General features: G+C 70.7%; 81 protein-coding genes and 2 pseudogenes (1 of these 83 running past the window's edge). 42 read left to right on the top strand and 41 right to left on the bottom strand.

What is annotated here, in order from left to right:
* Together mmsA and mmsB are read left to right on the top strand one after the other, a co-directional pair.
* Window positions 1-183, top strand: partial view of a multiple monosaccharide ABC transporter ATP-binding protein gene (gene mmsA, locus ACFRU2_RS08200; RefSeq protein WP_382969157.1) — the 3' portion only. 1,365 nt of this gene lie to the left of the window's left edge; only the last 183 of its 1,548 coding nucleotides appear in the window; its start codon lies beyond the left edge, outside the window; it ends in the stop codon at window positions 181-183.
* Window positions 184-186: 3 nt separating this feature from the next.
* A complete protein-coding gene (gene mmsB, locus ACFRU2_RS08195) occupies window positions 187-1,425 on the top strand; it encodes a multiple monosaccharide ABC transporter permease (RefSeq protein WP_382969154.1) in 1,239 nt (412 codons plus the stop codon).
* 12 nt (window positions 1,426-1,437) lie between these two features.
* On the opposite strand, the gene ACFRU2_RS08190 is transcribed toward mmsB, so the two are convergent.
* Window positions 1,438-1,785 carry a hypothetical protein gene (locus tag ACFRU2_RS08190; protein ID WP_382969152.1) on the bottom strand — a complete coding sequence of 116 codons (348 nt, stop codon included), beginning with the start codon at window positions 1,783-1,785 and terminating at the stop codon, window positions 1,438-1,440.
* Window positions 1,782-2,597: a phytanoyl-CoA dioxygenase family protein gene (locus tag ACFRU2_RS08185; RefSeq protein ID WP_382969149.1), complete on the bottom strand. Its 816-nt coding sequence runs from the start codon at window positions 2,595-2,597 to the stop codon at window positions 1,782-1,784. Before ACFRU2_RS08185 ends, ACFRU2_RS08190 begins: the two co-directional genes overlap by 4 nt.
* A 158-nt stretch (window positions 2,598-2,755) precedes the next feature.
* Between ACFRU2_RS08185 and ACFRU2_RS08180 the strand changes: the two genes are divergently transcribed.
* The gene (locus tag ACFRU2_RS08180) at window positions 2,756-3,622 is read left to right on the top strand and encodes a helix-turn-helix transcriptional regulator (RefSeq protein ID WP_382969625.1); all 867 of its coding nucleotides are present in this window, start codon (window positions 2,756-2,758) and stop codon (window positions 3,620-3,622) included.
* A gap of 78 nt (window positions 3,623-3,700) precedes the next feature.
* On the opposite strand, the gene ACFRU2_RS08175 is transcribed toward ACFRU2_RS08180, so the two are convergent.
* Complete coding sequence (locus ACFRU2_RS08175) at window positions 3,701-6,625, bottom strand: glycoside hydrolase family 48 protein (RefSeq protein ID WP_382969147.1); 2,925 nt, start codon at window positions 6,623-6,625, stop codon at window positions 3,701-3,703.
* A 269-nt stretch (window positions 6,626-6,894) separates the two neighbouring features.
* Here ACFRU2_RS08175 and ACFRU2_RS08170 point away from each other — a divergent pair, with 269 nt between their 5' ends.
* Window positions 6,895-7,119: a hypothetical protein gene (locus tag ACFRU2_RS08170; RefSeq protein WP_382969144.1), complete on the top strand. Its 225-nt coding sequence runs from the start codon at window positions 6,895-6,897 to the stop codon at window positions 7,117-7,119.
* Window positions 7,120-7,139: 20 nt separating this feature from the next.
* Window positions 7,140-8,912, top strand: a complete 1,773-nt coding sequence (locus tag ACFRU2_RS08165) for a glycoside hydrolase family 6 protein (RefSeq protein ID WP_382969142.1) — start codon at window positions 7,140-7,142, stop codon at window positions 8,910-8,912.
* 91 nt (window positions 8,913-9,003) lie between these two features.
* Here the strand turns inward: ACFRU2_RS08165 and ACFRU2_RS08160 are convergent, their stop codons facing one another.
* Window positions 9,004-10,083 carry a LacI family DNA-binding transcriptional regulator gene (locus tag ACFRU2_RS08160; RefSeq protein ID WP_382969141.1) on the bottom strand — a complete coding sequence of 360 codons (1,080 nt, stop codon included), beginning with the start codon at window positions 10,081-10,083 and terminating at the stop codon, window positions 9,004-9,006.
* 428 nt (window positions 10,084-10,511) lie between these two features.
* Between ACFRU2_RS08160 and ACFRU2_RS08155 the strand changes: the two genes are divergently transcribed.
* The 10 genes from ACFRU2_RS08155 (at window position 10,512) to ACFRU2_RS08110 (ending at window position 22,995) form a co-directional block, all read left to right on the top strand.
* Window positions 10,512-11,870, top strand: coding sequence for an ABC transporter substrate-binding protein (locus ACFRU2_RS08155; protein ID WP_382969139.1), 1,359 nt, complete (start codon window positions 10,512-10,514; stop codon window positions 11,868-11,870).
* Between the two features lie 156 nt (window positions 11,871-12,026).
* Window positions 12,027-13,106 carry a carbohydrate ABC transporter permease gene (locus tag ACFRU2_RS08150; RefSeq protein ID WP_382969136.1) on the top strand — a complete coding sequence of 360 codons (1,080 nt, stop codon included), beginning with the start codon at window positions 12,027-12,029 and terminating at the stop codon, window positions 13,104-13,106.
* 4 nt (window positions 13,107-13,110) lie between these two features.
* On the top strand, window positions 13,111-14,016 hold the full coding sequence (locus ACFRU2_RS08145) for a carbohydrate ABC transporter permease (protein WP_382969133.1): 906 nt from the start codon (window positions 13,111-13,113) through the stop codon (window positions 14,014-14,016).
* 67 nt (window positions 14,017-14,083) lie between these two features.
* Window positions 14,084-15,526: a GH1 family beta-glucosidase gene (locus tag ACFRU2_RS08140; RefSeq protein ID WP_382969130.1), complete on the top strand. Its 1,443-nt coding sequence runs from the start codon at window positions 14,084-14,086 to the stop codon at window positions 15,524-15,526.
* Between the two features lie 159 nt (window positions 15,527-15,685).
* Window positions 15,686-16,594 carry a hypothetical protein gene (locus ACFRU2_RS08135; protein ID WP_382969127.1) on the top strand — a complete coding sequence of 303 codons (909 nt, stop codon included), beginning with the start codon at window positions 15,686-15,688 and terminating at the stop codon, window positions 16,592-16,594.
* A gap of 22 nt (window positions 16,595-16,616) precedes the next feature.
* Window positions 16,617-17,576 carry a serine/threonine-protein kinase gene (locus tag ACFRU2_RS08130; protein WP_382969126.1) on the top strand — a complete coding sequence of 320 codons (960 nt, stop codon included), beginning with the start codon at window positions 16,617-16,619 and terminating at the stop codon, window positions 17,574-17,576.
* A 3-nt stretch (window positions 17,577-17,579) separates the two neighbouring features.
* Window positions 17,580-18,635 carry a hypothetical protein gene (locus ACFRU2_RS08125; RefSeq protein ID WP_382969124.1) on the top strand — a complete coding sequence of 352 codons (1,056 nt, stop codon included), beginning with the start codon at window positions 17,580-17,582 and terminating at the stop codon, window positions 18,633-18,635.
* 13 nt (window positions 18,636-18,648) lie between these two features.
* A complete protein-coding gene (locus ACFRU2_RS08120) occupies window positions 18,649-21,690 on the top strand; it encodes a hypothetical protein (protein ID WP_382969122.1) in 3,042 nt (1,013 codons plus the stop codon).
* A 139-nt stretch (window positions 21,691-21,829) separates the two neighbouring features.
* Window positions 21,830-22,498: a CAP domain-containing protein gene (locus tag ACFRU2_RS08115; RefSeq protein ID WP_382969120.1), complete on the top strand. Its 669-nt coding sequence runs from the start codon at window positions 21,830-21,832 to the stop codon at window positions 22,496-22,498.
* Between the two features lie 14 nt (window positions 22,499-22,512).
* Window positions 22,513-22,995, top strand: a complete 483-nt coding sequence (locus tag ACFRU2_RS08110) for a hypothetical protein (protein WP_382969118.1) — start codon at window positions 22,513-22,515, stop codon at window positions 22,993-22,995.
* Window positions 22,996-23,013: 18 nt separating this feature from the next.
* Here ACFRU2_RS08110 and ACFRU2_RS08105 read toward each other — a convergent pair whose 3' ends face one another.
* Together ACFRU2_RS08105 and ACFRU2_RS08100 are read right to left on the bottom strand one after the other, a co-directional pair.
* Window positions 23,014-24,405, bottom strand: a complete 1,392-nt coding sequence (locus tag ACFRU2_RS08105; protein WP_382969116.1) for a hypothetical protein — start codon at window positions 24,403-24,405, stop codon at window positions 23,014-23,016.
* A 24-nt stretch (window positions 24,406-24,429) separates the two neighbouring features.
* Window positions 24,430-26,136 (bottom strand): thiamine pyrophosphate-binding protein, encoded by a 1,707-nt coding sequence (locus tag ACFRU2_RS08100; protein ID WP_382969113.1) that lies wholly within the window; start codon window positions 26,134-26,136, stop codon window positions 24,430-24,432.
* A 374-nt stretch (window positions 26,137-26,510) separates the two neighbouring features.
* Here ACFRU2_RS08100 and ACFRU2_RS08095 point away from each other — a divergent pair, with 374 nt between their 5' ends.
* Window positions 26,511-29,372 (top strand): peroxidase family protein, encoded by a 2,862-nt coding sequence (locus ACFRU2_RS08095; protein ID WP_382969112.1) that lies wholly within the window; start codon window positions 26,511-26,513, stop codon window positions 29,370-29,372.
* A 40-nt stretch (window positions 29,373-29,412) separates the two neighbouring features.
* On the opposite strand, the gene ACFRU2_RS08090 is transcribed toward ACFRU2_RS08095, so the two are convergent.
* Window positions 29,413-30,267, bottom strand: a complete 855-nt coding sequence (locus ACFRU2_RS08090) for a caspase domain-containing protein (protein WP_382969109.1) — start codon at window positions 30,265-30,267, stop codon at window positions 29,413-29,415.
* A gap of 191 nt (window positions 30,268-30,458) precedes the next feature.
* On the opposite strand from ACFRU2_RS08090, the gene ACFRU2_RS08085 reads away from it, so the two are divergent.
* The 5 genes from ACFRU2_RS08085 to ACFRU2_RS08065 all read left to right on the top strand — a co-directional run bounded on the left by ACFRU2_RS08085 (window position 30,459) and on the right by ACFRU2_RS08065 (window position 38,742).
* Window positions 30,459-31,349 carry a DNA/RNA non-specific endonuclease gene (locus ACFRU2_RS08085; protein WP_382969106.1) on the top strand — a complete coding sequence of 297 codons (891 nt, stop codon included), beginning with the start codon at window positions 30,459-30,461 and terminating at the stop codon, window positions 31,347-31,349.
* Between the two features lies 1 nt (window position 31,350).
* Window positions 31,351-32,298 carry a hypothetical protein gene (locus ACFRU2_RS08080; protein WP_382969103.1) on the top strand — a complete coding sequence of 316 codons (948 nt, stop codon included), beginning with the start codon at window positions 31,351-31,353 and terminating at the stop codon, window positions 32,296-32,298.
* Window positions 32,299-32,475: 177 nt separating this feature from the next.
* Window positions 32,476-36,501 (top strand): AAA family ATPase, encoded by a 4,026-nt coding sequence (locus ACFRU2_RS08075; protein ID WP_382969101.1) that lies wholly within the window; start codon window positions 32,476-32,478, stop codon window positions 36,499-36,501.
* Between the two features lie 6 nt (window positions 36,502-36,507).
* The gene (locus ACFRU2_RS08070; protein ID WP_382969099.1) at window positions 36,508-37,638 is read left to right on the top strand and encodes a trypsin-like peptidase domain-containing protein; all 1,131 of its coding nucleotides are present in this window, start codon (window positions 36,508-36,510) and stop codon (window positions 37,636-37,638) included.
* Between the two features lie 30 nt (window positions 37,639-37,668).
* On the top strand, window positions 37,669-38,742 hold the full coding sequence (locus ACFRU2_RS08065) for a trypsin-like serine peptidase (RefSeq protein WP_382969096.1): 1,074 nt from the start codon (window positions 37,669-37,671) through the stop codon (window positions 38,740-38,742).
* Between the two features lie 51 nt (window positions 38,743-38,793).
* On the opposite strand, the gene ACFRU2_RS08060 is transcribed toward ACFRU2_RS08065, so the two are convergent.
* Entirely contained in the window at window positions 38,794-39,000 is a 207-nt protein-coding gene (locus ACFRU2_RS08060; RefSeq protein ID WP_382969093.1) for a hypothetical protein, read from the bottom strand.
* A 142-nt stretch (window positions 39,001-39,142) separates the two neighbouring features.
* Here ACFRU2_RS08060 and ACFRU2_RS08055 point away from each other — a divergent pair, with 142 nt between their 5' ends.
* Window positions 39,143-40,537: a hypothetical protein gene (locus tag ACFRU2_RS08055; RefSeq protein ID WP_382969091.1), complete on the top strand. Its 1,395-nt coding sequence runs from the start codon at window positions 39,143-39,145 to the stop codon at window positions 40,535-40,537.
* Window positions 40,538-40,576: 39 nt separating this feature from the next.
* Window positions 40,577-41,785 (top strand): M4 family metallopeptidase, encoded by a 1,209-nt coding sequence (locus ACFRU2_RS08050; protein WP_382969088.1) that lies wholly within the window; start codon window positions 40,577-40,579, stop codon window positions 41,783-41,785.
* Between the two features lie 57 nt (window positions 41,786-41,842).
* Here the strand turns inward: ACFRU2_RS08050 and ACFRU2_RS08045 are convergent, their stop codons facing one another.
* The 4 genes from ACFRU2_RS08045 to ACFRU2_RS08030 form a co-directional block, all read right to left on the bottom strand.
* Entirely contained in the window at window positions 41,843-43,126 is a 1,284-nt protein-coding gene (locus tag ACFRU2_RS08045; RefSeq protein ID WP_382969085.1) for a ThuA domain-containing protein, read from the bottom strand.
* A complete protein-coding gene (locus ACFRU2_RS08040; RefSeq protein ID WP_382969622.1) occupies window positions 43,123-45,327 on the bottom strand; it encodes an RICIN domain-containing protein in 2,205 nt (734 codons plus the stop codon). The genes ACFRU2_RS08045 and ACFRU2_RS08040 overlap by 4 nt, the downstream gene beginning before the upstream one ends.
* Before the next feature lie 148 nt (window positions 45,328-45,475).
* Entirely contained in the window at window positions 45,476-46,864 is a 1,389-nt protein-coding gene (locus ACFRU2_RS08035; protein WP_382969082.1) for a ricin-type beta-trefoil lectin domain protein, read from the bottom strand.
* On the bottom strand, window positions 46,861-48,135 hold the full coding sequence (locus ACFRU2_RS08030; RefSeq protein WP_382969080.1) for a lectin: 1,275 nt from the start codon (window positions 48,133-48,135) through the stop codon (window positions 46,861-46,863). Before ACFRU2_RS08030 ends, ACFRU2_RS08035 begins: the two co-directional genes overlap by 4 nt.
* A 752-nt stretch (window positions 48,136-48,887) precedes the next feature.
* On the opposite strand from ACFRU2_RS08030, the gene ACFRU2_RS08025 reads away from it, so the two are divergent.
* Window positions 48,888-49,745, top strand: coding sequence for a class I SAM-dependent methyltransferase (locus ACFRU2_RS08025; RefSeq protein WP_382969077.1), 858 nt, complete (start codon window positions 48,888-48,890; stop codon window positions 49,743-49,745).
* 30 nt (window positions 49,746-49,775) lie between these two features.
* Here ACFRU2_RS08025 and ACFRU2_RS08020 read toward each other — a convergent pair.
* Window positions 49,776-49,999 (bottom strand): annotated as a pseudogene (locus tag ACFRU2_RS08020) (transposase family protein); the annotation flags it as partial.
* A 22-nt stretch (window positions 50,000-50,021) separates the two neighbouring features.
* Window positions 50,022-50,201 carry a hypothetical protein gene (locus ACFRU2_RS08015; RefSeq protein WP_382969074.1) on the bottom strand — a complete coding sequence of 60 codons (180 nt, stop codon included), beginning with the start codon at window positions 50,199-50,201 and terminating at the stop codon, window positions 50,022-50,024.
* 659 nt (window positions 50,202-50,860) lie between these two features.
* Here ACFRU2_RS08015 and ACFRU2_RS08010 point away from each other — a divergent pair.
* Window positions 50,861-52,861 (top strand): RICIN domain-containing protein, encoded by a 2,001-nt coding sequence (locus tag ACFRU2_RS08010; protein WP_382969072.1) that lies wholly within the window; start codon window positions 50,861-50,863, stop codon window positions 52,859-52,861.
* A 118-nt stretch (window positions 52,862-52,979) separates the two neighbouring features.
* Window positions 52,980-53,606, top strand: a complete 627-nt coding sequence (locus ACFRU2_RS08005; RefSeq protein ID WP_382969070.1) for a hypothetical protein — start codon at window positions 52,980-52,982, stop codon at window positions 53,604-53,606.
* An 89-nt stretch (window positions 53,607-53,695) separates the two neighbouring features.
* Here the strand turns inward: ACFRU2_RS08005 and ACFRU2_RS08000 are convergent, their stop codons facing one another.
* From ACFRU2_RS08000 to ACFRU2_RS07970, 7 genes are all read right to left on the bottom strand, one after another.
* Window positions 53,696-54,454, bottom strand: coding sequence for a hypothetical protein (locus ACFRU2_RS08000; protein ID WP_382969067.1), 759 nt, complete (start codon window positions 54,452-54,454; stop codon window positions 53,696-53,698).
* Window positions 54,451-55,071: an RNA polymerase sigma factor gene (locus ACFRU2_RS07995; RefSeq protein ID WP_382969064.1), complete on the bottom strand. Its 621-nt coding sequence runs from the start codon at window positions 55,069-55,071 to the stop codon at window positions 54,451-54,453. The genes ACFRU2_RS08000 and ACFRU2_RS07995 overlap by 4 nt, the downstream gene beginning before the upstream one ends.
* Window positions 55,072-55,139: 68 nt before the next feature.
* Window positions 55,140-55,604, bottom strand: a complete 465-nt coding sequence (locus ACFRU2_RS07990; RefSeq protein ID WP_382969062.1) for a hypothetical protein — start codon at window positions 55,602-55,604, stop codon at window positions 55,140-55,142.
* A 136-nt stretch (window positions 55,605-55,740) separates the two neighbouring features.
* Complete coding sequence (locus tag ACFRU2_RS07985; RefSeq protein ID WP_382969060.1) at window positions 55,741-56,253, bottom strand: hypothetical protein; 513 nt, start codon at window positions 56,251-56,253, stop codon at window positions 55,741-55,743.
* Between the two features lie 2 nt (window positions 56,254-56,255).
* Window positions 56,256-56,945 (bottom strand): hypothetical protein, encoded by a 690-nt coding sequence (locus ACFRU2_RS07980; protein ID WP_382969057.1) that lies wholly within the window; start codon window positions 56,943-56,945, stop codon window positions 56,256-56,258.
* Window positions 56,946-56,966: 21 nt separating this feature from the next.
* Window positions 56,967-57,458 (bottom strand): hypothetical protein, encoded by a 492-nt coding sequence (locus tag ACFRU2_RS07975; RefSeq protein ID WP_382969054.1) that lies wholly within the window; start codon window positions 57,456-57,458, stop codon window positions 56,967-56,969.
* Window positions 57,459-57,511: 53 nt separating this feature from the next.
* Window positions 57,512-58,027 carry a hypothetical protein gene (locus ACFRU2_RS07970; protein ID WP_382969052.1) on the bottom strand — a complete coding sequence of 172 codons (516 nt, stop codon included), beginning with the start codon at window positions 58,025-58,027 and terminating at the stop codon, window positions 57,512-57,514.
* A gap of 338 nt (window positions 58,028-58,365) precedes the next feature.
* Between ACFRU2_RS07970 and ACFRU2_RS07965 the strand changes: the two genes are divergently transcribed.
* Together ACFRU2_RS07965 and ACFRU2_RS07960 are read left to right on the top strand one after the other, a co-directional pair.
* Entirely contained in the window at window positions 58,366-66,945 is an 8,580-nt protein-coding gene (locus tag ACFRU2_RS07965; RefSeq protein WP_382969619.1) for a DNRLRE domain-containing protein, read from the top strand.
* A 120-nt stretch (window positions 66,946-67,065) separates the two neighbouring features.
* Window positions 67,066-68,019 (top strand): hypothetical protein, encoded by a 954-nt coding sequence (locus ACFRU2_RS07960; protein WP_382969050.1) that lies wholly within the window; start codon window positions 67,066-67,068, stop codon window positions 68,017-68,019.
* Between the two features lie 28 nt (window positions 68,020-68,047).
* Here the strand turns inward: ACFRU2_RS07960 and ACFRU2_RS07955 are convergent, their stop codons facing one another.
* From ACFRU2_RS07955 to ACFRU2_RS07945, 3 genes are all read right to left on the bottom strand, one after another.
* Window positions 68,048-69,520, bottom strand: a complete 1,473-nt coding sequence (locus tag ACFRU2_RS07955) for a sialidase family protein (RefSeq protein WP_382969048.1) — start codon at window positions 69,518-69,520, stop codon at window positions 68,048-68,050.
* 272 nt (window positions 69,521-69,792) lie between these two features.
* On the bottom strand, window positions 69,793-69,999 hold the full coding sequence (locus tag ACFRU2_RS07950) for a hypothetical protein (RefSeq protein ID WP_382969045.1): 207 nt from the start codon (window positions 69,997-69,999) through the stop codon (window positions 69,793-69,795).
* A 175-nt stretch (window positions 70,000-70,174) separates the two neighbouring features.
* Window positions 70,175-70,450 carry a hypothetical protein gene (locus ACFRU2_RS07945; RefSeq protein ID WP_382969042.1) on the bottom strand — a complete coding sequence of 92 codons (276 nt, stop codon included), beginning with the start codon at window positions 70,448-70,450 and terminating at the stop codon, window positions 70,175-70,177.
* 176 nt (window positions 70,451-70,626) lie between these two features.
* Between ACFRU2_RS07945 and ACFRU2_RS07940 the strand changes: the two genes are divergently transcribed.
* On the top strand, window positions 70,627-70,845 hold the full coding sequence (locus tag ACFRU2_RS07940) for a hypothetical protein (protein ID WP_382969040.1): 219 nt from the start codon (window positions 70,627-70,629) through the stop codon (window positions 70,843-70,845).
* Window positions 70,846-70,905: 60 nt separating this feature from the next.
* On the opposite strand, the gene ACFRU2_RS07935 is transcribed toward ACFRU2_RS07940, so the two are convergent.
* Entirely contained in the window at window positions 70,906-72,978 is a 2,073-nt protein-coding gene (locus ACFRU2_RS07935) for a SpoIIE family protein phosphatase (RefSeq protein WP_382969038.1), read from the bottom strand.
* A 419-nt stretch (window positions 72,979-73,397) separates the two neighbouring features.
* Between ACFRU2_RS07935 and ACFRU2_RS07930 the strand changes: the two genes are divergently transcribed.
* On the top strand, window positions 73,398-73,817 hold the full coding sequence (locus ACFRU2_RS07930; protein ID WP_382969035.1) for a nuclear transport factor 2 family protein: 420 nt from the start codon (window positions 73,398-73,400) through the stop codon (window positions 73,815-73,817).
* Window positions 73,818-73,891: 74 nt separating this feature from the next.
* Here the strand turns inward: ACFRU2_RS07930 and ACFRU2_RS07925 are convergent, their stop codons facing one another.
* The 5 genes from ACFRU2_RS07925 to ACFRU2_RS07905 form a co-directional block, all read right to left on the bottom strand.
* Window positions 73,892-75,319: a serine/threonine-protein kinase gene (locus ACFRU2_RS07925; RefSeq protein ID WP_382969032.1), complete on the bottom strand. Its 1,428-nt coding sequence runs from the start codon at window positions 75,317-75,319 to the stop codon at window positions 73,892-73,894.
* Window positions 75,316-76,125, bottom strand: a complete 810-nt coding sequence (locus ACFRU2_RS07920) for a serine/threonine protein kinase (protein WP_382969616.1) — start codon at window positions 76,123-76,125, stop codon at window positions 75,316-75,318. Before ACFRU2_RS07920 ends, ACFRU2_RS07925 begins: the two co-directional genes overlap by 4 nt.
* A 477-nt stretch (window positions 76,126-76,602) precedes the next feature.
* The gene (locus ACFRU2_RS07915) at window positions 76,603-78,633 is read right to left on the bottom strand and encodes a family 43 glycosylhydrolase (protein WP_382969030.1); all 2,031 of its coding nucleotides are present in this window, start codon (window positions 78,631-78,633) and stop codon (window positions 76,603-76,605) included.
* A 99-nt stretch (window positions 78,634-78,732) separates the two neighbouring features.
* Window positions 78,733-80,241: a peptidoglycan DD-metalloendopeptidase family protein gene (locus ACFRU2_RS07910; RefSeq protein ID WP_382969027.1), complete on the bottom strand. Its 1,509-nt coding sequence runs from the start codon at window positions 80,239-80,241 to the stop codon at window positions 78,733-78,735.
* The gene (locus tag ACFRU2_RS07905; RefSeq protein ID WP_382969025.1) at window positions 80,238-81,224 is read right to left on the bottom strand and encodes an alpha/beta hydrolase-fold protein; all 987 of its coding nucleotides are present in this window, start codon (window positions 81,222-81,224) and stop codon (window positions 80,238-80,240) included. The genes ACFRU2_RS07910 and ACFRU2_RS07905 overlap by 4 nt, the downstream gene beginning before the upstream one ends.
* A 435-nt stretch (window positions 81,225-81,659) precedes the next feature.
* Between ACFRU2_RS07905 and ACFRU2_RS07900 the strand changes: the two genes are divergently transcribed.
* From ACFRU2_RS07900 to ACFRU2_RS07870, 7 genes are all read left to right on the top strand, one after another.
* Window positions 81,660-83,333, top strand: coding sequence for a peptidase M23 (locus ACFRU2_RS07900; RefSeq protein WP_382969022.1), 1,674 nt, complete (start codon window positions 81,660-81,662; stop codon window positions 83,331-83,333).
* Between the two features lie 130 nt (window positions 83,334-83,463).
* Window positions 83,464-83,952: an RICIN domain-containing protein gene (locus ACFRU2_RS07895; protein WP_382969019.1), complete on the top strand. Its 489-nt coding sequence runs from the start codon at window positions 83,464-83,466 to the stop codon at window positions 83,950-83,952.
* A 107-nt stretch (window positions 83,953-84,059) separates the two neighbouring features.
* The gene (locus ACFRU2_RS07890; protein WP_382969016.1) at window positions 84,060-85,229 is read left to right on the top strand and encodes a serine hydrolase domain-containing protein; all 1,170 of its coding nucleotides are present in this window, start codon (window positions 84,060-84,062) and stop codon (window positions 85,227-85,229) included.
* Between the two features lie 102 nt (window positions 85,230-85,331).
* On the top strand, window positions 85,332-86,441 hold the full coding sequence (locus tag ACFRU2_RS07885) for an alpha/beta hydrolase (protein ID WP_382969013.1): 1,110 nt from the start codon (window positions 85,332-85,334) through the stop codon (window positions 86,439-86,441).
* A 142-nt stretch (window positions 86,442-86,583) separates the two neighbouring features.
* Window positions 86,584-88,611 (top strand): PQQ-binding-like beta-propeller repeat protein, encoded by a 2,028-nt coding sequence (locus ACFRU2_RS07880; RefSeq protein WP_382969010.1) that lies wholly within the window; start codon window positions 86,584-86,586, stop codon window positions 88,609-88,611.
* 38 nt (window positions 88,612-88,649) lie between these two features.
* On the top strand, window positions 88,650-90,989 hold the full coding sequence (locus ACFRU2_RS07875; RefSeq protein ID WP_382969007.1) for a PQQ-binding-like beta-propeller repeat protein: 2,340 nt from the start codon (window positions 88,650-88,652) through the stop codon (window positions 90,987-90,989).
* Window positions 90,990-91,027: 38 nt separating this feature from the next.
* A complete protein-coding gene (locus ACFRU2_RS07870) occupies window positions 91,028-93,187 on the top strand; it encodes a PQQ-binding-like beta-propeller repeat protein (protein ID WP_382969005.1) in 2,160 nt (719 codons plus the stop codon).
* Window positions 93,188-93,845: 658 nt separating this feature from the next.
* Here ACFRU2_RS07870 and ACFRU2_RS07865 read toward each other — a convergent pair.
* The 3 genes from ACFRU2_RS07865 to ACFRU2_RS07855 form a co-directional block, all read right to left on the bottom strand.
* Window positions 93,846-94,145: a hypothetical protein gene (locus ACFRU2_RS07865; RefSeq protein ID WP_382969656.1), complete on the bottom strand. Its 300-nt coding sequence runs from the start codon at window positions 94,143-94,145 to the stop codon at window positions 93,846-93,848.
* 943 nt (window positions 94,146-95,088) lie between these two features.
* Window positions 95,089-95,676, bottom strand: a complete 588-nt coding sequence (locus tag ACFRU2_RS07860) for a DUF6529 family protein (protein WP_382969002.1) — start codon at window positions 95,674-95,676, stop codon at window positions 95,089-95,091.
* Between the two features lie 425 nt (window positions 95,677-96,101).
* Window positions 96,102-96,251 carry a hypothetical protein gene (locus ACFRU2_RS07855; protein WP_382969000.1) on the bottom strand — a complete coding sequence of 50 codons (150 nt, stop codon included), beginning with the start codon at window positions 96,249-96,251 and terminating at the stop codon, window positions 96,102-96,104.
* A 52-nt stretch (window positions 96,252-96,303) separates the two neighbouring features.
* Here ACFRU2_RS07855 and ACFRU2_RS07850 point away from each other — a divergent pair, with 52 nt between their 5' ends.
* On the top strand, window positions 96,304-97,398 hold the full coding sequence (locus ACFRU2_RS07850; RefSeq protein ID WP_382968997.1) for an alpha/beta hydrolase: 1,095 nt from the start codon (window positions 96,304-96,306) through the stop codon (window positions 97,396-97,398).
* Window positions 97,399-97,437: 39 nt separating this feature from the next.
* On the opposite strand, the gene ACFRU2_RS07845 is transcribed toward ACFRU2_RS07850, so the two are convergent.
* The 5 genes from ACFRU2_RS07845 to rhaI all read right to left on the bottom strand — a co-directional run bounded on the left by ACFRU2_RS07845 (window position 97,438) and on the right by rhaI (window position 106,085).
* A complete protein-coding gene (locus ACFRU2_RS07845) occupies window positions 97,438-97,764 on the bottom strand; it encodes an L-rhamnose mutarotase (RefSeq protein WP_382968994.1) in 327 nt (108 codons plus the stop codon).
* Window positions 97,761-100,988 carry a discoidin domain-containing protein gene (locus ACFRU2_RS07840; RefSeq protein ID WP_382968991.1) on the bottom strand — a complete coding sequence of 1,076 codons (3,228 nt, stop codon included), beginning with the start codon at window positions 100,986-100,988 and terminating at the stop codon, window positions 97,761-97,763. Before ACFRU2_RS07840 ends, ACFRU2_RS07845 begins: the two co-directional genes overlap by 4 nt.
* A gap of 378 nt (window positions 100,989-101,366) precedes the next feature.
* Window positions 101,367-102,866 (bottom strand): rhamnulokinase family protein, encoded by a 1,500-nt coding sequence (locus tag ACFRU2_RS07835; protein ID WP_382968988.1) that lies wholly within the window; start codon window positions 102,864-102,866, stop codon window positions 101,367-101,369.
* Between the two features lie 7 nt (window positions 102,867-102,873).
* Window positions 102,874-104,913, bottom strand: coding sequence for a bifunctional aldolase/short-chain dehydrogenase (locus tag ACFRU2_RS07830; RefSeq protein ID WP_382968985.1), 2,040 nt, complete (start codon window positions 104,911-104,913; stop codon window positions 102,874-102,876).
* A gap of 5 nt (window positions 104,914-104,918) precedes the next feature.
* Complete coding sequence (gene rhaI / locus ACFRU2_RS07825; protein WP_382968983.1) at window positions 104,919-106,085, bottom strand: L-rhamnose isomerase; 1,167 nt, start codon at window positions 106,083-106,085, stop codon at window positions 104,919-104,921.
* A 155-nt stretch (window positions 106,086-106,240) separates the two neighbouring features.
* On the opposite strand from rhaI, the gene ACFRU2_RS07820 reads away from it, so the two are divergent.
* Window positions 106,241-107,260, top strand: a complete 1,020-nt coding sequence (locus ACFRU2_RS07820) for a LacI family DNA-binding transcriptional regulator (RefSeq protein ID WP_382968980.1) — start codon at window positions 106,241-106,243, stop codon at window positions 107,258-107,260.
* A 31-nt stretch (window positions 107,261-107,291) separates the two neighbouring features.
* Here ACFRU2_RS07820 and ACFRU2_RS07815 read toward each other — a convergent pair whose 3' ends face one another.
* Window positions 107,292-108,350 (bottom strand): fatty acid desaturase family protein, encoded by a 1,059-nt coding sequence (locus ACFRU2_RS07815; RefSeq protein ID WP_382968977.1) that lies wholly within the window; start codon window positions 108,348-108,350, stop codon window positions 107,292-107,294.
* Window positions 108,351-108,538: 188 nt separating this feature from the next.
* The gene (locus ACFRU2_RS07810) at window positions 108,539-109,237 is read right to left on the bottom strand and encodes a DUF998 domain-containing protein (RefSeq protein WP_382968975.1); all 699 of its coding nucleotides are present in this window, start codon (window positions 109,235-109,237) and stop codon (window positions 108,539-108,541) included.
* A gap of 394 nt (window positions 109,238-109,631) precedes the next feature.
* Here ACFRU2_RS07810 and ACFRU2_RS07805 point away from each other — a divergent pair, with 394 nt between their 5' ends.
* From ACFRU2_RS07805 to ACFRU2_RS07795, 3 genes are all read left to right on the top strand, one after another.
* Window positions 109,632-111,068, top strand: a complete 1,437-nt coding sequence (locus tag ACFRU2_RS07805; RefSeq protein WP_382968972.1) for a beta-propeller fold lactonase family protein — start codon at window positions 109,632-109,634, stop codon at window positions 111,066-111,068.
* Between the two features lie 285 nt (window positions 111,069-111,353).
* Window positions 111,354-112,892, top strand: coding sequence for an MFS transporter (locus tag ACFRU2_RS07800; RefSeq protein WP_382968970.1), 1,539 nt, complete (start codon window positions 111,354-111,356; stop codon window positions 112,890-112,892).
* A gap of 27 nt (window positions 112,893-112,919) precedes the next feature.
* A complete protein-coding gene (locus ACFRU2_RS07795) occupies window positions 112,920-114,509 on the top strand; it encodes a DHA2 family efflux MFS transporter permease subunit (RefSeq protein WP_382968967.1) in 1,590 nt (529 codons plus the stop codon).
* Window positions 114,510-114,554: 45 nt separating this feature from the next.
* Here the strand turns inward: ACFRU2_RS07795 and ACFRU2_RS07790 are convergent.
* Window positions 114,555-115,343 (bottom strand): annotated as a pseudogene (locus ACFRU2_RS07790) (ATP-binding protein); the annotation flags it as partial.

The following is a 115,343-nucleotide window of genomic DNA, read 5'->3' as shown; positions in this document are numbered from 1 at the left end:
GCCCAGGGCAAGGCGGTACTCGTCATCTCCTCCGAACTCCCCGAACTCCTGGGCCTGTGCGACCGGATCTACACCATGGCCGAAGGCCGGATCACCGGTGAGGTCACCCGCGCGGACGCCACCCAGGAATCCCTCATGCGGCTCATGACCATGAGCGCGGCATACCCCGACAAGCAGGTGTGAGGCATGGCCCAGACCCAGACCACCCCAGACACCACGCCCGGCACACCGGAGACCGGCCGACGTCGTCCGTCGGCCGGCGCCGTACTGGCCCGAGCCCTGCGCGGCAACCTGCGCCAGTACGGGATGCTCGTCGCGCTGGCGCTGATCGTGCTGCTGTTCCAGCTCTGGACGGGCGGCATCCTGCTCCAGCCGCTCAACATCACCAATCTGATCCAGCAGAACGGCTACATCCTCATCCTGGCCATCGGCATGATGATCGTCATCATCGCCGGGCACATCGATCTGTCGGTCGGCTCGCTCGCCGCCTTCGTCGGGGCGGCCGCGGCGGTGATGATGGTCAAACACCATGCGCCGTGGCCCGTGGCGCTGGTGGCCGCGCTGCTGATCGGGGCTCTCGCCGGAGCCTGGCAGGGGTTCTGGATCGCGTACCTCGGGATCCCCTCGTTCATCGTCACGCTGGCCGGCATGCTGCTGTTCCGCGGGGGGACCCAGATCCTCCTCCAGGGCCAGACGGTGGCGCCGTTCCCCAAGGGCTTCCAGAACATCAGCAGCGGCTTCCTCCCCGCGGTCGGCCCCCACACCAACTACCACAACCTCACGCTCCTGTTGGGCCTCGCGGTGCTGGCCGTCGCGATCCTGCAGGAGGTGCGCGGACGCCGGCGGGCCGCCTCGTACGGACTGGAGCCGCTCCCGGCCGGGCTGTTCCTGCTGAAGCTCGGCGCGATCACCGCGGCCGTGGTGGCCTTCACGCTGCTGCTGGCCAGCTACCACGGGGTGCCGATCGTCCTGCTCATCCTCGGCGTCCTGCTGGTCGGCTTCGGGTACCTGATGCGCAACTCGATCCTCGGCCGGCACACCTACGCCATCGGCGGCAACGAGGCGGCGGCGAGGCTGTCCGGGGTGAAGAGCAAGCGGGTCGTCTTCCTGGCCTTCGTGAACATGGGCCTCCTCGCGGCGCTGGCCGGGCTGGTCTTCGCCGCACGGCTCAACGCCGGTACGCCGCAGGCCGGCATCAACTTCGAGCTGGAAGCGATCGCGGCCGCCTTCATCGGCGGTGCCTCGGCGAGCGGCGGTGTGGGCACCGTCCTCGGTGCGATCATCGGCGGCCTGGTGCTGGGCGTGCTGAACAACGGCATGTCGCTGGTCGGCGTGGGCACCGACTACCAGCAGGTGATCAAGGGCCTGGTCCTGCTCGCGGCGGTCGGCTTCGACGTCTACAACAAGCGCAAGGTCGGAGCCTGATCCCACCCCCGCCTACCGGGAGCCCGCCTCCCGCGGCTGCGACCGCGCGTCGACGATCCGCTCGAAGAAGAACTCGTGCTTGAGGAAGGAGACGTCGTACTCGTGACCCGGGTACGGCGGGATCAGCTGGGCGGCCTGGATCAGCCGCCACCCCGCCCGGAGCGCCGCCACCCCCGACTCGTACGGCGGCTCGTCGCTGTCGCCCGTGGTGGGCGAGGTCCGGCCCGTGCCGTCGTACAGCGACCAGCCCACGACGTGGGAGTCCAGCGCCGAGGAGGCCGCGTACAGCACCAGCACCTGCTGCCGGAGCACCGGCGCATCACCCTCCGCCCGCTCGGGCAGGACCGATCCGGTCGTCATGTACGTGCCTCCTCGGGGCGGTTGGACACCCTGGTCACCCAGTGGTCGAGGTCGAAGTCCTCGTCACCCGTCAGCACCCGCCACAGCAGGATGCGGTTGTACCTCTCCAGCCGACCGGTCGCCATCTCGTACCACGGGAACATCGTGTCCAGCTCCGCGGACACCTGCGGGTCGTCGAGATCCGAGGTGTTCCACAGGCGCTGTTGACGCACCCGGGGATTGAAGCGGATCTTGAACATGTAGCGCGTCGCGTCACTGTCGTTGCGCCGGCCCGCATGCCAGAGCCCGTGGTGCAGGAACACCACCGTCCCTGCCGGGCAGACCAGCCGGTCCTGGCCGCGCAGGTTCTGGTAGCGGCCGGTGTCGGACTCGTTGATCCGCCGGAGGTGGCTGCCCGGCACGCTGAGCGTTCCCCCCATCTCCAGCGTCACCGCCTGCGGAAAATACATCAGTTGCACGTCGAAGGCGTCCGGCCGGACGTCGATGATGGCGTCCCCGTGCAACGGCTGCGCCTCTCCGCCGTGGGGCTCGCGGGTGTGCACGAAGTGGTGGTCCACCCACGGCTCCTGGCCCACGAGGCTGTGCAGGGCCCCTCCCACCTGCGGAAGCTCGAGCAGCCTGCGGACGAAGGATCCCTTCGCATAGGCCTCGGACAACGGCGTCCCGTACCGCACCGACGGGACCCCGTCGACCAGTACAGCCAAGCCCTCGGCGTTCATTTCCGCCGGGACCACCCCGTCCAGCCGCAGCGACCCGCGCGCCACGAACCGCGCCATCTGCACAGAATCGAGCAGTTCTTGCCTGTTCTCCATGACGGCCACGCTAGGCCCGGGGGTCCCGCCCCGCGTGGGCCGCGCTCACCCTCCGCTGGTCGATTCTCACCACGGTGCCGGCCCGCGGGTCGACGGTTGAGGGGTGAGGGTCACGGCCCTGGAGCGGGCTCGCGGACACCGTGGTAGAACACGTGACCATGCACACGGCCCTCGCCCACCTTGACGAGCCTCCGCATCTCGCCGCCGTCGGCATCGGCGTGCACGGGCCTGCCGGCCACGTGGACGTGTTCTCACTGCCGCACCTGTGGCAGCTCCATCTGTACGACTACGAGGCCGACTTGACGGTGAACGGCACGGAACACGCGATCCGCCCCGGCTCGGTCAGCCTCGTACCGCCCGGCGCCGAGGTCCGATATCGCTACCGGGGCCGCTCCCCACACCTCTACGTCCACCTTCGTCTGGGCTCGGCTGGAACTCCCCACGATATTCCGATGGTCCAGCACGCAGGCCCCGATCTCGCCCTGCTCACCGTCCAGTTGCAGCAGGCGCTGACCGCCTGGCCGAACACCCCGGCTCGGGCCGCGGCCGAAGTGTGGGCCGCACTGTGGCGAGTCTCCCGGCTCGCCCCTCCGAGGGAGCGGAACACGCAAGCCGTTCATCCGGCGGTCGCGGCCGCCGTGGCCCTCATCGAGGCGCGGCTGGGGCAGCCCCTGACCGTACCGGAGGTCGCGGCGGCAGCCGGCGTCTCCCACAACCACCTGACGCGCCTCTTCCGCGCCGCGACGGGGGAAACGGTCGTCGGCTACATCCGGGCCCGGCGCATGGAGCGGGCGCGTCACTTCCTGCAGGCCACCACGCTCTCCGTCCCCGCCATCGCCGCATCGGTCGGCATTCCCGATCTACAGGCGTTCAACAAAGCCTGTCGTCGCGTACTCGGAGCGTCTCCGCGCGGCGTCCGTGCCGCCCAATTGGGAACTGGAACCGGCGGCAACCAGGCAGTGAAGGTGACGGCGTCAGGACTGCTCGCACCCTCGATCCGCCGCTCCTGGGAGATCAGGCGTTGACGCACGGAGGCCGGGCAGGCCCTTGCGGGCTGCCCGGCCTCGTCGTACGCGGAACCGTTCTCCTGGCGGGGCGGGCTGTTATTCGAGCAGCTCCGCGTACGAGCCCATGGCCAGGGCGATGTCCGCCTGGGCCCAGAACCGGTGGTAGGTGAAGACGGGCGCGGCGCCGCCGGCGAGGTAGGCCTCGATCTTCGGCCAGGCCGGGTCGTTCTTGTAGAAGGTGCGGATCGAGGCGAAGGTGGACGAGGAGTTCACCGTGTCGCCGTTCGGCATCTTGCCGGTCCACGTGCCGGGGACGTACACCGGGTTGTCGAAGCGGTTGTAGTCGGTGCGCGTCTCCTGGACCGAGAGGCCCAGCGGGTCCTGGTGGTGGGCCCACATGCCGTCGAGCAGGGCCTTGGCGACCCGCTTGGCCTCGGTGTTCCCGGACTTCGCGGCGTAGTAGGTCAGGGTCTTGGCGTAGGCGGCGGCCACGCCCACGTCGTCGGTGTAGTCGGCGACGGTGACGTGCAGGCCGGCGTTGGCGCCGGGAGCGGACGCGTTCCAGGTGTCGGGGGCGCCGGACCACTTGAGGGTGGAGGGGATGCGGTAGGTGCCGTCGGGGTTGATCGTGGTCTTCGACAGGGCCCAGCCGACCCACTTGTCGAGCAGGGCCTTGGCGCCCGCGTCGCCCGTCTGCTCGTAGAGCTCGGCGACCCGCTCCATGGACCAGGCCTGGAAGCCGAACCACTGGTTGGACGGCGGGTCCTGGTAGACGGGCTTCTCGTCGTAGAAGAGGCCGTGGAAGGTGGGGGTGCCGGCCGGGGGCTGTGCGTAGCGCCCCTGCCAGCTGTTGGTGGCGCCGCCCGCGATGGCGCCCTCGTCGGACTGGAGCCAGCGGTAGAACTCCAGTTGCCGGTCGAGGCTGGTCGCCCAGTCCGCCGCGCCCGTCGGCGACTTGGGCTTCAGCGGGGCGTACTCGCTGAGCGCGTAGGCGGCGAGGGGGTTCTGGTAGCCGCTGTGGGCGTGGCTGGAGCCGATCCGCCAGGACCAGCCGGCCGAGGTGTCGGTGGCGCCGCCCCAGGCGTAGTACCAGGACATCAGGTAGTGCGCGCTGTCCTTGCCGGTGCCGGCGGGGCAGACTGTCGGGCCGACACAGTTGCCGGCCTTCTTGAAGTACTTGTCGAACATGGAGTACCGCAGGTAGTCGCCCATCTTGGCCGCCTTGGAGACGGTCCCGGTGACCTGGGCTCCCTTGCCCTGCTCCTTGGCCCAGATGTCGGCCCAGTAGGCGGCCTGGACGGCGCGGGCGTCGGCGTCCGGGGCGTCGGTGAACTTCCACTGCTTGGCGTAGGAGGAGTCCCCGGTGAAGAGGTCGAGGTAGCCGTTCTTGCCGCCGTAGGCGAAGTTGTCGCACGTGGGGTGCGGAACGGTCTCCCAGACGGATTCCTCGGGGCCGCGCTGGAAGGTGTTGATGTACGAGGGTCCGGTCGCGGTCGGTCCGGCGGAGCACTTTCCGGGCTCGTTGCCGTAGCCGTACACGTTGTCGACGTCCTGGAGCCAGTGCATCCCGTAGATGTCGTCCGTGCCGTACGCGGTCTTCAGCTCACCGGCGATCGGGTCGGCGCCGGCGGCGACCGCCCCGTCGAGCTTGGCCGGGTACTGCGAGGGGAGGTCGTGCTCGGGGGCGTAGGTGGCGGGCTTGGAGGCGTTGTAGGACCCGGTCGTCGGCTGGTCGGCGTGGGTGGGGATCATGAACTTCTCCATGACCTCCCACGCGCCGTTGAACTTGGCCCAGTCCCCGGTGATCTTCCCGTACATCGCCTGCAGCCAGATCAGGTAGCTGTACGCCTCCGAGGTCGTCTCGTGTCCCTGGTCCGGGGCTTCGACGATCAGCGTCTCGACGGAGTGGTACGGGATGCCCTCGGGCGAGAAGTAGCCGTTGGCCGGGTTGGTGATCTTCCCGTGGAGGTCGAGGAAGCGGGCGTCGTACGTGGAGTCGGCGGCCAGCTGGGCCACCGTCACCTCGGCCTTGGCGTGGCCGGGGGCGGTCGCGGTGAAGACGGCGGTGCCGCTGCCGGTGGTCCCGGCGGTGACGGTCACCTTCTGGGCGGTGTTCCAGTTCGCCGGGGTGAAGGTGAGCTGGGGAGGCGTTGCGGCGAGGTCGGTGTTGCCCGAGGTGCGGACGAGGCTCACCGTGACGTTCGCGGTCGGCTGCTTGGAGAGCTTCAGGTCGAAGGTGCCCGTCTCCCCGCGGCGTACGGAGAGCTGCGCGGGAGTGGCGACGAGGGCGGGGCCGGCGGCGACGGTGATGCCGACGGGGGCCGACTCGGCGGAGGCGCCGAGGCTGTCGTAGGCCTTGGCGTAGAGGGAGTGGGGACCTGCGGCGAGGCCGGTGGCATCGAGGGTGAAGGGCGCCGTGGTGTCCGCGCCCAGGAGCGTGGTGTCGCTGTAGAACTCGACCTTGCCCACGGTGGCGCCGTCGGCCGCGGCGGCGGTGGCGGCGAGCGGGACGGGGGTGCCCGCGGTGTAGACGGCGCCCGCGGTGGGGCTGGTCAGGACGGCGACCGGGGGCTGGTGGGCTCCGGTGCACGGGGTGCCGTTGACGGAGAAGGAGGTGGGGGCGGCGTTGGTCCCGCTGTAGGAGAACTGGGCGCCGGCGGTGACGGCCGCGCCCGCGGCGACGGTCTTGTTCCAGTCCGGGGCGGCGACGCGGACGCTCTTGCCGGACTGGGTCCAGGTTCCGTTCCAGCCATTGGTCAGCTGCTGGTTGCCGGAGTGGTCGTAGGTGAGGGTCCAGCCGTCGAGCGCCGTCGCGGACCGGTTGGTGAGGGTGAGCTCGGCGGTGAAGCCCGAGCCCCAGTCGTTGGTCTTGTAGTCGACGCTGCACTGCACCGCGGCGGCCGCGGCGGTGGTCGCGCCGACGGCCGTGAGGCCCAGGGGGAGGGAGAGCGACAGGGCCACGGCGGACGCGGCCGACAGCCTGCGTCGGACGCGTGATCGGGGTGGGGGATGTGCAGACATGCGGATGGTTCTCCTCGCGGCTCGGGGGAGACGGGGACGGGAAGAACGGGTGCACAACAAGCTCTGAACCAGTGGGAGCGCTCCCACTGTGCAGACGTGCCGCGGCGGCGTCAAGACGCACGAAGAGTCGAATGCATTCCGCGGGGAATTTACTCAACTCCTCTTTTGCTTGGCGCCAGTTGGCGCTACCGTCTGGCCCCAACCAGTGGGAGCGCTTCCACAGTCGGCCCCGTCGTCAGCGCACGGCCTTGCCGCAAGGACTCGCTCAGGTGGCACCCCCGCGTCTGTCAGCACTGCTCGGCGGAGCAGTGCTCGCCCCGCGCGACGGCGACACCTGCCCGAGCGTCGTCGGCCGCGTCATGGTCCGGATCGACGTCCGCGCCCTCTCGTGTCCCGGCCGGACCTGGAACACCTCGAACGGCCCCTCCGGGCCGGCCCTGATCCCACGTCCACCGCACTCGGCACCGGGCCGCGCCATCGCCCGCGCGCCCTGAACTGAAAGGCACCCCACGCAATGAGCCGCACGATCCCCCGCACCGCCCTGTTGGCGGCCCTCAGTCTCGTCACGGCCGCCGGCGCCACCGCCACCGTGTTCGGTACCAGCGCCGGCGCCGCCACCCCCGGCTGCAAGGTCGAGTACCAGATCTCCAACCAGTGGAACACCGGCTTCGGCGCGAACGTGGTCGTCACCAACACCGGTGACCCGGTCGCCGCCTGGACCCTGGAGTGGTCCTACGCGAACGGCCAGCAGGTCACCCAGGGATGGAACGCCACCATCACCCAGTCCGGGGCGGCCGTGACCGCCAAGAGCATGTCCTACAACGGGTCGCTGGCCACCGGTGGTTCGACGTCCTTCGGGTTCAACGGTTCGCACACCGGGACGAACGCCGTCCCCGCGACGTTCAAGCTCAACGGCGTCACCTGCAACGGCGCCACGGACCCGACCCAGCCGCCGACCACTCCCCCGACGACACCGCCGACCACGCCGCCCACCACCCCGCCCACGACACCGCCGACCACCCCGCCGCCCACGGGCGGCAAGGCCGACAACCCGTACGCCGGTGCCAAGGTGTACGTGAACCCCGAATGGTCCGCCAAGGCCGCCGCCGAACCGGGCGGCACCAGGGTGGCCAACCAGCCCACCGGCGTCTGGCTGGACCGCATCGCGGCCGTCACGGGAGCGAACGGCTCGATGGGGCTGCGCGCCCACCTGGACGCGGCGCTGGCCCAGAAGGGCAGCGGCGAGCTCGTCGTCCAGCTGGTGATCTACAACCTGCCCGGCCGGGACTGCGCCGCACTCGCCTCCAACGGCGAACTGGGCCCCACCGAGATCGACAAGTACAAGACGCAGTACATCGACCCGATTGCCGCGATCCTCGCCGATGCCAAGTACGCGGGCCTGCGGATCGTCACCACCGTCGAGATCGACTCCCTGCCCAACCTGGTCACCAACGTCTCCGGGCGCCCCACGGTCACCGCCAACTGCGACGTGATGAAGGCCAACGGCAACTACATCAAGGGCGTCGGCTACGCCCTGAACAAGCTCGGCTCGATCGCCAACGTCTACAACTACGTCGACGCCGGCCACCACGGCTGGCTCGGCTGGGACGACAACCTGGGCCCCTCCGCCGACCTGTTCAAGCTGGCCGCCACGGCCGAGGGTTCCACGCTCTCCAAGGTCCACGGCTTCATCGTCAACACGGCCAACTACAGCGCCCTCAAGGAGGACAACTTCAAGATCGAGGACTCGGTCAACGGCACCTCCGTACGCCAGTCGAAGTGGGTCGACTGGAACCGCTACACCGACGAACTGTCCTACGCCCAGGGCATGCGCTCCAAGCTGGTCTCCATCGGCTTCGACGCGAACATCGGCATGCTCGTCGACACCTCCCGCAACGGCTGGGGCGGCACGGCACGCCCGACCGGCCCCGGCGCACTGACGAGCGTGGACACGTACGTCAACGGCGGCCGCTACGACCGGCGCATCCACCTCGGCAACTGGTGCAACCAGTCCGGCGCCGGCCTGGGAGAACGGCCCCAGGCCGCCCCGGCCGCGGGCATCGACGCGTACGTGTGGATCAAGCCGCCGGGCGAGTCCGACGGGGCGAGCAAGGAGATCCCGAACAACGAGGGCAAGGGCTTCGACCGCATGTGCGACCCGACCTACACGGGCAACGCCCGCAACGGCAACAGCATGTCGGGCTCCCTCCCCGACGCACCGCTCTCCGGCCAGTGGTTCTCCGCCCAGTTCCAGGAGCTCATGAAGAACGCCCACCCGGCACTGTGACCCAGGACGGGTGACAGGCCCGGAGCCCGACGGAAGCCTCCCCTTCCGAAGGACTCCGGGCCTCGGCCGGTCACCCCGTACCCCGTACGGCTCAGGAGGAGTCCCGCACGACCAGGTCCGTCGGCAGGACCCTGCGCGGCTCCTCGCCCTTGCCCGCCGGCGGCGCGGAGCCGGGTCCGGACTCCTCCGCGATCTTCTGGAGGAGCAGTCGGGTCATCGTGCGGCCCATCTCCTCGATCGGCTGGCGCACGCTCGTCAGCGGCGGGTCCATCAGGCGGGCCACCGCCGAGTCGTCCACCCCTACGAGGGCCACGTCCTCTGGGATCCGCCGTCCGGCCTCGCGCAGCACTCCGCGCGCACCGGCCGCCATCACGTCGGAGGCGGCGAAGACCGCGTCCAGCCCGGGGTTGCGTTCCAGGAGCTCGCGCATCGCCAGCCGGCCGCCCTCCTCGGTGAAGTCGGCGGTCGCGACGAGCGATTCGTCGGGCTGGATTCCGGCCTCGGCGAGCCCCGCCCGGTAGCCGCCCAGTCGGGCGCGGGCCACGTACATGTCGAGCGGGCCGCTGATGGTCGCGATCCGGCTCCGGCCCCGCCCCGCGAGGTGGGCCACGGCCGCCCTGCCCGCGCCGATGTTGTCGGAGTCGACGTAGGCGACGGGTTCGGCCTCGGAGCGCCGGCCGTTCATGACGACCGGCAGCCCCAGCCTCGCGATCCGGTCGGGCAGCGGGTCGTCCCCGTGCACGGACGCCAGCAGGACGCCGTCGACCCGCTGGGCGGCCAGATAGTCCTCGAACCGCCGGCGCTCCGCCTCGGTGCGGACCAGGGTGAGCAGCAGCTGCTTGTCGGCTTCGGCGAGCTCGGCGCTGACCCCGCGGATCAGGTCGAGGAAGTAGGGCTCCGAGAACACCCTGGCCTCGGTCTCCGGAATCACCAGGGCCACCGCGTCGGTCCGGCTGCCGGCCAGGGCCCGGGCCGCCTGGTTGGGCACGTACCCCAGCTCCGCGACGGCGCGGGCCACTGCTTCCTTGGCCTGCTCGCTCACCCTCGGCGAACCGTTGATCACCCGGGACACCGTGCCCCGGCCGACACCGGCCAGGGCCGCGACCTCCTCCAGGGTGGGCCTGCCGTTCTGCCGTCCGTTCACGACCCTCGAACTCCCCTCGTACGCCATCGCACTCCTCCGCGCCGGGTGCCGTCCCGGCCGGCCGATCAGGTACATCACGCAGATCAGGTACATCAGGCACGATGACGGGCCCCATCGCTCTGCGTGGCACACGTTACGCCCACGCATGATGGGAGCGCTCCCACACTACCGCTGATTCCCTGCTTCTTCCACGCCCGCGTTCACAACCCGACGGGGCTCGACCCGAGGCATGGAGACGAACCCGTACCGAGGGCCGCCCTGTAATGAATTCGCGTTCATCTCTTGACACCCGCACCCGCCAGGCAGCAACCTTCCGGCAGCGACGTGGGAGCGCTCCCATTCAGGGGTGCGACAACGGCCTTCACATCAGGTCCGGGCGGGCCCTCGCCGAGCCGCGAACAGCCCGCCGGACCTTCTGGCGCACAACGAGCACCACCTTGGACGAGGAGAGTGGAATGCGCACTTCCAGCAGCAGACGCGGACGCCGTACCACCGTCACCGCGATCGCCACGGCCGTCGCCGTCGCGACCGGCGCGGCTTTGCTCACCGGCTGCGGCGGTGACGGCGGTGACGGCGACAAGAAGCCCGGCACGGCCGGCGGCGAGCAGATCACGCTGCGGATCGGGACCTTCGGATCCTTCGGCTACGACAACACCACCGGGGCCAAGCTGTACGCCGAGTACGAGAAGGCCCACCCCAACATCAAGATCGAAGAGTCGAACGTCGCCGACGGCCAGAAGTACTGGGACACCCTCAAGCTGCGCCTCTCCCGCGACAGCGGCCTCGCGGACATCCAGGCCCTGGAGGTCGGCTACATCGCGGAGGCGACCGGCTCCGCCCTGGCGGACAAGTGGGCCGACCTCGGCAAGACGGGCGGCGCGGACCTCGGCGCGTTCCTCGACTGGAAGGTCAAGCAGGCCACCACGGCCGACGGCAAGGTCATAGGCCTCGGCACGGACATCGGCCCGATGGCCATCTGCTACAACAAGGACCTCTTCGCCAAGGCGGGCCTGCCGACCGATCGCACGGAGGTCTCCAAGCTCTGGGCGGGCGACTGGGCGAAGTTCATCGAGGCCGGCCAGACCTACAAGAAGAGCGCCCCCGAGGGCACCGCCTTCCACGACTCCGCGAGCGGCCTGTTCAACGCCGTGGTGTCCAGCGAGCCGGTCCAGTACGCCAACGCCAAGGGCGAGCTGGACTACCAGAACAGTCCGGGCGTGAAGAAGGCTTGGGACACCGCCGTGGCGGCGACGAAGGGCGAACTGACGGCCAAGCTGCGCCAGTTCGACGAGAAGGGCACCTGGAACGCGGCCTTCAAGAACTCGAAGTTCGCCACCGTCGCCTGCCCGAGCTGGATGACGGGCATCATCAAGGAGCAGGCGGGCCCGGAGAACCAGGGCAAGTGGGACATCGCCTCGCCTCCCGTGGCCGGCAACTGGGGTGGCTCCTTCCTCGCCGTTCCGAAGTCGGGCAAGCACGCCAAGGAGGCGGCCGAGCTCGCCGCCTGGCTCACCGCTCCGGCGCAGCACGCCAAGGTCTTCGGAGTGAACGGCAACATCCCCTCCTCCAAGGACACGCTCACCTCCGCGACCGTCCAGGACGCCAAGCTGCCGTACTTCGGCGACACCCCGATCGGCAAGATCTACTCGGAGGCCGCGGCCGGCATCACGCCCGCCCCGATCAGCCGCTGGGACGGGCAGGTGAAGACCTTCCTCACCGACAACGGCATCCTCGACATCGAGCAGCGCGGCACCGACCCGGTGAAGGCCTGGGAGAACGTCAAGAAGCTGGTCGACGACAAGATCGCCAAGTAGCGGGCCACGCGACGGGCCCGCCGCCACCCGCCTCCTCGCCACCGCCTCCCCGCGGCCCTCGCGCGGCCACCCGCGCGGCCTTCGCGCGGGTGACGGCGGCCCGTCGCGGTCCGCACCACCGCACCACCGAACGTACCGACCTGGAAGGACGCCCCCGTGGCCACCTCCGTACGGGCGACGGGTGGCGGCTCCCCGCCGCCCGCAGCACACCCCCCGGGCCTCAGCGCCGACTCCGGACCCGGCTCCCGCAGGCAGCGGCCCTCCGGCCGGAGCGGTCTGCGCAGCACGCTCTACCGCCTGGACCTGAAGGCGGTCCCCTACCTCTTCATCGCCCCCTTCTTCCTCACCTTCGCGGCCTTCGGGCTCTTCCCCCTGATCTACACGGGCTGGCTCTCCCTCCACCGGGTCGAACTCGGCGGCAGCGCCCAGTGGAAGGGGATGGAGAACTACACCTCCCTGGCGACCAGCGAGTTCTTCTGGAACGCCCTCGCCAACACCTTCACCATCGGTCTGATCTCCACCGTCCCCCAACTGCTGATGGCCCTCGGCCTGGCCCATCTGCTCAACTACAAGCTCCGCGGCCGGGGTTTCTTCCGCGTCGCGGTCCTCGCCCCGTACGCCACCTCGATCGCGGCGGCCACCCTCGTCTTCGCCCAGCTCTTCAACACCGACTACGGACTGATCAACACGGCCCTGGGCTGGGTCGGCTTCGAACCGGTCGCCTGGGAATCGTCCAAGTGGCCCGCCCAGATCGCCATTTCGGTGATCGTGACCTGGCGCTGGACCGGCTACAACGCACTCATCTACCTGGCGGCGATGCAGGCCGTACCGCAGGACCTCTACGAGGCCGCCGCCCTGGACGGGGCATCGCGGTGGCGCCAGTTCCTCAGCGTCACCATCCCCTCCATCAGGCCGACGATCCTCTTCACGGTCATCGTCTCCACCATCGGCGCCACCCAGCTCTTCGGCGAGCCGATGCTCTTCGGCGGCAGCGTCGGCATCAGCGGCGGCAGCGGCAACCAGTTCCAGACGCTGAGCCTGCTCATGTACGAGAAGGGCTGGGTGACCGGCGCGTTGGGCCAGGCCTCCGCCATCGCCTGGGTCATGCTGCTCCTCCTCCTGCTCATCGGAGGAATCCAGGCCCTGGTCACCCGCTCCCACCACAACCGCGACCTGAGGCGCAGCCGCCGTACCGGCGGCCCCGCAGGCCAGATGCGCAAGAAGGCGGGGAGCTGAGCTCATGGCCCACGCACTCGACACGACCACCACGACGACCACCATCAAGGCGCCGCGCACCCACCGCTTCCGGCAGTCGCCGGGACGCCAGCACCACGCGGGACCGCTGACCTACGTCCTCCTCGGCGTGGCCGCCCTCGTCTCCCTCTTCCCCCTGTACTGGAACCTCGTCGCCGCCTCCCACACGGGCGAACGGGTCGTCGAGGCGCCGGCACCGCTCCTGCCCGGCCCCCGTCTCTTCGACAACCTCTCCTTCGCCTGGAACCAGGTCGACATGGGCGAGGCGCTGGTGAACACGACGATCGTGGCCGGGCTCGTGGCCCTGTCCACCGTCCTGTTCTCCACCCTGGCCGGCTTCGCCTTCGCCAAACTGCCCTTCAAGGGCCGCGGCGCGCTGCTGGCCCTGGTGGTGGCGACCATGACGATCCCGCCGCAGCTCAGCGTGATCCCGCTCTACCAGATCATCACCGACCTCGGCTGGGTCGATCAGCTCCAGTCGGTCGTCCTGCCCTCGCTGGTCGCCGCCTTCGGCGTGTTCTTCATGCGCCAGTACCTCATTGAGGCGTTGCCGGTGGAGCTGGTGGAGGCGGCCAGGATGGACGGCGCCCACAGCCTGCGCATCATCTGGCACGTGGTGTTCCCCGTGGCCCGCCCCGCGATGGCGGTCCTCGGCATGCTCGTCTTCGTCCAGGCCTGGAACGACTTCTTCTGGCCCTTCATCGCGCTGACCCCCGACGGCAACCCGACGCTCCAGGTCGCCCTGGCCGGTCTCGGCGCGGGCAACCACACCGTCGACCAGGCCGTCGTGCTGACCGGCGCCCTCCTCTCCACCCTGCCGCTGCTGCTGGTCTTCGCCGTGCTCGGCAAGCACATCGTGGGCGGCATCACCGCCGGAGCCGTCAAGAACTGACCGGCCTGGTCGCCCCCTCCCCCTGTCCGCACCGCATCATCCAAGCTTGCGTTGGGAGCGCTCTCCTATGACCGCGTCCGAGACCCGGCCACTCACCACCGTCCGCACCTTCCCGCCCGGCTTCCTGTGGGGCACGGCCACCGCCGCGTACCAGATCGAGGGCGCCGCCCGCGAGGACGGCCGGACCCCGTCCATCTGGGACACCTTCTCCCACACCCCGGGCAAGGTCTTCGAAGGCCACACCGGCGACGTGGCGGTGGACCACTACCACCGGTTCCGCGACGACGTCCGCCTGATGTCCGAACTCGGCCTGGGCGCCTACCGGTTCTCCGTCTCCTGGTCCCGGGTCCAGCCGACCGGCCGGGGACCGGCCGTCCAGAAGGGCCTGGACTTCTACCGCCGGCTCGTCGACGAACTGCTGGCCGCCGGAATCGAACCCGCCCTCACCCTCTACCACTGGGACCTGCCCCAGGATCTGGAGGACGCGGGCGGCTGGCCCGAGCGGGCGACCGCCGAGCGCTTCGCCGAGTACGCGGGCCTCGTCGCCGGCGCCCTCGGCGACCGGGTGAAGCACTGGATCACCCTCAACGAGCCCTGGTGCAGCGCCTTCCTCGGCTACGCCTCCGGCGTCCACGCCCCGGGCCGCACCGACCCGGTTGCCGCCCTGCGCGCCGCCCACCACCTCAACCTCGGCCACGGCCTCGCCGTACAAGCCCTGCGGTCCGCACTGCCCGGAGACGCGCAGCTCGCGGTCTCCCTCAACCTCCACGAGGTCCGCCCCCTGACCCCCTCCCCCGAAGACCGGGAGGCGGCCCGGCGCATCGACGCCGTCGGCAACCGCATCTGGCTCGGCCCCATGCTGGAGGGCGCCTACCCTGAGGACCTGCTCGCGGACACCGCGCACCTGACCGACTGGTCCTTCGTACGGGACGGCGACACCGCCGCGATCCACCAGCCCCTGGACCTGCTCGCCGTCAACTACTACACCCCCACGGTCGTCTCGCACGTCGTGCAGGGCGCCGAGCGGCCGCAGGACGACGGCCACGGCAACAGCGAGCACTCCCCCTGGCCCGGTGCGGACGAGGTGGCCTTCCACCGAGCGCCGGGCGAACGCACCGCGATGGGCTGGCCGGTCGACCCGAGCGCGCTGTACGACCTGCTGACCCGGACCGCCGCCCGCTACCCGGGCCTCCCCCTGGTCATCAGCGAGAACGGAGCGGCGTACGAGGACGAGGTCGGCCCGGACGGCACGGTCCACGACCCGGAGCGCGCGGCGTACGTCCACGCGCACCTCGACGCGGTCCACCGGGCGATCGGGGCCGGGACGGATGTGCGCGGCTATTTCCTCTGGTCCCTCCTCGACAACTTCGAGTGGTCCTACGGCTACGCCAAACGCTTCGGTGCGGTCCACGTCGACTACGACACCCTCAAGCGCACGCCCAAGTCGAGCGCACACTGGTACGGGGCAGTGGCGCGGACGGGCGAACTGCACGCTCCCGACCACGCATAGCCCCACCCGCCCGCGTGAGCCGGTGCCGGCCCGCACTTCGGGCCGGCACCGGCGTAAACGGGCCTGCCGTCGGACCGAGATGCGGTGCGGCCGGGGGCGGCGCACGATGAACGAGGACGTCTGCCGCATGCTCCCACGTGCGAGGAAATGGGGAGAGTCATGAGGAAATCCCTGGTGGCGGCCCTTGCCACCGCAACGTCCGCGACGGCCGTCCTGCTGGCCGGTCCGGTGACGCCCGCGACCGCTGCTTCGCCGTACTGCAACCAGACGACGCCGAGCACCTCGATCCTGTTCTACAAGGCCGGCAGCGGAGAAGCCGGCACCGGCACCCTCTCCGCCGGCCGTTGGCAGTACAAGTCGGCGTTCAAGCTCCCGGCCGGCTACACGCACGCCGCGGCGAGCCGCGATTCGCTGGTGCTGTACAACACGAACACCGGGGCCGGGGAGGTCGGCACCTTCACGGGCGGGAGGTACGCCCGCACCCAGAGCTTCACCAACTTCTCCACGGGTTGGACCTTCGTCGAGGCGTCCGGCGACTCCGTGATCTTCTACAACGGGAACACCGGCCACGGCGTCACGGGCACCCTCAAGAACGGCGCCTACCGACAGGGCCGCGTGTACGACAACTTCAGCGGAGGCTGGGGGACCATGGCCGCATCGTGCGACACGTTGGTCTCGGCGGCCAGGCACGGGTCGGGCGACTTCCCGTGGAGCAACGTGGGCTACGGGACCCTCAAGGGTGGCGTCTACACGGACAAGGGCAGCATCCCGAGAGACGATTTCCTGGGGAACCTGACCGCGACCAAGGATTCGGTGCTGTCCTGGGCGAGGTCCGGTGGCGGACTCGAGTTCCGCGTGTCCAAGGCGACCGACGGCTCGGGCATCGCCTTCCGCAAGATCGGCACCTCCGGCATCTGGGACAAGGTGGGCCGGACCTCGGACAGCCTGCTCTTCTACAAGAACGACGGGACCGCCTGGACCTCGACGCTCGTCAACGGCGCCTACGCCAACGTCGGCTCGCTCCCCCAGGTCTCCTCGGGCTGGACGCTCATCGAGGGTGGTGTGTGACCACCAGAACGGTGGCTGACTGATGGAAGCACACCGAGGTTCCCTGAAGGGTCGCAAGGTTGCGGGCTACCGGCTCGAGGGCGAGATCGGCCGTGGGGCAACGTCCGTCGTCTACCGCGCCGAGGATCTGCGCCTGGGCCGTACGGTCGCGCTCGAGCTGATGTCCCCCGAGCTCCTCCGTGACGACGCCTTCCGGCGCCGCTTCGTTCACGAATCGCGGATTGCGGCGTCGATCGACCACCCGCACATCCTGCCGATCCTCGAAGCCGGTGAGACCGACGACGTCCTGTACATCGCCATGCGCTACGTCGCCGGGCAGAACCTGCGAGCCGTGCTGGACCAAGAGGGGCCGCTCCCCGTCCCGACCGCCCTGCGCATCGCCGCCCAGGTGGCATCCGCACTCGACGCGGCCCACGAGCACGATCTCGTGCACCGGGACGTGGAGCCCGGCAACATCCTGGTCGCCGCCGGCATCGACGGCGACCACCCCGAGTACGTCTACCTCACGAACTTCGGCCTGACGAAGAAATCACTGTCGCCCGCCGGGTTCACCGCCGCGGGCTCGTTCGTCGGCACGCTCGACTACATGGCGCCGGAACAGATTTCGGGGAGCCCGGTCGACGGCAGGTGCGACCTCTACAGCCTCGCCTGTGTCGTCTACGAGACCATCGCCGGCGGGCCGCCGTTCGAGCGTGATGGCGACATGGCCCTCCTGTGGGCACACCAGTACGATCCGCCCCCGGCCCTCTCCGAGAGGCGTCCGGAGATCTCGCCCGGTGTCGATGCCGTGATGGCGAAGGCCCTGGCCAAGCGTCCTGAGGACCGTTACGCCTCGTGCCTGGAGTTCGTTGACGCGCTGCGCTCTGCCGCGTCGGTGCCGGACCCGCCTCCTGCCCCCGCGGCGACCGCACCCGAGCTTGCCGGGTGGGACGAGAGCACACCGCCCGGACCACCCTTCGACGACGATGACGACGAGTGGTGACCCATGGGTGACATCGCCAAGAGCGCCCTGGGCGGAGCGTGGACCGTGCTGGTGGGATGGCTCCTGCCCACCGCGTTGAACGTGTGCCTCTTCGTCGTGGCCGTATGGCCGAGCCTGGGGCGCGGCTGGTCCGCGAAGTGGTGGTCGGCGGGTGTCACACCGCTGTCCGTCGGAGTGCTGAGCGTCTCGGTGCTCCTCGGGCTGGCCCTCAGCGCCCTGCAGAACCCCCTCTACCGCGTGCTCGAGGGGTACGCCCTCTGGCCGAGCGCGTTCGTCGCGTACGGGTGCGCTCGCCGGGGGCGGGCCAAACAGGATCTGCAGGACCGGCTCACGCTGATCCGGCTGGAGCGCGAGGAGCAGGAGAGCCGGCTGACAGCGGATGACACGGCCCGGCTGACCGCCCTGCGCGCCCACCCGCGGATCGGACGGGCCGCCCGCAAGGACCGACGGCGCACCGCCGTACAGCGGGCCCTGCTCCGCGAACGGCTCGCCCGCTACCCGGTCGACCCCGCGCAGCTGGCACCGACGAGGCTGGGGAATGCGATCCGGCGGCTCGAGGAGTACGGCTACGACCGGTTCCGCCTCGACACCCAGGTGATGTGGAACGAACTGACCGGGAACGCGCCGGACCAGGTCCGCCGACAGGTCGATCTCGCACGCGCGAACGTCGACTTCTTCGTTGCCCTGATCTTCGGCCACTGCGCCGTCGTCCTCTGTGCGGCGGCAGCCCTGACCACCGCTCACCCCGATGTCCCGCTGCTGCTCGTGGCCATCGTCCTGCCGGGCCTCCTGATTCCGGTGTGGTACCGCGCGGCCGTGTCGGCAACCGACGAATGGGCTGCGGCCGTGAGAGCACTCGTGAACTCGGGACGCAAACCGCTCGCCGAATCCCTCGGCCTCCGCCTTCCGGGCGAGCTGGCCGGCGAACGCCAGATGTGGGCCCTGGTCTCCAAGATGTCGCGGTTGCCGTACCACGAACGTGCCGCGGGACTGGACCCCTTCCGGGCTAAACCGCCCGGAAGCCCACCGTCAAATGACGTCCGGACGGGGTCCGGTTGACTACTCTGCGTGCATGCCGAATGCTCCGACGCAGTCGAGGCTGCGAGAGGTTCCGGGCTGGGCGGTGGGGCTGTGTCTGTTCGGGCTCGCTGCCGGTCTCTACGTGATCATCTGGTACTCGGTGGATCCGCCGTTCCTTGACAGGCCCTCAGGGAACGCGGAAGTGCTCCTGCAGTTCGCGACGACGGCCGAACGGGCCCGCGCCATCGTCCACGGCGCCGAAGGCGGGGACGGCAGCACGCTGCTGTTCCAGGACGGCCTCGTTCTCGACTGGTGCATGTTCATTCCCGGCTACGCGGCGGCCCTGGCCGGGGCCTTCGGGCTCGGGCACCTCTTCCTCTACCGGGAGTCCACCCGGCTGTGGGCCCGGCGCGCCCTCGTTCTCACCCCCGTGCCGGTGGTTGCGGACTGCGTGGAGAACCTCTTCCTCTGGAGGGCTCTGAACCGGCTCGACGCCGATCCGGTACCGGACCTGACGCGTGCGGCCTTCTTCGCCCAGGTGAAGTGGGCGCTCGTCGTCCCGCTGGTGGCGGCGGCCGTCCTGATCCTCGTCACCCTCTACTGCCGCCGGGTTCTGGACCCCTCCTTCGTGCGGAGTGCGCGGGAGGACCGCCCCCGTCCCGTCGTGGCCCACGCCCACCGGCTCGCGGACGGTACGGAGAGCCAGTGGAGCGACCCGGACGTGATCCTCCCGCCCGCCGCGCCGCACGACTGGGAGCCCCGGCCCGAGTGGACCGCCCCCGACGCGGCGGGCCCGCACCGGGCGGAGGACCGGAGCCCGAAGGACGGTCCGGTGCCCCGCTGGCGCACCCGCGCGTACCAGCCCCCCGGCCGGCACCCCGCGGAGCTCGGCTTCTGCGTCTCCGGCGGCGGCATCCGGTCGGCCTCGGTCACCCTCGGTGCGTTGCAGGCACTGCGCGCGCAGCTGCTCGAGGCGAGGTACCTGGTGTCGGTGTCCGGCGGCGGGTACACCGCCGGGGCCTTCCAACTGGCCCTGACCGATGCCCGGCGCCGGGCCCCGGACGGGAGCCCTTCGGTGCGGCCCGGTCTCGCGAATCCCGCGGACGTGTTCGCGCCGGGCAGCCCGGAGGAGGACCACATCCGCCGGCACGCGAAGTACCTGGCGGACGCGCCCAAGGAGAAGGTGTTCGCCGCGGGGGCGGTGCTGCGCGGGATGGCCGTCTCCTTCGGCATGCTGGCGCTGGTCTTCGCCGTGGCAGGCCAGTTCCTGCACCAGTTCTACTCGCACGTTCCGCTGACCGAGCTCCGCCCCCTCGCGGCGGACGGGGAGGGCTTCGACCCGTCCCTCCACCTGTACCCGAACGCCTGGCAGCCCGTCCTCGCCCTGTTCGGCCTGGCCGGCCTGGTGTCCGTCGGGTACGCCTTCGCGCGGGCCGGGAGCGACGCGTCGCGCCCCGCGTGGCTGCGCAGCACGGTGAACACGCTCACCGGCCTCGCGCTGGCGGTCGCCATGTACTCGGTCGTCCTTCCTTCGGTGATCTGGTTCTTCTCCTCCCTGGCCCACAAGGCCGACAAGGGCGGTTACTGGGACGACAGCGGAACGGGAGTGGCCCTGCTCGGCGCGATCACCGCGGCGGCGACCGCCCTGGGCACGTGGTTCACCGCGGTGCACAAGACGGTGAAGAGGGTGAGGCCGGACGGCGAGCAGGCCGGTCCGTTCTCCAGGGGCGGCACGTCCCTCGTCACGCAGGTCGGCACCAGCTGGGTGAAAGCCGTGGTGTGCTGGCTGGTTCTGCTCCTCGTCGCGTTCTTCGGCCTCGCCCTCATGTCCTGGGCGGCCGTCTACGCGGGCACCTGGCACCCGGCGTGGCAGTGGGGGGTGCCGATCGCCCTGATCGTGCTGACGCTCGTGATCGACCAGACCACGTTCAGCCTGCACCCCTTCTACCGGCAGCGGTTGGCCGGCGCCTTCGCCGTGCGCCGCGCGGTGTTGAAGGACGGCTCGGTCGGCGCCCTGCCGTACGACTACAACAACGAGCCGACCCCGCTGACCCCTTACGCGCAGCGGGTGGAGGGCTTTCCCCAGGTCATCTTCGCCGCCTCCGCGGCCGTGTCGCTGCGCAACCGCACGGCGCCCGGCCGGCCCGCCGTCCCCTTCACCTTCGCTTCCGACTACTGCGGCGGACCCGATACGGGCTGGATCCGCACCGGCACGCTGCAGAAGACGGCCCCGGCGCTGATCGGGCGCGATCTGACCGTGCAGTCCGCCGTCGCCGTGTCCGGAGCGGCCTTCGCCTCCGCGATGGGTTCCCAGACGATGTTCATGGAGCGGCTGCTCGCGCTGTCCAACGTGCGGCTCGGCACCTGGGTGCCCAACCCCCTGTACCTCGCGGAACTGGCGACGTACGGGCCCAACCGGATCATGCCGCGGCTGCCGCGGGTCCGGCGGCTGCGGTACCAGCTCCAGGAGTTGGTGGGCCGGTACGCGGACACCACTCCCCTGCTGCTGTGCACCGACGGCGGGCACTTCGACAATCTCGGTCTGGTCGAGATGCTCCGGCTCCGCTGTCGGACCGTCTACGTCATCGACGCCTCGGGGGACTCGCCGCCGCTGGCGACCACCCTCGCGCAGGCGATCACGCTCGCCTACGAGGACCTCGGAGTGCGGATCACCTTCGACGAGGAGGGGCAGGACCTGCTGAACCTGGTACCCGGCAGCGCGAAACCGCTCGCGCCCGAAGTGCCGATGGCCTCCCTGAACGGCCGGTTCTCCGCCACCTGCGTGGTGCGCGGCACGATCGAGTACCCGGAACCCGTCCAGTTCTCGCCCGACGCACCGGCCAGCGCGTTGGGGACGATCATCTTCGTGAAGGCCGGTCTGACCCCCGACATGCCGTACGAGCTGCTCAGTTACGCCCTTCGGGAGAAGGCCTTCCCCCGCCAGGCCACCTTCGACCAGTGGTTCGACCACGCCCAGTTCGACGCCTACCGGGCGCTCGGACACCACCTCGGCACCAAGGCCGCGGAGGTGGGCCGCGCTCACGAAGCGAAGTGCGGCATCAAGCACCGCGGGTCCGGAGGCGCCCCGCGGTAGCGGCCGGCGCGGCTGAGGTCCGCGAGTGGCAGCGCCGCCCGATGGAGCGCACCATGGGAAGCGGCGCACCATGCCGTCCCCACCACCTCCCGTTCCGGATCGGTTCCTGTACCGGAACGCCGGAGAGGAGGGAGTCATCATGAGAATCCGCATTTCGCGCCCCACGGCCGTCGTCTCCTTCGCCGTCGCGGTCGCCCTCTCGGTTCCGGTGGTCCCGGCGGCCGGCCCGGCCGTTGCCGCCCCGACCTCCGCCACCCCGGTGGACTGCACGGCGATGGGCCCCGATGCCGACGACATAGCGCCTTCCACCAACCCGGGCCGTTTCGGCTTCGGGACCATGTTCCAGACCCTCGCCACCGTGTGCCTGATCAACGACGAGCGCCGGCGCCTCGGTCTTGAGGAACTTCCGCTCGACTCCGAGCTGACGTCGGCGGCCCGTACGCACCTGAACAACTCCTTGGCCCAGCAGTGGTGGGGCAGGGGCAGGAATCCGCACCAGAACCCGCAGGTTGCCGGAAGCGGCGACGAACAGATCGGGCGCCGCATCAAAGGCGCCGGATACTGCGCGAACGGCGGTGCGTGGACGGGCCGCGAGATCGTTTACAACGGGTGGGGCGGAAGCGGCACTCCGAAAGCAGCGGTCAACTGGTGGCTGAACATCAGTACCCAAGGCCACGCGGAGATCATCCGCGACCCCTCCCTGACCGACATAGGTGCCGCTGCCAGGGGCGGAGCGGCGGACCGGGCCGGCGCCAACCAGAGCCAGGCCGGCACCTACGTGGTCACCTTCGGCAGCTGCGAGTCCTAGGGATAGGAGCAGTCATGCACACGTTCCGGCGCTCGGCCTCGGGCTGGGCGCGCCGCTCCGCAGTAACCGCAACGGCGCTGGCCGTGGTCGGCCTCGGCGTCACACCGACGGCGACGGCAACGGCGATGACCGACGCGGCACCGGTCGGCCTGCCCACGCAGGCCCTGTCGACGACTCCGGCCGCTCTGGACAAGGCGCCCGGCGACCTCTACCTGTTCCAGTACACCCACCGGAACCACCTCAAGATCGGTGGTGGCAACTTCACCGTCGGCGGAGAGGTCTACATCGTCGTCAAGTACAACACGGGCAAGCTCAGGTACCACAGCACCGTGATCGCCAAGACGCAGGCCGGCATGCCCGGCGGGGCCGCCTATCTGGAGACGAACATCACCGCTCCCTGCGCCCCGGGGAACAACGGCTATGCCCGCGCCTACGACCACAGCACCGAAACCTGGTCGCCGAGACTGCCGGTGGCCATCTGTCAGCGGATCGACTGACGCGGGGTCCGGGGCCCGTCACCTCTCCCCGTGCCAGTACGCGTCGTGCGTGCGGTGGGCCTCGGTCAGACCGTCGTGGAAGTACCGCTCGTAGTAGGCGTTCTCGAGGTGATGGGCCTGCAGCCACACGCCCGGTACGTGGATCGTGTCGCAGTGGGCGGGGAACCGCCCGTGGGTCTCGTAGATGTAGGTGCAGATGTCCCGCGTGCACGCGATGACGTCGGCGGAGTAGTCGCTGGCCTCGTGCAGGTACTGCCTGCCGAAGTCCCCCCGGTAGATGCGCGCGAACAGCCCCTCGTCGGAGTAGATGCCCGCCGGTCCGAACTTCCCCGCCACGACGGCGTCGACCGCCTCGCTCATGGTGTCGTAGTTGGGCGGGCACATCGCCTTGATGAGGTGTTCACCGTTGTGCCGCAGGCCCACGGCGGTCGCCCGCAGGTCTGCGTAGCGCGGAAGCGGCACCTGCCAGCGCAGGAGGTCCGCCGGTCTCCACCGCGGGACGGTCCAGTCGAAATCGAGCATGGGGCCGTAGGCGGAACGGAACTTCGGGTCGCCCAGCAGGACCGACGGGGCGATCGAGGCGTGGATCCAGGCTCCGAGGCCCATGGCGTCGGCGGTGAGCATGAGGTTCTGGAGCAGCAGGTCGGCTTCGATCTGCGTCCGCATGGCCCAGATGAATCCCAGGGGCAGCTTGATGTCCTCGTTCAGGAACCCCGACTTCACCCATGTGCGCACGCCCGCCGAACGGTAGAGGTTCCGGTCGTCGACGATCGCCGGCCGGGCCCCCTCGGGCTGGGTCAGCAGGTACATCAGGCCGTTGATGTACTGCCGTGACAGGTCCACCACGGGGAAGAGGAGGGTGGTACCCGGAAGGTTCGACAGGAACCGGTTCGAGTCGAGGTAGGCGGGGAAGTCCCGCTTGCCTTCCGGTACGTCGATGCGGTGGTCGAGGAGCCGTACCTTCGCCTCGGCGGCGCGCGCGCAGAGGGTTTCCGCGTCGAGCGCCGTCGCCCCGCCCTCGGGTGCAGGGGGCAGGTTGCGCAGGAAGTAGGTGCCGGTGTCGTTGATCAGGAAGAAGTGCGTGCCCTGGGCGTTGTCGGGGCTGCCCGCGGTCCGGCCGGTCATGTTGAGGTTCGGCTTGGCCATGATGGGCTTGCCGTCGCGGGGGTCGGCGAAGGGACGGTCCGGCATGGTGAGGCCGGAGCAGCCCGTGATGGCGATGAGGACGGCCTCTTCCAGCTCTGTCAGCGGGGCCCGTGGTGCGGTGGAGACCCAGCTCATCGAACCGGCCTCGACCGAGCTGCCGCGGCTGACCCGGTGGGTGCGCCGACGCCAGATCGACGTGAGAAGCGGGCGGTTCACGAGGGCCTCGAACCCGGCACGGCTGTGTCTGTTCAGCGGGTCGTTCATGCTGCTGTCCCTTCACGGGCGCCCTCAGCCGCGCAAGCGTGCCTCGATGGACTCGACGAGGCCGGCGATGACGCCGTCGGGCGAGGGGCTGTAGTGGGGTACGGCCCATCGCGTGATCCGGGCGTCGATGAGCGAGGGCCGGCCGGAGGCGAGCGCTTCACGGAACGCCTTCTCGAACTCCTCCAGCGTCTCGACGCGATAGCCGTCGGCGCCGCACGCCTGCGCGTACGCGGCGAAGTCGGGGTTCTGGAACTCGACGAGCGCCGCCTCCCCGTAGGTGACGAGCTGGAACAGTTTGATCAGCTTGAACTCCTGGTCGTCGAAGACGATCCAGATGACGGGGATGTCGTTCTCGACGGCGGTCATCAGCTCGAAGCCGGACAAGGAGTAGCACCCGTCTCCGCATCCGACGACGACGGTCCGTTCCGGGTGCGCGACCTTCATTCCGATGGCGCCGTTGACATGGCCGGCCATCGGCCCGAAGGAACCGACCTTGCGGAAGTTCTGCCCCTCCTCCAGCTCCACGTAGTAGCCGAGCCAGGCGAGGTGTGCTCCCGCGTCGGCGAGCAGAACGCCTCGTGGGGGCAGCATCCGGCCGATCGCCTGGGCCAGTTCCCCCGGGTGGATCTTTCCGGTCAGGTGCGTGATGTGACGGGCTTCGTAGTCGCGGCCGTCGACCTCGGCCGCCGGGATGTCGCCGACCCGTTCGTCCAGCGCCTCGTGGAGGGCGGCCAGCCCGAGCCGTGCGTCGGAGAGCAGCGCGTAGTCGGGCCGGTAGGCCTTGTGGAACTCGGTCTCGGAGATGTTCACATGGATGAGGACCTTGTCCTCGAAGAGGTCCTCGCGATAGTTGAACGTGGCGTGCTGGTTGAGGGAGTTGCCGATGCACAGCACGACGTCGGCCTCGCGGAAGGCCTTCCACGCGCTGGAGTGTCCACTGTCCGCGAAGACGCCCACCGCGAGCGGGTGGCCCTCGGAGACGATGCCCTTGCCGTCCAGTGTGGTGAGCAGGGGGATCTGGAAGCGTTCGACGAAGCGCCGGACCTCCGCTCCCGCTCCGCTGCGGATCGCGCCGAACCCGACGAGCGCCACGATGCGCTTGCGCCGGGTGAGGGCGTCGGCCAGCACCGCGGCGATCTCCACCACGCGGGCCCGATCCGGGAGGACCGGGGCCACGTCGAGCCGGATGTGCCGGAAGTTCGTCACCTCGACACCACGGTGGGTGAGGTCCTCGGGTACGTGGATGTGCACCGGCCCGGGCCGTCCTTCGAAGGCGATGTTGACGGCTTCCTCGAGCACGTCGCACGTGTCGGCGGCGTCGGCGAGCAGGAAGGACTTCTTCGTCGTGGCGGCGAACATGGCCCGGGAGTCGGGCGTCCGGTTCAGGCCCGAGGTTTCGTTGAGGGAGCCCCATCCCTGCCATTCCCTCGAGGCGTAGCCCGAGACGGCCAGGACGGGGTAGGAGTCGGACATCGCGACGGCGAGACCGGAGAACAGGTTGAACGCGCCGGGACCTGCCGTTGCGAAGCAGAAGCCCAGTTCGTTCGTGTACATGGCGTGGCCGCAGGCCATGAAGGACGCGGCCTGCTCGTGCCGCGTGATGACCGGCCGGATCTGCTGCGAGTGCTTCAGCGCCAGCATCAGGCCGGCGGCGTTCTCTCCGGCTCCGCCGAAAGCGGCGCGGACTCCGATGTCTTCCAGGCCTTTGACTATGGCTTCGTAAACCCTCATCGCGGTTCCCTCGTCCACTCCCCCGCGTTGGTGACGCAGACGCCCCGAGCGTCCCCGGATACGGGAATGACGCCTCGGGCGAGGAGCTGTGGTGGCCCTGGTGGCCCACTGATGCGGGAAGAAGCGCTCGCACGCGCCGGACAGCATGCCGTGCGATCTTCCGGAACCAGTCTGCCAGTACTCGCCGCATCCCGCTCCCGCACCACCCGTCTGCGTTGTTCCGCGCGACGCGGCCGCACCACTGAGTCAGGGTTGCCGTGTGTAACCCAGGTGCCCGCGGACCCAGCCCCGGGCAGCCGTACAGCGTCACCCTCGTCGTCCGCCGGCCTTGCGTCCGGCCAGAGCGCGGGGTGCGCCTTGGCGAAGAGGCACACATGGCCGAGACCAGGCAGTACGAGCACTACATGGGCGGCAACCCCGAGGCGGAACGGCTCGTCTTCGAGCGGCTCGCCCGCGAGCTCATGCGGGTCCAGCTCAAGTCCAAGAAGCGCAGCGGCGCCTCCGACCTCGCACGCACGTTCCATGCCAAGGCCGTTCTCGGCGCGGAGAACGCGCGCCTGGCCTTCGCCGGCGACCTGCCCCCCGACCTGCGGACCGGCTTCGCCCAACCGGGTGCCGAGTACCCCGTCACCGTACGGCTCTCCAATGCGAACGGCGCCCGCCGGCCGGACCACGCCCCCGATATGCGCGGAGCGGCCCTGCGGATCGCGGCGGGGGCCGGCGAAGCGCACGACCTGCTGATGACGAGCCATCCGATCTCGCACGCGCGCAACGCGGTCGAGTTCGTCGAGTTCGCGAAGGCCATGGCGGGCGCCGACTCGACGCTGCGGAAGGCCGTCGCGCTGTTCGTCACCCTGCCGCTCGCGGTCGGCTGGTCCACGGCCGCGCGCATGCGCCGCAACGTGCGGGCGGGTACCAGCCGCCCGGTGAGCAGCCTGGCGCTGGAGACGTACTGGAGCCGCGGCGCCATCCTGTGGGGTGACGCGGGGCCGGTGCGCTATCAGCTGAAGCCCGCGGGCGACGCTCCGTCGGCCCCCGCGCCCTCCGCCGCCGACCCCGATTTCCTACAGCACGAACTCACACGGCGGCTGAAGGGGGCGGATGTCGTCTTCGACCTGTACGTCCAGCGCTACGTGGATGCCCGCCGGACGCCCATCGAAGACGGCGCGGCCGAGTGGAAGGAGGCGGACGCGCCTCTCGTGCGGGTGGCCACGCTGACCGTCCCGTGCCAGGACATCAGCTCCGCCGACGCCCGCGCCGCGGCAGCACGGGTCGACGGGCTCGCCTTCAACCCGTGGAACACCACGGAGGCCTTCCGGCCCCTCGGAAACCTCAACCGTGCGCGCAAGGTCGCCTACGAGGCCAGTAGCGCGCACCGGCTGGGCCACCGGTTCGCCGTCGTCGAGCCGCGGCGCAACGCCGTGCTGGGCGTGCCGTTGCGCGCCGCCTTCCGCGGCCTCAACCGATGCGTCCCCTGGCACCGGCTGCCCACGAGCCTCGGACTGCTGAACCTCCTGGCTTTCCGGCAGAAGCTGCGGCAGGACAACCTGATCGACACCGAGGTCCGCGAGGCTCCGCCCCGAGCCCGGCCCGTACCCGATCCCATCGACGAGGACATGCGGCTCGCACGGAGCTACGACGGCACCTACAACGACCTGTCCGCACCGGGGATGGGCGCCGTCGGGTCCGCCTTCGGCCGCAACCTCGCGCCCGTCTACCGACCGGACCTGTTCGACGTACCGAACCCGGTCACCGTCAGTCGCGAGCTGCTGCACCGCGACGTCTTCCTTCCGGCCCGCTCCCTCAACGTCCTGGCCGCCGCCTGGATCCAGTTCCAGGTGCACGACTGGGTCAACCACAAGCGCTACCCCACCGGCACGAAGAGCGTCGAGGTGCCGCTCCCTCCCGGTGTCACGTGGCGGAACACTCCGGGCGGACGTCCCGAGGACGTCATGCGCTTCGCCGAGAACGAGGGGCTGTACCCGGCCGACGGCAAGGGTCCGCCGACGCTGTTCGCCAACGCGGCGTCCCACTGGTGGGACGGATCCGAAATCTACGGCGGCAACGAGGCCACCGGAAGGTCGCTGCGCGAGCCGGGGGGCGGTGCCTCGCTGCGCCTGGAGGACGGCCACCTGCCGGCCGGGCCGGACGGTCTCCCGCTCACCGGGTTCGCGGAGAGCTGGTGGTACGGCCTCAGCGCCCTGCAGACCCTCTTCGCCCGCGAGCACAATGCCGTGTGCGCAGCACTGCGGCAGGAGTACCCGGCCTTGAGCGAGGACCGTGTCTACCACACGGCGCGACTGGTCGTCTCGGCCCTCATCGCGAAGATCCACACCGTGGAGTGGACCCCCGCGATCCTCGCCACCGAAGTGATCGACATCGGCCTGAAGACCAACTGGCAGGGACCGCCGAAGAAGTGGCTCGAACAGCTGGGACTGTGGCTCTTCGAGGCGCATTCACTGACCGGCATCCCCGAGACCCTTCCGGACCACCACGCCGCTCCGTACTCGCTCACCGAGGACTTCGTCACCGTCTACCGCATGCACCCGTTGCTCCCCGACGACTTCGAGATCGTGGACCACCGGCTCGGCCGGAGACTGGACACCCTCGGCTTCAACGACGTGCAGGGGCCCGCTGCGGAGGCCCTCATCCGCAGGACCGGTCTGGCCGACTCCCTGTACTCGCTGGGCATCGCCCATCCCGGCGCCATCACGCTGAACAACTACCCGCACGCGCTGCGGTCGTTCGAGCGGGACGGTGAGGTCATCGACCTGTCCGTGGTCGATCTGGTGCGCACGCGGCGCCGCGGCGTCCCGCGCTACAACGACTTCCGGGCAGGTCTCCACAAGCCGCGCGTACGGCGGTTCGAGGACGTGTCCGAGGACGCGGAGACCGTCGCGCGCCTGAAGGAGGTCTACCGCGATGTCGATCACATCGACACCATGGTCGGTCTCTTCGCCGAGAACCCGCCGCAGGGCTTCGGCTTCAGCGACACCGCCTTCCGCATCTTCATCCTGATGGCGACCCGCCGCCTGCAGAGCGACCGGTTCCTCACGGTCGACTTCAGGCCGGAGGTGTACACCCCGTTGGGCCTCGACTGGATCGAGCGCAACGGCATGAGCAGTGTGGTGGTGCGGCACTGCCCCGAGTTGGCGGGCCTCCTGCCGCGCACGGCCTCCGCGTTCGCGCCCTGGCGCCTCGCCACGGCGAAGGGAACCGACGGCCGTCGCGGCTGAGAGGCCCGCCCGTTCGGGCCTCACGTTCGGGCCGCCCCTGTCAGATGGTGAACGGCTTCTGCTGGAGGAAGCCGTCCGACGGATTGCCCGTGGTGTAGAAGTTCGGGCTCTGGTTGGCGGGCATGCGCTTCTGGATGTCGCGGTGGAAGGTGCGGTAGTCGCCCAGGAAGGCTCCCTTCCCCCACACCTTGAGAAGGTTCGCGGTGAACAGCCCGTTGACGTCTCCGTCGGACGCCACCTGGTTGTCCTGGCAGGCGGCGATGAGTACGGCGGCGGGCGCCGGGCCGCCGCCGTTGCCGTCCTTGAGCTCACGCTGGAGGCCCTCGTAGAACGACTGGTCCCGGATGAAGATCTCCTGCTGCTTGAGCAGCGGCATCAGCCGGGACGCCGCCTCCACCCGGTCCGGGTCACGGGTCTGGAACTGCGACTCCAGCGCCTCCGGGGTGAGCAGCCCCTGGAGGGACTCGATGGCGCTGCCGCTGTGACAGCAGTCCAGCAGGACGAAGATCCTGACCCCCTCCTCGAAGCGCCGGAACTCCCGGTGCAGCTCGTCGTCGAGGAACTGGCGGTCGAAGAACACCAGCGTCTCGTCCAGCCGGTCGGGCTCGTCGTCCGATCCGACGACGTTGCTCATCTGGCCGCCGTGGCCCGAATAGGTGAAGAGCAGGATGTCCCCGCTCTTGAGCCGTCCGGCCGCCTTGCGCAGTTCCCCGGTGATGTTCTCCACCGTGCCGTCCTCGGTCAGGATCACGGTGTCGTCGAACCCGCCGGCCCGGGCCGTCGAGGCCATGTCGCGGGCGTCGTTCTCGCAGGCCAGGAGCGTGCCGTCCCAGCCGTCGTACGCCGCGGGATCGACCTTGTTCAGACCGACGTGGATGGACAGGCCAGTGGGCACGGGTACTCCTCGGGGCGTGGCGGGCAAAGGGGGGTCGACAGCATGGGTTCCGCGGCGGCCGCCGCCTGAACCGGGGTGTGGGGGACGCCGCCCGATCGGGCCTGCCGGGGGCAGCCGGCGGGAGGGCCGCTGTTCGGGTGGCCCTTGCACCGCACCGTAGAACGATCGCTTGTACGCGGTATTGCTATCTTATGAACGCAATTGATACGCCGCCGGACCGGGCCGCGGACGCCACGGCACGACAGGGCTCCCTCGCCGATCGCACCGGCTACGACGAGTCCTTCCTCGGCTCCGTCGTCCCGCTCCCCCTCCCCGCCGCGGCCGGGGTCGAGACCGTGGTCCTCCCGTACACCCACTTCACCGTCGTCCTGCGCCCCGACCGCAGGCTGGCCGCCTCCACCGCCGTCTGCATCGACGGCGAGCGGCTCCTCGAGGACGTACCCCGCGACGACAACTGGGGGTTCGACCCCCGCGTGCCCGAGGCCCAGCAGGCCGGCAACGACATCTACCGCGACAACTCCCTGGACCGCGGGCACCTGGTCCGCCGTCTGGACCCGGTCTGGGGCGCCGTGGCCGAGGCCAACCGCGCGAACACAGACACCTTCCACTTCACCAACGCGGCCCCGCAGCAGGACTCCTTCAACCAGGGCAAGGAGCTGTGGCAGGGGCTGGAGAACCATCTGCTCGACCACGCGGCCCGGTTCGACCGCAAGCTGTCCGTCTTCACCGGTCCCGTCCTGCACGACTCCGACCCGCCCTACCGGGGCATCCAGGTGCCGCTGCGGTTCTGGAAGGTGGCCGCCTTCGTCCACAACGGCGGACTGGCCTCGACCGGGTACATCCTCGACCAGAGCCCGGACCTCAGCCGGGACCGCGAGCGGGCGATGGCGGGCGCCAAGGCCGGCGATCCGCCGCCGCTCGGCCCGTTCCGCACGTTCCAGGTGCCCGTCACCGACATCGTCGAGCTCACCGGCCTCGACTTCGGGCCACTGCCGGCCGCCGACCTCATGCCCGTCACCCGCGCGCCCGCGGAGCGCTGGAAGCGGCTGGAGAGCTACGACGACGTGGTCCTGGACAGCTGAGATGGACGACGCCACCGTCGTCTACGTCCACGGAAACGGGAACAAGGTACGCAAGGAACTGCTCAAGGCCCAGTGGGACAAGGCCCTGTTCGGCACGGACATGGGCGCGGCATCACGGATGGCCTACTGGGCGCCGGTCCGGTACGGCACCCCCCTGCCCGACCACCGGTCCGATCCGCTGTCCGGCGGCCCGCCGCCCGTCCGGGAAACCCCGGACCGGGCGGCGCCGCGGACTCCGGAGGAGTTCATCGAGCAGACGCTCCGCGAGGCGCGCCGGACGGCGGGTCCGGCGATCGGGACCCGGTCGGCGCAGGCCGGGGAGGAAGAACTCGCGCACTGGCTGGCGAAGATGACGTACTCGGCCGAGACCCTCGGCCGGTCCGAGGACGCGGCGCCCGCAGGGGCCCCACCCGACCTGGCCGAGGCACTGCCGCTCCCCCTCTTGCTGCGCTCACCCGTTTTCGAGCTGCTCGTGAAGCTCACCTTCGAGGACGTGTACGCGTACTTCTTCGGCGGCGTCGGCGAGGCGATGCGCGAGGTCGTCCGCGGCGAGCTGGCCGGCGTGCGCGACGGGCCGCTCGTCGTGCTGGGGCACAGCCTCGGCTCGGTCATCGCGTACGAGGTGCTCCGCGAGGAGCGACGGGACGTCACCCTGTTCGTCAGCGTGGGGTGTCCTCTCGGCATCACCGAGGTACAGGACGTGCTCGCGCTCCCGGCGGCGGTCCCGGCGGGTGTGACGGCCTGGTCCAACGTCTCGGACCTGCGGGACCTGGTGGCGCTCGACCACTGGCTGCGACCCGAGTACGGTCCGCCCGGCCTCGTCACCGACCATCTGGTCAGGAACGACAGCGACAACCATCACGGGATCACCGAGTACCTGCGCAGCACGCCCGTCCAGCAGGGGCTGCGCACGGTGTTCGGCCGCGTTGCGAGTGACCCGGCCGAGTGAAATCATGGCAGGTATCAGGCAGTCCGTCTTCCCACGCCGCCACGGCGGATGTGCAGGTGCGGTATGTCTCCCAAGGACACCGAATGGGGACTCGTCACCGAAATGGTGCGAGATCACTTCTTCATTTCCGGCGAACCCCGACCCAAGCTGGTCCAATTCGGGTTCCCGCCCGAGTTCGTGAGCAGAATCCCGCTGAATTACGTCAGCAACGACAATGCGATCGCCCTGGTCGAGGCAGTGCGGAACAGCGGCGTCGAAATGCAACTCCTGCTCCTCAGCACGCTCACTCAGTTGGGCACGCTCGCCTCCCTCCCGGCCGGAAAAGAAGCCGAGCGCCTCGAGAGCGAGCTGGAGGAGGCCGTTCGGCTGCACATTTCACCCCAGGACTTCTTCCTCACCAGCGTGCTCGGCAACGGCACCGACGTGTTCATCGACCGGGTCGATTTCAGGAAGCGGCTCCGTGAATTCTTCGAGAATCCCGACAAATCCGTTCTGGTGGTCGACGGGGAACCGGACAGCGGGCGCTCCTACAGCTACAAACTGATCCGGTACGTGGGCGAGCACTGCAATTTCCGCCCGGTGCGGGTGACGCTGAACCGGACCTCGACGGCCGAGCAGTTGGTCCAGCGGCTCACCGAGTCCGTCGCGGAACCGAACCCGGTCCCACCGACGCTCGCGAGCACACCCCCCTCGCCCCCCTCGCCATTGAATCCGACACAATTGAACGATCCACTACCGGAGATCGATGCGGCGGTGCACCGCGTCGTCAGCCAGGCCACCACCGCGCGCGGGCAGTACTGGCTGGTGCTGGACGACTGCGACAAGCTCGACGTCAATTCCGACGTCTGGGACTGCATCGGCAAGCTCGCCCTGACCATCCACAAGCAGAGGCCGACGCCGCCGGACGTACCGCCCCGGCTGGTGCTGCTGGGGTACTCGCCGACGATGCGCCAGCTCCCGTACGAGATACGCAGGGACGAGGTCAGGGACACCGCCAGGATGTTCGGCCCGGAAGATCTGCGGGAGTTCTTCCGGCAGTTCTTCACCGAGGCTTCGAAGTCGATTCCCCCGGACGTCCAGCGGATCTCCGCCCTCGTGGAAACCGCCGTCCCCACCGTTCTGCAGGCCTGCGAGGCATGCGGACCGGACAGCTACATGCGCAAGCTCTGTACGGCGGCAGCGGCGTCGGTCCGCCTCTACGGCGCGCTCGGCCCCCGTGAGGACTTCGGCGCGCGCCTGAGCGAGCAGCTGAGCGCCGCCGCGGCCTCCCCCGGCCCCGCAGACGTGTCGGACCTGCGCAAGGCCTACCGGGAAGCGGCCTCCCTGCTGAACCGGTTCGAACCCGCACGGCTTAAGCTGCCCGGCGAGTTGGAGCCCTCCGGGGCCGCCGGGGTGGAGCTGCTGCCCGACTGCCGTGCCGTCGGCGCGCGCAACACCGTCACCTGGGCACTCAAGGCGGAGGTCCGCGACACCGCGCTCGCCGGCTTCGCCGGCCCGGAAGGGGCCCGCCGCGCCCTGCTGGCCAACCTGGAGCAGATCCCGCCCGGCCTGAGCCCGGAACACTTCGCGCTGGCCTACCTCGACGGCACGCCCCCGGACCTCGCCCGCCAGAGGCTGGACGAGCTGCCGCGCACGCTGCAGGCGGTGTTGTGGCTGGCGCAGATCCCGGGCATCACCGGCATTCCCGAGGTCGCGCACGTCCAGCGGCTGCTCGACCGGGCACGGCTGATGCAGCCCCTCGAACGCCTCGAGCGCAGCTCCTTCCAGGGGCGCGCCGAGGAACTCGCCCGACTGCGCGCCTACATCGGACTCCCCACGCCGCTCCAGGACGAGTTCACCCTGGCGGTCGGCACCGGCACCAAGCGACCGGTGCTGGTCCACGGGATGAACGGCATCGGCAAGAGCACCCTGCTCGCGACGTTCCTCCGGGACAGCCTGCGCGACTTCCCCACCACGTTCCCCTTCGCGTACGTCGACTTCGCACGGCCCACCCTCTCGGCCCGCGAACCGGCCACCCTGATCGCGGAGATGGCCCGGCAGCTCAGCGTCCAGTACCCCGAGCACCACACCGATTTCGACGCCCTGGCGCACACGTGCGAGGAGACCGTCGGCCTCCACCGGGCCGAAGAGGGAACCGTCGACGAGCTCTACGAGCTCGCCACCACCCGGGCGACGATGGCGCGGCTCTCCCAGTCGGGGGTGCACGCCCTGGCCTCGGCACGCGAAGGAATGCTGGCGGCGCAGCTCGCGACGCTCGTCGTCCAGGCGGTGGGGGTGCCCGCGTCGGAGCAGCCGCCCCTGGTTCTCGTGATCGACTCCTTCGAGGAGGCCATGTACAGCGGTTCCCCGGAGCTCGGCCGCATGTGGGGGCTCTGGTCGGCGCTCCAGAAGGTGCACCCGCGCCTGCGGACCGTCGTCGCGGGGCGGCTGCTGAAACACCATCCGGCCCGAGTGGTGGAGCCCCTGACCATCGAGCTGAACGACCTCGGCCCGGAGGCCTCCGTGGCCCTCCTGGTCTCCTGCGGGGTGACCGACGAACGCCTCGCCGAGAAGCTCGCCGACCGCGTGGGCGGGAACCCCCTGAGCCTGAAGCTGGCGGCGCGGGCCGCCGAGCAGGAAGGCGACCGGGCCGAATCGCTGAACGAACTGATCGAGAGCCTGCCCCGACGGCGCCGCCAGTTCTACCGCAAGGTCGACCAGATGCTCATCCAGGGGACCCTCTACGAGCGGATCCTCAGGCGCATCGGGGACCCGGACGTCCGCGCTCTGGCGCAGGCCGGCATGGCGCTGCGGACCATCACCCCCGGACTGATCCGGGAAGTCCTCGCCGGTCCGTGCGGACTGACGGTGGAATCCGACGTGGAGGCGGAGCGCCTCTTCGAGCTGTTCTCCCGGCTCGACCAGGTGGAATCCGCCGGCCCCGGGACCGTACGCCACCGGGCCGATCTGCGGGCCATCATGCTGCGGCTGGCCGACCGCGCCCACACGGACCTGATGCGGGCCGTCGGGCAGCGCGCCGTGGCGTACTACGCGGTGCGCGAAGGCCTGGAGGCGCGGGCCGAGGAGATCTACCACCGGCTGCGGTTGAACGAGAGCCCGCGCGAAGTGGAGTTGCGCTGGCTGCCCGGCGTCGCGACGTTCCTCGTCGGGGCCGACGAGGACATGGCGGGCCGGTCCGCCGCGTACCTCGCCGGTCGCTTCGGCGGCCACACCTCGGACGAGGTGATGGCGGAGGCGGACCAGGAGGACTGGGAGCGCATCGCCGCCCGCGAGGTCGAGAACCTGCTGTCTCAGGGGTACGTCGCCGAAGCCGCCGCCCGGATCGAGGGGCGGCGCCCGTGGACCTCGGGCAGCCCGTTGCACCCGCTGTGGGTCGAGACCCTGGACCGGCTGGGCCGTCGCGGCGAAGCCCGGGCGGCCGCCGACGCGGCCGTGGAGCGCGCCGAAGAGGACGGCTTCCCCGCACTGCAGCTGGAACTGCTCCTCCTCGCGGCGCGGCTGGCCGAGGCGGACGGCGACCTCTCCGAGGCCCACGACGACCTCGCCGAGGCGGAGGAGATCGCCACGGGCCTGGGCAAGGACTTCGAGGCGCTGGGCGCCCTGCTGACCCGTGCGCAGCTGGCGTCCCGCACCGAGGAACACGATCAGGAGGCCGGGACCAGGCTCGCCGAGCGACTGTGGCTGCTGCCCGACGCGGAGCTCGTCCGGCAGCCCGCCCTGGTGCGTGCCGCGGTCGCCGAGGTCTCGCGCGACCACCCGCGGATCCTGGAGCACTGCCTGGACGTCGTGGGCCTGCCCCAAACCGAGGACGGGGTCCTGGACATACTCGGTGAGGCCATCGCCCGGGTGGTGGCCGACCGGCCCGAGCTGCGGCCCTCGCTGCTCCGCCTGCTGGAGGAGTCCGCGGGCTCGCCCGACCCTTCCGCCCCTGTCCTTCGGTCCGCGACCGGAGCCACCCACCAGGGCGTGCCGGGCATGTTGCGTGAGGCACGCAGGCTCGGGACGCTCGACCGGCTCGCCGGGCGCCTCCTGACCCTCGACGACCGGAGCGGCGAGCTCGCCTCGGGTGTGGCGGCGGCGATGGGCGCCGCCGCCCCCGGCCCGGCCGGACCCACGGGCACGCGGCCGGTCGCCGCGGAGCCGGGCGGGGCGGACCCCTCAGCAGAGAGCCCAGCCGAAGGGAACGGCCACCGAGCGGCCTGATCGACCATGAGCGACACGTATCTCTCCCAGGACGACGTCGTACAGCTGCGGGACACGGCGGTGGAGACGGGACTGTCGGACCCGGCACTGCGGAATCTGCTGTTCGCGGGAATCCTCCCGAAGTACCGCGGCTCGCTGCCGATCCTGGCGGCGCCCGGCCAGCAGGTCCAGTCGGACCTCAACGAGATGAACCGGGTGGAGCGGCTGATCGACGGCACCGTTCCGCTGGCCGTCTGGCTCCGCAACGCCACGGACCAGCTCACCGACGCCGCCGCCCGCGACGTGGTCCTCAAGGCACTGGACCGGGTGGCGCGCGACGCGGCCGGCGAGCCGGACGTGGCGCCCGACGTCCCCACCGGGGAATCCAAGGAAGAGATCATCTTCCGGGACGACACGGTGCCCTTCGGCTTCCTGAGCGGCGGGGAGAGGGCGGGCTCCTCGGTCGCCCGCATCAAGGTACTGCCGTACGAGGGGGGCGCCCTGCTCCAGCCGGTGGCACTGCCCCACAGCGGCACCGGCTGGCTCATCGCCCCCGGCCTCCTCGTCACCAACCACCACGTGGTCAATGCCCGCAAGCGCACCGACGGCCGGCAACAGGTGGCGGATCCCTCGGACCTCCAGCTCCAGGCCCAGGGATCACGCTCCCGGTTCGACTACCTGAGCGAGGACGACACGGGTGCCGAGGAGACACAGGCGAGCGAACTCGTGGCCTGGGACGAGGAGCTCGACTACGCCGTGCTGCGCCTGACCGGCACCCCGCCCGACACCTTCCTGCGCATCGCGTCCGCACCGCTGGCGGTGGACAAGGACACGCCGGTGGCACTCAACATCATTCAGCACCCGGGTGGGGAGCCGAAGCGGATCGCACTGCGCAACAACCTCGCCTTCGAGGCGGACGACACGGACGTCCGCTACTTCACCGACACCCGGGGCGGCTCCTCCGGCTCGCCCGTACTGACCGACGACTGGACGGTGGTGGCCCTGCACCGCGGCACGCGACGGGTGACGGACGTCAGCTTCCAGGGCAAGAGCACGGCCTTCGTCAACGTCGGCACTCAACTGAGCGCCATCATGCGGCACCTGCGGGAGCGCACCCCGCAGATCCACGACGAGATCGCTGCGGCCCAGTCGCGCTGACGCGGCGGGCACGATCGCAGGAGGTGCGAAATGCGCGGAGGATCACCGGTGGCGACCCGGCCCGAGCAGGTCTTCCGAGAGGATCTGCTGGAAGTGGCCGCACGCGTACGCAAGGGACTGGACGCCGAGATCCCCGAGTCCACCGAGGAGCTTCCCCCGAGGGAGGCGGCGGCCGCGCAGATCGGCCGCGCCGCCGGGGAGGAGCGGGCCCGGGTGCTGGAGGCCGGGGTGCGCGGGCTGGAGAAGCTGGCGGCGGGGCGCAGCGACGACGTCGATGCGGACGAGTCCTTCGGGGTGGAGGCGATCATCCTGCTCGAAGGCCGCCCGGCGATCCTGGTCCAGGGCCAGGACTTCGCCTCGCAGCCCGGCGACTGGGCCCTGTTGGACGGGCAACGGCCGGGCATCCGGGCTTCGATCGAGCGGGTCGGCCGGGTCGAGGTCTCCGGTCACGCGGAACTGGACTGGCTGGGCACGGGTTTCCTGGTCTCGCCGTTCGCCGTGATGACCAACCGCCATGTCGCGGCCGAGTTCAGCCGGGCGGACGGCGACGGCGGGTTCACCTTCCGCGAGGGGATGGGTGCGCGCATCGACACCGTCGAGGAGCTCGACGCACCCGCCACCGACGGATCGTTCGAGTTCAAGGTCACCGAGATCATCGGCATCCACCGGGACGTCGACATGGCGCTCCTCCGGGTGTCCCCGGTGGCGGGCGGCGGCGGGCCGCTGCCGACTCCGCTGCCGATCGCCGCCGACGCTCCGCCGGACCTACAGGGCCGGCCGGTGTACGTGGTCGGCTACCCGGCGGCGGACGGACGCCGCAACGAACCGGAGGCCATGAGCCGCATCTTCATGGACATCTACAACGTGAAGCGGCTCCAACCCGGCACGGCCACGGCCCTGGTCCCGGACGGGCCCGGGTTCACCCTGACGCACGACTGCTCCACGCTCGGCGGAAACAGCGGCTCCCCCGTCTTCGACCTGGCCGACCACCGGGTGCTCGGCCTCCACTTCGGCGGCCGCTTCAGGTCGGGCAACTTCGCCGTGCCGCTGTTCCAACTGACGGACGACCCGCTGCTGAAGCGGGCGGAAGTCAACTGGGTGTAGGGAGGTTCCGCAGGTGAGCACACACGTAGTGGTACGTGCCCGGGGCCGCGTTCAACTCGTGGTGATCGGTTCGCCGTCGTGCGCGCCGCCTATGCAGGTGTACAGGCCGGTGCCGGAGTCGTACTCCACCGTGCCCACCTGGTCGGCGATGCACTCCGCTCCGGTGACCGTCGGTGCGACAGCCGATGTTGCGGGGACCGCGGTGCCGAGAACGGCCAGTACGAGTGCGGCGGTGAATCCGAGAATGCGCCTACGCATGGGAGCTCCTCTGTGGATGAGCGACACCTACACGTCAACTCCAGCTTCGCCCTGCGCAGCCTCGACCGCACCCTGGCGCGGCGGTGCTCCGCGGGCATGCTCCGGGGGGCCACGTTCCTCTGACTGAGAGGAGGCTGATGTCATGGCGAACACACCCGAGGTTTCCGTGGGACCGCCCAACGACCTCGGCTTGCGGAAGGTCCTGATCGACGGCGCCCACGTGGGGGATGCCCGGTCTGCCAGGGATCTCCGGAAGATCCTGGACCGTGCCGGTGTGACGGCGGACGGGCACCACGACATCCAGTGGCTCGGCGGGGACTGCAGTGTCTGGCCGGACCGGCCCGTCCGGCGCCTGACCATCGGCCTGCTCATGGTCTTCGGCTTCCTCGCGACGGCATGTCCGCTCTTCCGGATCGGAATGTCGGACAGCGGCGATGCCCTGACCTACGGCGGACGGCTCGCAGGAGTCACCGTCCTCATCGCCGCGCTGATCGAGCTGGCTGCCGCCGCGGCGGCGTTCGACTACTGGGGCAAGCGGCGATGGCGCTACTCGGGCGTGGTGGTTCTGGCCGGAGTCATCATCGCCCTCCTCTGTGGAATCTGCCTCCTCCTGCTGCAGATCGGCGAGCGTTTCACCGGTTACACCGTGATCGGGATCGCCCTCTGCATCTGGTCGTCGGTGGCGCTGGTCGGACTCATCAGGCTGCGGGCCTGGAAGGGTCTGCGCAATCCCAAGACGATCGCGATCGGGGCCATCATCTCGACCCTCATCGCCGGCGCCAACCTGGCCTACTCGCAGATCTATCTTCCCTATGTGAGAACCCCGCTGATAGAGAGCGGGGCGGAGTTCAAGGAGTCGAGTCTGCAAAAAGGATCGAAGCAGCTGCACGTGACGGTCCATCTGCACGTGAAGAACGCAGGCCAGGTTCCCGTCTACATCCTCGACAGCAAGTACTGGGTCCATGGAGGGCCCGCGAACAACAGCGCCGACGCGAAGCCCGGCGCATTCACCTTGATCTACGACGGTGCCTTCGTCACGCCGGTAGGCAGCGTACTGAATCCGGGGGAGGAAGTCGCACAGGACGTGGTCATCGAGATCAAGGATCCGGAGCAGCTCAAGTACGAGGCCATCAGGGCCCAGACCGAAGTGTACGTGATCAGAAAAGACAGAATGAAGATGCCCACCACCTACGAGCGGTCCGGGATCGGAGGCAAGCAGCTCGCAGCAGAGGCCAAGAAGGAGCAAGGATATCCCGCCGACACGCAGTACCGGTATCGGTCCCCGATCTCGAACAGCAGTGAAATCCTGAACGTGACCCGAGGCCGTCAGCAGATAACGGTCTTCAGGGTGGACAACGGCGAATGGCCACGCGTCGTCGTGGACGTCTCGCCGCCGAATGATCGAATAGAGTTCGATCCCGTGAATCCCTACGCGAACGAAAAGAACATCAACCGGTACGGGCTTTCGCCCGTACGTGGCACCACGGCCGAGACGCCCTACCTGGAGCTGCTGGAGAAGGCCCGCGCCAGCGAGTAGTAGGGGTCGACGTCGTCCCTCCCCTTCATGAGGTGTCCTATGAGCAGGACCCCGCGACTCAACTGCATCATCCCCCCGTACCTCCTCAGAAGGCTCCTGGAGAGCGAACAGAGTGAGGTGCGCCAGGCCGCCCTCGACACCATGCTGACCACCGCTCGTCTGCGGGGCCAGCGAGAGGTCCGGGCGTCCTTCGGGGCAGCCGCCCCCGGCAACGGCCGGCGCACGGTCTTCGACTGCGAGGAGAGGAACTTCCTCCAATCCGCCGTCATGGCCAGGTCGGAAGACGGACCGGAGTCCGTGGACGAGTCCACCAACCGGGCGTTCGACGGACTCGGCCTGACGCGCGATTTCTTCAAGGAGGTGTTCCAGCGTGATTCGATCGACGGCCGGGGAATGCGCCTGGACGGGTTCGTTCACTTCGGTGTGAAGTTCAACAACGCGTTCTGGGACGGACGCCAGATGGTCTTCGGCGACGGGGACGGAAGGGTGCTCGGCGACCTCACCGGATCCCTCGACGTGATCGCCCACGAGCTGACGCACGGAGTCACCGAGCACACCGCCGGATTCGAGTACCACAACCAGTCCGGCGCCCTCAACGAGTCGGTTTCGGACGTCTTCGGATCTCTGGTCAAGCAGTGGTCGCTGAAGCAGGCGGCCGAGGAGGCGGACTGGCTGATCGGCGCCGACGTGTGGACCCCCGGAATCGATGCCGACGCCCTGCGCTCGATGAAGGCCCCGGGGCACGCGTACAACAATCCACTGTTCGGAAAGGACCCCCAGCCCGACCGCATGAGCAAATTCATCCACCTCCCCGACACCGATGAGGGGGACAACGGCGGGGTGCACCTCAACTCCGGCATTCCGAACAAGGCGTTCTACCTGACGTCCGTGGGCATCGGCGGATTCGCGTGGGAGGCCGCCGGGCCCATCTGGTTCGAAGCGCTCAAAGTGTCCGGACCCGAGGCCCAGTTCCACGAGTTCGCCCACACCACCTTCCAGAAGGCCGGCGAACTGTTCGGCGTCGGCAGCGCCGAACAGTCGGCCGTGCTGGCGGCCTGGCAGGAAGTGGAAGTCTCCGTCCAGGGCGCCCCGACCGGGGCCGCCCGCGCACGGAGCCGCGCGGTCAACGGGAACGGCGGCTTCGGCCGGCAGGACGGCTTGGCAGCCCTGAACAAGCACATCGGGGAACTGAGCGCCAAGGTGGCGGCACTCGCCAAGGAGATGAACGCGCTGAAGGCAACCAGGTGAAGACGAAGCCCGTACCGTCCGGGGGCACCCCGGACGGTACGGGCCGTTCTTCCGAACTCAGGGGTGAGCGGTCAGGCCGAAGCTCTGGCCGGCCGAGTTGTCGCAGGCGCGCTGCACCAGTTGCACGCCGTTCGCCGCACTACCCGTGGTGCTCAGGCACTTGCCGCTGTGCCGCGCGGTGAAGTGGTAGCGGCCCGGGGCTTCCCGGACCGGCAGCCACTGCTGGTTGCCGCCACCGCCGTAGGACCACAGCTGCAGCGGTGCGTTGTCGGCGGTGGAAACCCCGGTGACGTCGACGACCTGCTGCGGATTGCCCCGGACCGCGATCCGGGCGTACCCGCCGTCGGTGGGACGGAACTGGAACTGCTGGGCCGTGGTCCCGTTGCAGGCGTACTGCTGGATCGCCGTGCCGTTGGCCGTGGCTGCCGCTCGCGCGTCCACGCAGGCGCCGTTCGCGCTGTCGGCCAGCGAATACCACGCGGTCTCCGAGATCGGGTCGGTCGGCGCAGGATTGCCGGCCGCTCCCCCGAGCCATTTGAGCCCGTCGATCAGGAAGCGGTTCTGCGTGGGGCTCGCGAAGGTCGAGGAGAGCCGGGTGTTGGAGCCGTAGTCCATGGCGTTGTGCCCGAAGTTGGCGTACAGCATCTTGTACTGGGTGTTGGTCCAGAGGATCGGGTAGTAGCCGCTGTACCAGGACTGGTTCGGGTCCGTGCCCAGGGGGAAGCTCGTCGGGTCGACCGATGCCAGGACCTTGATGTCCGCGTTGGCGCGCAGGTCGTTCGACCAGCCGTACCACTCGCTGACCGCCGAGGTGAACGTCGCGGGCAGCCCGGTGGTCGAGGGGTGCGTCCGGTCCTCCGTGCGCAGCACCGCCGTGGTCGGCCCCCAGGTGTTGGTCCTGAAGTTCCCGCTGCCGAGGAACCCGTTGTAGTACCAGGGCCACGATCCGGCGTTGGTGGTGAACGCCGAGGAGTGGAAGCCCATCCAGCCGCCGCCGGCCCGCACGTACCGCTCGAAGCCGGCCCGCTGGGCGCCCGTCTTGGGTGCGTCGTCCAGGAACAGGACGACCTGGTAGTCGTTCACCCCTCCGTTCGCCAGCAGCTCCCAGTTCGTGGTCGGCGTGTAGGTGAAGTTGTTCTGCGCGGCGGTCCGCGGGAACCACTCGTTGGCTTCCTTGACGAAGTCGATGTGTGCGGCGTCCCAGGTGCCGTTGTAGAAGGCGATCACCTTGAAGGCCGGGGCCTGGGGTGCGGCGGAGGCCTCGAGTCCGGCGTGGGCCGGGGCGGTCAGCCCCAGCGCCAGGGCCAGCAGGATCAGCAGCCGTGCTGCGAGCCGCCTCACGGGTGGCTCACCAGGTTGGCCACGTTGGTGGACGCGTTGGAGGGTCCGCCCCGATCGTTGATGACGTGCCGGATGGTCCCGGTGCCGCCGAGCGAGACGGTGACCATGTTCTGGAAGCGCACGTTCGGGTTGTTGGGGGCCTCGAAGGCGCGCTCGGCGGTCACGCTCGGGTTGACGTTGAAGTAGCAGTAGCTGCCGAGCCCGTAGGCCTGGTGGCTGGTGACCGAGTTCGCGACCTTGTACGCCGCGTAGCCCTGGGTGGAGCCGTTCATCCAGGCGGCCTGGTTCGGCGGGTCGTACGGCATCTCGTTCTGGTAGAAGTACGTCCGCCCGCCGTTGCCGTTCCAGATGGTCTGGTGCTTCTGGTAGTGCTCGACGAACAGGCCGTACATGGTGACGCCGTCGCCGTTGACGACGAGCCCCGTGTCCGCCGTGTTGCTGGTCCAGCCGATGCCGCTGCCGTGGTCGCCGCGCCAGATCCACATGTGGTCGCCGATGACGTGATCGCTGTTGACCACCAGGCTCGTCGTCGCCTTGCCGACGGCGGCGCCGCCGACCCGGAAGTAGACGTCGTGCAGGGAGGTGGGGTTCGCCGCGTGGTTCGCGGCGGCGCCGGCCGGGCCGACCTCCATCAGGGTCTGCGAGTTGGTGGTTCCGGCGTCGAAGAGGACACCTGCGACCTTCACGCCGTCGACATCGGCGACCGTCATGGCCGTGACACCGTTGTCAGGAATGAAGGTGGCGAGGCCCAGACCGAGGACGACGGTGTCGGGGCGGGTCACCTTCAAGGTCTGGGCGAGGTGGTAGACACCGGGGGTGACCAGCAGGTTCTTGCCCTCGGCCAGTGCGGCGTTGATCTGTGCGGCGGTTGCTCCGGCCTTGACGACGTAGAACTGGTCGATGCCGAGCGAGCTGCCCGCCGCGGTCCCGTTCGCCCAGCTGGTCGCCGTGGAGTCGGTGCGCAGGGAGGGTACGAACACCTTGTACGCGCCCGCGCCGTCCACGTACAGGAAGGGCTTCTCGCGGACCGTCGGCGTCTGGTTCACCGTGGTGTACGGCGGATTGGGGAAGGTGTTGCCCGGCACGCCCTGACTGCCGACGAACACCATGTTCCAGTTGGAACCGGTCCAGCTGCCGAGCTGGGAGTTGCGGGTCAGCCACTGCTGCTGGGTGCCGGACCGGACCTGTCCGTCGATCTTGCTGTCGGCCATGAATCCGCCGCTGGCCCAGCCTCCGTCGCTCAGCTCGAGGTTGCCGCGGACGTGCATGCGCCGGTACCCGGACGCCTGCGAGACCGCCCACCGGTCGGTGCCGCCGGTCGGGTTCACCGACAGGTTCTCCGCGCCGCGCCAGAAGTTCTGGGTGGCGTTCTGCGGCGGGAACCAGTCCGCCTCCACGTGCACGGCGCCGTTGATCGTCACCGCGTCGGGCGACTGGCCGAGGCCGAGGACCTGGGTGTAGAAGCCGACGTTGACGTCGTTGCCGTACGTACCCGGCTTGAACATCACGGCGTAGCGCTGGGAGCCGAACTGGTTGGTCTCCTGCTGCTGGAAGATGGAGTTCAGCCGGCTCTGGATGGTGGACGACGGCATGGACGGGTCGAAGACGACCACGTTCGGGCCGAGGTCGACGTCCCCGGGTGCGGTGTTCACGGGCGCCACCTGGAAGCGTTGGGCCGCGGTGCCGTTGCAGGTGTACTGCACCAGTTGGACGCTGTCGGCCGTCGAGGCGGCCGGGACGTCCAGGCATTTGCCGCTGTGGCGGCTGACGAAGTGGAACGCGCCGCCGCCCTCGTCGACGGCCTGCCACTGCTGGTTGTTGCCGCCGCCGTACGCCCAGAGGTGCAAGGCGGCGTTGTCGGCCGCGGAGGTGTCGCTGACGTCGACGACCTGGGTGCTCGCATTGCGGTTGCCGATCCGCACGAAGCCGTCGCTGGTCGGTGTGAAGCTCCATTGCTGCGCGGTGCTGCTGTTGCAGGAGTACTGCTGGACCGCCGTGCCGTTCACGGTCGCGGCCGACCGCGCGTCCAGGCACTTGCCGCTGCCGGCGTTGACGACGGTGGACCAGCCCGTCGGCAGCTCGGCGGCCGCCTTCGCGGAAGCGTTCGGGTTGGCTGGCAGTGGGGTGGCGGCCAGTGGGGTGGCGGCCTGGCTGGGATGAAGGGCGGTGAGGACCGAAGCGGCCGAGGCGGCGACCACCAGGGCCGCGACCCAGGGCCGTGTGACGCGGGCCCGGCGTCCGCCGTGGCGAACCGCTCCGGGCGTGTGGGGGGAGCTGAGCACGTTCTCTCCTGTGCCGGCTGTACGGCGTGAGTGGGGGGTGGGGGTAGGGGTGGGTGGACGGGAGGGGTCAGCCCTTGTACTGGGCGAGGACACGGGTGAAGTCCCACGGCTGCTGGGCGACGCCCGAGCAGGTGTCGGCTCCACCGCCGGTGCAGGGCCGGTCGCGATTGACCGACCAGAAGGTCAGCCGCGCGAGGTGACGCTGTTGGGCGTAGCCGAGGATGGTGCGGAAGTCGTCGACGGTCACCGTCTCGCCGTTGTCGGTGATGCCGTTCATCGAGGAGATGCCGGTGTGGCGGTAGGCGACGTCGTCCGAGTACCCGTAGGCGTTCTTGACCGCGTTCTTGAGGCCCTCGGCCGCACGGACGGTGAGCTGGCCCATGTTCTGGCCGGCTCCGCCGAAGTTGAACGGCATGATCGTCCAGCTGTCCACGGTCAGCCCGGACGCGGCGGCCTTGCCGATCAGGCTGCTGTCGGGGCCGTTCTGCCCGGTGCCGAAGGTGACGTACAGCTTGATGCCGGGGTTGTTGGCCTTGACGGTCTTCAGCGCGTCGACCGTGCGCTGCTGGACGGTCGGGCTGTCGTACGCCGCGGCCTCGATGTCGATGTCGATGGCCTTCAGCCCGTACGCGTTGATGACCTTCTGGTACGCCGCGGCGAGCTCGCCCGCGCTGCCGCAGGAGCTTTCCAGCTTGTTGCCGCTCCAGCCGCCGAAGGAAGGGATGACGTCGCCGCCGTTCGCCCGCACGGTGTTGACCGTCTGCTGATCGACGCCTCCGGTCAGCGGCCGGCTGCCGTCCCACTGCGGGTTGCAGTAGCCGTTGCTGAGGACGAAGGCGAGCGTGAACCACGTGACGCCGGTCGCGTTCGTCACGGTGGTGGGGCTCGGCGGGCTCCCCCAGCCGTTGTACAGGTACGGCGCCACGGCCATGGCCCCCGGTCCGGGTGCCGGAGTGCCTCCCCCTCCCGGGGCCGTCCACTTCTGGTTGGCGGCCCCGGTGCAGCTCCAAATCTGCAGCCGGGTGCCGTTGGCCGAGCTGTTGCCCGTCGCGTCCAGGCACTTGTTCGCCTGCGGGTTGACGATGTCGCGGGCCGCGGTGACCGACCACTGCTGGGCGGCGCTGCCGTTGCAGTCCCACAGCTGGATCCGGGTTCCGTCGGCGGTGCCGCCCGAGGCCACGTCCAGGCACTTGCCGAGCGCGCGGATGGTGCCGTCGCCGACGACGTTCCACTGCTGTGCGGTGGTTCCGTTGCAGTCGTAGAGCTGTACGGCGGTGCCGTTGGCGCTGCTCGCCCCGGCGACGTCGACGCACGTGCCGCCGAGGCCGGTGATCCGGCCGGTCGCCGCGGCCGCGCCGATCGCGGGATGGCCGCTCAGGCCGGCGACGAGGGCGGCTGCCGCCGCAGTGCCCAGGACACCGCGCACGGTGGGCCTGCGCAGGAGGCTCGGGGTCATCGGGTCACCGTCCACTTCTGGTTGGCGGCGCCGGTGCAGGTCCATATCTGCAAGCGGGTGCCGTTGGCCGAGCTGCCGCCCGAGGCGTCCAGGCACTTGTTGGCCTGCGGATTGACGATGTCCTGCGCGGCGGGGACGGCCCACCGCTGGGCGGCGGATCCGTTGCACTCCCACAACTGGACCGGCGTACCGTCGGCCGTACCTCCCGAGGCCACGTCCAGGCACTTGCCGAGCGCGCGGATGGTGCCGTCGGTTCCCACGCTCCAGCGCTGGGCGGCGGTGCCGTTGCAGTCGTAGAGCTGTACGGGGGTGCCGCTGGCGGTGGCCGCACCCGCGACGTCCACGCACTTGCCGCCGGTTCCGGTGAGGGGACCTCCGCCGCCCGGCTGACCGCTGTCGGTGCTGACCCGTACCCAGTCGACCAGGAGCTGCTGGGGGAAGACCGTGCTGCCGTTGGGGTCTCCGGGCCAATAGCCTCCGACCGCGAGGTTGAGAATGAGGAAGAAGGGCTTGTTGAAGACCCATTGCTTTCCGCCGAGATCGGCGGGGGTGCGGCGCTGGTAGACCGTGCCGTCGACGGACCAGGTGATCGCGTTGGGGCTCCAGTCGACGGCGAAGGTGTGGAAGGCGTCGGCGAACGCCTGACCACCGGGCAGGGCGTACCCGGCGCCGATTCCGCCGGATCCGGAGTACCCGGGACCGTGCAGGGTGCCGTGGACGGTGGACGGCTCGAAGCCCACGTTCTCCATGACGTCGATCTCACCCGAGTCGGGCCAGCCGACCTGGCCGATGTCGCTGCCCAGCATCCAGAACGCGGGCCACATGCCCTGTCCGCGCGGGATCTTCATCCGGGCCTCGACACGGCCGTACGTCGTGGTGAACTTGCCGGCCGTGTTCAGCCGTGCGGAGGTGTACTCACACCGCCCGTACCAGCACTGATAGTTGGCCGGGTTCTCGCGGCGGGCGGTGATGGCCAGGTGGCCCTGGCCATCGAGGGCGGCGTTGCGGTTGCCCGCCGTGTAGTACTGCCGCTCGTGGTTGTTGACGTTGTCGCCGGTCTCGATCTGCCACTTCGCGCCGTCCACGGCGGAGCCCGCCGGTCCGTCGAACTCGTCGGAGAAGGTGACGGCGGCGGCCGCTGCGACCGCCGCTGCGGGTGGCCGCGCCTCCGGCGGGGGCGCACCCTGCGCCAGCCCGGTGGACAGCGACGCGAGAGTGAGGACCGAGACGAGAGACAGCAGGAGGCGTCGGGGTAAGTGTGGGGGGTGCATGGCTCTCCCTTCCAGGGAGCATGATGGACATATCGCCCTGTGGCATGCATATGACAACGCCGGATGTGGGGGTCCGCGTGGTTGCTGCACCGACAGGGATGAGGGTGAGGACAGAGCCCGGTGGGCCCTTTCATCACAAAGTGATTTAAGTAGTGAACGAAAACCCTGTCAAGAGTTTGGTATGGACCACTCCGGAACTGTCCGTTCCGAGTGGAGGCGCCCCTCCCCCACGCATCGCGGCAGCGACCCGGGACCCGGCCGCTCAGATCGACCAGGCCGACTACGACCACCACCTGAAGCGCGTCTTCGAGGAACAGGCCCCCGCGGTCGCCGCCCACTACCCCCTCGCCGCGTACGGCCACTCGCCGCCCCTCGCCCTGGCGGCGGCCCTGACCGACGGCCACTGGGCCCGCCCATCCCTCGACACCGGCCGGGCGCCGGCCCGCCACACGCCCACGTACAGCTACGAGTTCGCGGACGGCGAGGCCCCCCTGGTACTCGGACGCGCAGTACCAGAAGCCGGGCTTCGACGCAGGGGCCGCGCACACCTTCGAGCTCCCGTGCCTCTTCGAAGTCGACGCCTACGGGCCGCTCACGCCGAGGATCAGCGCTACGCGTTCTGGAAGTCCCTGCACCGACCGCGACTCCGGTCCGCGTCGTGGATGCGTGCCGGAGGCGTGCTTTCAACACGTTCACGACGTGCCGCGCCTGATGCCGTGATCATCGCTCGCGGCCCGGGAATGCCTGGCGGCATGGAACTGGTGGAATCGCAGCGGGTGAAGAGCACGAGCAATTGGGCGGCCGCACTCCGCGCGGCCGAGCACCGATTCGCCGACCGGTACGTGGACGACCCCTTGGCTGCCCTCCTGTGCGCCGGAGCCGATCTGGAGGAGATCTCCTCGCATGCGGGTGCTCCCCACGGTTCCGTGGCGGTCAGGGCCCGGCTGGGTGATGAGGTGGTCCAGCGGGCGGTAGCCGCGGGGGCGCGCCAGGTGGTGAGCCTGGGAGCCGGCTCGGATACGCGCCCGTTTCGCCTCTCCTACCCCGAGGACGGGAGGCTGCGCTACTACGAAGTCGATCTGCCCGGACAGATTGCCCTGCGCGACGAACTCCTCGGCGATATCCCGGCCCGTGTGGCGCGCACGCCGGTCGAAGCCGACCTGTGCGAGGCGAACTGGCCGGCCGCGCTGCGGACGGCTGGATGGCAGGAGGAGCAGGCGACGGTCTGGCTCCTCGAAGGACTGCTGTACTACCTGGCCCCGCACGACAGCGATGCACTGGTCACCGAGATCAGCCGGCTGTCCGCCCCGGGCTCGGCGCTGACCCTGGACGTACCGCATGTCGACTTCCTGTACGCCGGTCACTCGCGCGCCTATCGCCGGTTCCTCGCCCACCGCCATTCGCCCTACCTCACCGGAATCGGCGACCCCGCAGGCTGGCTGGGCGGCTTGGGCTGGCAGACGACCGCGTATCTGCCCGAAACCCTCGGAGCCTGCGATCTCCTGCCACCCATCCCCGGGCGCCTTCAGGGCTATCACGACATTTGGCACGTGATAGCCACACGAGGAGAGCTGGTCGACCGCGGCGCGACGAGTCCCGTGCCGGGATAGCCGCCGTCGGCGACCGGGCCGGCCGATCACGACGATGAGCACGGCGTCCTTGGCGAACCGCTTGCGGGGCTGCAGGGCGAGCATCGGCCCGAGGTGGTCCCGATGATGCGGTCCGCTGCCGACGTGGACACCCCGAAGAGCGGGACGAGTTGGCGCATCGTCAAGTTCGTGCGCCAGTAAGCCGCGACCAGTAGCGCCCGGTCCTCCAGCGGAAGGCCCCATGGCCGACCCTTGCGGACCGCATCCGCACCCTGACAAGCGGTTGAGGGGCACCCTCTAGCAGTGGTATCCGTCCGGGCACTCGGGGAACAGCACGCCGAAGAACAAGAAGAAGAGAATCGGCACACTGGACACCGCGGCCATGATCAGGAATCGTCCGCGCGCCTCTCGCCGGTCCCAGACCTGAGCCACCACCAAGCCCGCTGCCGGCGCGAGCGCGGCAGTGAACAGCGCCATCAGGCCGAACGTCCAGCCGACCTCCCGTCGTACGTCCGGCAACCCCATCGCATGCGCGATCGCCGGGGTGAACAGAAGCAGGGGCGCAGATGCCCACCACCATGACAGTGCTCGGATGATCCGATCCGCTCGCGCAAGCGCCAGGCCAGTCGATCCTCTTACCCCTTGGCGGCTTCCCGGAGTGATCCCAGACGATGGCATGCCCACATCGTAGGCAGCCGAGAGGAAGATGCGGGCGCGTCCGGCCCCGACTCTCTCGCGAACGGAGCCATCCAGGCCGGCTCGGCTGGGCGGCGTCGCCCTCCTCACGGGTCGTGACCGGGGGAATTCAACAGGTAGTAATTAGGTGAATCCTTGACTGAATTCCCGTCAATAAGAGTCCAGTTGTTATCTCGATTGGATAACGACTGCCTCCGATAAGGCCTGGACCAATACCGCATGACGCGCGTAACTCCCCTTGTTTTCAAGCCTCTTGAGTGTTCATCAGATCTGGCGAACAGGTAACGGAACGATTTCTCGAACCGCTTTCCTCTTTGCCCGAATTCTTCGCCGCATTCGTCTGGCAGGCTTCCGCGCACCCACTCATCCGACGTTCACTTGAGGTGCCCATGACAGGACGAAGCAGACGGCGTGAACACCGGCGCAGGCCGCGGCGGTTGATGCTCCTCACCGCCGCCATGGCCTCGGCGGCGGTGATCGCCGCCGGCATCGCCTACTCCGGACTGGGCGATGGTGCCCAGGCCGTGTCCGTACAAGCCGGTGCGGAGGCCGCCGCACCGGCCGCCGCGCCCGCCCGGGACCAAGAGCCCGAACCCCTCGCGGCCGCGCCCGCCAACGAGAGCGCGCGCGGCATGGTCTACGACGGCCTCGCCCCCGCACCGAAGGGCGACCGGTGCGCCGGCGTCTACCGGACCGGCGCCGGCCTGTGTACCCACGGTCCCGACGCCCCGCCCAAGGGCGTCGACATAAGGAAGGACATCCCGCCCGCCGTCAAGGCCTCGGCTCCGGCGGCCGACCCGGCCCGCCCCGCCGCCGACGACCCGGCGGCCGGCGAAGGCGGCGGGCGCCCTCAGGACGCGCCCGCGGCCGACGCCGACCGTGCGGCCGACAAGTCCGCCGCGCCCGCGCCCTCGGCCGCCGGCCAGGCCGTCGCCGCCGGCCCCGCGGGCCAGACCGTCCAGTGCGACGGAGACGGCAGCACGGGCAACCGCGTCCAGGTCGTCTACGTCCACGGCCCCGGCCGTGACCGCTACTCCGCGTACGTGGCCTCGTTCCGCAAATGGGCGGCCGACGCCGACCTCATCTACTCCGCCAGTGCCCAGGAGACCGGAGGCGTCCGGCACATCCGCTACGTGACGGCCTCCGACTGCACCCCGACCGTGCTCAACATCGAGCTCGCGGACTCCGCGCTCGCGGAGTTCAGCGCGACCAACGCCGCCCTCGCCGGCAAGGGGCTCGACCGCCGCGACCGCAAGTACATGATCTTCGCGGACACCCAGGTCTACTGCGGCATAGGCACCTTCAACGGCGACGAGCGGCCCGGCCAGGCCAACCAGAGCAACTTCGGTCCCTCGTACGGGCGTACGGACTCCGGCTGCTGGGGCGGCCACACCGCGGCGCACGAACTCGGCCACAACCTCGGCGCGGTCAACAACAGCGCCCCGAACACCAGCCGCGGCGCGCACTGCACCGACGAGTTCGACGTCATGTGCTATTCGGACACCCCGTACTACCCGCAGATGCGCAACATCTGCACCAACCAGGCCTCCGAGAACATCCTGGACTGCAACCACGACGACTACTTCCACACCAGTCCCAAGGCCGGCAGTTACCTGGCCACCCACTGGAACATCGCCGACAACCAGTTCCTGATGAAGAACAAGGGTGGCGGCACCGACCCCGGTCCGAACCCGACCCCGAGCCCCTCGCCGACCAAGAAGCCGACGCCCACCCCGACCAAGAAGCCCACGGGCGGACCGGCCGTGACGGTCGGCCAGATCCAGTCGGACTCCGCCGTCGTGAGCTGGCCCAAGGTCGAAGGAGCCGCCTGGTACCAGGTCCTGCTGAACGGCAAGCACCTGGGCTGGGTCCAGTCCCCGGTGCTGCGCGTCTACAACCTCCGGCCCGACACCTCCTACACGGTCGCCGTCTCCGTCCGCGACGGCGCCGGCCGGGACAGCGGAGCCGGCAAGGCCGCGTCCTTCCGTACGAAGGCCACGGGCGGCGGCGCGACCACCCCCGGAACCCGGTACCTGCTCGGGAACGGCAGCACCGGCATGGCCGCCGAGGTGTGGGGCGGGCGCAGTGCCGACGGCACCGTGCTCGTCGGGGCGCGCTCCAACGGGTACGCGCAGCAGCAGTGGTACTTCGACGACGCGGGCAGCGGGCTGGTCCGCATCCGCTCCGCGGTCTCCGGCAAGTGCCTGCAGCCGGGCGGCACTCCCGCCGCGGGCATGTGGGTCGCCCAGCAGCCCTGCGGCCGCACCGGTGCGCAGAACTGGAAGCTGACCGCCCGCGGTGGTGCGGTGAGCGTCACCGACCCGAGCGGCGGCTTCGCGCTGACCGTGAGCAGCCGCCCCTACTACGGGAACTGGCTGCTCGACCTCCAGCGCGCGGACGGCCGTGCGACGCAGGCCTGGACCGTGCAGAAGGCCGGCTGACCCTTCCGGCCCCCGGAGCCCGCTGAAGCCCCCTGAAGTCCCCTCCGGCGGACGGCCGCCCCGCGCGGCCGTCCGCCGGCTCCTCACCCCCACCCACCCCATTCCGGAGCACGCCACGATGCGCATACGAATCGGTTTCCAGGCCCTCCTGACCGCCATCGGCCTGATCCTGCTGTCCCCGGCCGTGGCGCACGCCCACGGCGACACCGTGAAGGTGGTGGTCACCGGGCAGCGGGATGGCCACGTCACCGCCGACGTCACCTGGGAGAACGACGGCGACGCCGTCGAAGAGGCGGTCGCCGCCACCGTGAACGCGGTCAGCGCCGACGGCGCCCGCACGCTGGGGCCCTGGCGCCTGGTCCGCGATCCCGCCGCGGCGCCGGCCGGCTGGACCACGGCCGAGACCCTGCCGCCCGGTGCCTGGAAGGTCAGCGTGGACGTGGGCTTCCCCGCCCTCGGGCACGGCGCACTCGAAGTCGGCGTACCGGTGGTGGACCCGGCCCCGGCCACCGGCACCCCGGGTCCCCGCCCCGCCGACCCGTCGTCCGCGCCGACCGCGCCGACCGGGACGCAGGCGCAGACCCCGACCCCGGCCCCGACGCCGACACCTGCGACGGCCTCCGAGGCCCCGGCGGAATCCGGCACGGGTCCCGCCGTCTGGTGGACCACGGCGGGGGTGGCGGCCACGGCCCTGGCCGGGGCGGCGGTCGGCATCTTCCTGCGCCGCAGACGGTCACGGGGCTAGACCGTCCCCTGTCGGATCCAGCCTGTCGGATCCCGCCCGTCGGATCCCGCCGGGCCCGCGGCACCCGGTCCCGCGGGCCCGGCCGCCGCCTACGGTCCTGCTTCGGTTCGCTTCTCGGCGTTCGGTTGGGGAACCGGAGGATACGCGGGGCCGCCAGGGGGCTTCTTGGAATGCTCGGGCTGCCCTTGGCCCTCGCTCCCGCCACCCCCGCGGCCCCTTCCCGGCTGACCTGCGCCCTTGCGGTCCGCCTCCTCGGCGCAGTAGTCCGTCGCCCCGTTCACGCCGCCCCGCTCCGCCAGCCATCGGTCGAAGGCCTCGCCCTTCGGCGGTTCACCACGACGCTCCAGCGAGGCCAGGAAGACACGGCAGAAGGCGGCGTCCTTCCCCGCGCTCTCGGGCGACCACGAGGACTCGGACTCCGAAGGAACAGGGCTCTTCGCTGCTTCCTCGTCGCCCCTGCCCGAGTCGGCCGAGTCTTCACGGACCGTGCCGCTCGGTGAGGGGGACGCGGTGGGGCCGAGGTCGGTGAGGCGCGGCGCCGGGACTCCGCTCTCCCGCACAGGCAAGGTCACGGCGGCCAGTGCCACCCCACCCACAGCGGCGCTGATGGCGATGCCGATGGCTCCGCTCCGCAGGGACCAGCGGCGCAGACCTCGGGACCGGTGGGGACGCCAGTCGTCCCTCCGGCGAGGTGTGCTGCGAGCCTGGTGCAGTCCTTGGTCCCGGGCCTCGCGGAACGCCTGCGTCGCGCTCGCTTCGGCAGCCGCATCGACCGTCGGCGGAGTGAGCGCAGCAGACAGGAGGGCAGCCGCCTCGCGCTGTTCCAAGGATTCGGGTTCGTCAGTCACCTGCCGCCCTCAACTTTCCGTTCAGGGAGGGTTCGGGCTCCGCTGTCGTTGTCCGTCATCCCGTCGGCACCGCCCGGGCTCATCATCTCGGCCAGCTTCCGAAGACCCCGGTGCGCTGCGCTCCGTACCGCCCCCGGGCGCTTGCCGAGGACCCGGGCGGCCGCAGGTCCGTCGAGGCCGACGATAACGCGCAGCAGAACGGACTCCGCCTGGTCGCGCGGAAGTTTCCGGATCGTGGAGAGCACCGCCTGCGCTCCCAGGCCTTCGAGGGCGGTGGCCGCGGTGTCCAGGGTGCCGGGTAAATCCAGCACGTCCTGCTCCAGCGGAGTGGTCTGGGGCCGCCGCTTCTGTCGGCGCAGATGGTCCAGGGCTCGATGGCGCGCGATCGTCGCGGTCCAGCCGCGGAAGCCCGCGCCGTCCCCGCGGAACCTGCCGAGATCCCGTGCGATCTCCAGCCAGGTCTCGGCCGTGACGTCCTCGGCCTCGCTCCCGACCAGCCCTCTCACGTACCCGAGCAACCGGGGATGGACCATGCGGTACGCGAGGGCGAACGCTTCCTCGTCGCCCTGCTGCGCGCGCTCGACGGCGGCGCCGAGCTCGGCGTCGTCCGCCTCCACTGCACTTCCTTCTTGCTCTCCCCACCGGCACCGGCAACCTGCAATGGCCCTTGGGGCTTCCTCGCTGCCTACCCTACGTGGTGGAGATCGTTCCCGTGCCGAGGGGGCTGAGCCGGCCGATGGCTGCGGCCGTGCAACTGCAGATAGAGCTCCTGAACGGATTCCCGCGGCCCGTGTTCGAAGCGGTTGACGACCTTGCCGAGCGGGTTCCACACCCTGCCGTCGGGCATCCTCACCCCGACGGACTGCCGGAACAGGCGCTGCTGCTCCGGGTCGAGGTCCGCCCAGCGTGCGCCGGCCCGGCGTACGAACGTCTCCCCGGTGTACGCCCCCAGCCCGTGCAGCACGTACTCCACCCGTGCCCGGTCGGTGCCGGGGCGACGCAGCCCGTCGACGACCCGGTCGACGATCCGCAGGCTCGCGACGGAGTAGTCGAGCGGCAGGCGGTGACGCACGGTCAGTCGGCGTACGAACTCGGCAACATAGGGACGCATGCCCGCCGCGTCGGGTACGTCGTTCATTTCGAGGGTCATGTCTGGCACAGCGAAATGCCGGGCAGGACCATCACGGAGATCCGGAGTGTCGGTTCTCACACGACGGCGTGCGTATCCGCGTACAACCCTCGGGCCCTGCCGTGCGTCGCGCGACGCGAGCAGGGGGTGGTGGCCGTCAGCCTTCGCCGGAGGTTCGCCGCAGCTCGATCCGCAACGCCGCCGGGTCGCGAACGGACTGCACGCTCACGTGAGTGACCACCGACGTGCCGGGGGCCAGCTCACCGCCGGAGTCCACCGTTCCTTCCCACAGGACGGTTGCCCCCTCTCCGCGCGAGGAGTACACGCTCACGCGCATGTCGATGCGCCGCTGTGCATTCCCGGGGTTGGTGAGCACAACGGGGATCTTCGCCAGTCGCATGCCCTTGTCCTCCCACACCGCCTCGTGAGCGGTGGCGACCGTCTCCCCGCCCTTGCGGTCGGCGGCGACCACGGGCCCCAGTGCGGCGCGCTGCGCATCGGTGAGGATGTCTCCGACGGGGCGACCGGCGGGCGCGGCGGTGGCGACCGTGGCGGGATCGCCCAGTTCGGCTTCCATGCTCCGGGCGAACGTCACCCCTCCCCACACGGTGCCGCCGGCGATCAGGCCGGTGATGAGCAGAGAGGCTCCCACGCGTTGGTAACGGGCCATGATCAGCCTTCCGTTCTCTTGCCGGCCTCGCGAGCGGCGGCTTCGTTCTTGGTCTTGAACGCATCGAGGACCTGCCGCTGCTCATCGACGATCGTCGTTTGGATCGTGGATTCGGCAGCGAACCAGGTGCCGACCAAGCCGGTCTCGGCCTTGCAGTCGATCTCCGCCAGGGCCAGGGCGATCTCCTGCGGGCCGGCGGGTGCGCCCTCGGGGCGGGTGACGGAGCGTGCGGCTTCGAACGGGTCCTTGAAGCCCGGGTGGCCCTTGCCGGTCATGCAGGCCGACCAGTCCTTGAACGCCGCGATGACGGCGGGGGTCTTCATCGACTCGGTGAAGCTGGTGCCGTTCAGCTCGGAGATCCGGGTCAGCTCGTCGGTGGTGGGGGCGTCGATCTCCTGATCGGCCCATCCGCCGCAGCCGCGTTCGTGGATCTTCTTGCCGTTGTGGCTCTCGCGGGCCTTCTCGCGGGCTTCCCACGGCAGGGGCGGCGCCGTCTTCCCCTCCCGCCGGGTGGGCGCCTTGCGGCCGGTGAGGACTTCGATCGCCAGTGCGTCGAGTCCCGGGGGCTGCTGCTTGGTACGGGGCTTCTCGTCTCCGGGCAGGCCGTAGCCGTACGTGGCGGCGGTCTCCCGGTCGGTCAACCCGTAGCGGCGCTCCATGAGTGCCAGGGCAGTGGGGGTGCGGGGGTTCATGGAAGGCGGGTCCTTCTGGGATCAGGCGAAGTGCTGGGAGGCGTTCTCGTTCTTCAGCGCGGAGATCAGGTTGACCCAGTTGCAGCCCCAGTTGACGGCGCCGACGTACTGGGAGGTGCCGCCGTAGCCGGCGTTGTAGTAGACGCGGTAGTTGTCCGTGCCGGAGCAGTTCTCCACGGACGCCGCGTTGTTCTTCACGTACTGGCCGTGGCCGTTGGTGGCGCTGTCGAAGACGTACCGGTACGTGGTGGAGCCGCTGGTGGACCCGTAGTAGTCGTAGACGTTGCCGTAGAACCGGGCCCAGGACGACACGTACCGTCCGTCCTCGACGGCGAGTTCCATGCTGTTGTAGAACAGCCACAGGTCGCCTTCGGTGCAGTTGATCCACGGGACGTCACAGTTGTCGGAGACGGTGCCCGGGGCGGTGTGCGCGGCGGCTCCGGGGACCGTCAGGGCCAGGGCTGCGACGGTCACGGCCAGGGCCGCACCGGCGCGGCGTGCCAGGGTGTGCATCTGCCTGCCTTTCGTTGCGCAGGAAGACGGGCCACCTGACGGAATGGCACCAGTCACCGGACTTCATCCGGGGCTGCGGATGCTTCGGGGGCGGCGAGCTCACCCGCGCACGTGGTCCGGCCGAAAGCGCGGGTGGCAGTGGCGCGTTGGAGGTGCTTGCCGCCTACGGCCAGGGTGCAACTGGCCGTACCGCCCTTCTCCCCGAGGGTCACGTTGACGATCGGGGAAGCGCCGAGCGGAACGCTCACGGTCTTCTTCCACGGGAGGCTGACGTCGGCGACGACCTCCTCCTTCTCACCGCCGGGGCCACGGTAGGAGATGTCGACCGGGCCCTCGCCCAGCACTTCGTAGGTCACCTCGGCGGTGGAGGTCGTCGCGCGTCCGGCTGCGGGCTCCTCGTCGGAGTCAAGGACTCCGTAGCCGACGAACACGCCGCACACGAGCAGCAGGGCCGCGCCGACGGCGATCCCGCCACGGTCTCCACCACGGTTGTTCGGAGTCCGGAAATCCCTTGCGGCGTCCGGGGTTGTGGTCTTTCCCGGGGCTATCGGTTCTTCGGTCGTCGGCATGGCCGCGCTTTCTGTCGGGGTAAATCCGTCTGGGTTATACACCATCCGATTCGACGAATGCCAGGCAGCGGAAGAACCGGGACAAGACAACCCCAATCATCATCGTTTGTTCAGTGAAATGCCCTAAATGCGTGCCTAGTTGACTGGGCATCAACTCCGCGGTTAAGAATCCCCCCACCATGATCGAGACGCTTCGGGCGGGGCCACTTTCCACTCTGTGAAAGGTGGCCTGCTTCGCCATGCCTTGAGTTGCTCGGTCTGCCGATGAAGGGAATGGCGTGAAAGTGAGATTCGGGCGGGCGATAGCCTGCCTCGTGGTTTCGGCGGTCGCGGGCACCATGCTTCCGCAAGTCGCTTATGCGGCACCGGTTTCGAGTGAGGGCGGCGAAGGCGTCTTCGACACCTTCAAGGGCTGGTTCTCGGCCGATGAGAAGGAGACGCGGCCGAAGGAGCCGAAAACCGGTGGCACTCCGGTGCTGCCGAGCCGGGAGAAGCTGCCGAAGGGCGTGGCCGCCGCAAAGGCGCAGCGCGTCGGAGAGCTGACGGGTGCGCGGACGGCGAACGCCCGGTACTGGAAACTCTCCGACGGCCGGGTGCAGGCCGAGGTGTCGGCAGTGCCGACCGGGTATCGGGCGGGCGCGTCGTGGAAGGACATCGACCCGACGGTCACTTCGACCGACGCCAAGGGCTTCGTCTTCGCCAACACGAGCAATGCCGCGAGCAGTTGGTTCGGTTCCGACGCCGCCGGGCTGTTGCGGTTCGAGGCCGGGGGCGGCCATGCGGTGACGCTGGGCCTGGAGGGCGCGGGCAAGCTCGCCCCCGTCGCCAAGGGCGACACCGTCACCTACAAGGACGCCGTGGCCGGTGCGGACCTGTCGTATCAGGTCGGTCCGGGCCGGGTGAAGGAGAACATCGTCCTGGGCCAGAAGCCCACGGGCCCGGTCTCCTTCACCTTCACGGTGGACGCCGGCGGGCTGACGCCGAAGGAGGGCAAGGACGGTTCCGTCTCCTTCTACGGCGAGGCCGCGCATCCGGTCCTGGTGATCCCCCCGGCGTTCATGACGGACGCCAAGAAGGACGCCCGGTCGCCGTACGGGGTCACGTACAGCAAGGACGTCACCCAGAAGCTGACCAAGGCCGGCACGGGCTGGAAGCTGACCGTCACCCCGGATGCGAAGTGGCTCGCCGCGCCGGAGCGGCAGTACCCGGTGACGGTCGACCCGACGATCTCGATCGCTCCTACGCCGACGACGGCGCAGGACGTCATGATCTCCTCCGACGGCCCGGGAACGAACTACAACGACAACTGGCGGCTGTCGGTCGGCAACACCAGCACCGGCGCCTCTCGCGCCCTGCTGCGGTTCCCGCTGACCGGCGTTCCGGCGGGCACCAAGCTGGACTCGGCCGATCTGAAGCTTTACTACGACCAGACGCACACCACGGGTGACTCCGAGGTGCAGCTGGAGGCGCACCGCGCCACGCAGGCGTGGACCGAGGAAACGGCGACGTGGAACAACGCCAACACGGTCACCGGCGAGCTGTCGGGCACCTCGGTCGTGGTGGACGACGGCGACGCCGGGCGGACGGCCGCCGCCGGTGCCTGGCCCGCGTCCGGGAACACCGCGTACACGCAGTACGCGGTCAACCAGGACTACCTGTACAACAAGGACTCGGTCGCGGGTGACACGTACACCTGGCAGCCGAGCCTCCCGGAGGACGGCGTCTACCAGGTCGAGACGCACAACGTCCCGGCCTCCGACCGCGCCACCAACGCCCCGTACACCGTCACGTACGACGGCGGGACGAAGGCGTACACGGTCAACCAGCAGGCCGGCACGGCCGGCGTGTGGAAGACGCTCGGCTCGCACCCGTTCAAGGCGGGCACCCTGGGCAAGATCGTCCTGGGTGACGGTCCGGCGTCGACGAGCACCTCGGTGATCGCCGACGCGGTCCGGTTCACCAAGGGCGGTGTGGTCACCAAGCCGCCGGGCGAGCTGAACGCCTGGCACACCTTCCCGGTGACCAAGACCGTCCAGTCCTGGATCGACGGAACGAACACCAACCACGGTTTCGTGGTCAAGGCCGGCGACGAGAGCGCGACCGGCCCCAAGGGCGGTCCGCGCTACGAGGGCAGCGAGTTCGGGTACGGCGGCGAGACCGCCAACTACCCGCGCCTGGTGCTGACCTTCGGCCGGCAGGGCGTGGACCTCGCGGCACCGACCACGATCCACGACACGGGCGCGGAGCTGTCCTGGTCCGCGTACCAGGACAAGGACCCGATCGACACCGGCGACGACCTCGTCGAGTACCAGGTCCACCGCTCCATCAGCCAGACCTTCACGCCTTCCGCCGCCACGCTCGTCTCGCCCGTCGCTCCCGCGGTGACGGCGTTCACGGACACCACGGGCGTGCCGACCAAGGCCGACGACCCCGATCCGTACGGCCGCGCGTACTACTACATGGTCGCGGTCAAGACGAAGGACGGGCAGGTCGTCGCCGCTCCGACGCAGCTGGTACGGCTGCCGAAGGCGGGACGCACGACGAAGGTGTTCGCCGCGTCGCAGGACACCACCCTGTCCTCGGCCCGCACGACGCTCGCGCACGACACGATCGACGACGGCGGCGGCCCGAAGAACTGGCTGAGCGTCGGCAACAACTCCGCGACCTACGGCGACACCCGCGCCCTGCTGAAGTTCCCGGCACTCGCCATCCCCGCCACGGCGCGGGTACTGGACGCGAACGTACGGCTGTGGAGCACGCAGACCGCGCAGGACGCCGCGGGGGCGGTCTACGAACTGCGGCCGCTGACGCGCGACTTCGACGAGTCCACCGCCACCTGGGCCAAGGCGAACGCGACCACGAACTGGACCACCGCGGGCGGCGACCTCGGCGCCGTGACGGCCGATACGGGGGCGAAGACCAACGACCCGGCCCGTCACGACTGGAGCATCACCTCGCTCGCGCAGTCCTGGGTGACCACCCCCGCATCACAGCAGGGCGTGGCCATCAAGATGGCGGACGAGGCCGCCTCGCAGGAGCGCACCCTGTTCCTGTCCTCCGAGGGCGCGGAGCCGAAGCTCCACCCGAGGATGGTGGTCACCTACATCGACTCCACCACCGAGTCGACGTACTACGCGCCGCAGACCCCGGCGCGCATGACCCCGAACACCGATTACACGGTCGACTTCACCCTCACCAACACCACCGCGTCGACGTGGAACGCCGCCGACCAGGTCCTCACCTACAAGTGGGCCCTGCCGGACGGCACCGACGTCACCAACGGCGGCAACCAGATCCAGACGGCGCTGCCGCGCAACGTCGCGCCCGGTGACTCCGTCGGCCTGCAGGCGCTGGTGAAGACCCCGGTCAACTCGGACAACGGGAACAAGCGCACCGACTACGTCCTGACCTGGGACGTCCACAACAAGACGGCGGGTACGTGGGCCTCGGGCACCGCGGGGATCCCCGGCCTGAAGCAGAACGTGGCGGTGGAGGACCCGACCTCCAACCAGCTCGGCATGGAGAAGTTCTACTCCTACACGGGGAAGAACACCGGCAACGGCTCCACCGTCATGAACAACCTGTCCTCCGGCAACAGCGTCTGGCAGTACAACGCGTTCACCAACCCCGGTCGCGGTGTCACCACCTTCGCCCGGTTCGCGTACAACAGCCTGGACACCTCGGACACGGTCTCCGGTCACGGCTGGTCCTTCCAGGCCTCGGGCCCGATCCGGCTGGGCGCTCCGCTGGAGTTCCACCCCAAGCCGCACCCGACCGAGATCCGGCTCCCGGACGGCGACGGCACCACGCACGTCTTCCGCGAGCAGCCCGACGGCTCGTGGAAGGCTCCGGCCGGCGTCCACTACAAGCTGACGGCGAAGCCGGGGCTGGACTGCACACCGCTGAAGGACCCGGTCCCCGACGCCTGGACGATGACCCGTCCCGACGGGTCGCGGTTCGTGTTCGGGTGCGACGGCTACATGACCTCGCTGCTCGAAAAGAACGGCAACACGCAGACCTACACGTACGAGGAACGCAAGTCCAACAACAAGCCGACCAAGTTCCTCCGTTACATCACGGATCCGTCCGGTCGGCAGTCGCTCTCCGTCGAGTACTACACCAAGGCGGACAGCAGCAGCCCGAAGGTCATCGACCACATCAAGTCGATGACCGAGATCTCGGGCCGCAAGTTCACCTTCGAGTACTCCGACAAGGGTCTGCTCACCAAGCTGACCGACGGCGCCGGCTCCGCGCAGCCGAAGGTGTTCGGCTTCGAGTACGACGCCACCCAGGGCAACAAGAACGTCAAGCTGGTCAAGGTCACCGACCCGCGCGGCAACGCCACCACCATGGCGTACAACGCGCCGCAGGCCGGTGACGATCCGAAGTACCACTGGTGGACCAAGTCGATCACGGAGCGCCTGCAGGGCGTCACCGGCTTCGGCTACGCGGTCGATGCCGGGAACTCCAAGTTCACCGACACCAGGGTGACCGACGCCGAGAACCACACCACCGACTACGTGTCGGACGACTTCGGCCGGCCGGTCCAGACGGTCAACGCCAAGTCCGAGACCACGAAGATGTCGTGGGACGCGGACAACAACGTCACCTACCTGGAGGAGGCCAACGGAGCCAAGACCGCGTACTGCTACGACCAGAAGACGGGTTACCCGCTCTGGAAGCGCGACGCGGAGAGCAACAAGTCGGGCGTTCCGCCCCCTTCGGACTGCGCACCGGGCACCTACCCGGCCAACTCGGCGAAGTACGCGTACCTCACCCGCGGGGACGGCTTCTCGGCCGACCTGTTCACCAAGACCTCCCCGGAGGGCCGGAAGTGGCAGTTCGGCTACGACTCCTTCGGCAACCTGAAGACGGTCACCGACCCCAAGGGCGTCGCCTCCGCCACCGCCGGTGACTACACCACCTCGTACGAGTACAACGCCTACGGTCAGCTGACCAAGGCCACCGACGCCAACGGAAACGCGACCCTCACCGCCGAGTTCGGCCCCACGGGCTACCCGGCGAAGATCACCGACGCGCTGGGCAAGGTGACCTCGTACGTCTACGACGAGCGCGGTCAGGTCCGCGAGGTCACCGACGCGCTGGGCAAGAAGACCACGCAGACGTACGACACCTTCGGACGTCCGAAGGAGAGCACGGTCCCGAAGGACCAGGGCGCCGGCGTGTTCATCACCATGCCCGCCCCCGTGTACGACGCCAACGACAACGTCACCACGTCGACGGCACCGAACGGCGCGGTATCGACCGCGGTGTACGACGTCGCGGACCAGCTGGTCTCGGCCAGTGCGCCCAAGGACACGCCCACGTCTCCCGAGAGGCGGACGTCCTACACCTACGACAAGGTCGGCAACACCAAGACCGTCACGGAGCCGAAGGGCTCGCTGACGACCTCGGACGCCACCGACTACGTCACCACCAACCACTACGACGAGCTCTACCAGCTCACCTCCGCGGTCAACGCGGCCGGTGACAGGATCACCTACGAGTTCGACAACGTCGGCAACGCCGTCAAGGTCGTCGACCCGAAGAAGAACGCGACCCCGGACACCACCGACTACACGTCCAAGATGGCCTACGACCTGAACCACCGGGTCTCCACCTTCACGGACTCGGCGGGCAAGGTCAGTTCGCGGACCTACGACAAGGACTCCCTGGTCCTCACGTCCAAGGACCCCGGGAACGCCACGACGACCTACGAGTACGACGAGCGGGGCAAGCAGACCAAGGTCAAGGTTCCCTACGACGCGACCACGTTCCGCACCACCGCGTACGAGTACGACCAGGTCGGCAACACCACCAAGGTGATCACGCCGCGCGGCACGGCGACAGCCACCGCGGACGACTTCGCCGCGCGCACCGAGTTCGACGCGCTGAACCGTCCGGTCAAGCAGTTCCAGCCGTACGACCCCAACGACCCGCAGAGCAGCAACCCGAACGTCTACACCCAGACGGTCTACGACGCGGTGGGCCGGGTGGAGCGGCAGTCGCTGCCGCCGTCGCAGGGCCAGCTGGTCCGCAACGACACGGTCATGGAGTACTTCGACAACGGCTGGACGCGGAAGTCCACCGACCCGTGGAACATCACCACGACGTACGACTACACCGAGGTCGGGCTGCAGAAGGCCCGCACGCTGACGTCGGCGGGCGGTTCCTCGGACCGCACCATGACGCAGTCGTACTACCCGGACGGCAAGCTCAAGTCCAAGTCGGACGACGGCGTGCCGGTGGGCAAGTCCGTCGTGCTCGTCGACAACTCCGACATCCAGCACACGTCCGCCACGGGCACCTGGGCGACCGGTGACATCGCGGGTCAGCAGGGCTACGACCACCGCACCCACGCGGCGGGCACCGGCACCGACGCCTTCACCTGGACCCTCAACATCCCGAAGGACGGCACGTACACCGCGTACGTGAAGTACCCGAAGGTCACGGGAGCGGCGACGGCGGCGAAGTACACGCTGGCCCAGGGGACGACCACCCAGCCGCCGGTCACCAAGGACCAGACGGCCGGCACCGACACCTGGGTGGCGCTGGGCTCCTACAGCCTGAAGCAGGGCAACGACGCCCAGCTCAAGGTGGAGCAGAGCAGCTCGGGCACCGTGGTCGCCGACACGGTCAAGCTGGTGCGCGACACGTCCGGCGAGACGGACACCGAGAAGCACACCTTCGCCTACGGCTACGACGTCAACGGCAATGTGACCTCGATCGACGACACCTCCTCCGGTGCCAGGATCGACGCCTACACGATCGCCTACACCGGGCTCAACAAGGTCGAGAAGGTGACCGAGGCCCTCACGGGCCAGGAGAAGAAGGTCACGTCGTACACGTACGACGCCAACGGCCAGGCCGACACGGTCACGCACCCCGACCAGTTCGCCAAGTACGGCTACGACCTGCGCGAGCTGGTCAAGACGGTCTCGATCGGCAAGTCCGCCACGGACGCGTCGCCCAAGGTGACCTCGTTCACCTTCAACGACCGCGGCCAGCGGCTCAAGGAGACCAAGTCCAACGGCAACACCGTCGACTACACCTACCTCCTCGGCGGCGACCTGAAGTCGACCACGGAGAAGAAGGGCTCCGGAACCCTCGTCTCCTCGCACACCTACGCCTACGACCTGAACGGGAACAAGGCGCAGGACGTCGCGAAGAAGATGAACGCCGACAACCACTCGGCGTACCTCGAATCCACCACCGACCACACCTACGACCCCGTCAACCGGCTCACCGAGTCGGTCAAGACCGGCAACGGCGCGGGCACCGAGAAGTACACCCACGACGACAACGCCAACGTGGTCTCGCAGACGGTCAAGAACGTCACGACCACCTACGAGTACGACCGCAACCGGCTGCTGCGGACCACCGCCGGTGGTGCGACGGCCACGTACACCTACGACCCGTTCGGCCGGCAGGAGTCCGTCACCTCGGGCGGCAAGGTCATCGAGAGGAGCGTGTACGACGGCTTCGACCACGTCGTGGAGTCCCAGAAGGCGGACGACACCGGCGCCCTGAAGTCGACGAAGTACACCTTCGACCCGCTCGACCGCACCGCCTCGAAGACGGCCGACGGCAAGACGACCGACTTCACCTACCTCGGCCTGTCCGGCGAGGTGCTGAGCGAGGAGGTCGCCGGCCAGCTCACCAAGTCGTACCAGTACAGCCCGTGGGGCGAGCGCCTCTCCCAGGTCAAGCACAACACCGACGGCAGCAGCGAGTCCGGCTTCTACGGCTACAACGCCCACACCGACGTCGAGACGCTGACCGACGGGAACGGCGACACCAAGGCGACGTACGGCTACACGGCCTACGGCTCCGACGACACGTCCGAGTTCACGGGCATCGACAAGCCGGACACGGCCGACCCGACGAAGCAGGACTACAACCCCTACCGCTTCAACGCCAAGCGCTGGGACTCCCGGTCGGGTACGTACGACATGGGCTTCCGGGACTACAGCCCGGGGCTCAACCGCTTCACCACCCGGGACATGTACAACGGCGCCCTCGCCGACATGAACCTGGGCTCGGACCCGTTCACGGGCAACCGCTACGCGTTCGCGGGCGGCAATCCCACCAGCTTCGTCGAGCTGGACGGTCACCTCGCCTTCGCGATCCCGCTCGTGTGGTGGGCGGGCGCGGCTCTGGTCACGGCCCTGTACGCGGCGACGCCCGAGGGTCAGCAGAACCTCTCGGACGCGGCCACCGCGCTGAGCGGGATGATGCCGTCGGCGGAGGACCTGAGCTTCTCCGGCTCGTCGAGCGGGACGAGCACCACGTCGCCCACGCCTTCGCCGTCGCCGGGAGCCGCTCCGTCCCCTTCGGGTGGCGGTTCGGGCGGTTCGTCGAACCACATCAGCAGCTCGGCGGTCTCCTTGCTGGTCCGGATCTTCTCGGGCGTGTCATCGCTGAGCGCCGAAGAGGACAGCCAGCACAAGGCGATCGACGGCGCCGGGGAGGAGAGCCGCAAGTGCCAGAACTCCACCGGACCGAGCGCGGTCTGGAACTCCCCGGTGGACGGTAAGGAAAGGGCCACCGGCGGGTTCGCCTGTCTGGACCCCTCCCAGCCGGCGACGCGCAACGAATCGGCCCCGCAGAACCCCCGTGGCTGGGACCTCCAGAACGAGGCCGACGACTGGAACCGCGCTCACCTCATCGCCCGTGAGTTCGGCGGCAGTCACCTCCGGGAGAACATCGTCCCGACGACCATGTACCAGAACCAGAAGGAGGGCATGCGGACCGTCGAGTACGAGGTCGAAAGGCGCCTCAAGCTCGGAGAGAAGGTCTACTACCAGTCCATCCCGATCTACGTCCCCGGCTATATGAACCCGATCGGTGTGCACATGTACGTATCGAGCTCATCGGGTTCATTCTCCCGGCTGATAGCCTCCGGAGTCCACGGCTGACGAGCTCGCCACCCACTGGAGTCAGCAGTCCCTGAGGGATTGCTCCGGCACATGTGAGGCGGTGGGGTGAGCGGCCGCGTGCCGCTCACCCCACCGCCGATGCCGTTCAGAGAGGAAACCATGAACCATCTCGATGTCGTCCGGATGCTCGGCATGGTCGCCCCCGAGCGACCGGCGGGCGACGGATACGGGCAGATCGTGCCCGAGGACTTCGAACTGCTGCTCAACGCGGTCCCGCAGGGCCTGATCGCGGCTTCCGTGAAGCTCACTCGCTCCGAACTCCCCGTGCGTTCCCTGGAGGAGTTCACCTCGAGCGCGGCACTGCGCCTCGAAGACATGCGGTACTACCTGCACTCCCGGGAGCAAAGGCTTCCGCAATTCCTCTTCCCCGAGTCCCGCGGACTGGTGCCGTGGGGCCGCACCGCGAATGACGGCGCGCTGCTCTGGGACACTACCGCCCCCGACACCGCGGACTGGACGACCGTCCTCGCGGATTCCGATTTCCAGTTCTGGCTGGAACTCCCCTTCACCACATCGGAATTCATCGCACGGGAAGTATCGGGGCGCTCCGAAGAGACTCCCCTGTTCGAGACGGACGCGCAGTACATGTCGGGCTCGTGGCGCAAGCTCGCGGACGACAAGCGGGCGACGGCCATGGCACTGGCGGACCGGGACATCGCCGCGCTGGACGAGATCCTCGTCAAACTGCGGAGCCTCGGCGTCCCGGGCATCCGGCAGTACGCACACGAGCTGGTGGAACGGGATCGGAACGGGTCGCCCACCGCCCTCCCGGCGGACTACCTGGCCATCATGCGGGAGTTCCCCGGCGGGATCATCGCGGGCGCCCGGGTGTTCCCCGTCGCAGGGCTCACCTGGCTGGACGAGGACCGGCTGTTCCTGCAGTGGGGTGAGGTGGAAGGCCGGGTCATCGGCTGGCTCACGATGAAGAGCGACCCCCAGGAGTGGCGGGTCGCCTACATCGAGCCGGACGGCAGCTCCCTCACGCACCTTGAGGACCAGACCTTCGCCACCTTCCTGCGGCGTCGGCTGCACGGTAACAACTCGCTGTTCTGAGGCGGCGGTGACCCGCACCCGCCGTCGGTCAGCGGGTGCGGAAACTGCCGGTGTAGACGTCCGTGCGGTTGTGGGGCGCGTCGGAGTGGGTCTCGGTGAGCACCGCCCGTACACCCTCGCCGTCGGCCACCAGGCCTTGGTAGTCACCGAGGAAGTAGCCCCCGGCGAACGGCGCCTGCAGCCAGTCGAAGATCCGCGAGATGCGTCGCTCGGTCCGGCGCTTCGGGTCCCCGTGGGGCAGGGTGGCCAGTTGGTAGGCGGTGGGCAGGGTGGTCGTGTCGCCCGGCTCGAGGAAGCGCAGGTCGTAGTAGGTGAGTGCGACCGTGCCCCGCTCGTCGACCGCGATCGACGGGGAGAAGGCCGGCACGTCCTTCGGGCTGATCAACTCCGGGGTCCCCCAGGTGCGTCCGCCGTCGGTGGAGCGCACCAGCTGGACGGAGTCGAACCTGCCGCCGGAGAAGTCGGAGCCCTCGTACGCCATGTAGAGCGTGCCCGTCTTCGGGTCGACGGCCGGGCTGGGCAGGGTGGACGCGGCGCGCAGCAACCGGGTGGGGTCGTTCGGGTCGACCTCCGGTACGGAGGTGTCCCGGGCCGCGGTGACCGGGGCGCTCCAGGTCTCCCCGGCGTCGGTCGAGGTGACCACCTCGTAGCGGGCTTCGACGACGGAGCTCAGGTCGTCGGTGTAGGTGATCCGGTCGAAGAAGTCGTACAGGGTGCCGGTGTTCCGGTCGACGACGATCTGATGGCCGATGGTCTGGGTGTTGGGCACGCTGCCGGTGTCGACGAATTGCCGGGCCCCGCTCCAGGTGCGGCCGCCGTCGCGGGTCACGGAGATGTAGCCCGGACCGTCGAGGGCACCGGGGCCGGGCGGGTCGTTGTCGAGGCGGTTCCAGACCTGGTAGGCGGTGCCCTCGCGGATCGGGTCGGCGGTGATGGAGGGCTTGTCGTTGAAGAACGGCTGCTCGTCGACGTGCGTGGTGGTGAGGTTCTGCCACGTGCGGCCGCCGTCGCGGGAGGTGGCGGCCAGGAGGCCCGTGCGCGTGCTCTTGGTGAAGTCGACGCCCTCGCCGCTCGCGTAGACGGTGCCGTCCGGTCCGGTGCTCACCCAGGGGTCGGAGGCCCGTTCGAAGTCCGCTCCGCCCGGGGCGCAGAGGCTGAACGGCAGCGTGCTCCGGTGGAAGGTGTGGCCGTCCGTGCTCCAACTGGCCACCAGGCCACGGGCACCGCCGTCGTTCCAGCGGTCCTGCTGGAACACGGTGACCACGCGCCGGGAGTCGCGCGGATCGACGGACAGGTACGGCTCGACCTCGGTGCCCGGGTAGGCGATGCTGTCGGGGGACCTCGCTCCGATGGTGCAGTTCGCGTACGGGTCGTCTTGGGACACCTTGACCAGGGGTGCGCCGTCGGGGTTCCGGTCCGCTGCGGCGGGAGTCGCGCCGGTGACGGTGCCGAGCAGGAGCGCGGCGGCGGTGACGGCGGTCAGGGGCAGGACGACGCGCATGCGGGATCTCCTCCGGGCCTGTCGGCTGGGGCACGGAACCGCCGTCTTCGGGCGGCCCGGGGCGCGGAGGCGTACCGGAACGCGAGGGCGGGGCGACTCCGCTTGGTCCTTTTCGGCGTGGTGGCCGGTGCCCTTGATGGGCCGAACGACGGAGTCACCCCTGGATCGTGGAGGAGCATGGCGGAGCCGACCGGCGGTCGTACCGTGCCGGTCGGCTCCTCGTTGGTGCTGTTACGTGCCTTTGCGGGCCGCTACGTACGTGTGCCGGACCGTCAAGTGATCCTCGGCTTGGTCCCGTCGGGCAGCACGCAGACGTCGCCGCCATACGCGACGGAAGCGATCTGTCCGCCGGCGGCCGTGCACTCGTCTCTGGAGATGTTCGGAGACGAGGCGGCTCCTGCGCTGACCGCGCCGAAGGCGCTCATGCCGGCCAGGGTTGCCGAGGCCAGCGCCAGGCCCAGGATTCTTCGCATGCGCATGACTTCCTCCTCCTCTCAGGCGCCTTCGTTCGGCCTTCGGGAAGGACAAGTCTCAAGACGACGGCGCCCTCTTACTCAGCATGGGCGCTCCCCATGAGGCCCGCGAGGCGGGGGCCGGGCGCCGCGCCCGGGCGGTGACCGTCCGGCTGCGCACCGGTACGCCGCGTGCGCGTCGCTAGCGCGGTTCGTGGGCGGCCATCCGGCAGGCACCGGTCGCGGCGCCGCCCGCCACTCCGGCCTCGCTCAGCCCGGTCACACAACTCTGCAGGTCTCCGGACACTCCACGGCTGCAGGCCGCCGCAACGGACTCGGAAGAGGTGGCACCGGCCAGTTCGGCCATCTGCGTACAGGCGGGGATGTCCGCCCGGACCGCGGGAGCGGCGAGGACGGCGCCGCCGAGGATGAGGGTCAGGCCGGTGACGGCACCGGCGATACGGGTCGACGTGCGCATGGACGCACCTGCCTTCCGGGTTGGCCGGGTCCTGGTCCTCCCTCCAGCGTCGCACCCTCTCCCCCGCGCGGCACCCGACGGCACGGTCACCGGTGTGGCCCAACAGGACGTGCCACTCCCATGAGTGAGAAGCTGGATAGTGCCCCCACAGAGGCAACCCGCGAAAGGGGAACCGCATGCGCATTCGACGAATTTTCGCCGCCGTCATCGCCACGGCAGCCCTCGCCGGATTCGGCCTCACAGGCGTGGCCACCGCCACCGCCGCCACCGTCGCACAGGGCGCCCCATCCGTCGTCACCCCCTCCGAATGCAAGGACGGCGGCGGAACGCCCGCGATCAATGACGATGGCAACTACTGCCAGGGCGGTACGAAGGACGGGGAGCAGATCGACTAACCCCACAAGGCGCCCCGCAGCCACGCGCCGCGGGGCGCTTCGCGCGCGCTGCCCGAACCCTCACGGAAGCCCGCCGATGCGGGCGACCAGGAGTGCCACGTCGTCGTCGGCCGCCGCCGGAACGAGGTGGGTGATCAGCGAGTCGCACAGGTGGTCCAGCTGCCGCTGCGGATCCGCGAGCAGCTGCGTCAGCTCGTCGAGCCGTTCGTCGAGGTCGCGGCCCCGGGCCTCGATCAGTCCGTCGGTGTAGAGCACGAGAAGGCTGCCGGGAGGCACGCTGATGTCGGTGGGGGTGAAGTCGATGCCCCCGACCCCCAGGGGGACACCGGGCGGGGTGTCCAGGAGGCGGACCGTGCCGTCGGGGAGCACGAGTGCGGGCGGCGGGTGTCCGGCCCGGGTGACGGTGCAGTGTCCGGTGGCCGGGTCGCAGACGACGTACAGGAAGGTGGCGAGCATAGGCTCGGCGAGGTCGCCGAGGACGGCTTCCAGCTGGTGCAGCAGCCGTACGGGCGAGAGGTCCAGGCGGGCGAGGGCCCGTACGGAGGCGGACAGCCGGCCCATGACCGCGGCGGCGGCGATGCCGTGCCCCATGACGTCGCCGATGAGCAGGGCCGCCTTGCCGTCGGCCACGGGCAGGACGTCGTACCAGTCCCCGCCGATCTCGTTGACGTCGCTCGCGGGGAGGTAGCGGTGGCTGACCGCGATGCCGGGGGGCGGGGTGATGTGCTGCGGGAGCATGCTGCGCTGGAGGATGACCGCAGTGTCGTGCTCGTGATGGTAGAGCCGGGCGTTGTCGATGCTGAGCGCGGCGCGGGCGGCGAGTTCACCGGCGAGGGTGACGTCCTCGGAGCCGAAGGGTCCTATCGGGCGCGTGCGGTAGAAGGTGGCGACGCCGAGCACCGTCTCCCGGGCCACCAGGGGCGCCATGACCAAGGAGTGCACGCCCACCGCGACCAGCTGGGCGGGCTTGGCCGTGTGCCGGGCGGCGGGGGCGACGGCCTGTTCGTCGAGACGGGCGGTCAGGAAGGGCTGCCGGGACGCGAGGGCCTGCGTGTAGGGGGCGGCGGCGGGGAAGACGAGCGTCCTGCCGAGGGGGGCGAGGATGTCGGTCACCTTCGATCCGGACAGCGGGGCCTTGCCGAGGCGCCGCAGGGCGGCCCCGCCGGTCAGCCCCATGCCGGGCTCGTCCCCGCGTGCCAGGGCGTCCAGGACGTCCACGGTGACGGCGTCGGCGAGGCGCGGTACGGCGAGATCGGCGAGTTCCTGCGCGGTGCGCTCCAGGTCGAGGCTGGAGCCGACCCGGATGCTGGCCTCGCTGAGCAGGGCGAGGCGGCGGCGGCCGGCTTCGGCTTCCACGTGGTCGCGCTGCTGCTCGGTGATGTCGACGAGCGAGGCGATGACGCCGATCGGCATGCCGGCGGGATCCTCCACCCGTACGTAGGAGCACGACCACACGCGGTCGTGGTCCGGTTCCGACGGAGTCCGTCCGACACGGCGGCGGTCGAGGACGGGCCGCCCGGTCTCCAGCACCTGCAGCATGGCCTCCTCCATCTCGCGGGCGTTCACCTCCGGGAGGATCTGCGCCAGGCGACGACCCACGTGTGCCGATTCCGGCAGACCGTTCATGGCTTCGAGCGCGGCGTTGACCTGCAGGAACCGCAGCTGCGAGTCGAGAATCGCGATGCCGACCGGCGAGCGGGCGAACAAGCCGTCCCATACCGCCGACGACCCCCGGATGCGCCGTGCCGCGTGGGCATCGGCGGCGAAGACCAGCACGGTGGCCACCTCGTACCGGCGGTCGGACACCGGAGAGGCCCAGATCTCCAGCTCCAGCGGGTGCCCGTCGCGGTGCCAGGCGGTCACCGTGCCCATCACGCCCCGCCCGGCCGCCGCGGCTTCCCAGAGCGAGCGGCCCAGGCTGCGATCGGATCCTGGATGGAGGAGGTCCGCGATGTTGCGCCCCAGCATCTGCGGAGGGGCGTAGCCGAGCAGTTCCTGGGCGACCTGGTTCCAGCGCACGATCGTCCCGTCCGCGCTGGTGGCCACCAGCGCGACAGGCAGTGCGCCCAGCCATCCGCCGGCCGCCTGCGCGGCGCTGCTGATCAGCTCGTCGACCGGGACGCGCTCGTTCATCTGGCACCTGTACCCAACGCCGCAGTCTCCCCTGCGCCCGCGGTCGCCGTCGGGCCCCGAGTCGCTCGGGCGGGCCCTCCGGGAACCGGGTCCTACGGATCCATCGTCCGCCCGGTCGGCATGACACCGCCTCCCGAGGCCGTCCGGGCCGACGGACCGGGGCGGCACCCCCGCCCTCGGCGCCCGGCCGGCACAGGCATGCATGCGGATGTTTCGCGCCTACCCGCCAGGTAGGGGCACATCCAGACCGAAGGGGCCGCATTAGCCGATACGCCCGCACGGAGGGATTCTGGAAACCGCTGGGATGACAGGGCCCTGAGTCCGAGGAGGCACGTCATGACACACAGCGAAGAGTGGAAGGTCGGCGTCTACCTGATCGAGGAGGACGGCACGGCCAAGGGATTCGAGGCCCGTCTCCGATGAGCAGCAATGACAATGGCGCGAGCGACCGCGACGGCTTCCTGGTCTGGGTCCACACCGCCCTGTACGAGGCGGAGCTCGCGCTGCACAACGGCAACCCGGCGCCCCGCCGGGCTCTCTGGTCACGCAACGAGCCCGTCAGCGTCCTGGGCGCATGGCGCAACGCCAACGGCCAGCAGGAGCTCGACGAGCTCTTCGCCGCACTCGGCAAGAGCTTCTCCGACTGCACCTCGTACACGTTCGAATTGCAGGCGTACGACGTCGTGGGCGACATGGCCTACACGGCCGGCTTTGAACACACCTCCGCCTCTGTCGACGGGCAACCACGCACGTACACGTTGCGGGCCACCCAGGTGTACCGCCGTGAGGACGGCAGGTGGCGGGTGGCTCATCGCCATGGCGACACCGCTGCCGAATGAGGCCGTCCCCTGCGAGGCGGGGGCCCGCACCACACGCCCGTGAAGGCGCACCGGCCGGGGACGTCAGCCTCCGGTCACGGGGCCGGGCAGCCCTGTAGTGCCGGGCGGTCCTTCGTGCGGACTGCGGGGAGCCACGCTGTGGGGGGTGTGGAGCCGGGCGGGAGGCGGACGTGGAACCAGCGGGTGGACTGCAGGTCCGCCTCGTCGATGACGGCCCGGCCGTCGGGCAGCTGGCAGTCGACGGCGAGGACGTCGCCGTGCCACACCCGGGACGGTACGACGTTGTCCGCGGTGTACTGGCGCATCGGGTCGATCGCCAGGCCCAGACTGCACTGCGGGTCCCGGTCGGCCCGCTCCTGGCAGCCCTTCTCCGCGTTGAACACCCGGATCGTGCCGGCGGCCGCGCCCTCCGGGCCGTCCAGTGCCGAGGAGCTCGCCCGTGCCGCGTCCGACCACAGGGCCGTACCGGCGATCCCGCAGAGCGCGGTGGTGAGGATCGCGGCGCGGGCCCGGCCCCACAGCCGTCCCCCGCCCCTCCCGCCCGCCCCCTGTTCGGCGGCGATGCGGGCGAGCAGGCTCTCCGCGGTGTGCCGGGCACGTGCCGCGTGGGTCGGGGCGAGGCAGTCGGCGGCCAGTGCGCGCCAGAACGGCGGCACGGCCTGGTCCATGCGCAGCGGCGCGCGCCCTTCTCCGTACTCCTGGACGGCGGCGCCCCGTGCCATGGGTGTGGCGCCGGAGAACGGGGAGGCGCCGGAGCCGAACACCTCGTGGATGATGATGCCCAGGGCCCAGATGTCGGCACTCGGCCGGACCTCGACGCCCAGCTCCCCGAGGGGTGCCCGCCAGCGCTCGGGCGGAAGGTAGTCCAAGGTGCCCATGGGGGGCGCGTACCCGTGGGTTCCCGTCATCCGGGTGGCCAGCCCGAAGTCCGAGAGCTTCACGGAGCGGTCGCGGTCCAGCAGGACGTTCTCCGGCTTGAGGTCTGCGTGAACCCAACCCGACCGGTGGAGATGGGCCAGTCCCTCGCAGATCCCCGCGATCAGCCGGGGGCGGTCGGCCTCGGCCACCCCCGCGTCGAGGAGGTCCCGCAGGCTGCCCGCGGCCCGCTCCATGACCAGCACGATCGCGCCGTCCAGGGCGGGGCGGTCCGGTGCCTCGAGGACGAAGGAGTCCACGAGCCGGATCAGCCGGCCGTGCCCGGCCCTGCGTCCCAGTTCGACCTCGCGGCGGGCGGACTCCACGATCCTGCGCGTCTGGCGCGGGGCATACCCGGCGGTCGGCATGATTTTGAGAGCGACGTCGGCGGGTGCCGCGGACGCGCGCCCGGGGGCCCGTCCGGTCCGGTCCGGGTACCTGTCGGCGGGCCGTGCGGCGTAGACCGTGGACCAGCCTCCGGCCCCGATCAGGTCGGTGATCGTCCAGTTCCGCACCCGGTGGCCGGGCGGGAGCAGGTCCGTACCGTCGCATTCCGTGATGTCGCGCAGGGTGCGGGGTGTCGTCATCGCGCGGCCTGCCGCTCCCGCCCGCCGGCCCCCGTCAGGGGTGGCAGCAGCGTCAGGTGCTCCTCGCGCACGAGCCCGAACCGCAGGGCGAGCCCGACGATCTCCTCCCGCTTGCCGTTGCGGCGGTCGCCCTTGCCGGGTTCGCGCGGGTCCGAGGCGCCGATGCGCAGCTTCTCCTCGGCGAGGTAGTCGATGTGGGAGCTGACGGCGCGCGCGGTCAGGGTGGCGCAGGCGACATGGCCCCTGAGCCGTTCGACGATCTGGGGCGTGGTGGGGACCGCGACGCGGGACTGATCGCGCAGGCGCGGTTCGCAGAGCGCGAGGAGGACCAGGAAGTAGGTGGCCGTCTCGTCCAGCGAGTAGGCGGTGACCGTGAGGCGGCCCCAGGGGGCGCCCATGGCCTCCGGGTCCAGGTAGACGTGATCGGGAGCGAACACCTGGAAGGAGACGGGTACGTCGCTGCGGGTGGGCAGCACGACGCGCGAGAACTCGAACGGGACGGGCGCCCCGACCCTGCGGGGCGGAACCCTCAGGTACTCCCCGGCACCCTCCGGGTTCTCCACGAGGTAGCTGTGGGTGGCGCTGTGGTTCGTCAGCTGCCAGTGGTCGTCGGTCACGCGGATCTCCCCGGCGAGCCGGGAGATCGCCGCGTCGGCGAGGCGGAGCTCTACGGGGACCTGCGCGGATCCGCGTCCGAAGCGGGCGACTTGGCCCGGTCCGAGCCGTAACGTCACCGCATCGCCGTACGGTTCGCCGCCGTCGGCGCCACTGCACCCCTGCGGCAGATGGACGACCACCCCGCTCACCGCTCCCCCCGTTCCACGCGTCATTGCCGGACCGACGAGTGGAACAATACTCATCTCTCAAGGGAGTTCACCGGCGCACTTCAGCCACTTCGGCCGGGACGGCACGTCGGGTCGGACGGCCCGCACCAGTCGCCCCGGGAGGCTCTCCGAGCCCCCTTGCCGGGAGGCTTGCCGGCACTCTCCTCGCGGACGGCACCCCCTGTGTCCCGGGTCACTCCGACCCTCCTGCGGCGACGGCGGTTTGGGGTCGTTTCCGGCTCTCCGGCGAGCGGTTCGGGGGAAGTTGTCGTGTCGCGGCGAGCGAGCGCGGCATACCGCCACCGCGGGCGGGGCGTGCGGGATCGGCCCTTGCGCCCCTGTTCGCGGACGTCGCGTACGGGACCTGGCGAGGTGGGGAAGGTCACCGTGCCCGGGGAGCCACGGCCCCGCAGAACCGCCCTTTCGTCCCTTTCACGTGGCGCGATCCGCACTCCGGGTTCAGAGTGCGGGGCGGCCCGATACGACGGGTGCGACCGTCCGGTCGCCGAAGGACGTCCACGGCCGCCACCCGCCGCTCGGCCGGTCCTGGACGCGGGTGCGCATCCTGCCTTCGGTGGTGACGGCGAAGACGTGCGTGCGTCCGGTGGGGTCGAGCGCGGCCGCGGGCGTGGCGGCGAGCCTGATGCCGGGCTCCCCGAACTCCCCGCCGGAAGCCCAGATTCCGCCGGGAGCGCTCTGCCAGCGGTGGTCGAGCCGGGCACCCCCGGGCGTCAGCGAGAACGCCTCGAGGCGGCCGTCGGCGTTGGCGGCGAACGCCGGGGCGGCGGCGCTCCAGCCGAACATCGGCAGCCACTCGTCCCAGCCTCCGTTCGGCACGGACTGCCGCCGGCTGAAGGTTCCCACGCCCGACGGTCCGATCGCGGCGACGGTGAGCCGGCCGCTGCCGTCCCTGGCCACCCGCGGTGCCGCGCCGGACGCGGTGCCGAAGCGCTGCCACGCGGCGGTCCAGGCGCCGCCCGGCGTTTCCTGCCACCGGTGGAAGATCCCGGCGCCGCCGGGCGAGAGGGCGAACACCTCCAGCCGGCCGTCGGCGTTCGCAGCGACCACCGGCGGTGCGCCCGCGGCACCGCCGAAGTCCGTCTCCCACGGGTCCCAGGCCGAGGACCCCGGTGCCCCCTGCCGTCGCCGGGCGACGGAGGCGCCGCCGGGGCTCAGGGCGAACGCCTCCAGCCGGCCGTCGGCGCCGCGGGCGACGGCCGGGGCCGCGCCGGCCGGGCCGCCGAACTCCTCCCAGTCGTACCAGCCGCCGTCCGGACGCTGGGCCCGGTGGTGCAGGTTGGCTCCCCCGGGGGCGAGCGAGAACACCTCGAGCGCGCCGCCGGCGTTGCGGCCGAGCGTGGGGACCGCACCGGCCGGCCCGCCGAACGTCTCCCACGGCGACCAGCCGTCGGTGTCCGGGTCGAGCTGGACGCGGCGGAGCATCGAGCGGTCGGAGGCGTCGAGCGCGAACAACGTGAGGCGGCCGGCGGCGTCGAGGCCGGTCACCGGATTGTCCGTGCTCTGCCACGGCGGTGGCGCGTCCCGCCACTGGAGGGGCGCCACGTGCAGCCCGCCCCGGAACCAGCCCGCGGCGCTCGCGTACCAGGTGTCCCCGTCGGCGACCACTTCCACGGCGTGACCGGGCACGTGGCCCGCGTAGCCGTCCAGCTCGAAGTGGAAGGGGTCCCGGGACGCCAGCACGTCCGTGCCCTCGTAGCCGCCCCGCGGGCCGATGAACAGGTAGTACCAGCCGTCCCGTTCCACGACGTACGGAGACTCGGTGACCGAGACGGTCGTGTCCGTGGTCGCGTCGGTGAACACGGTGCCCGGTTCGCTCCAGTGCACCAGATCCGCGGACCGTCGGCAGGCCACGACATGGTGGCCGCCGGGGCCCGAGAGTTCCGTGTAGTACATGACCCACTCGCCGCCGACCCGCAGGACCATCGGGTCACGCGCCGCGAGTCCGCGGAACAGCGGGCCGGAGGGCTCGCGCGTCCAGGTGAACAGGTCGGACGAGGTGGCGAGGCTGATCGCGGCGCCGCTCGCGCCGCCGGCTGCGTAGAACATCCAGAACCTGCCGCCCGCCTCCACGACGTGGGGCGCCCACAGGTGCTCCTCGCCGAAGTAGGACGGGGCGAGGGTGAGTGCGTCGGCGTGGGTGGTCCACGGGCCGTTCGGGCTCGGCGCGGAGGCGTGGGCGAAGGAGGTCTCCCTCGTACTGTCGGGGGATTCGCCGCGCGGCGCGCTGCGTCCGACGATGCTGAACAGGTGCCATCGGCCCTGCGCCTTGATCAGCGTGTGGTCGTTGAGATAGCGCGGGCCCTCGGCGGTCGAGGGGTCGTAGACGTACGTGAAGGGTCCAGCGCCGACCCATCGCGGGGGCGGTGCGGCGTCGGCGGCCCGGGCCGCGGCCCGGCCGTAGCCCAGGAACGGCAGTGCGCCCGCCCCTGCGGCGCCCAGCAACAGGTTCCGTCTGCTGATCGGAAGCATGAGTCTCTCCAGGCAGGCCGCGTGGTCGGCCGGGCCCCTGCGGGCACGGCCGACCACGGGTCGGGGTGGGGGCGGTCGGAGGGCGTCGGGAGCGGGCCGTCAGTCGAGGGCGGGGCCGGCGGTGTTGTTGAGCCAGGCCCAGTCGGACCAGCTGGAGAAGCCGGTCTGCCATCGGTGGTAGGTGCCGGCGTGGCTGGTCCCGAAGACTTCGATCCGCCCGTCGGCGTTGGCCACCGCCGTGACTTCGGTGCCGCCTCCGCCGAAGGCGGACCAGTCTCCGTAGGACGCGTTGACGGCCGTCTGCCAGGCGTGCACGGCCGTACTGCCGTTCATCGCGAAGACCTCGACCCGTCCGTCCGCCGTGCGCGCACTGGTGAGCTGCGCGTCGGCGGGACCGCCGGTCGGCTCCCAGTTCGACCAACCGGCCGGGCTCGTCTGGTACTTGTGGAACACACCCTCCGGGCCGGAGGCGAAGACCTCCAGACGGCCGTCGGCGTTGTGGTCGACGGTGAGGTCGTGGCCGCCGCCTCCGAAGGCGTCCCAGTTCGACCAGCCGCCGTTGGGGGCCGTCTGGTATGTGTGCTGGAAGGTGCCGGCGCTCAGGGCGAACACCTCGAGCCGGCCGTCGGGCGACTTCTCCATCTCCAGGCGGCCGTTGGCGGGGCCTCCGCCGGTGGGCTCCCATTCCGACCAGCCGCCGTTGGGGGCGACCTGGTACCGGTGGAAGACGCCGGACGGGTTGGAGGCGTAGACCTCGATCCGGCCGTCGGCGTTCACTCCGGCCGCCGTGTCGTGCCCGCCGCCGCCGAAGGCCTCCCAGTTCGACCAGCCGCCGGAGGGAGAGAGCTGCCAGCGGTGCTGGAACGTGTTGCCGGCCAGGGCGAACATCTCCAGGCGGCCGTCGGCGTTGGGGGCGATCGCCAGTTCGGCGTTGCCCGGCCCGCCGAGCTGCTCCCAGGCCGACCAGTTGCCGTTCGCCTCCTGCTGCCAGGCGTGCTGCACACCGTCGGCGCCGGCGGCGAACACCTCGAGGCGTCCGTCCGCCGACCTCGCCGACACCACCCGGCCCGACTCCGCCGGATACACCAGCGGCTTGGGCCGCGGACCGCTGCCCGGGGTGCACGGCAGCACGACGCCGCGCTCGCCGAGGTAGGCCTCGGGGTCGATGCCCCAGGAGGCGGACTGGTCCCCCCAGATCCGCAGGTGGAGGTGGGGGCCGTCGACGTTGGTGCCCTCCGCGCCCACCAGGGCGATCTGCTGGCCGGCCACGACGTGGTCGCCCTCGAAGACGTCCCGCCTGGACATGTGGCCGTACTCGGAGATCCTCCCGTCGGGGTGCAGGATGCGGATCCACTGGCCGTAGTCGCCGACGTATCCGGAGATGGTCACCACCCCGTCGCCCACCGCGTAGATCGGTGTGCCGAGGGCGGCTCCGATGTCGACGCCGTTGTGGCCGCTGTGGAAGTGCTGGGTCACGGGCCCGGTGGTCGGGCAGGCAGCGGCGAGTTCGGCGGTCCGGGCCTCGGCCGAACCCGTGACGGCCAGCGCCGACAGCGCCGAAAGGAGGACGGCAGCCGCCGTGAGAACGCGGCTCAGGGGGCCGTTCACGCCTTGCGCAGCCGGTCGATGATGCCGTTGATGTCGTGCTCCAGCAGATCCCGGCGGATATAGTGGCCGCCGCCCACCTCGTGCTGCTCGTAGGGAATGCCCACGCGGTCGAGGTTCCACTTGAACTCCCGCTGGGTGGCCAGCACCAGGGTCTCGTTGGCGTAACCCTGGATGTCCTCGGGGCTGGTGCCGGCGACCAGGAAGACCCGCTTGTTCCGGTAGCTCTCGATGCGCTCGCACGGGTTGTCCGCGCTGACCCGGGCCTGGTCCCAGAAGGGCGCGCCGTAGATGGTGCCGCCGTTCAGCTCCACGGCGGCGGAGGAGGCATTGGCCCAGTGGGTCACCAGGTCGCCGTTGCCCCCGCGCAGGTTGGCCGGGCCGGAGTGGGCGCTCACCGAGGCGAAGTGGCCGTAGTACTTGGCCGCGTACTTCAGGGCGCCGAAGCCGCCCATGGAGAAACCGGAGACGGCGCGGCCGTCGTACTCGGCATAGGTACGGAAGTTCGCGTCGACCCACGGGATCAGCTGCCCGATGTGGAAGTGCTCCCAGTTCCGGGCGCCGATGTTGGAGCTCACCGGGTTGGAGTACCAGCCGGCGCGCCCGCCGTCGGGCATCACGACGATGATGTCCTTCCAGGCGGTCAGACCCCGGATGTCGTGGAACCGGTCGAAGGTGATGAAGTCCTCCAGCCCACCGTGGAGCAGGTAGAGGACGGGGTAGCGGCGCCCGCTGGTGTGGTAGCCGTCGGGCAGCAGCACGTTGACGGCCGGGGTCCAGCCGCCGATGGCGGAGGTCTGGAACCGGTAGTACCACATCCGGTGATCCTGCTCGCCGCGTTCCGTGATGTGCAGGCCGGGGATGTCACCGACGGCGGAAGCGGTCGACGCGGCGGCGAGGACTCCCGCGCCACCCATGGCCATCGCGGCCGTGAGGCCGCCGGCGGTCTTCAGGATGTTCCTGCGGCTGGGGTGCTGCGCGCTCACTGTGTCCTCCTGGTCGGGAGCCTGACGATGCGTCTGGAAGGTAGCAACGGTGCACGGGTCCGCAGACCCCGGAAGGTTCCGGACTGACAGGTGTGCGCACGTCGATTAAGGGCGGTGGGGGGAGCTGCCGGAACCGCCGCCGCCGCGTCTCGACGGCGGCGTCTCCTTCCAACGGATGAACGACAAACGGCCGGTGGAGCGACTGATCGGCCTGCTCCCCCACGGGCCGGAGCGGTCGACAAGGTAGTCGCGGGGACGCCGCGGAAGCATCCGGAACGATCCGGAGTGACAGGGGCGACGGCGCCCGGTGAACTCTGTGGGCCCGGACTCCTCCGGTCGGTGTCCCGATGCGCGTCGGACAGGGCGGCCGCCGCGGTCGGCAGCCGAAAGGCGAGCGGATACCGCGCACTTCAGTTCACGACAGAAGGGATCACCATGGCGATATCCGGCTTGTGGCGCGTGTTCACCAGACTGGCCTTCGCGGCCGGCATATGGGCGCTGGTCCTCGGCATGACCGCCTCGGTCGCCTCCGCCGCGTCGCCCGCACCCGTTCCGGGCCCGGGCCCGGGCGGTGACCGCTCCGGCGTCTCGCGGTACTTCAGCGGCCCGCAGGGCTTCGCCATTCCGACCGTACCGTGCGATCCGGCCGGCCCGTCGGCCACCGACGGCATCCTGGCCGACCAGCTCAACCCGCAGCTGCAGGCGAAGATGGCCGGCTACATGAACGCCTACAAGGTGTCCTGCGCACGGCGGGTGACGCAGGCGGTGAAGGACCGGGGCCTGAACCAGCGGGCCGCGACCATCGCCATCGCCACGGTCATCGTGGAGTCCAGCCTCAACAACTACGCCCAGGCAGTGGACTACACCAGCCTCGGGCTGTTCCAGCAGCAGGACTGGTGGGGCACCCGGGAGGAGCGTCTGGACCCGGTCTACGCCACCAACGCCTTCTTCGACGAGGTGGAACGGATGTATCCGGGCGGCTCGTGGAACAACGAGGCGGTCGGAGAGGTGTGCTGGCACGTTCAGCGGCCGAGGGAGGACCTGCGCGGCCTGTACGCCATCGAGGCGGGCGACGCGGCACTCATCGCCAACGCCCTGTGGTCCGGTACGAGCGCCGGCGGCCCGAAGCACCCGTACGGGTCGGGCCGGGTGACCACCGGGCGGTCCGCGGACGGACGGCTCGAGGCCTTCGCCGCCGGCGCGGACGGCGTCTACCACTCGTGGCAGACGGCGGTGAACGGCGGCTGGTCGCAGTGGCGCTTCGAAGGGGGGCCGCGCAACGCTCAGTTGGCCGTGGCATCCAACGCGGACGGCCGCCTGGAGGTGTTCGCGCTGTCGGACAGCACCTTCGACCACATGTGGCAGACCTCGCCCGGCGGGAGCTGGTCGGCCTGGGGGAACTTCGGCGGCGGAGGATACCGGCTGGCCGCGGGCACCAACGCCGACGGCCGCATCGAGGTGTTCGCCTCGAACGCGACGGGCGTGTTCCACCGGTGGCAGACCGCCCCCAGCGGCGGTTGGGCCACCTGGGAGGGCACCGCCGGCGGCCCCGCGAACTCCCGGCTCGCCATCGAGACCGCGGCCGACGGGCGCCTCGAGGTCTTCGCGCTCTCCGACTCGACCTTCGAGCACCTCTACCAGACCGGAGTCAACGGCGGCTGGTCCGCCTGGGAGAACTTCGGCGGCGGCGGTCACGACCTGTCCGCCGGCTACAACCAGGACGGCAGGCTCGAGGTGTTCGCCTCCAATGCCAACGGCGTGTTCCACCGCTGGCAGACCAGCCCGACCTCCTGGTCGGACTGGGCGGGCATGGGCGGCATCACCAATGCCGAACTGACCGTCGCGCGGACGGCCGACGGCCGGGTCGAGGTGTACGCGATCAACGCCAACGCCGCGAGCCACGCCTGGCAGACGCGCCCGAACGCCCCGTTCTCGGAGTGGGAGACCTTCGGTGGCGGCGGCACCGAGATCGCCGCGGGCACCAACGCCGACGGCCGCATCGAGGTGCTCGCCACCAGCCACGCCGGTGTCTACCACAGGTGGCAGACCGGCTTCGCCACGTGGTCGGAGTGGGCCTGGCTGAACGATGCCGGTCCGGCGGTCGCTTAGCACTCCAGCACGCTCCTGTGGTCAGGGAGGGGCCTGTCACTCCGGATGGTTCCGGGTGTCCTGTCCCCTCCCCCGGCTTCTAGCTTGTGGCCCGACCAGTCCCATGGACACGAAGGAAACGACGGATCACATGCGCGTCACACGAACTCTTCTGCTCGGCGGGGCCTTTGCCCTCGCCTCCCTCACCCCGGCGTCCGGCGCCGTGGCCGCCACCTCCGGCACGACCGCCACCTCCGGGTCGGCCGTCCAGGCAAGGACGTCGGACGCCGTCCAGTCCTTCCGGAACCAGGCCACGAGCCGGTGCATGGACGACACCGGCAACGGCTTCCGCACCTGGAGCTGCAACGGCTCGAATCCGCAGCAGTGGAGCGTGCACGTCTGGGGTGACGGGACGCGCCAGTTGGCGAACATCAACACCGGCCGCTGCATCGAGGACACCAACAGCGGCTTCCGCACCGCGGTCTGCAACTCCAGCCCGGAGCAGAGCTGGTGGATCAAGGTCTGGGACGACGGCACCGTCCGCTTCCAGAACCAGCACACCTCGCGCTGCATCGACGACAGCTCCCAGGGCTTCCGTACCTGGGCGTGCAACAGCCTTCCGTACCAGAGCTGGTCCTGAGCCCGATGGGGACGCACGGCGAAAGCCGCTCCCCTTCCGGCAGTCCAGGCAGTTCCGGCAGTTCCGGCAGTTCCGGCAGACGATTCCCTCCACGAGGAGCAGGTTCGATGATGAAGTTGCAGCTGACCGCGTTACGGTTCTCGCTCGTCCTCGGTGTGGCCGGTGCGCTCCTGGCGGTGCCCACGGTCGCGCAGGCACAGGCACGCTCAGAGGCGCAGGCCCCGGCCCGGGCGACCGCGGACCACTCCGCCACGCTCGCGGCCCTGAACGAGCTCAAGGCGGGCGGCGGTCCGGGGGCCGGCGTGTACGCGGGGACCCGCGAAGCCTCGTGGAACCTCTCCACCGGCACGGCCACCGTCAACACCAACGATCCGATCGGCCCGGACGAGTACTACCGCGTCGGGAGCCAGTCGAAGACCTTCACCGCCGTCGCCGTACTGAAGCTGGCGGAGGCGAACGGGATCGGCCTCGACGACCCCATCGAGCGGCACCTGCCCGGTGTGGTCTCCGTGAACGGCTACGACGGGAACCGGATCACCATCCGGCACCTCCTCCAGCACACCAGCGGCATACCGGTCAACGGCCTCCCGCTCGCCCAGGCCCGCCCGGACGGCTCGTACACGCTCGCGGCCCTGGTGCAGGACGGCCTGCGCTTCGCCCCGGCCTCCCAGCCGGGCGCCGCCTTCCAGTACTCGAACACCAACTTCGAGATCCTGGGCATGCTGATCGAGAAGATCACCGGCCTGCCCCTGCACCAGGCCGTCACCCAGCAGGTGATCCAGCCGCTCGGCCTGGCCCACACCCGCTTCCCCGCCCCGACGGACCGCGCCGTGCCGAGCCCGGCGATCCACGGCTACCGGGGCACCCGCATCGGCTCGTTCTTCTTCTGGCTGGACGGAACGGCGTTCGAACCGTCCACCTTCTACGGATCCGGCGCCGTCATCTCCACACTCCGGGACATGACCGCCTTCTACCAGGCGATCGTCGACGGCACGGCGCTCTCGCCCGCGAACCTCGCCGAGATGGAGAAGACCTTCGAGCTCGGGCAGCCCGGCTCGGGGAACGGCTACGGCCTCGGGTTGTTCAAGATCGCCCTGCCCTGCGGCGGCACGGCCTGGGGACACGACGGAGCCGTCCCCGGCTACTACTCGCAGACGCTCGTGACCGAAGACGGGCGGCACGCCTCCGTGATGACCAACGCGCATCTCGTGACGAACATCCCGGGCGCGCAGATGTACAAGACCCTGACCAGCGCCCTGTGCGAGACGTCATCCTGACCCTGGCCCTGACCCTGGCCTGACCCTGGCCTGGCCCTGCGCCTGGCCCTGCGCCTGGCCCTGACCTGCCGCAGGACCAGCCTCACAGAAAGGAGAGCCACCGTGCGCTCCCTGCTCACCGGCGCGGCCGGCTTCCGCGCCGCGATTCGGTCCACCGTGCTGACCGCCGCCGCCGTGGCGACGGTCGCGGCGACCGCCCTCACCGGCTCCACGGCCCACGCCGCCGGCGTCGCCGACGCCCCCACGATCCCGGCCTTCGCCGACGGGCAGGGTCTGACCCAGGTCGCCGGAGCCGCCGAGGTGCGCTCCGCGACCGACTTCACCCTCACCGTCACCACGCCGCAGCTCTCCGGCCGGCACCAGGTACGCATCTTCCTGCCGAGCGGCTACTACGCCGAGCCGGGCAAGCGCTGGCCGGTGACGTACTTCCTGCACGGCGGTGCCGGCACCGTGAACGACGCCGCCGCGGCCCCGGCCCTGCGGGACGACCGGATGATCACCGTCGTACCGGACGGCGGCCTGAAGGGCTGGTACGCGAACTGGCGCATGCAGAACACCGCCGAGGGCGCCGCCAACTGGGAGACCTTCCACCTCCTGCAGGTGGTCCCCTTCATCGACGCCAACCTGCGGACCCTGCCCGACCGCGGCCACCGTGCGGTCGTCGGCCTGTCGATGGGCGGCTTCGGGGCCCTGCACTACGCCCAGGCCCGCCCCGACCTGTTCGGGCGCGTCGCCTCCCTGTCCGGAGGCATCGACTTCGGCCTGTGGGAGGTCCGTGCCGCGGTGCTGGCCACGGAGCTCAACCTGACCGGCGCCTGGTGCGCCTCCACCACCTCGGGTACCGGCAACTGCACCGGCTACGGGCCGGTGGTGGACAGCGACGCGATCTTCGGCTCGCCGTACGCGATCTTCAACGACCGGATCTGGAACGAGGTCAACCCCGCCTCGCTCGCCAACCTGGGCAAGCTCGCCGACACCGGGGTCACCCTCTACACCGGCGACCAGGGACTGATCGACGGCAAGACGGTGGTCGCCTCCACCAACGTCGCGAACCGCCTGAACCAGCTGGGCATCCCGAACCGCTTCGTCAACTACGGCAACGGCTCCGCCCTGTCGCCCACCTGTAAGGGCGACCACAGTTACACCTGCTGGGCCCCGGCCCTCGCCGACTACATCCCGCGCCTCGCGGACGAGTTCGCCCAGACCGGCTGAAGCACCCCGCTCGCCCCCGCCCCACCGGACCCGCACCAGCGGGCCCGGTGGGGCGGTCGAGCCCCGCCACCACTCCCCCTGGGGCGCGTCAACTTTATTGATTCCAAGGCTGGTTGACTGCCACACGCATACGATCAACGCCATGACACCAGTGATCGCCCCGCTGCCGGGCGGCACGCCCGCGCAGCTCGGAGGTCACCGGATCCTGGGGGTGCTCGGGGCCGGCGGCATGGGGACGGTCTACCTCGCCCGCCGCCGGGGGCGTCCGGTCGCCCTCAAGACCATCCGGCCCGAACTCTTCCGCGACGTGGACCTGCGGGAACGGTTCACCCGCGAGGCCGCCGCCGCGGCGGCGGTCCGCAGCCCCTTCGTCGCCACCGTGCTCGGCTCCTCGACCTCCGAGCAAGTGCCTTGGATAGCCGCCGAATTCGTCCCCGGCGTGACCCTTGCCGACGCCGTACTGCGGCACGGGCCCCTGCCCGCGCCCGCCGTGCGCGTCCTCGCCGGGGCGCTCGGCCGGGCCCTGACGGCCCTCGGCGCTGCCGGGGTGGTGCACCGCGACCTGAAGCCCTCGAACGTCATCCTCGGCGCCGACCGCCCGCGCGTCGTCGACTTCGGCATCGCCCGGGTGACCGGCGACGCCACCTTGACCGCGACCGGGCAGCGCCCCGGAACGCCCGGCTACATGTCGCCCGAACAGGTGGTGAAGGGCCCCCTCGGGCCGCCCAGCGACGTCTTCTGCCTGGGCGCGCTGCTCGTCTTCGCGCTGACCGGCCGGCACGCCTTCTACGACGGGGACCCGGTCCGCTCGGACTTCCGCATCGCCTACGAGGCCCCCGACCTCACCGACGTTCCGGCCGAGCTGACGCCCGTGATCCGCGGCTGCCTCGAGAAGCAGCCGGAAGACCGGCCCGCCGCCGCGGAAGTGGCTGCGGAACTCGACCCGCAGGGCGCCGCCCTGCGCGCCGCCACCCGCTGGCTGCCGCCCACGGTGCTCGCCGACGCCGCCGAGATCGCCCGGGCCGCAGCCGCCCTGGGCGCCGGCCCGCGGCTGCCGACCCGACGCAGGGTGCTCACCGGTGCCGGGGCCGCCGTACTTCTCGCGGCGACCGGCGCCACCGCCCTGCGCGCCCTCCAGGAGGACGACGGTCCCGGCCTCACCCCCGCCCCCCGCTGGAACGGTCCGCCCGGCACGGTGCCGGGGCCCCTGTGGTCGTACGACGGCGCCGCGGCGCAGCCGGCCTTCGGGCCGGTCGACCTCGACGGCCGGGTGTGCTTCGCGGACGGCGACGGCACGCTCCTCCTCCAGGATCCGGTTGCGGGCGGACGGCGCCGGAGCGGACCGGTGGTGCGCGACCTCGTCGGCGGCCGCAGGCCCGTCGCCCTGGACCCGGACGGCGCCCTGCTGTTCCTGGACCACGGCAGCGGTACGGTCCGCCACCGCGTGCGCAACGGGGCGACCGGGTTGCTCGCCGCCGACGAGGACCAGGTCTACGTCCTCGACGCCGACGGCCGCCTCGCCGCGCTCAAGCGGGCGGACGGCGCGGTGCGCTGGCGCGTGCCCGTCTCCGTGTCGGGCACGGCGCTCTCCGCGGCCGCCGGGTACGGGCGGCTGATCCTGGCCTCCGCAGCCGGCGGGGTGGTGGCCCTGTCCTCCGCCGACGGCGGCCCCGTGTGGCGGCGGCCCGCCGGCACCGACGCCTCACGGACGGCCCTGGCCGCGGGCGGAGTGCTGCTGGGCGGGGCCGGAGACCGGACGCTGACCTGCCTGGACCGGGAGCGCGGCGAACAGCTGTGGACCCTGCCCGCGGACGACAGCGCGGGCTTCGGCGTGCCCGCGCCGGTCGGCGACACCCTGTACGTCGCCGACGGCAGCCAGCTCCGGAGCATCGACGTGAAGACCGGGGCCCCCGCCTGGACCGTGCTGGCCGCCGAGGAACTGGCCCGGGACCAGGCTCCGTTGGTGGCGGGATCCGGGATCTTCGCGCCGCTGCGGAAGCCCGAGCTCGGCATCCTCGTGGTGCACGGCGGGCGGGCAGCCGAGCAGTACGTGTTCGCACCGGCCCCGGCCGGGGAGGTCCGGGCCGACGTTCCCTGGCGGGGAACGGTCGCCGGAGGCAGCGTCGTCTGGCAACGCGGCAGCGCGGTCCGCGCCCTGCCGGGCATGTGACCGGCCCCTGGCAGGGCCACGAGGTGAGGGGGGAACGCATGGGGGGCGGACGTCTGGGCGAGGGCTTGCGCCCCGAAGACCCGCGGTCGGCCGGGCCGTACCGACTGCTGGCCCGTTGGCCCGGCCCCCGGCCGGTGCCGCCGCGGGGCGGCATGTACGTCGGCCGCGACCGGAACCACGGGCACGCCGTGGTGTGCCTGCTGCCCCCGGCCGCGTACCGGGCGGCCGAGACGCTGCGCCGAGGGCCCGTGCCGGGAGTGCCGGCCGTACTGGACCTGAACACGGGGACCGAGCCCGCCTGGGTGGCCCTCGGACACACCCCGGCCGTGTCCCTCTCCGACGTGGGACGGCGGCCCGGAACGGAGTCCGGCACCCTGCCCCTGGAACAGTCGGTGCGGCTCGCCGCGGAGATCGCCGACACCCTGGCCGCCCTGCACGCCCGGGGCATCAGCTACGGCGCGGTGGCGCCCGACGGCGTCTGGCTCACCACGGGCCGCCCGCTGCTGATGGCCGTGCACGCCTGCCGTACGCCGTCCCCGGGCCAGGGGCCGCGACCCCAGGCAGAGCCCGGGCGGCCCGCACCGCACAGCCGGGTGTCGACCGTGCCCGCCGCCTTCATGGCCCCGGAAGTGGCCGCGGGGCAACCCTCCTCCGCCGCTGCCGACGTGTACTCCCTGGCGGTGCTGCTGCTCCACACGGCCACCGGGCGGCTGCCCTTCGGGGACGGCCCGCCGCCCGTGCTGGCCTACCGCGCCCTCCACAACCGGCCCGAACTGCCCGACCTGCCGGGAGAGCTGGGCGAGGTGGTGGCCGCGGCGCTGGCCGCCTCCCCGGATGACCGCCCCACCGCCGCAGAGCTGTGCCGGACGCTGGCCCCCGGCGGGCAGGACGCGGAGCGGACACCGGACCCGCTGCCCGGCCGGGTCGTCGCCGCACTGGCCGTACGCACGCAGGCGATCGCCGACCTGGAGATGCCCGATACGGATGCCGATGCCGATGCCGACGGTGACGGTGACGGGAAGGGGGACGGACCTGCGGACGACCCGGCCCCGGCGGGCGCCGATGCGCACCAGCCCCCGCACCCCGCCACCCAGGTGGAGACGCCCTCGCCCCCCGGCCCGGCTCCGGCCCCGGCCACGCCCGACGCGGCGGCCCGGCCCACCCGCCGCCGGGTCCTGTCCGGCCTGCTGACCGGCGCGGCGGGCGCGGCCCTGGGGGTCTCCGGGACCCTCGCCTGGTCCGCCCTGACCCGCGCGGACGGCCGTACCGGACCGTCCGCGGCAGGGAGCGGTTCCGGTACGAGCCCCCGCGTACCCGGCATGCCGCCGGCCGCACTGTGGCGCCTAGACGACCCGACGGCCCGCACCCGGCTCCTCCCGGTGAGCAGCGCCGACCATTGCCTGATGACGCGTGGCGACGCCCTGTACGGGCACGACCTGCGCACCGGCAAGGAGGTGTGGCAGCTGCCCGACGGCGGCAGCACCCCGCCCGTCCACGTGCAAGGCGACCGCTTCCTGACGGCCACGCGCGAGGGGCTGTCGCTCTGCTCGATGCGGGACGGCCGTACCCAGTGGCTCCAGCGAAACGAGCAGCTCGCGGGGGTGCTCGCCGCCGACGGCGCCACGGCGTGGCTGCTGTTGGCGGACGGGAGTCCGGCGGGCGGATACCTGCTGGCCGCCTTCGACCTGGACCACCGCAAGGAGGTGTGGCGCACCCCGCTGCCGAGCGGATTCGGAAAGGCGCAACTCGCCACCGCCGTCGGACCCGAAACGGTCGTCGTGGAGATCCAGGAACCCCGCCGGGCGTTCCTGGACGTCTCGGCGGTCCGGACCCACACGATCGCGGGCTTCGAGCGGAGCAGCGGACGCATGCTCTGGAACCGTTCCTACCCCGACGTGCACTCCGGCCCCGCCTCCGTGGTGGACCCGGCGGGCGGCGGCCGGCTGTTCCTGCTCTCCCGCGGTCGCGCCCACGCCTACGACTTGAAGACCGGCACCCGGCTGTGGGAGTCGCAGGCCCTGGTCGCCGGGACCAACGCCCCGCCCCTCTTCAGCGGCGACACCCTGTACCTGGCCGACGACGGCACGGGCCCCATCGTTGCCGTCGATCCGGACACCGGGCGGACGCGGTGGGAGCAGACGCTCACCGAGACCCTGGAGTGGAACATGCTCGGCGGCATGACCGCGAGCGACTCCGGGCGCACCCTCTACCTCGCGACCCTGCACCAGGTCACGGCGACCGGCCTCCCCTCGGGCAAACGGCTGTGGCAGACCGGTCTCGCGGGGGTGGAGGCCAGGGAACCGTTCCAACTCGCTGCGGCCCCCGGCACCTTGCTCGTCGCCCGGCCGTCCGCCGTCGTCGCCCTCCCGGCGGACTGACCCGCCTACGACCGCCGCCCCGAAGGAGTCCACCGGTCATGTCCACCCTCCTGCCCCTGCTGCCCGACGATCCCGAACGGCTCGGGGAGTACACCCTCCTCGGCCGGCTGGGCGCCGGTGGCATGGGGACCGTCTTCCTGGCCCGCACCGCCGGCGGCCGTCTCGCCGCGGTCAAGACCGTCCGGTCCGACCTGCGCGACCAGCCCGGCTACCGCCGGCGGCTGGCGCTGGAGGCCGAGGCCGCGCGGACCCTGGGAACGGAGCACACTGCGGCCTTCCTCGGCGCCGACCCCGACACGGCACGGCCCTGGCTGGCGACGGCGTACCTCATCGGGCCCTCGCTGACGGAGGCGGTGGCGGCCGGGGGGCCGCTGCCCGAGCCGGTCGTCCGCGGACTCGGCTCCGCGCTCGCCGCCGCCCTCGCCGCCCTGCACCGTGCCGGACTCGTCCACCGGGACGTCAAGCCGTCGAACGTACTGATCACCGCGCAGGGCCCGCGGCTCATCGACTTCGGGCTCGCCCAGGCCCCGGGCAGCCCCCGCCTCACGGAGGCCGGGGGGCTCGCGGGCACACCGGCGTACATGTCACCGGAGCAGGCGCGCGGGGGTCCGCCGGGCCCGGAAGGCGATGTGTTCGCCCTCGCGGCGGTCCTCGTGTTCGCCTCGACCGGTCACGGCCCCTACGACGCCCGCGGCCGGCAGAGCACCCTCGAACTGCTGCGGCACGGGGCCGACCCCGACCTGACGGGCCTGCCGGACGGGCTGCGAGGGACGCTCGCCGCCTGCCTGTCACCGGAGCCGGACGACCGGCCCGAGCCCGGCCGACTGCGCGACGAGTGGGGGCCGTTCGACCCCGGGGAGTTCGCCGAGCTGCTGCCGCAGGCTGTCCTCGCCGACCTGTCCCGCCGGATCGGCGAGGTCGCCTCCGTCGCCACCGCCCCGCTGCGCGCCGCCGCCCCGCGCCGCGCGCTCTCCCGCCGCACCCTGCTCGCGGGCACGGCTGCCGCCGCGCTCACCACCGTGGCCGGCGGCTCGGCGCTCTGGGCCACCGGGAACCTCCCCGGCTCGGGGAACCGTACGACGTCGCCCGGCGCCTCGGTTTCCCCGGGCCGGAGCTCACGACCGCCAGGCTCACCACCGGCCCCGTTGTGGTCGGTCGCGTCCCCGTCCTCGGCCTCCCCGGCCGTCGCGTCCGACGAGGTCCTGATCCACACGAGCGACGTCCTGCGCGGCATCTCGACCGCCGACGGCCGGGTCCTGTGGGAGACCCAGACCGCCACGGTCGACGTGGTCGTGGCGGGAGACCGCCTCGTGGGCTTCGTCTTCGACGAAGACGGCAACGCGAGCGCCGGATACCTGGACCCGGCCACCGGCCGCCTCCCCGCCGACGCGGCCGACCCGGCCGTGCTGGGCGGCCTCGCCCACACCACCCAACTGCTCGCCGCGGACGCCGAATGCCTCTACCTGAGGGCGTACTTCCGCTCCGACGATCGACGACAGGAGGAGGAGGCCTGGCTGCTCGCCTACGATCCGGGCGCCCGGAAGCTGCGCTGGCGCACGCGCATCGAGGGAGCCGTCCTGGACTCGATGGGCTCGCTCATGATGTCGGCGATCATCTCCGGTGGCCGCCTGATCTGCTCGGACCCCGCACGCGTCTTCGCCGTCGACCTGCGCGAGGGCCGCCAGTTGTGGGCCTGCAGGGTCCGCACCGACCAGGAGGCGGCATCGCCCGACAAGTCGGGAGGCATCAACCCCCCGGTCGCCTCGGACCGCCACGTCTTCGACTTCGAGGAGCGGATCACCGCGGTGGACCTGGTGACGGGCACGGTGGCCTGGAAGCTGGAGCCGGAGGCCCCGAAGCTGCTGAGCGCGCCCGTCTGCGTGAACGGCACGGTGTACGTGGCGGACGGGGCGCTCCAGGCCTTCGACGAGTCGACCGGGAAGAAGGTGTGGACCCACGACCCGGGCGCGTACGTCTCCATGCTGGCGGCTCCCGCCCCGTTCCGCGGGGAGCTCTACGCGGCGGTCGGAGGCGACGGTCAGGCGGTCATCGCGGTGGACGTCGCCGCCCGCCGCGTCGCGTGGACGCTCGCCGCAGGCGCCGTGAACATGCCCGACGGCCCGACCATGATCGTCCAGCGCGGCAACCGGCTCTACCCCCAGACCATCGACCGCCTCGCGGCCGTACCGCTCGACTGACCCACCTACCCGACGACGACGGCCTAGCCGCCCTCGCCTGCACCTTCCTCTTTGTCGGCGCGGCACCGATGATGCAGCGGCACCTTGGCGGAGCCGGTGCGGACCCGGACCGCAGGCTGCCGGACGGGACGACCCCGCTCCTGCGAGCGGTCGACGGGGGCTCCTGGGCGATGGTCGAGGCCCTGTTGGGGGACGATCCACAGCGGCTGCCCGAGGCCGAACGGGAGCGGCTGCCGGCCCTGACCCGGTACTGGTACGAGAGGGGTGCCCTGGCGGTTCTCCGCGGCAGGACCCGGGCCCGGTGCGCGAGGAGCGCCTCGAGGACGGCGAGCGCGGCGAGTGCGGCGAGATCGGCCCAGCCGGCACTGCCGTGCGCAGGAGCCCCGGCCGCGTGATGGCGGGGGGATGCCACCACGCGGCTCGGGCCTGCCGGGAAATCCGCGCCGCTCACCGTCGCGGACTCCCATGACCACGCTTATGGCCGTTCTTCGCCGGCCCAAACGGTCGAAGCGCACCATTCGCCAGAGAAGGCAGACACCGATGCACCTCTGGTCGTCGGCACCTGCGTGCGGCGTGGACGGCAGCGCCTCAACCCGGCAGATGGGTTGGAGCACTGCCACAACAGCACTGGCCGAGCACCGTAGTTCACCGTTGACCATCAGTCGGGAGTGAGATCCTCCCCGCACGGGGCATGGCCTTGCCGAGGGGGCGAGCCGGGCAGCCGGCGGAGTTCGAGCAGGGCCACCGCGATCTTCACCCCGGTCGAGATCGTCAGGGCCTGGAGGAACGGCATGCCCATGAGCCACAGCGCCACCGTCATGACCGTGAGCACCAGGAATGCCGGGAGCAGATTGGTCGTCCTGAGCACGGTTCGCAGGTGTCCCACGGCCCTCTCCGGGGGCTGTTCCACCGTGCCGATGGGGCGGGCGGCGGTATCTTCCTCCTCGGCTCGCGGCATGGGCTGCTGTCCTTCCTCGCGCTCGTCGTCTCTGGCGACGAGTCTCGGGCGAGACCCGCCGGGCTGCCACCGCTGCCGCCGCTCCCTGCATCCAATCGGGCGAAATCCCGCTCGGAGGCTGCTCCACGTGCCCGAAGGCGCGCCATGGTCTCTCCGAGACGTCGGACTCCAAGAATTACCCCTCGTCAGGTCCGTTTGCGGGGCGGGCCATGAGGATCGACTCCAGCTTGTCGGGGCTGTTCCGGAGGAGTTCGATGCGGGTGCCGGTGTCGGGCACCTTGACGCTGCTGCAGGGGTTCGCGGGGTCCCAGTAGGAGCGGGCGCGGTCGTCGAAGGTCGGGACGCCGGGGGCGCCGGGGATGGTGGTGAGCGCGCCGGCCCTGGGCGGGGTGATCTGTCGGTGGGCTCGACGCCGAAGGTCGAGTCGTAGGACTGGATGCGGAGGTAGTGCTGCGGGTGATCCTTCGTGAAGGTGCCGGTGGTCCGGGTGAAGCCCTTGGCAGTCCAGCCGTTGTCGCCCTCTTCGGCACCGTCGGCGAACAGGACCGTACCGCCGGAGGTCACACGGAGCTCGTCGAGGGCGAGACCCTTGAGATGGGTGCTCCCATCGGTCGTGACGTGGAAGCTGCCCCGCGGCCTTCCGGCCCTCCACCCAGGTGTCGACGGCGTCGCGGACGAGGTCCTGGGCGTTGGCGCAGACGGTGTCCCCGCAGTAGTCGGATCCGTAACGGACTTCTTGAGCGAGTCCTTGGTCGGGCTGAAGTGCAGGTCCTGGTAGTGCTGCCGGTCGTAGTCCGCGCGCCAGGCGGTGGAGATGTCCTGGGAGCGGTCGGGCCGGGCGATTTCGCCGCGCGCCGGACCGGGTTGCCCGCCGTACTTGAGGCACCGTCGCGGCACGAACTGGGGTGACTGCACCAGCAGTCGGGCTGGACCGAGGTCGCGGTCAGGGGTGTCCGAGCGACAGCATCGGCACGCTGTCGCCGTTGAAGTACCACAGCGCACTCGTGTACCAGAGGACCACCACCCCGACCACCAGCGCACCCCCCGCCAGCGGCAGGGCCCAGCCCGGCAGACGACGGCTCCGTACCAGCAGGACCTTCGCGGCGAACGCCCCGTAGAAGAAGCAGCCCGCGATCGAGTGCACTGCCGCGCGCGAGCCGGTCAGCTGCACGCCGTACGCCCGGACGCAGTGCACTGCGATCGGGACGGAGAGGGCGAACAGGACCACGCCGACGACCCGGTGGACGATGGGCACCGGGCCCGGCACCCGGCGCACCCGGGGCAGCCGGCGGTACATCCACAGCGCCAGCAGCAACTGGAGGGCGGCCAGCCCCAGGACTCCGGTGGCGAGCTGCGCCTTGAGACGCAAGGCATCGGCGTCCGCCTGGCCGAACATGGTCGCGGTGTAGTCCGGCGTGTTCGCCCGGCCGAACAGGAAGAGGCCGACGAAGACCGCGACGGCAGCCGCGAACGCCAGTGCGAGAGCGAGCCCGGCTTCCGGGCGGCGCCGAGCGGGCCGGACGTGCGACATGGTGCTCCTCGTCTCGGAACGCCGCGGGTCGGCGGTGTGCCATCCCTTGTACGCGCCGGGCGCGCCAGACGGCGGCCGACACGGCCATAGCGACCCCGGCTCCTCGTCCGCCCGGCCGAACCCCGCGGCGAAACCCTCCGAGTGCACGCGAGCGCACCACCGCGTAGCGTCGAAAGAGTCCGTTCCGCTCACACTGCTACGGCCTGGCCCGGCAGGTGCGCCGCCCATGCCGGCAGAGGGACGAGATCACAAGCCCAAGCACAGCCTCGGAGCGGTGACCGCCATGGCCTCTCTGGCCTGCATGGCAGCACTCGGCCCCACATCCGGCAACGTCGCATCCTCACCCGCCCCGGCCCAGTCCCGCACCGAGACCGGCCCCGGAGCACCCGTCGGCACGGTCGCCCGGACGGTCGGGGACGCCACCTTCACACCGGGCCCTGCCCGAAGACGGCGGAACCGGTCGAGGAACTGAAGAAGGCCCGCTGCGGAACGCTCACCGTGCCGGAGAACCGCGCCGACCCGAGGAGCGCAAGGATCACACTCGGTGTCGCGATCGTGCCGGCGGCCACCGCCACGCCGAAACCCGATCCGATCGTGTGGCTCGCGGGCGGACCCGAAGAGGATGCGGTGGGAAAGGCGAAGATGGCGATCGACGGCGGCCTGAACCGCGACCGCGACGTGATCCTCATGTCCCAGCGCGGTACGTACTCGGCCGACCCGGCCCTCCTCTGCCCCAACGTCGACGAGTTCAACGCGCAGGTGGTGGGCCTCGTCTACGACGCCCGGTCCACCCAACGCCTGCACGTCGAGGCCACGAAGGCCTGCCGCGACAAGCTCGCGGGCCTCGGGGCCGACCTCAGCGCCTACAACGACACCCAGAGCGCCGCCGACTACGACGACCTACGCACCGTGCTCGGCATCGTGCAGTGGAACCTTTACGCCATCTCCTACGGCACCCACCTGGCACTGGTCTCCATGCGCCTGCACCCCGAAGGCCTCCGCTCGGTGGGCCTCGACGGCATCGTGCCGCCGTCGAAGGCGCGGTCCGCGGAGTCCTGGAGCAGCGCCCGGCAGGGCTTCGACGGCCTCTTCAAGGCCTGCGCGGACCAGCCTGCCTGCAACAAGCGCTATCCGAACCTTTCCGCCGCCTTCGAAAAGCTCGTCCAGGACCTGGAAGCCAAACCGGTCACCACCGCCGTCGCGCTCCCCGGCAACGAGAAGCCGGTGAAGGTCGTGATCGACGGCGGAACCCTGGTGAACTGGCTGGCAACCGCCACCCACCTCGCGGAGGGCGTACCCCGCTCCCTCGACGAGCTGGCGAGGGGCGACCCTCGGCGGATCGCCCGGCAGTGGGCCGGCTGGAGGACCAACCCCAAGGGCATCGGCGTGACGTCGCACGGTCTCTCGTACGGCGTCGTCTGCAGCGAGTGGTCACCGTACGAGAGCCGGTACCAGGCGCTCCGGAGCGGACGGGAAGCCTACCCGTCCTTCCCCCGCTCGGTGCTGGTCCAGGCCCCGCAGTTCCCCTCCCTGCACGGGCCGTACGTCGCCCGCACGCTGAGCAGCGCGACGGTCATCACGATCCCCTACGAACCGCACGTCGTCTTCGCCACGTCGAAGTGCGCCCGGGAGATCGCCGTCTCGTTCTTCGAGACCCCGGACGCACCGAAGACCGCATGTGTGAAGGCCCTCAAGCCGTTGCAGTTCGAGACCGGGCCCTGAAACCGGGCCGCTTCCCAGCCGTCAGGACCGTCAGGACCGTCAGTCCAGGTGGAACACCTCCGTCAGTGGTGCCATCGCCTGGTCGGCCGGCGTGCCGTCCAGGTTCTGGAAGTAGCGGGACATCTCGGCCTGCCAGCGGGCGTTGACCTCGGTGGCCGACATCGCCTCGCGGGCGCGGTCGAAGTCCTCGGTCTCCAGGTAGCCGACGAGCAGGCCGTCCGGGCGCAGGAACAGGGAGTAGTTGGTCCAGCCGGTGGCCCGGAGGGCATCGAGCATCTCCGGCCACACCTGGGCGTGGCGCTCGCGGTACTCCTCGCCGAGTTCGGCCTTCACCTGGAGCAGGAAGCAGATCCGGTGCTTCGTCATGAGGCACCGATCCCCGCCAGCTGCATGTAGTACACGCCGAACTGGTCGGCGGTGAGCGTGGTGCCGGTGACCTTCACGTACCGGGCGGTGGTCGCGGTGAAGGCGAAGGAGAGGCCGCCGGCTCCGGGACGCGGGTACGAGCTCTTCGACACCACGGTGGTCCAGTTCGTGCCGTTGGCCGAGACCTGGATGGTGAAGGCCGACGGGAAGCCAAGCCCGGTGTTCGGGACGTCGTCGCGGGGGTACAACGTGACCTGGCTGATCCGTGACGGGCCGCCGAGGTCCACCCGCGCCCACTGCGTGGTGTTCGGGGAGCCGGACCCGGCGCTGCTCCAGCCCGAGGAGTTCCACAGGTGGGTGTGACGGGTCCCGTTGGTGAGGTTGGCGGTCAGCCAGCCCTCCGTGGGGTACTCGACCGAGGTGGAGGTGGTCGCCGTGCGGCCCAGTGCCAGATCTCCGCCGACCGCCTCGATCTCCGCGAACTGCATGCGGAAACTACCGAACTGATCTCTGCTCAGGTTGGTCCCCGTCACCCTCACGTAGCGCGCGCTGACCGTCGCGAACGGGAAGGTCTGCGCCTTGGCGCCGGGACTCGCGTACCCGGTCTTGGTGGTGACCGTGGTCCAGTTCGTGCCGTTGGTGGAGGTCTGGATGGTGAAGTCGACCGGGAAGCCCTGACCCGCGTTGGCCCCGTCGCTGCGCGGGTGGAGGTCCACCCGGCTCACCGGCCGGGCCGAGCCCAGGTCCAGCCGCACCCACTCGGTGTGGTTGGCGGCGCTACTGCCGGAGCTGCTCCACCCCGCGGCGTTCGGCGCCGACGGCCGCTGCCCGTCGACCGCCGAGCGGATGCCCCAGCCGTCGGCCTCGTACGAGCTGGAGGCGGTGATGGCGGCGCTCTCGGCCGGGGCGAGAGAGGTCGGCATGACCCGGGCGTTCCAGAACTTCGCGCTGGCGCCTCCGGTGACCAGACCCACGTCGCCTGCGGTGAACGCCGAGTCGGTGACGGTCAGCACGGGCGCCTGACCGGTCCCGGAGTACACCCTCAGGACGTTCCCGCGCGCCACTACGCGCAGGCGGGTGCGCTGCCCCGACACGTAGCCGGGCACGGTTACCTGGCCGATCCTTGTGCCACTGCGGTAGACGAACACCTGGCCGTTGTCGCGCTGGGCGATCAGGTAGCCGGAGTCCAGGTCCGTGCCGTTGGCCGAACGCACCATCAGGCCGGCCCAGTTGGTGCTTCCGCCGTACGGGCTCACTCCGGTGATCTGCAGGTCCACGCCGACCGACACGTCGGTGTAGCCCCGGCCGCGCAGGTAGGAGACGTACCCCCAGTTCGCCGACGCGTCGGACTGCGCGTACTGGGCGCCGCTGGTCGACCAGGTCCCCCGGGTGTGGGTCCAGAAGTGGTCGCCGCCGCCGAAGTCGTCCGTGAACGGCAGCGCCAGGTCACCGGCCGCCGAGGCCAGTTCGTCGAGGAGCTGCTTGTGCCGGCTCTCGACGTTCCACCCGGAGAGGTCGTACGTCGTCGGGTTGGTGATCAGCGTCTCGGCCAGGGTGCGTGCCGCCTGCGGCTTGACCGCGGCCAGCTGCTGCAGCAGTTCGAAGTCCTGCAGGCCCGCGGTCTGGGCTTCGCTGCGGAGGCTGTCGTAGATGCCGTAGTCGGCCTTGTTCGGGTAGACCAGCCAGCTGTCGCCGGTCTGCGGGGTGTTGAAGGTGTCGGCGGGCGGGTACGGCTCGCTGAATCCGTCGTGCCAGTAGTTCCAGCCCCAGTGCAGGTAGCCGTCGCCACCGATCTTCCAGGTCAGCCAAGGGAGGAGCCTGGTCCCGCTGAGGTGGTTGCTGGTGAAGCGGTTCATGTACGAGCCCTGCGGGAGGATGCAGGTGTACAGCCACAGGTCCTTCCCGGCGATCCGGTGGTTCTGGTAGAACGCGACGTTCGCGTCGTAGGTCGACGAGAGCGGGGTCTGCGTGGACAGGTGCGCCGCGGTCCCGCTGAAGTTGGTCAGCTGCGCCTCGTTGGTGCGCGGGTTCGGGAAGTACTTCTCGTAGAGGGTGTAGAGCCAGTTGGCGGCCGTGGCCTGTTGCGTGGTGGTGGGCTCGTCGAGGGCGCTCATGTAGAAGTCGTCCGTCCAGCCCTTGGCGTCCAGGTGCGCCTTCAGGGCGGGGAACAGCTGGTTCAACCAGTTGTTGGTGTCCGGGCAGCCGTTGGCCGCGGCCGAGTCGGGCCGGCAGAGCACGTGCTTGACCGCGCCGCTGACGCCGTTGGCCGGCACCAGGGTGTCGAGGGTCGGTTCGGCGGCGGGCGGCTCCAGCAGGGTCGGGGTGTAGAGGTACTGCATGGCCCCGGCGTCGACGAAGAGGTTCACGAACCGGTCGAAGGTGGACCAGCCGAAGGTGAAGCGGCCCGCGGCGTCGACGGTGGTGTCCGGGATCAGCAGCGCCACCGCGTCGGCGTAGATCACGTTGTTCCGGTGCCGCGCCATGTTCTCCGCGATGTCGGCCTCGATCTTCCACCAGTTGGCGTCGTACATCTTCACCCCGTACTCGTTCGGGATGGACGCCTCGGTGCCCGCGTAGTCCCAGCCCGCGGAGGAGAACCAGTTGTTCATCTTGAACGTGGACCGCGAGGTCGGCGGGATCGTGGCGGGGTACACGGTGACCGACACCGGCACCGTGACGGCGCCCAGGCTGCTGTTCACCCTGGCGCTGCCCGTGTAGACGCCCGGTGCCTGACCTGCGGGCACGTAGACCTGGTAGTAGGCGGCGTAGGTGGTGTTCGCCGCCACCGACCGGGGGCTGTTGTCCATCAGCGCGTCGTAGTAGGCGGTCCCGCCGTCGGGCGGGTTCTGGACGTTGCCGACCTTCTGGATCTTCGGGTGGTTGTACTCGTAGCGCGTGGTGATGTTCGCGGCGGGAATGGACGCGCCGCCGGGGCCGGTCAGCGCCCCGGGTGTGACCGACACCCCGGTCTGCGCCGAACCGGACCGCACCAGGATCTGCGCCCCCTCGTAGGCGTTGCGGGCCGCGTACAGCTCGATCCTGGTCGGTGCCCGGCCCGGCGGGGTGGTCGAGGTGAAGGGCCGGTCGGTGGCGTCCAGGATCCACACGGTGGGCGCGGCGGCGGCGCCGGCCTGAGGCGCGGGGAGGACGGCCAGCAGCACTGCGGACAGTGACAGTGACAGGCTCACCGGGAGGCGCAGGGATCTGCGGCGGCGCGTGCGCATGGAAACCCTCCGAACTCTGAGAAATGGCTTCGAGAGCCGAACAGGCTTTGTTTTCAAACCTGTTTGGGCCGCCCGCAATTGTTTTGCGGCGCGACTTCCGATCGACGCGGGGCCTCGCTGTTCGGAGTCATGGTGACGGCGTGCGGGCAGCTCACAGCGATGACAGCGAGATCGGGGATGACACGAAGGGCAGCCGCTGGTCGCGCGATCGCATCGGGAATAGGCACACCCGGCCACCTGACGGCCAGCACGTTTCCCTTCGGTAAAGGGAGTATTTCCAGAATTACGATCGGCAACCATTCGAATTTTAGCGATACTTGACTGACCGTCACGGTCTGGAGGGCGGGGGGGCGTCGCCTCCATGTCGTGCAGCTCAGGTCAGGCGAGCCCCACACGGGCCGCGGCGGCGTCCCACGCGCGGATGTCTCCGGCAGGCTCGTAGCGTCGCAGGCGCTGGGTGCGGGCGACCAGGCGACGCATGGCGCCGCGGTCCCCGACCAGGCCGTGGGCTCGGGCCTGGACGAGGATGTTGCCTATGGCCGTGGCCTCGGCGGGGCCGGCGATGACGGGCAGGCCGGTGGCGTCGGCGGTGAGCCGGCACAGCAGGGCGCTGCGGCTGCCGCCACCGACGAGGTGCACGGCGCGGATCGTGCGGCCGGTCAACTTGGCTGCCTGGAACAGGGTGTGACGGTGTGCCAGGGCCAGGCTCTCCAGGATGCAGCGGACGACGGCGCCCTGATCCTCGGGAAGATGCTGGCCGGTGCGGGCGCAGTGCTCGGCGAGGCGGGCCGGCAGGTCGCCGGGGGCGAGGAACTCGGGGGCGCCGGGGTCGACGAGCGCCGCGAACGGGCGGGCGGCGGCAGCCCGTTCGAGCAGCTCGGGCAGGTGGTGTCCCTCGCCACGGTCGTGCCAGGTGCGCCGGCTCTCGCTGAGCAGCCACAGGCCCATGACGTTGCGCAGGTAGCGGACGGTGCCGTCGATGCCGAGTTCGTTGGTGAAGTTGGCGGCGCGGGAGGCCTCGGTGAGGACGGGCGCGTCGAGTTCGAGGCCGACGAGCGACCAGGTGCCGCAGGAGATGTAGGCGAAGTCCTCGGTGCCGGCGGGGACGGCGGCGACCGCGGAGGCGGTGTCGTGGGAGGCGACCGCGACCACGGGGGTGTCGGGGCGCAGGCCGGTGGCCGTGGCGACGTGCGGCAGGACGGTGCCGGCGTGGTCCCCGGGGCGGCGCAGTGCGGGCAGGAGGGCCGGGTCCAGGTTGAGCGCTGCGAGGACCGGGGCGGACCAGGCGCCGGTGCGGGCGTCGTACAGGCCCGTCGTGGAGGCGTTGGTGACCTCTGCGCCGACGGTGCCGGTGAGCCAGTGGGTGATCAGGTCGGGCAGCAGGAGCAGGGTGCGGGCGCGGTCGAGGTGCTTCTCGGCGGCGAGCTGGAAGATCGTGTTGAACGGCAGGTGCTGAAGGCCGGTGATCCGGTACAGCTCACGGGCCGGCAGGCGACTCCAGACCGCCTGGACGGCGGCGGCGCCGCGCGGGTCTCGGTAGTGGAACGGGTTGCCGAGGAGAGCGCCGTCGGCGTCGAGGAGCCCGTAGTCGACGGCCCAGCTGTCGATGCCGACGGAGGCGAGGTCCCAGCGCGCGGCGGCCTCGCGGAAGCCGTCCAGGACGCCTTGGTACAGGCCGAGGGCGTTCCAGTGGATCCCGTCCGGGAGCTGGACGGGGGTGTTGTCGAAGCGGTGGGTCTCGGTGAGGTCGAGGCGGTCGCGGCCGACCCGGCCGACGAGCACCCGTCCGCTGGTGGCGCCGAGGTCCGCCGCGGCGAAGGCGGTCGGGGCGTGCGGGGGGTGTGAGGTGTGTGGGGTGTGTGGGGTGCGGGGCGTCACGGCCGCCTCAGCGCAGGAAGGCCGCGGCGACGCCGGCGTCGACGGGGATGTGGAGGCCGGTGGTGTGGGTGAGGTCGCCGCCGGTGAGGGCGAAGACGGCGGCGGCGACGTGCTCGGGCAGCACCTCGCGCTTGAGGAGGGTGCGCTGGGCGTAGAACGCGCCGAGCTGCTCCTCCGCGATGCCGTAGGTGGCGGCGCGCTGGGCGCCCCAGCCGCCGGCGAAGATGCCCGAGCCGCGCACCACGCCGTCCGGGTTGACGCCGTTGACGCGGATGCCATGCTCGCCCAACTCGGCGGCTAGTAGCCGTACTTGGTGGGCCTGATCGGCCTTGGTGGCGGAGTACGCGATGTTGTTGGGGCCGGCGAAGACCGCGTTCTTCGAGGTGATGTAGACGAGGTCGCCGCCCAGGCCCTGCCGGATCATGGTGCGGGCTGCCTCCCGGGAGACGAGGAAGGAGCCGCGCGCCATGATGGCGTGCTGCCGGTCCCAGTCGTCGGCGGTGGTCTCCAGCAGCGGCTTGGAGATGGAGATGCCCGCGTTGTTGACCACCAGGTCGACACCGCCGAAGGCGAGGACCGCGGTGCGGAACGCCTCGGCGATCTGCTCCTCGGAGGTGACGTCGACGGTGACGGCCACGGCCCGGTCCGGGCCGCCGAGTTCACCGGCGACGGCGCGGGCGGTGTCGGTGTTGACGTCGGCGACGACGACGCAGGCGCCCTCGGCGGCCAGGCGGTGCGCGATGGCCCTGCCGATGCCGGAGCCGGCGCCGGTGACCAGGGCGATGCGGGTGTCCAGCGGTTTGGGCGCGGGCATCCGCCGCAGCTTCGCCTCTTCGAGCGCCCAGTACTCGATGGCGAACTTCTCGCGCTCCTCGATCGGGGCATAGCGGGAGACCGCCTCCGCGCCGCGCATCACGTTGATCGCATTGAGGTAGAACTCGCCGGCCACGCGTGCGGTCTGCTTGTTCCTGCCGAAGGAGAACATGCCGACGCCCGGGACCAGGACGATCGCCGGGTCGGCGCCGCGCATCGGGGGCGAGTCCGCGGTGGCGTACCGCTCGTAGTAGGCCCGGTAGCCGGCCCGGTAGTCGGTGTGCAGCTTCCGCAGGCGGGTGATCGTCTCGTCCAGGGGTGCGGTGGCGGGCAGGTCGAGGACCATCGGGGCGACCTTGGTGCGCAGGAAGTGGTCGGGGCAGGAGGTGCCGAGGGCGGCCAGGCGGGGATGCTCGGCGCGGGCGAGGAAGTCCAGCACGGGCGCGGCGTCGGTGAAGTGGCCGACCTGCGGGAGGTCGGTGGAGGCCAGACCGCGGATGACGGGGCCGAGCGCGGCGGCGCGCCGGCGGCGTTCGGCCTCCGGCAGGGCTTGGTACCCGTCGAGCTGCGGGCCGAACGGCTCGGCCTTGCCGTGGCGGGCCAGGAAGGCCTCGGCGGTGCGGATGATGTGCAGGGCGTTGGCCTCGCACTCCTCGCTGGTGGTGCCCCAGGCGGTGATGCCGTGACCGCCGAGGACGCAGCCGATGGCGTGCGGGTGGGTCCGGTGGAGCTCGGCGATGTCCAGGCCGAGTTGGAAGCCGGGACGGCGCCAGGGCAGCCACGCAACGGCGTCGCCGAAACAGGCGGCGGTGAGCCTTTCGCCGTCGGCGGCGGTGGCGAGCGCGATGCCGGAGTCGGGGTGCAGGTGGTCGACGTGCGCGGCGTCGACCAGACCGTGCATGGCGGTGTCGATGGACGGAGCCGCGCCGCCCTTGCCGTGCAGGCAGTACTCGAACGCGGCGACCATCTCGTCTTCCTGTTCCACCCCCGGGTAGGTGTCGGCGAGGGCGCGTAGGCGGTCCAGCCGCAGCACGGCCAGGCCCGCCTCGGCGAGGGTGCCGAGGTCGCCGCCGGAGCCCTTCACCCACATCAGGTCGACGGGCTGCCCGGTGACGGGGTCGGTGGCTGCGCCCTTGGCAGAGATGTTGCCGCCGGCGTAGTTGGTGTTGCGCGGATCCGATCCGAGCCGGTGGGAGCGGGCCAGGAGGGCGGCGACGACGGGGTGCTGGGCCATGCGGGTCAAGCCCCCCATCCGGCCTGGGCGCCGCCGACCCGCTCGGCGACGATCTTCTCGGCCCAGCCGCCGGCCCGGTAGGCCGCGACCGGGTTCGGGTCCCGCCCGTCCTCGGCGCGTACCTCGGCCAGCAGCGGGCGGACGTCGGTGGCGTAGGCGTCCATCAGCACCTCGTTGGCGCCGAGTACGTCGCCCGCGTCCTGCGCGGCCGTCAGGGCCTCGCGGTCGACCGACAGGGCCTTGGCCGTGGCCTCCTGGACGTTCATCACCGAGCGGATGATCGCGGGGATCTTCGCCTCGATGTTGTGACACTGGTCGAGCATGAACGCGACGCCGGCCTCGGGGGCGAAGCCGCCGTTCCCGGCGACCTCGTGCAGGATCCGGAACAGCTGGAACGGATCGGCGGCTCCGACCATCAGGTCGTCGTCCGCGTAGAAACGGGAGTTGAAGTCGAAGCCGCCGAGCTTCCCCTCGCGCAGCAGGAACGCGACGATGAACTCGATGTTGGTGCCGGGGGCGTGGTGGCCGGTGTCGACGACGACCGTGGCCTTGGGCCCGAGCCGAAGGCAGTGCGCGTACGCGGTGCCCCAGTCCGGGACGTCCGTGGCGTAGAACGCCGGCTCGAACAGCTTGTACTCCAGCAGGATCCGCTGGCCGTCGCCGAGCCGCTCGTACACCTCCGAGAGAGCTTCGGAGAGGCGCGCTTGACGGGTCGAAATGTCGTCCTGTCCCGGGTAGTTGGTGCCGTCGGAGAACCACAGCTTGAGGTCGCGCGAGCCGGTGGCGTCCATGATGTCGACGCATTCCAGCAGGTGGTCGAGAGCCTTGCGGCGCACCCGCGGGTCCGGATGGGTGACGGAGCCGAGCTTGTAGTCCTCGTCCTGGAAGACGTTCGCGTTGATCGCGCCGATCTCCAGCCCGAGCGCGCCGGCATGGGCGGACAGCGCGCCGTAGTCCTCGACCCGGTCCCAGGGAATGTGCAGCGAGACCTTCGGGGCGACGCCGGTGGCGGCGTGCACCTGGGCCGCGTCGGCGAGCTTCTCGAACGGGTCGCGCGGCACGCCGGGTTGGGCGAAGACCTTGAAGCGGGTTCCCGAGTTCCCGTAGCCCCACGAGGGCGTCTCGATGCGCTGGGCCCGAAGGGCTTCCTTCACTGCGGATCGGTCGGCCACCGGAGCACCTCCCACGATCTGAATCGTTTCATCCCGACGGTAAGTGCGACCGCGGAAAGCGTCAAGACAGCGGCAGCGGCGCCCTGTTGGTGCACTGCCGTAACCTGATCTCCGGGCCGGCCGTCGGAGCCGGTGAAACCTTTCAGTGGTGGGACATGGGCGGCGCGGCGAGCATCAAGGACGTGGCACGGGCGGCCGGGGTGTCGGTCGGCACGGTCTCCAACGTGATCAACCGGCCGGAGACGGTCGGCGAGGAGACCAGGGCCAGGGTCCGGGCCGCCATCGACCGGCTCGGCTACGTACGCAGCGAGTCGGCGCGCCAGCTGCGCTCCGGCAGCAGCCGGATCATCGGACTGCTGGTCCTCGACCTGGGCAACCCGTTCTTCGTCTCCGTGGCGCGCGGGGCCGAACAGGCGGCGCGCGCGGCGGGCCTGGGCGTGATGGTCTGCAACAGTGCTCAGCGGCTCGCCGACGAGGCGGACTACCTCGCCCTCTTCGCGGAGCACCGGGTGCGCGGGGTGCTGCTGACCCCGGCCGACGCGGAGGGGTCGGGAGCGGCGGCGCTCCGTCGCGGCGGCGTGCCCTTCGTGCTGGTGGACCGGCTCGCCCCGGGGCTGGATGCCTGCTCGGTGTCGGTGGACGACGTCGGGGGCGGCGCCCTGGCGGCCGGGCACCTGCTGGCGAGCGGCCACCGGCGGATCGCGTTCGCGGGCGGCCGCCACTGGCTGCAGCAGGTCGCCGACCGCCGCAGCGGGGCGCTACAGGCGCTGGCCGGCAGCGACGCCGTCCTGCTGGACCTGGAGGTGGACGGGCTGGACGTGGCGGCGGGCCGCGACGCCGGCGCCCGCCTGCTGGGGATGCTGCCGAGACCGACCGCGGTGTTCTGCGCCAACGATCTGCTGGCCCTCGGAATGCTGCAGGCCGCGTTCGCCGCGGGCCTGCGGGTACCCGAGGACCTCGCGATCGTCGGCTACGACGACATCGAGTTCGCCGCGGCGGCCGCGGTGCCGCTGACCTCGGTGCGCCAGCCCGCGGAGGCGATGGGCCGGACGGCGGCCGAGATGCTCACCGAGGAGACCGGCTCGGACGGCGCGGCCCACCGGCACCGACACGTCGTGTTCGAGCCGGAGCTGGTGGTGCGGCGTTCGACGCAGGTCGTGCCACTGCCCGCCTGAGCGTGGCGCGGCCGCGCCCCCGCGAGGGGCGTCAGGTCGTGCGGGCTTTCCGGAGCGGCGCGCCCGCGTGGTGGAGGCTGGCGAGGGCCTGGCGGTAGGACTCGGTCAGGCTGGTCTCGGCGTAGCCGACCCCGACCTCCTGGCAGTGGCTGCGGACGATGGCCCGGGCCCTGCGCAGGTGCGGGCTGGGCATGCTCGGAAAGAGGTGGTGCTCGATCTGGTGGTTCAGGCCGCCGAGGAGGACGTCGGTGATCCGGCCGCCCCGGACGTTGCGCGAGGTCAGTACCTGGCGGCGTAGGAAATCGGTCCGGTCCGTGCCCCGCAGGGTCGGCATGCCCTTGTGGTTGGGGGCGAAGGCGGAGCCGAGGTAGATGCCGAAGAGACACTGATGCACCAGCAGGAACGCGATCCCCTTGCCGGGCGGAAGCGCCAGGAACAGGGCGCCCGGATAGGCGGCGAAGTGCGCGCCGAGGAGGGACGCCTCCCACCCCCGGTTCTTCAGGGCCCTGTCCCCCAGCGACCGGATCGAGCCCAGGCGGAGGTTGAACGCTTCCAGGGTGAGGAGGGGGAAGAACAGGAACGCCTGGACGGGGGCCACGAGCCGCGGCAGACCCTTCGCGGCGCGGGCCTGGTCCTGGGTCCAGAGGATGACGCTGGGATCGATGTCGGGGTCGAGCTCCTCGTGGTTGGGGTGGGTGTGGTGGCGGGTGTGCTTGTCCCGCCAGAAGCCGTAGCCGATCGCGATGCAGAGGTTCCCGATGAGGCGCCCCGCGACTTCGGTCGCCCGGCGCAACCGGAAGACCTGCCGGTGCGCGATGTCATGGGCGAGCAGGGCGACCTGTCCGAAGACGAAGGCGAGGAAGACCGCGTCCAGCAGCGTCCACCAGCTGTCGCCGATCACTACGAGCGCTGCCCAGCCCGCGACGTAGAGCGCGGTCACGACGGCGATGCGCAGGGCGTAGTAGGCGGGGCGCCGGTCCATCAGGCCGGCGGCCCTGATCTTCTTGGACAGTCGGGCGAAGTCGCTGCCCGGCCCCGCCCGACCGGGCGGAAACGGTTCCGGCTCTGGAACCGGCTCTGGAGAAGGCATGGTCAGAGGTCACTTTTCGTATGCGGAGGGTGGCCGTCGGGGTGGCCGCCTGCCCCTTCGGCACATCCTCGCGGACCGGCCGGGAGAGGCCGTGCGGCATGCCGGGCCTGCGGCACATCGGCACTTCACGCGGCCTAATGCCCCGAAACCTCGTTTCCACGGAGGAACGCTCCCCGGATTCCGACTCCTCAGGCCTCCTCGCTCCGCGCCCTGCGGGTCCCGGGCCGCTCGTCCGGACGGCGGGACGTCCGCCAGGCGGCACGGGCCAGGACCACCCCCGTACCGATGATCCACAACACGCTGGGCCACGCGGACACCCGCTCGAACAGCCCCTGGAACGCGGGCACCGGATGCACCGCGGTGACCGCGGTGCCCACGAGGGACACCACCCCGCACACCATGCCCGTCGCTCCCCAGTAAGGGCGGTTCATGTGCCGGAACTCGCTGCCGAGCAGCAGGACGCCCACCGCCCCGGCGATGAAGCACGTCCCGGCGGACAGCAGGTGGAGTGCCAGTCGGAGGTTGTAGGGGTTGAGTCCGGCCGAGACCAGCGCGAGTCCACTGAGGACGAAGGCGCCGGTGGTCGCGACGCGCCGCCGGCCGGCCGGGAGGAGCACCGTGTTGAGAACGGCGCCCAGGGCCAGGCACAGCCCTCCGACGATCCAGGCGCTGTTCGCGGCCTCGTGCCAAGGGGAGCAGAACCGGATGGCCTCGACCCGCGCGCACCGCGTGACGCCGAGCGCAGAAATGATCTCGTCCGTCAGGCTCTGCCGCGACGCGCGGGGCATGACGACGGCGTTGTTCACGATGAAGATCTGGACCAGTGACGCCCAGAGGAGACCGCCGGCCAGGAGTCTCTTCGGAGCCGTGACCGTGAGTTCGCTCATGTGGAGGTGCCCGATCGACGAAGGTTGCCGGTAACGGCCGGAATCCCTTCCGCCGGGTCGGGTCTCCGGGCCTCTCGGGAAACCACCCCAAGCCCGCTCTCCCTCAGTGTGGCCCGCGTCCGTCCCGCCGGAGGGCCACCGCGCACGGTGCGTCCGGTCTCCCGCCGATATCCGGGCCGCCGTCGGAGCCGGACGGCCCATTCGGATCGTCCGAACGGTCCTCGTCCGAGGGTGTCGGGCACATGGCCGCCGCCACCGCTCCTAGCGTCGTCGGTCGCGGCGGTTTCCAGGGCTCGCGGCGGTCGCGGAGAGCCCTGACAGGCATCGGTTGATCCCCCGGCCCCCGGCCCCTGGCTGATCGCACACCGGTGTCGTCCACTGCAGGAGGTCTTTCATGGCGTCGGCTGTCACGGTCCTGAACGAGCCGGAACAGGAGCCCGCGGGGCCGCGCCCCGCAGGCGGCCGGTGGTTGACGCCCGCACGGGGGTGGGTGGCGGGACTGGCCGTACTGGCCTCGCTGGCGGCCCCGGCCTCGGCGGCCACCACGCCGCCGCTCGGCGCGCAGAGCGGCACCTTCGCCTACGTCGCCAACGGCGGGTCGGACCGCCTGACGATGATCAATACCGCCGACAACACCGTCACCGGCACTTTCCCCGTCAGCACCGAGCCCAACGCCGACCCCAACGGTGTGGCGGTGAGCCCGGACGGCACGCGCGTGTACGTCGCCAACGCGCTGGCCAACACCATGGCGATCGTCTTCCCCGCCGACGGCAGCTTCCTCACCGTCGACGTCGGCAACAACCCCACGGCCGTGGCGCTGAGCCCGGACGGCAGCCGGGCCTACGTCACCAATGAGAACGACGGCTCCCTGTCGGTGATCAACACCGTCGAGGTCCCGGTGCCGGTCACCACCTTCGACGTCGGAAACAACCCCCAGGACCTGGCGCTCGCGGTGAACGGCACCAAGGCGTACATCGCCGTCCGCCCCTCCTTCGACGTGGGCGCCGTGGCCGTGGTCGACACCGTGAACAACACCCTCGAACGCACCATCCCCGTCGGCTCGTTCCCCCAGGGCGTGGCGGCGAACCCGGACGGCACACGCGTCTACGTCACCAACTTCGGGGACGGAACGGTCTCGGTGATCGACACCGCGAACGACACCGTCGTCGAGACCATCAATGTGGGAGGGGGGACGACGAGCCCCGCGGACGTGGCGGTCAGCCCGAACGGCAGGCGCGCGTACACCGCGAACTTCGGCGCGGGCAACGTGTCGGTGATCGACCTCACCGTCACCCCGCCCGCCGTCATCGCCGACATCCCCTCCGGACAAGAGCCCATGGGCGTGGCGGTCACTCCGGACAGCTCGCGCGTCTACGTCACCAGCTCCGGGAACGACAGCGTCTCGGCGATCGACACCGCCACCAACGCCGTCATCGAGCCCCCCATCGACGGCTTCGACATGCCGCTGGGGATCGCCATCGGGACCAGGACCGTCGGCGCCACCCCGGCCGGCCTGACGTTGAAGGTTCAACCCCATGGGAAGGACAAGGACGCACCGGGTGCGCTGAGCAACCCCGGTGCCACCCTGAAGGCCCGGCTGACCAGTGGGGGCCGGCCCCTGGCGGGAGAGGAAGTCCTCTTCTCCACGGGCTCGAAGGTGCTCTGCATCGAGACGGCCGACGGCCGGGGCGAGGCCTCCTGCGCGGTCCCGGGCGGGAGGAGCGCCCCTGACTGCTACAGGGCCGCGTTCCTCGGCACCGCCACCCACGCGGCCACCCACGCGGCCACCCGCGCGCCCACCTGCCCCGGTCACGACCGCCGTCGGCCCTGACGCGGCCCGCCGGTCACCGGGCACGACGCCCCTGTCCACCGGCTCTCCCTGCTCGGCCTCGCACCGGCACCCTGGAAGCGGCCCGCCTCCAGTGTGCGCGACCGATCCCCCGCGGGGAGGATGGGACGTGTGAACGGCAGTGGGGGCACCGCCGGGGGTGCCTGCCCGGGTGCTCGCGACGGAGGGGCCGAGGAGGGCCCCGACGACGGTGTGCCGGCCGGGTCCCCGCCGCGGAACACCGATGGGCGGGACGGTGGCCCGAGGCGGGTGCTGACCCTGGCGGCCATGCTCTTCGCCGTCTCGATGATCTTCGTGGACCAGACCATCGTCAGCATCGCGGCCCCGAACATCACGGACGACGTCGGCCTCAGCTCGTCCGGAATGCAGCAGGTGGTCAACTCCTACCTGCTCGCCCTCGCCGCGTTCTTCGCACTCGGCGGCCGACTCGCCGACATCTTCGGGCACCGCCGCATGGTGGTCGTCGGCACCGTGGTCTTCGCCGGAGCGTCCCTGCTGTGCAGTGCGGCGCCGGTGGGAGACTTCGCCCAGAGCTGGCTCGTGTTCTCCCGCGCCCTCCAGGGGATCGGCGCGGCCCTGCTCTTCCCCGCCGCCGTCGCGATCGTCGTCGGTGCCTTCCCCGTCAACGAACGGGGCAGGGCCCTGGCCGTGTTCTACGTCGTGGCGGGCTCGCTCACCGTCGTCAGCCCGCTGCTCGGCGGTGTGCTGACCACCTGGACCTGGCGGGCCATCTTCTGGGTCAACCTCCCCATCGCACTGCTCTCGCTCCTCCTCATCGCACCCGCGCACATCCCGAACCTCCGGCGGCCCGAACGCCTGGACGTGCCGGGCGCCGCACTCGTCGCCTCCGGCCTGGGGCTGAGCGTCCTCGGCCTGCAGCAGGCTCCGTCCTGGGGCTGGGGCGCCTTCGCGACATGGGCGTGCATCATCGGCGGGCTGGCCCTGATCGTGCTCTTCTGCAGGCACGAGCTGCGGACCGTCGATCCCCTCATCAAGCTGCGCGTCTTCCGCGACCGGGCGTTCACGGCCGACGTCCTCGTGCTCTTCTGCGCGATGCTGGCGTTCGTCCCGGTGATGTTCTTCGCCTCGGTGTACGCACAGATCTCGCTCAGCGCCTCGACGTATCAGGCCGGTTTCTACCTGCTGTACTTCTTCGCGGGCTTCGCCCTCGCTGCCCAGGCCGGCGGCCGGATCCTCGACAAGCGCGGTGCCCGGCCCGCGATGCTGATCGGCTCGGCGCTCGGCTGTCTGGGCTTCGCCCTGTGGGCGTGGAAGCTGACCGTCCTGTCGGCCCACGACCAGTGGCCCTACATCTGCCTCGCCGGAGCCGGCATCGGCTTCCTGCTCTCCCCGGCCTCCACCGATGCCGTGAACCGGGCGATCGACTCCACGTACGGCGAGGTCACCGGCCTGACCCAGACGGTGCGCAACTACGCCTCCGCCCTGGGCATGACGGTCTTCGGGACGGTCCTCATCCACGCCACGACCAGCCGGGTCACCTCGACGCTCACCGCGACCGGCATGCCGGAGGGCGAGGCCCGCAGCGCGGCGCGCGGCATCACGGAGGCGATCACCGGCCATCCGGACGACCGCGGGCCCACCGGAGACGGGCCCACGGCCACACTGATACGGAGCTCCGGCCACGCCATACGCGCGGACTACGCGGCGGGCAACCAGTGGGTCTTCTACGGGATGGCCATCGCCCTGGGCATGGCGTTCCTGTGTGCGCTGCTGCATCCGGGGACCCGGGTGACGGAGGAGGCCGCCCGGGCGGAGACGGGAACATGGCGGAGCACTCAGCACTGATCGTGCGGATCTACCGGAAGAGAACGGGTGGAACGGCTGCGGCACTTCCTGGCCAGGCGTCACCAGTGGTGGGTCCTGGGCACGATGACCTGCGCTTCGTCGATGATCGCCATCGATGCCCTGGCGGTGCTGGTCGCGCTGCCGACCATCCAGCGGAACCTGGGTGCTTCGACCACCGGGCTCCAGTGGATCATCAATGCTTACCTGCTCAGCTTCGCCGGCGTGAGTGCGCTCGGCGGACGCCTCGGGGACGTCCTGGGGCACGAGCGCACCTTCCGCATCGGCACCCTGCTCTTCGTCGTGGCATCGGTCGCGGCGGGCCTGGCCCAGTCCGAAGCCTGGCTCATCGCCGCGCGCGCCGCCCAGGGAGCCGGTGCGGCGGTCCTGCGGCCCGCCTCCCAAGTACTGCTCTACAAGGAGTTCGGCAGCGGGCAGCGCGGCCAGGCCATGGGCATCTCCTCCAGCGTCTCGACCCTCTTCTACGGCATGGCCCCCCTGCTCGGAGGGCTACTCACCTCGGAGTTCTCCTGGCGCGCGATCTTCTTCGTCAACCCTCCCATCGGCATCGCCGCGGTGGCCCTCGCGCGCCTCCTGCTCACCGAGGAGCCACCTCACCGCGAACGGGTCGACTGGGGTGGCGCACCGCTGCTGATCGGCGGGCTGGTGTGCGTGGTTCTGGCCCTCATGCAGGCCCGGCACTGGGGGTGGGCCTCAGCCGCCGTCATCTCGTTGCTCGGCGCCGGTGTCGTGCTGCTGACGCTCCTGATCGTGCGCGAACGCCGGATCGCCCATCCGCTGCTCCACTTCGAGTTGTTCGCGCACCGGGAGTTCGCGATCGGCACGGCCGTGATCTCCACGGTCCGTTTCGCGTTCGTCGGATTCGCCGTGTTCGGGGTCATCTGGCTCCAGGACGTCATGGAACTGTCGCCCTTCGAAGCCGGTGTCGCCGTACTGCCGCTCACTTTGCCCACGGTCCTGTTCGCTCCTGTCGGCGGAAGGCTCTACGATCGCCTCGGAGCGCGCGTCCCCCTCGGCATCGGCATGGTGCTGTGCGTGGCGGCCCTGCTCGGCTCGGCGGTGGCACTGCACCGGCAGGACTACGCGTGGCTGGTCGCCTTCTACTGCGTGATGGGCATCGGGATGGGCCTCTGTATCAGCCCTGCCTGGATGACCGCCCCGCACGGCACCGCCAGCCGGATGCGCGGCTACGCGGCCGGGGTGATGCAGACCGCCCGGGAGATCAGCGCGGCGCTGGGGCTCGCGGTCATGGGTGCGATCGTGGCGCACCAGCAGGCTTCCCGGCTGGAGGAGATCCTGCACCGGGACGCCCGCATCCCTCCCGAGCGCCTCGATGAGGTCGAGCGGTCGATCGGCAGGACGGTGGAGGCGACCCAGGAGGGCGACCGCCTGCCTGCCGGGATCCCGGCCGATCTGCTGCCCGCGCTCAAGGGAGCGGTCACCGATGCCGTGTCGGCCGCGTTCTACGCGGGTTCGGCGGTCCTGCTCGCCGCGGCCGTGGCCGTCGCCTTCCTTCCCCCGGGGAAGCCGGAGGAGCCCGCCGTGCCGGACGACGGCCCGGCCGACGGCAGTGACGACGGCACTGACGATCCCGCCTGAGGAACAGGGCGCCGGCCCGGGATCCCCTCCGGGCCGGCCGTGCGATCAGGCTCCGAGCGCCCGCTGCAGTCCGATCCGGTCGGTGCCGAGTTTCGTGAAGACCGCGGACAACAGCTCCGACACCGCTTGGGCGTTGGTGTGCATCGCCGCGGCGATCGCCTTGTTGTCCATCCCCGCCGAGGCGTGACGGGCAGCCGTGAGCTCGGCGACGGTCAAGGTGTCCTGCTCGGAGGTGTGCAGACGGCGGGGCCGCAGACCTACCGAGGCCAGCTGGGCCCTGGCCCGGCTCACGAGCCCGTCGGCGCCGCAGTCGGCGGCCAACTCCATTCCCCGGTAGGTCTGTTGTGCCGCCAGGTGCGGGTCGCCGATGGCGTGCAGGGCCATGCCGTGGTCGATGAGCGCGTGCGCGAGTTCGCAGGCGGCCGGAGACTGTTCGAGGTGCTCCACCGCCTCCTGCAGCAGGCCCGCCGCCTGGGACGGGTCCGTGGCCGCGGCCGCGACGCGCAGGGCGTGTCCGATCACGCTGGACGTCCCGAACGCGCGGGCCCGTGCCACCGCTTCGGCCGCCGTGGCCCGTGCCTGCTCGGGCGCGTGCGTTGCCTGCGCGAGCGCCAGGTCCAGCTGCCAGGGGCTCCACGAGGGATTGCGCGTTCCGCGCAGATCCAGGCGCCGGCCGGCTGCGGTGAGGTGGTGCTCCGCCTCCTCGATCCTGCCCTGGGCCAGCAGCAGTTTGCCCCACACGGCCTGCGGATCGGGATAGACCACGGCCTGGGGGAAGCCGTCCGCCAGCTTGTAGGCCTTGGCGATGCGCTGGGCCTCGGCGGTGTTCCCCCC

The sequence above is a fragment of the Streptomyces sp. NPDC056883 genome (assembly GCF_042788835.1).
Taxonomy (GTDB): Bacteria; Actinomycetota; Actinomycetes; order Streptomycetales; family Streptomycetaceae; genus Streptomyces; species Streptomyces stoeckheimensis.
Note: the sequence above shows the minus strand (reverse complement) of the source record. Positions and strands in the feature narration are given on the sequence as shown.

Coding starts and splice junctions, on each gene's coding strand:
- ACFRU2_RS08005 (WP_382969070.1), top strand. CDS start 52,980: ATGCGCATACGAATCGGTTTCCAGGCCCTCCTGACCGCCATCGGCCTG.
- ACFRU2_RS07900 (WP_382969022.1), top strand. CDS start 81,660: ATGGCGATATCCGGCTTGTGGCGCGTGTTCACCAGACTGGCCTTCGCG.
- ACFRU2_RS07860 (WP_382969002.1), bottom strand. CDS start 95,676: ATGTCGCACGTCCGGCCCGCTCGGCGCCGCCCGGAAGCCGGGCTCGCT.
- ACFRU2_RS07945 (WP_382969042.1), bottom strand. CDS start 70,450: ATGCGCACGTCGACCCGTATCGCCGGTGCCGTCACCGGCCTGACCCTC.
- ACFRU2_RS07895 (WP_382969019.1), top strand. CDS start 83,464: ATGCGCGTCACACGAACTCTTCTGCTCGGCGGGGCCTTTGCCCTCGCC.
- ACFRU2_RS08060 (WP_382969093.1), bottom strand. CDS start 39,000: ATGCGTAGGCGCATTCTCGGATTCACCGCCGCACTCGTACTGGCCGTT.
- ACFRU2_RS08070 (WP_382969099.1), top strand. CDS start 36,508: ATGAGCGACACGTATCTCTCCCAGGACGACGTCGTACAGCTGCGGGAC.
- ACFRU2_RS07925 (WP_382969032.1), bottom strand. CDS start 75,319: ATGACGACACCCCGCACCCTGCGCGACATCACGGAATGCGACGGTACG.
- ACFRU2_RS07880 (WP_382969010.1), top strand. CDS start 86,584: ATGACACCAGTGATCGCCCCGCTGCCGGGCGGCACGCCCGCGCAGCTC.
- ACFRU2_RS07815 (WP_382968977.1), bottom strand. CDS start 108,350: ATGCCTTCTCCAGAGCCGGTTCCAGAGCCGGAACCGTTTCCGCCCGGT.
- ACFRU2_RS07985 (WP_382969060.1), bottom strand. CDS start 56,253: ATGGCCCGTTACCAACGCGTGGGAGCCTCTCTGCTCATCACCGGCCTG.
- ACFRU2_RS08115 (WP_382969120.1), top strand. CDS start 21,830: ATGAGAATCCGCATTTCGCGCCCCACGGCCGTCGTCTCCTTCGCCGTC.
- mmsB (WP_382969154.1), top strand. CDS start 187: ATGGCCCAGACCCAGACCACCCCAGACACCACGCCCGGCACACCGGAG.
- ACFRU2_RS07865 (WP_382969656.1), bottom strand. CDS start 94,145: ATGCCGCGAGCCGAGGAGGAAGATACCGCCGCCCGCCCCATCGGCACG.
- ACFRU2_RS07845 (WP_382968994.1), bottom strand. CDS start 97,764: ATGACGAAGCACCGGATCTGCTTCCTGCTCCAGGTGAAGGCCGAACTC.
- ACFRU2_RS07915 (WP_382969030.1), bottom strand. CDS start 78,633: ATGCTTCCGATCAGCAGACGGAACCTGTTGCTGGGCGCCGCAGGGGCG.
- ACFRU2_RS08135 (WP_382969127.1), top strand. CDS start 15,686: ATGAGGAAATCCCTGGTGGCGGCCCTTGCCACCGCAACGTCCGCGACG.
- ACFRU2_RS07800 (WP_382968970.1), top strand. CDS start 111,354: ATGCTCTTCGCCGTCTCGATGATCTTCGTGGACCAGACCATCGTCAGC.
- ACFRU2_RS08175 (WP_382969147.1), bottom strand. CDS start 6,625: ATGTCTGCACATCCCCCACCCCGATCACGCGTCCGACGCAGGCTGTCG.
- ACFRU2_RS07960 (WP_382969050.1), top strand. CDS start 67,066: ATGAACCATCTCGATGTCGTCCGGATGCTCGGCATGGTCGCCCCCGAG.
- ACFRU2_RS08165 (WP_382969142.1), top strand. CDS start 7,140: ATGAGCCGCACGATCCCCCGCACCGCCCTGTTGGCGGCCCTCAGTCTC.
- ACFRU2_RS08190 (WP_382969152.1), bottom strand. CDS start 1,785: ATGACGACCGGATCGGTCCTGCCCGAGCGGGCGGAGGGTGATGCGCCG.
- ACFRU2_RS08155 (WP_382969139.1), top strand. CDS start 10,512: ATGCGCACTTCCAGCAGCAGACGCGGACGCCGTACCACCGTCACCGCG.
- ACFRU2_RS07980 (WP_382969057.1), bottom strand. CDS start 56,945: ATGAACCCCCGCACCCCCACTGCCCTGGCACTCATGGAGCGCCGCTAC.
- ACFRU2_RS07830 (WP_382968985.1), bottom strand. CDS start 104,913: ATGGCCCAGCACCCCGTCGTCGCCGCCCTCCTGGCCCGCTCCCACCGG.
- ACFRU2_RS07890 (WP_382969016.1), top strand. CDS start 84,060: ATGATGAAGTTGCAGCTGACCGCGTTACGGTTCTCGCTCGTCCTCGGT.
- ACFRU2_RS08095 (WP_382969112.1), top strand. CDS start 26,511: ATGGCCGAGACCAGGCAGTACGAGCACTACATGGGCGGCAACCCCGAG.
- ACFRU2_RS07955 (WP_382969048.1), bottom strand. CDS start 69,520: ATGCGCGTCGTCCTGCCCCTGACCGCCGTCACCGCCGCCGCGCTCCTG.
- ACFRU2_RS08185 (WP_382969149.1), bottom strand. CDS start 2,597: ATGGAGAACAGGCAAGAACTGCTCGATTCTGTGCAGATGGCGCGGTTC.
- ACFRU2_RS07870 (WP_382969005.1), top strand. CDS start 91,028: ATGTCCACCCTCCTGCCCCTGCTGCCCGACGATCCCGAACGGCTCGGG.
- ACFRU2_RS08145 (WP_382969133.1), top strand. CDS start 13,111: ATGGCCCACGCACTCGACACGACCACCACGACGACCACCATCAAGGCG.
- ACFRU2_RS08125 (WP_382969124.1), top strand. CDS start 17,580: ATGGGTGACATCGCCAAGAGCGCCCTGGGCGGAGCGTGGACCGTGCTG.
- ACFRU2_RS08110 (WP_382969118.1), top strand. CDS start 22,513: ATGCACACGTTCCGGCGCTCGGCCTCGGGCTGGGCGCGCCGCTCCGCA.
- ACFRU2_RS08160 (WP_382969141.1), bottom strand. CDS start 10,083: ATGGCGTACGAGGGGAGTTCGAGGGTCGTGAACGGACGGCAGAACGGC.
- ACFRU2_RS08080 (WP_382969103.1), top strand. CDS start 31,351: ATGGACGACGCCACCGTCGTCTACGTCCACGGAAACGGGAACAAGGTA.
- ACFRU2_RS07840 (WP_382968991.1), bottom strand. CDS start 100,988: ATGCGCACGCGCCGCCGCAGATCCCTGCGCCTCCCGGTGAGCCTGTCA.
- ACFRU2_RS08030 (WP_382969080.1), bottom strand. CDS start 48,135: ATGCACCCCCCACACTTACCCCGACGCCTCCTGCTGTCTCTCGTCTCG.
- ACFRU2_RS08050 (WP_382969088.1), top strand. CDS start 40,577: ATGAGCAGGACCCCGCGACTCAACTGCATCATCCCCCCGTACCTCCTC.
- ACFRU2_RS07935 (WP_382969038.1), bottom strand. CDS start 72,978: ATGAACGAGCGCGTCCCGGTCGACGAGCTGATCAGCAGCGCCGCGCAG.
- ACFRU2_RS08180 (WP_382969625.1), top strand. CDS start 2,756: ATGCACACGGCCCTCGCCCACCTTGACGAGCCTCCGCATCTCGCCGCC.
- ACFRU2_RS08085 (WP_382969106.1), top strand. CDS start 30,459: ATGAACGCAATTGATACGCCGCCGGACCGGGCCGCGGACGCCACGGCA.
- ACFRU2_RS08065 (WP_382969096.1), top strand. CDS start 37,669: ATGCGCGGAGGATCACCGGTGGCGACCCGGCCCGAGCAGGTCTTCCGA.
- ACFRU2_RS08025 (WP_382969077.1), top strand. CDS start 48,888: ATGGAACTGGTGGAATCGCAGCGGGTGAAGAGCACGAGCAATTGGGCG.
- ACFRU2_RS08130 (WP_382969126.1), top strand. CDS start 16,617: ATGGAAGCACACCGAGGTTCCCTGAAGGGTCGCAAGGTTGCGGGCTAC.
- ACFRU2_RS08015 (WP_382969074.1), bottom strand. CDS start 50,201: ATGGCGCTGTTCACTGCCGCGCTCGCGCCGGCAGCGGGCTTGGTGGTG.
- ACFRU2_RS08100 (WP_382969113.1), bottom strand. CDS start 26,136: ATGAGGGTTTACGAAGCCATAGTCAAAGGCCTGGAAGACATCGGAGTC.
- ACFRU2_RS08120 (WP_382969122.1), top strand. CDS start 18,649: ATGCCGAATGCTCCGACGCAGTCGAGGCTGCGAGAGGTTCCGGGCTGG.
- ACFRU2_RS08105 (WP_382969116.1), bottom strand. CDS start 24,405: ATGAACGACCCGCTGAACAGACACAGCCGTGCCGGGTTCGAGGCCCTC.
- ACFRU2_RS07930 (WP_382969035.1), top strand. CDS start 73,398: ATGAGCAGCAATGACAATGGCGCGAGCGACCGCGACGGCTTCCTGGTC.
- ACFRU2_RS07970 (WP_382969052.1), bottom strand. CDS start 58,027: ATGCCGACGACCGAAGAACCGATAGCCCCGGGAAAGACCACAACCCCG.
- ACFRU2_RS07990 (WP_382969062.1), bottom strand. CDS start 55,604: ATGACCCTCGAAATGAACGACGTACCCGACGCGGCGGGCATGCGTCCC.
- ACFRU2_RS07805 (WP_382968972.1), top strand. CDS start 109,632: ATGGCGTCGGCTGTCACGGTCCTGAACGAGCCGGAACAGGAGCCCGCG.
- ACFRU2_RS07940 (WP_382969040.1), top strand. CDS start 70,627: ATGCGCATTCGACGAATTTTCGCCGCCGTCATCGCCACGGCAGCCCTC.
- ACFRU2_RS07965 (WP_382969619.1), top strand. CDS start 58,366: ATGCTTCCGCAAGTCGCTTATGCGGCACCGGTTTCGAGTGAGGGCGGC.
- ACFRU2_RS08035 (WP_382969082.1), bottom strand. CDS start 46,864: ATGACCCCGAGCCTCCTGCGCAGGCCCACCGTGCGCGGTGTCCTGGGC.
- ACFRU2_RS07810 (WP_382968975.1), bottom strand. CDS start 109,237: ATGAGCGAACTCACGGTCACGGCTCCGAAGAGACTCCTGGCCGGCGGT.
- ACFRU2_RS08010 (WP_382969072.1), top strand. CDS start 50,861: ATGCTCCTCACCGCCGCCATGGCCTCGGCGGCGGTGATCGCCGCCGGC.
- ACFRU2_RS08055 (WP_382969091.1), top strand. CDS start 39,143: ATGGCGAACACACCCGAGGTTTCCGTGGGACCGCCCAACGACCTCGGC.
- ACFRU2_RS07820 (WP_382968980.1), top strand. CDS start 106,241: ATGGGCGGCGCGGCGAGCATCAAGGACGTGGCACGGGCGGCCGGGGTG.
- ACFRU2_RS07975 (WP_382969054.1), bottom strand. CDS start 57,458: ATGCACACCCTGGCACGCCGCGCCGGTGCGGCCCTGGCCGTGACCGTC.
- ACFRU2_RS08140 (WP_382969130.1), top strand. CDS start 14,084: ATGACCGCGTCCGAGACCCGGCCACTCACCACCGTCCGCACCTTCCCG.
- ACFRU2_RS07875 (WP_382969007.1), top strand. CDS start 88,650: ATGGGGGGCGGACGTCTGGGCGAGGGCTTGCGCCCCGAAGACCCGCGG.
- ACFRU2_RS07950 (WP_382969045.1), bottom strand. CDS start 69,999: ATGCGCATGCGAAGAATCCTGGGCCTGGCGCTGGCCTCGGCAACCCTG.